We start from the raw sequence: 113,486 nt of genomic DNA on the forward strand, positions 1-113,486 counted from the left end.
CCCCGAGCTGTCGATGCAGGAGCACAAGACGGCCGACTACCTGGCCAAGCGCCTGGAAGAGCTGGGTCTGGAGGTGTTCCGCTGCGGCGGCACCGGGGTCGTGGGGGTGCTGCGCAACGGCGAGGGCCCGGTCATCGGGATGCGCGCAGACACCGACGGGTTGCCGGTCCTCGAAGACACCGGCCTGGACTACGCCAGCACCGCCACGGGCTTCCTGGATGACGGCACCGAGGTCCCGACCATGCATGCCTGCGGCCACGACACCCACATGGCCACCGCGTTGAAGACCGCCGAGCTCTACGCCGGCGCCAAGGACGCTTGGGCCGGCACCATCGTGTTCGTGCTGCAGCCCGGCGAGGAAACCGCCGCCGGAGCCCGCGCCATGGTTGAGGACGGGCTGTGGGACAAGGCCCCGAAGCCGGAGATTATGTTCGGCCAGCACGTGATGAACGGGCTCACCGGTACTGTGACGCTGCTGGCCGGCGCCGCGATGACAACCGCCGACTCCTTCAAGGTCACCGTCTTCGGCCAGGGTTCGCACGGCTCGATGCCGGAGCACTCCATCGACCCGATCGTGCTGGGCGCGTCCATGGTGCTGCGACTGCAGACCATTGTCTCGCGCCAGGTCGCCCCGCAGTCCGCGGCTGTGCTGACCATTGGGTCGTTCCACGCCGGGCTGAAGGAAAACGTCATTCCCGACCGCGCCGTGTTCACCATCAACGTGCGCACCTTCGAACCCGAGGTCAGGGACATCGTCCTCACCTCGATCCGGCGCATCATAGCCGCCGAGGCCGAGGCCTCCGGCGCACCTGAGCCGCTGATCGAGGACATCTCCAACTTCCCGCCGCTCTACAACGACCCGACCGAAACCGAAAAGCTGGCCGAGGAATTCCGCGCCGAGTTCGGCGAGGAGCGGGTGCTGCCCGGTTCGCCGGTCATGGGCAGTGAGGACTTCGGTGCGCTGGCCGCGGCGATCGACGTGCCTAGCGTGTTCTGGTTCTTCGGCGGCAACGACGCCAAGACCCTGGCAGCGGGCCACCCGCCGGCCAATCACTCGCCGTTCTTCGCCCCGGTCATCGAGCCGACGCTGAGCACCGGCGTGCAGGCCGCGGTCCGCGCGCTGTTCTCCAAGGTCGGCAAGTAACGACGAAGACTCGGCATCCGGCCAGATCCCCCGCGGGTCTGGCCGGATGTTTTTAACCCAATCCGAGGCCAGGCTTCAGCGTCGACCGCGCATCAGCCCGCTGATCTCATTGGCCGTTCGCACCACGGCCGTGCCGTATTCCTCGTACTTGGAAGACACTATTCGGCTCGACGGCCCGGAGATGGACACACAGCCCACCGGTGCACCCGTGGAGTTCATGATTGCGGCTCCCACCGAGGTGATTCCGTCACTCAGTCCCTCCTCGTTGATGGAGTAGCCGCGCTCGCGTGCCTCACGCACCAGTTTCCACACACTTTCCGGGGTCGTAGCCGTCTGCCCGCTGGTCTTTTCCAGCGGGCCCTTCAACACTCCCTGGACAAACTCGTCGGTGGATGCCCCAAGGAACGCGAGTCCAGTGGCCGAGGCATGGAGCGGAATCGGCGTGCCCAACGCCAAGAACGCGCGCAGGACATGCGGGGTATCGAGCCGTTCAATGACCACCAGGCAGTTTGAATCCGGGACACAAAGATGCACCGTTTCACGGGTATCCAGCTGAAGCCCATTCATCGGCCCAATGGCGATGTCGCGCAGGTCGACGCCCAGTCCTGCTCGGGCAGTCACTGCATAGGCGTGGAAGCTCAGCGACCAGGTTGCATCTCGCATATCACTTTGCTCCACCCAACGCATATCCCTGAGCGTCGTGAGCATCCGCAGGACCGTGGCCTTTGAACCGCCGGTCCTTCTCGCGATATCCGAGAGGCCAATGGGCTGGTGCTCCGAGATGACCTCGATGATCTGCATTGCCGACTTCACGCTTTGTGTACTCAACCCGTACGCCCCAATTTCGCCTCTTGCCCAATCCTTGTTTGTGATATAGCTTACAGCCAATGCAGCAAAATGAACCGTCGGTTCACTAGTTGAACCAATGCAAGTTTTTGTGAAAGGACCACAGTGACTTCTCAGATCATTGCCTTGATAGTTTTTGTAGGCATCTTCGCCTTGGCCACGATTCGCAAGGTGCACTTGGGCGTCATCATGTTCGCCGGTGCCGCAGGTGTTGGCATTTGGCTCGCCGACATGGAGATGAAGCAGGTTGTTGCCGGCTTCCCGATCTCCATCCTGGTGTTGCTCGTTGGCGTCACCTACTTCTTCGCCATTGCGCAGGCAAATGGCACCGTGGACAAGATTATCGAATCCGCCATCTCGAAAGTCGGGGACAATGCCTTCGTTCTCCCCATTGTGTTCTTTGCCCTGACCGCAGGTATCTCCGCGATGGGCTCACCGCTTGCCGGTTTGGTGATGACGCCAATAGGTATGCCGCTGGCCAAGAAATACGGCATCGACCGGATGCTGATGGGGCTGGCCATCGGATGCGGCCTGAGCGCCGGCGGTTTCGCTCCCACTAGCCTCTTTGGCATCGTTACCTACGGAACCGCCCATTCGGTCGGCATTCCGTTGAACCCGTTGTTGCTGTTTGCCGTGGCGCTCGGCGCCAACATCGTTTTGCTTGCGGGAGCATATGTCATGTTCGGGGGATTCAAGTTGCTCAAGACCCTGGCACCGGGTGAATTCGGACCGGCCATTGCACCGGGCTTCGCCACCAAGGACCCCCTTCCTGCCCATCCTTTCGAACGCGAGGGCATCTCCAAGCGAAGCGCACAAATCGCGCGCGGCGGATTGAATACACTCCAACGCACAGAAACCCCCACTGCGGTTCGTCCACGAATGAACCCAACGCAACTGATCACCGTGCTGTGCATGGCCGGATTGGTGGCCAGCGTCATCGCCCTCGCGCTCTTCGGGCTGGATCCGGACATCGGAGTCCTTTGCTTTGCCTTCGCTACTGTCATGACACTGGTGGATCCCAAGACCGGAAAGACCGCAGTGGGCAAAATCGATTGGTCCACGGTTCTGATGGTCGGTGGCATCATCACCTTCGTCGGAGTGCTGCAGAAGATGGGCGCGGTCGAGCTCTTGGGCGATGCCGCAAGCCAGATCGGAAGCCCATTGATCGCGGCCCTTGTCATTTGCCTGATCGGCGGGCTGGTTTCGGCCTTCGCGTCGACCACCGGAATGCTCGCGGCCCTGGTGCCCCTGGCCATCCCGCTGGTGGCCTCGGGCGACATCGCCGGCTGGGCATTAATCGCGGCGCTTGGAGTCTGTTCCTCGATCGTGGACGTATCCCCGTTTTCAACGGTGGGAGCCACACTGGTGGCCACCGTCGATGAAGAGGAACGTCCGCGCATCAACCAGCTGTTGACCCGGTGGGGCATGTCCATGGTCGTGATCGGCCCGCTGGGCCTGGTCGGCGCCCTTGTGCTGCCAACCATGTTCTAGTTCCCCGCCATTTCCGATTCATTTCGTCCCAAGGAGGACACCTTGCTGCCATTGAGCGGTATTCGCGTCATCGACCTCAGCCGAGCACTGGCCGGCCCCTACTGCACTGCATTGCTCGCGGACATGGGGGCGGACGTCATCAAGATCGAGACCGTCACCGGCGGGGACTCGTCGCGGTCCTGGCCGCCGTTTGACGGCAACCACAGCCTGTATTTCGACTCCACCAACCGGAACAAGAAGTCGTTCTCGCTGGATCTCTACAGCGAATCCGGACGCCAGTTGCTCACCGAGCTGCTCGCGGATGCCGACGCGCTCGTGGAGAATTTCAAGCCCGGAACCATGGAAAAGATGGGGCTCGGGGCCGAACGGCTACGTGCACTCAACCCGCGACTCATCGTTTCCTCCATCACCGGCTACGGCACGGCAGGACCATGGAAGGACCGGGCCGGACTGGACCAGGTCATCCAGGCCGCCTCTGGGCTAACCTCAGTCACCGGCAAGAACACGGAGGAAACCTACCGCGTCGGCGTTCCCGTCATCGATATAGCCACCGGCATGATCTCCGCCTTCGCCCTGGTCAGTGCGCTCTACGCACGGGCCCAGGGATGCGAAGCACAGAACGTCTCCACCTCGCTGTTCGAAACCGCGCTGGGGCTTTCGGCATTCCAGGGACAGACCGCGCTCTCGCAGGACCGGGCACCGGAACCCCAGGGCAACAACCACCCGACCATCGCCCCCTACGGGGCCTACGCAACGGCCGGCGACGACATCGTTCTGGCCGTTGCCACCGAGCCGCAGTGGGCGGCATTCTGCTCGGTGCTCGGCAGGACCGAGCTGACCGAAAATCCCCGTTTTGCCACCGGCAGGGACCGGGCCGTGCACCGCGAAGAGCTCAACGCCCTGGTCACCCGGGAGCTGGCGACCCGCCCCGCCGCCGCATGGATCGAGGATCTCAACGCCGTGGGAATCCCCAGCGGGCCGGTGTTCGACTACCTGCAGGCGGTGAACAGCGACCAGGCCCGCGCGCTCGGGCTGATCGCCGAAACCCAGCGAGCCGACGGCACCAACCTGCGGATCCTGCGCGGTCCGGTCAGCATCGGCAATGCCCCCACACCGGTGCGCCATGCCCCGCCCGTGCTGGGCGAGCACAGCCGAGAGATCCTCACCGGCATGGGACTGGACAACGAACAGATCGACCGACTGATGGCTGAGGGCATCGTGCGGGAACCGGCTGTCCTGGCCAGGAGCGGGGCAAAGGCATGAGCGCGACGACGCTGGCCGGCCGCATCGCCAGCGAAGTCTGCGGGGATGTCGGCGCCATCGTGATCGAGAACCCGCGCCAGCGCAATGCGCTGACCCGGGACATGTGCCTCGAGCTTGCCAAGCAGGTGCGCCGGCTCGATGCCGACCCGAAGGTCAAGGTCATCACGCTGCGTGGAAGCGGGCAGGACTTTTCGGCCGGCGCCGCTATCAACGAGCTGCACCAGGTCTTGTTCGACGAGGGCCCGGACGGGGAAAGCATCGACCACCTCAGCGCCGCCGATGCCGCGATCGGGGCGGCACGCAAGCCGACCGTGGCGCTGGTGCGCGGGACCTGCATGGGAGGGGGGTGGCAGATTGCCTCGGCCTGCGACATTAGCATCGCCGCCGATTCCGTCAAGCTTGCGGTGACGCCGTCCAAGCTCGGCATTATCTATCCGCGCAGCGGCGTCGAACGCCTGGTCCAGCGTCTCGGTGCCGACAAGGCCAAGTACGTGCTGTTCAGTGCGGATCTGATTCCCGCGGAGAAGGCAGCGGCCTGGGGGCTGCTGACGGATGTGGTTCCCGAAGCCGACTTCGAGGCCCTCAGCCAGGGCCTGGTCGCCCGCATGGCCACGCGCTCGCAATATTCGATCCGCACCATGAAGAAGCTGATCGATTCCTTGGTTTCCGGAAGCGGCGCGGAGGATGAGCTGTGGCGCGAGGAGTGGGCCAAGCTGCCAGCCAGCGAGGACTTCGCCGTCGGCCAACGCGCGTTCCTGGAGGGCGGGCGGCCCCGGTTCACGTGGGGCGGCTGAGTCCGGCACCGGTCCATTCCTGCGGAAGGGTGGGCGGACATGCGCCAGCTGGCACATGTCCGGCCACCCCACTACGGGATCCGTAGGCGCTAGAACACGATGACCGGCTTGAGCGTCGATCCGTCTGCGGAATCGGCGAAGGCCTGGTTGATGTCCTCAAACGGATATTTCTTGATCAGTTTGTCGAAGGGGAACAAGCCCTGGGCGTGCAGGCTGATCAACCGGGGAATGAATTCCTTGGGCACCGCATCCCCCTCGATAACCATGCTGACCTTGATACCGCTGAGCAGCAGGGTACCGATGTCGAACGGTGCTTCGGTTCCGAGCTTCGCGGCACCGACCAGCGCGCCGTGGCCCCGGGTGGCCAACGATTGCGTCATCTGCGAGAACACCGGAGGCACCCCGGTGGTGTCCAACGCGTAGTTGGCCCCTCCTCCGGTGATTTCCTTGATTGCCTCGACCGGGTCCACTTCCTTCGAGTTCACGGTGTGGGTGGCGCCCAACTCCTTGGCGAAGGCCAGGCGCTCGGGAACGATGTCCACCATGATGATGGTCGTGGCGCCGGAGGCCTTGGCGGCAAGCATTCCGGCCATGCCCACCGCACCGGTGCCAAACACCGCGATGGAGGATCCGGGCTTCGGTTCCAGGACATTGAGCACGGCCCCGGAACCGGTCATGATGCCGCAGCCCAGTGGCCCCAGGATCTCCAGCGGCACGTCGTCGGGGACCTTGACCGCCCCATGGGCCACAACATTGGTGTACTCCGAGAAAGATGACTGGCCGAAGAAGTGCGAGCCAATCGACTCCTGACCATCGGAGAATGCGGTCGAGCCGTCCGGGCGCTTGACCCCGAAGTTCCTGTCGTAGAAATTCACGCAGTACATCGGGTGCCCGGCGAGGCATTGCGCGCACCGGCCGCAGAAGGCAGGGCCGATGACGATCTTGTCTCCCACGTAGAATCCCTGCACGTCGGACCCTACTGCCTCGACGATTCCGGCACCTTCGTGGCCCAACACCACAGGCAGCGGAACCGGGTACCACTGGTCACGGATGATCGCGTCGGTGTGGCAAACGCCGGAGGCGACGATCTTCACCCGGAGTTCGTCGGGACGGGGGTCATCGACCTCAACCTCCCGGATCTCCAGATCGGTCTTGGGGGCAACTGCAACTGCTGCTCTGCTCTTCATGTCTCTTCCCTTCACCCATGGTGCTCAAGATCGAATTTCATGGTGTTGCGCAGACGTGGACCAGCCTTCGGCGCAGTGGTGCGATGGGGAGGGAATCCCGACTGGACGCGGGAACCGGCATCGCTCACTTCCTTCATACCAGCCCGGCTTCTTTTGGTATACGGGAATGATGGAAGTGATCGGGGCGGGCGCGGCCCCCTTGCGCGATGCCCCGCCCAGGCGCGAGGCTGGTTGGTGTCATCACACATCCCCGCGGCAAGGAAGCAAGATGCTAAAGCTTGAAGACCTCGATCTGGACATGATCGCCGGCTCCATGCAGGATGACCGCTCCATGGGTGCAGAGTTCTACCTGGACCTGGAAACTGGAGACGTTCTCATGCCGGGATTTGGCGATGACGAGGACTTCGACCTCGAGGATGAAAAGTACGTGTACATCGATCGCCTCGAATCCTACGAGTCGTTTCAGCACATGGAGGATTTCACCTCCGCATTGCCCGAGGGCAAGGCCCGCACAGAACTGGAGCAGACGCTGATCCGCAGCAAGCCGTTCCGGCATTTCAAGGACGTGCTGGGCCACTACCCGGAGGAACGCGAGGCTTGGTACAGGTTCAAGGACGAGGCCATGCGGCGGGTGATCATCCGGTGGCTGGTCGGCATCAAGGCCATCGAGGACCCCGATCCCGACGGCACCTTTGAGGACGGGACCGAGTAGGTCCTACCCCAGGGGCGGGAAGCCCGGGCCTGGAACCAGGAACTCGACCGCAGCGGCAACCCGGAACGCCATGGCCTCGTCAAAGGGGTGGGCGACGACCTGCACTCCGGTGGGCACCGAGTCGATGGACATCCCGCTCGGAACCGCAACGACCGGGCAACGGTTGGCGACATTGAACGGGCTGGTCAGGTGTGCCTCCCAGTAGTGGCCCAGGTGCCCGCTCGCGGTGTCGATCCCGTCCAGATAGTCCCCGTCGGCGGCCAGCGAGGCCACCGCCGAGGTCGGGCACAACAGCGCATCCAAACCCTCCATCGCCGCGGCCAGCTCCCCCTGGAGCGCATGGTCCATGGCCAGGGAATCCACCAGGGAGTGCCGTTGTGCCGCCGCGGCCGCGTCCGTGATGAACCGGGCCGTGTAGGCCGCCAGCTCGGACTCGGTGCCGGCGGTCTCCGCCGCCATGGCCGGGCCCAGGATGTGCCCGAAGTGGGCGAAGGTCGTTTCGGTGATCCGCGCGGTGGTCCAAGGCAGTTCAACCGGGACGATCACCGCTCCCGCGGCTTCCAGCGCCCGGGCGACCTTCAGGGTGTTCTCCCTAATTTCGGGCGTCACCGGGTAGTCGCCCAGCGTGAGGGACAGTCCGATGCGCAGCCCGGTCACGTCCCTGCCGGCCAGCAGGTTGCTTCCGTTCCCGCCCCAGGAGCCGTGATCGGCGTGGTGGCGACCGGACATGACCGAGGCCAGCAGCGCGGTGTCGGCAACGGTGCGACCCATGGGTCCATCTCCCCGGTACCAGTCGGCGGCCAACACACCGGCTGCCGGGATCCTGCCATACGGGGCCTTGTATCCCACGGTGCCGGTGAACCCGGCAGGGATGCGGGTGGACCCGGCAATGTCCGAGGCAGTGGCCAGCGTGGCGAACCCGGCGGCCAGTGCGGCCCCGGAGCCGCCGGAGGATCCGCCCGGCGAGGCCGGGGCGTTCCAGGGGTTGCGGGTGATGCCCCACATGGGTGAATGGGTGGTGGTGGCGCAGCTGAATTCGGGGCTCGTGGTGCGGGCGTGGATGATGCCGCCGGCCTCCTTGATCCGTTCGATGACAGGGTGGTCCTCGGTGGCGATGCGTCCGCGGTGAACTGCCAGTCCCTGTTCAAGCTTGCGCCCGGCGATCCCGTGCTTTTCCTTGGCCGCGACGGTGAGCCCGAGTAGCGCCGGGGCGTCCCCGCCCTCCCTGGCCAGGCGGACGTACGTGTCCGCTGCATTGCTTGCCCGCTCGCGCGCGGTGTCCAACATGGTCTCGGTGAAGGCGTTGATGCCGGTTTCCCGGTCTCCGTTGTGGGTCTCGATCCGCTGGATCTGCGCCTCGAGCACCTCGAGGGGCGAGAATTCCAGGGCCCGGAAGCCTGCCAGCAGCTCGGTGGCCGGGCGCAGCGCCAGCGAGGTGTCCTGCTTGGCGGCTGTGGTTGCGATTCTCATGATGCGCTTGCCTTCGTAAGTTCCCGGGCGTCGGGAGTGCCCGGTGCCAGCGCGCCGCCGGCCATCTCCCAGGCCACCTCGGCCAGGGCGCGCACGCCGTCGAGCATGTCCGCATCGGTGGTGAATTCGCGTTCGCAGTGGCTGACCCCGTCCACCGAGGGAATGAACATCATGACGGTGGGGACGATGCGGTTCATGGCCACCGAGTCGTGCCCGGCCATGGTGCGGATCCGGCGCACCGAAAGCCCCAGGTTTGCGGCGACCTTCTCGGTCAGTTCCAGCCCGTCCTCGGGGTAGTACTGGATCCCGCGGACGTCGAAGTCGTTGACGTTGATGCGGATGTCGTGGTCCTTGGCGATCTGGGCAATGTCGGCCAGCAGTGACGCCCGGGCCTCGGCGACGATGTCCGGTGAGGCGGAGCGCAGGTCGGCGACAAGGTGCACGCGGCGGGCGACCACGATCGGGGAGTTCGGTTCCAGGGTCAGCTGGCCCACAGAGGAAACCAGGGCCTCGTCGGCAAACTTCGCCGTGACGTCGTGGACCAGCAGCACCACCTTGGAGGCGGCAACCAGTGCATCGTGGCGGTCGGCCATGGCCGTGGCGCCGGTGTGGGACTGTTCGCCGAGCACCTCGACGTCCAGCTTCTGGGTGTACCAGGAGTAGTCCACGGCGCCCAGGGTGATGCCCTCGCGCTCCAGGATCCGTCCCTGCTCGATATGGATCTCCGCGTAGCCGGCGATTTCGGGGCGCTCGTCGGTGCCCAGGTAGCCGATGGCACCCAGCGCCTCGGCGACGGTGGTGCCGGCCAGGTCCTTCACGGCCAGCATCTTCTCTTGGTCCATCAGCCCGGCGAAGACCGAGGATCCCATGATGGAGGGGGCGAAGCGCCCGCCCTCCTCGTTGAACCAGTTCACCACGGCCAGGTTGAAGACCGGCGTGGTGCCCGTGGCGGCCAGACGCTCGGCCACCTGTTCGGCCGCATGCAACCCGGCCAGCACGCCGTAGGCTCCGTCGAAGCGCCCGCCCAGCGGCTGCGAATCCAGGTGCGAACCCAGCAGGATGTAGGGTGCACCGGGGACCAGTTCAACCAGGGCGAACATGTTCCCGATCCCGTCGACGCGCACCTCCCAGTTCCGCGTCCGCGCGAAGGCGGCAAACCAGTCGCGGGTGGTCTTGTCCGCCTCGGTGGCGGCCTGGCGCTCGACGCCGTTGTTCTCGGTCGCCCCGATTCCGGCGACGTGGTGGAAGTCGGTCTGGAATGTTGCATCGCTCATGGGGGGGTGCTCCTTGCAGTGGTTCGGTGGTTCGCGTCGGGTGTCGGGAAGTGCTCAGCCGACGCGGTGGTGGGTCTCCGGGACCTTGGTGAGGGTCAGCAGCAGGAATACGATCACCGCTGCACCCGCCATGTAGTAGCCCGGTGCCGCGCTCAGCCCGGTCTGGGAAACCAGGAAGGTTCCGACAAAGGGGACCGATCCACCGAAGATCGCGTAGCCGACGTTGTAGCTGATGGCGGCCGAGGTGAAGCGGGTGCGGGTGGTGAAGATTTCCACGAAGAACGTGTAGCAGCCGCCGCCGTAGATGCACATCGGGACCACGAAGAGCAGCTGACCGGCAATGGCCAGCGGCAGGGAGCCGGAGGTGACGAGCATGAAGCACGGGATGGACAGCAGGGCCAGTGCCGCGGAGCCCGCGATCAACATCGGCTTGCGGCCCACCTTGTCGCCGACGATCCCGCCGACGGGCAGCAGCAGCGCGTAGAAGAGCATGGCCGTGGCGTTGGCCAACAGCGACTGGTCGCGGCTGAGGTTTCCGGTGACCTGGACGTAGGACACGAAGTAGCCCGAGAGGAAGTAGAAGCCCATGGCGGTCAGGCCCATCACGAAGATGACCTGCAGCATGCGGACCTTGTTCTCGGCGAAGGCCTCGCGCAGGGGGCTGTATTCCTTGGAGGTTTCCTTGGCCAACACGGCCTTGAAGGCCTCGGATTCCTCGGTCTTTGAACGGATCCACAGGCCGAAGAAGGCCATGGGCAGGGCCAGCAGGAACGGGATGCGCCAACCCCAGGACATGAACGACTCGGAGGACATGGAGCTTGAGAGCACCAGGATCAGCGTTCCGCCGAAGACCGAGGGCAGTGCGGTGGCGGCCAGGGTGATGTTGAGCCAGAAGCCGCGCTTGTTGATCGGTGCGTGTTCGAAGACGAAGGCCGGTGCCCCGACCGATTCGCCGCCGGCGGAGAACCCCTGGATCATGCGGCAGAGCACGAGCAAGATGGGGGCAGCCGCGCCGATGGCAGCGTGGGTGGGCAGCAGGCCGATCATCGCGGTGGCCGCACCGATGGACAGCAGCGTGATGAACAGGACCTTGCGGCGCCCGATCTTGTCCCCCAGCGCCCCGAAGAACAGTCCGCCCAGCGGGCGGACCAGGAAGGCGACGCCGAAGGTTGCGAAGGTGGCCAGGAGCCCGGCCAGGGCGCTGGTGCCCGGGAAGAAGAGCTGAGAGAGCACCACTGCGGACAGACCATAGAGGGTGAAGTCGTAGAACTCGATGAACTGGCCGATGCTGCCGCCGGCGAGCACCCGCTTTTGCATGCCATTGGCGGACTTGCGCTCTTGTTTAAGCACTGCCTGCGGCTCTTGTGAATGGATCTCGGTCTTCATCGACGCTCCTGAGTGTGCGGTCCGCTTGCCCCATTGGCTCAAGCGGCGGCTTTTGATGTTTACCCTTGGAACCATTGTGGTGATCGCTGTCACATAGGTCTAACGGATTATTTCGGTTAGGTCCATCGAGCGAATCGATGGGAATTCGGTCAGGCAGAGGTCGATTGACCGGAGACAGACCCGTAGAGCCCGATACAGACCTGCTCGAACGCGAGCGATTTGCGGGTCGGTTTGGCTCCCACGGGGCGCACTAGCGACATCTCGATCGGCGGCAGGTCCTCGATGATGTCAAGGGGCACCACGGAGCCGCCGGCATAGGTCAGTTCGTTGGTCAGCCGCTGGTTCAGCAGCGAATACCCGTGGCCGCGGGCCACATAGGAGCGCACCGTCTCGTAGCCGGAGACGACGTGGCGTATGGATGGTCGGATCCCGAGCTGGCTGAACATGTCCAGGTAGTACTCGCGGGTGTGTTTGGCATCCAGCAGGATCAACGGCTCGTCGGCGAAGTCCCGCAGACTGACCGGCGTATGCGGGTTGGCGGCCCGCGGATGGTTGGCCGGGACCAGGACGCGCGGCGGGATCCGCTCCAGGACCCGCCGGTCGAACTCGGTGCCCACCCCCTGGTCGTACATCAGCGCCAGCTCGCAGACTCCGTCAAGCAGCGCTTGGCGCAGCGACTCCTGGTCTCCCTCGTGGAAACTGACCTTCACATTGGGGTGCGCGGCCTCGAATTCCTGCAGGATGACGGGGGCCTTGAACGGTGCCAGCGGCGAGTACATTCCCACCACCAGCTCCCCTGCGAGCGCTTCGCCCTCGTCGAGGACCGCTTGGTAGAGCAGGTCGGCCTCCTCCAGAAAGGCCTGCGAGCCCAACAGCAGGCGCTTGCCGGAAGGGGTCAGCCGCAGCCCCTTGCTGGAAAGCCGGGTGAACAGGGACGCGCCGAATTCCTCCTCGAGCCGGGCGATGGCCGAGGAAAGCGTGGACTGGGTGACGTTCAGTTCGGCCGCCGCCGCGGTCATGTTCTCCAGCCGTGCCACCGCACCGAAGTAGCGCAGCTGTACCAGCGTGAAGGATTTGCTCATGAGTGCATTATGGAGGAGTTTCGCACTTTTGAGTAAGCCACCCCTGTTTGATCGAGATTCGCAGATTTCCGTGCAGACATACTCCAGATGCCGCCTGGCGGTGTCCCAGCCACACAATGACCGGACCTCAATCTGGAACCCCTTCAACGTTTTTCAATGTTTTGGTTTACTTCACGATTCGGGTCAAAAATTCATAGCCAATGGAATAGACAACATTCATTCGAAGACGATGCTTGACCATTTTGCCATCCCGTATCGATTCAAGAAGTTCTGCTTCTCTGAGTTTCCGGAGATGGCGCGATACCTGCGGAGCTCCAATGCCAAGTCGTCTGGATAGATCGCTGGTGGTGCAATATTCGTTTACGAGGTGCCGACACAGCTCCAAACGGGCGCTATCAGCTAGGACTGCCATTTGATTTTGGATTTCGTGGATGCTTCTGTTGACGGTTCCCATGTCAGAGATCGGGAATTGCACAATGATGGGGATCTCGTAGCCCGCGTACTCGTCGTCGTACTTCACGACCACGTGAGGCTTCGTCAGGTTACTTGGGACAAGGACGAATTTGCGACCGCTGCCATTGACGAAGGCATTCTGAAGTTTGTCATAAGCGACCTGAGAGGTCTGTGGAAAGAAATGTGCGCCTGGAGTCAAAGAGGCCAGCACCATCGAAGCGGATCCCCCGGCCAGCCGTCGTTGGACTTCAACTTCGCTGGCTTTAAGCCGAGCGGAACCAGATTCCCAGCGCGAGTGAAAGCAGGTGTCATGGAAAGTTCGCAGAAACGCAGTCAGGACCTGACGGAAGAGCTCGGGATCGCGAGCCAAACGAGCCCCTAGCTCTTCGCGCTCTTCACTCCGTGTCCGGCAGATCTCTAGAAAATCAGCACGGTCGTTGCTGTCGTTCATGATGTCCAGGGTACGGTCGGATCGACCACCGATGATCGCTTGAACGCTCATCTGCACAAATGCTTCGAGAGGCAGCGCTGCGACGCTTGCCAGCTCAGAATCGAAGCCTTGGTTAGCGCTAGAGTTCAATGGCATTAATGCGCGGAATCTGAATCGCGCCCACAGCGGTGAGAACGAACGCATGGTCCGTCTCAACTGAGCGGATATTTCGGCATCAATCGCTTTGAGTTCTCGCGAGAGTTCAAGATGATGGCCAGGCTCCGCAATGCAATGGAGCATGGCCATCATCTCGGCCATCTCTGAAACCCTGACAGTAACATTCGCTGGTTCGACGTCGGTCAGGTCAAAGATGATCGGCATGAGACGAGCTTAGCTGACCTCGGCTAGCGACAAGGAGCATCACAACCCCAAGGTAATAACCGCATTTAGAAGCGCAATTCCTCTGCAGAAAGGCGCAGCTCTTCAGCATCAACACGGTGCAAAAACCCTTGCAACGTCAGCCGGTCAATAACTCGAGCAAGGACACGACGGTAGCTATCAATATCGCCATAGATCTCTTGCAAGCGCTGTCCATCAAACGGTGTCTCATTGCCGTGGTACCACGAGGGCCGACCCATGGGCGTCGCAGCTACGAGGGTCGACGTCGGCGCATCCGTGTAGGTGCTTCGCACACCTCCACGAGCGTTGCCCCACTGATCACGCGAAATGGTATCGGTGTGCCCCTCGGTTTCGAGTAATTGGGAGGGAGGCGGCACTAGCTTTCCTTCAGCCCAATCTGCAAGCAGTCCCAGTAGTGCTCCGTAAATATGGGAATTCGGGAAGGTCGACCAGTGTGCTCCGGGAGGCAGCGGGCAGTCCTTGAGTCTAAGTACATCCTTCTGACTCATATGGCGTGTTTCCCGATGTGCCATCCCCGCGATCTCGTAAAGGCGGAATGTTTCGGAATCTGCTCGGCGATGGCTCAGTCCGCGAACCTGCCCAGATACCCCGCAATCCCAGCGAACGGACTGGAATTCCGCTTCACCCAATACCTCAATCACCGGAACGTCTATATCCGGTAGTGATTCACCGCCTGAGGCTCCAGGCAGGTATCCGTCAAAGAGGGGCCCTCCATCGGCCCGGCGCTTGGCATGGTGGTGTTGCTCGACAAAGCGACGAACCACACCGCCGGTCTGGGATATCCCGGCGAAGAGAAGGGTCTTGACTTCCGAATTCCTGATTCCCGGCAGCCCGCCACGAAGTGCATGTGCGACCTGTGCAATGATTTCAAATGACTGGGGTGTCGCCTTCCACCATCGTTCCTTGAACGCATCGTATTGTTCAGCAAGAATCTCAGGGCTTGGGTTCTCTGTGAAGGGAATCGATCCTGCGAAGTCGCTTGCCAGCTCCCCCGCCGTAAACACCATGTCTCGATACCGTTCGGGATTGCCTCCCTGGATCAGGTCCAGCGCCGACGGAGCCTGTGAGTCAATTTCTATCCACATGTACCCATCACGCATCAGCGCACGGTTGTAGGCGCGCCAGACCGAGGTTCCTCCCCAGATATGACTTACCTCCGTGAGCGTTCGACCATTGAATTTGCCCATGTCTTCAGGCCGTCGAACTAAGATGCGTGTGAGAAATGGTGCCTCGGCTGCGTTACCCGAGACAAAATATTCTTCCTGGATGTATCCGTATGAGGGCATTCGTTCGGTTCCGTAGGATTCGAGCACAACGGCTCGATTTCCTTCGGTTTCCGGGATCGGGCCCGAAATTTGGGCGCACGGAACTAGGGTCTGTGAGGTGGTCATGTTCTAAATCTCCTGTTTTGAAGCCAAATGCCAGCGAGAGAGCGCGCTAAAGACTGGGCGAAGAGTCCAGCAATGTACGCGTGTATGCGCTTTTCGGGTTAGCGAAAACGTCTTCCGCTGACCCGTTTTCCATAATTTTCCCGTTGTAAAGCACCGCTACCTGATCACTCATGAATTCCACGACGGCCATATCGTGGCTCACGAAGATCATCGAGAGGCTTCGCGATTCTTGGATGTCCTTGAGTAGGTTCAAGACGCGTGCCTGAACCGAAACATCCAGCGCGGAAACCGGTTCGTCAGCAACGATAAGTTCCGGTTCAAGTGCCAAACCGCGTGCAATAGATATACGTTGCCGCTGGCCACCTGAGAACTCATGCGCGTAGCGTCCCAACCAGCCCTCGGCCAGCTGCACTTCATCTGCAAGGGCTCGAGCCCGTATGCGACGTTCCTCGGCAGAATATAGATTCTGTACGCGCATCGGCTCTTCAATGAGCTCTTGCAAACTCATCCGCGGATTCAGCGAATTTGATGAATCCTGAAAGATCATCTGCATCTTGCGACGGTACAAACGCAATTCGTCTTTGCCCAAGGCGAAGATGTCTTGACCCAGAACGCGGACAGACCCAGAGGTCGGTTTGATGAGCCCAATGGAGATTCGACCCAGGGTGGACTTTCCGGATCCGGATTCGCCGACCAGCCCCACGACTTGATTTCGTTTGACCGAAAGCGAGGCGTTGTCTACGGCGACGTGTTTGGAACGCTTGAACATGCCGCCAACATTGAACTCTTTGCTGACGTTGGTAAGCTCCAGTACGAGGTCGTTTTGGGTTTCGAGCTGATCCGTTTTCATGGCGTCACCTTTGAATAGATGGACTTATCGATCACCGGGAGTCGGTGTGGTTGACGGCCCAGCCGCGGCGCCGCTTCCAAAAGGCCTTGGGTGTAACCAGACTTCGGGTTGGCAATGACTTCTTGGGTAGCGCCCTGCTCCATTTCGTAGCCATCCAGCATGACGACGACGTCGTCGGTATATTGCGACACCAAACCAAGGTCGTGGCTGATCAGGACCAATGCCAGGTCGAGGTCATCGCGCAATTTCAGCAGCAAATCCAGGATCTGTTTTTGAATAGTGGCGTCCAGGGCGGTTGTCGGTTCATCAGCGAGCAGCAGGGCCGGGTTGCAAGAAATACTCATGGCGATCATGACGCGTTGTCGCATGCCCCCGGAGAGCTGGTGAACGTAGGATCCCAGTACACCTCGCGTCGGAGGAATCCCCACGAGATCCAGCAGCTCACTGGCGCGATTATGTGCCTGTTTTTTGTCCAGGCCCAAGTGCATACGCATGGGACGAATCATTTGCTCGCCAATAGTCATCGTCGGGTGCAGCGCACTCATTGGTTCTTGAAAAATGAAGCCGATCTCGGAACCGCTTAGTTTGCGCCGTTCTGCATGAGTCGCTGTGAGCAGATCTTTGCCCTTGTACAGGATTTGGCCCGAAGCAACCGCCACATCCGGCAGGATCCCCATGATCGCGGTGGCAGTCATGGATTTTCCGGAACCGGATTCGCCGACAACGCCCAGTGTCTTCCCCGCTTCAAGCGAGAAGCTCAGCGAATGTACGACTCTGCTTGGACCTTCTGGCTTGAGGATGTCGACGTTCAGGTCGCAAACTTCGAGTAACACTTTTTCACCTACGCGCATGGCGCTAGTCCTTGCTGTCTATACGGATACGCGGATCGATCAGTGCACAGACCACATCCACCAAGAGATTCACCAACACAAAGATGATGGCAATGAGGAAAATGCATCCTTCAATGAGCGGGTAGTCACGGCGATCTACGGCTGTGAGCAGTAGCTTGCCCAATCCTGGAAGCGAGAAGACGTTTTCGGTAACTACTGCGCCTCCGAGCAATGAAGCCATGGAAAGCCCAACCACCGTAACTACCGGTACCAGCGCCGCGCGGAATACATACTTTCCAGTAATGGTCTTCTCGCCAAGGCCCTGAGCACGCGCGGTATTGACGAAAGGCTGGAATTTCGCATCCAGGACGCCATTACGTGAATACCTGAAGAGCGTGGCTGCCTCCAAGACGCCCAGCGCCAGGGCCGGCATCGCCATGAAGGAGAGAAACTGAACGAAGTTTTCCGTTGGGGCCACATAGCCGGCGACAGGGAACCATCGTAAGATCACACCGAACACCAAGACCATCAAGATGGCCAGCCAGAACGTCGGCATGGCAATGCCGACCGCCGAACCAACGACCATGGCCTTATCGGTGATCTTTGATGTGGTTGATGCCGCAATCGCTCCCAGAAGTGGGCCAAGCAAGACGGCAACAATCAATGCCAGAACGGCAAGTTGGGCAGTCACTGTGGCTGCAGCAAGGACTAGCTCGCTCACCGGGGCCCGGAGAAATATCGAGTCCCCGAAATCGAATCGCACCATACGTCCGAGCCAGACAATGAATTGAAGGATGATGGGCTCGTTGAGTCCCATCTCTTCTCGAAGCTTTTCAATGTCAGTAGCAGTGGCTTCTTCGCCAAGGATGACCGCGGCGGGGTCTCCGGGAGTCAGCCGCAGCAATACGAAGAGCAGAACCATGGGCACGGCGATGGTTGGCAGCAACGCCAATAGGCGCTTGAGAATGTAATTGAGCATTAGTGCTGTCCTTCCTTTGACGTGACCTTGGCAAGTGTCTTGAGTTTTGCGAGGCCCGCGATGCGACGTGCTCGAGGATCCATGGAGTCTCGCAGCCCGTCACCTAGGAGAATGAGGCCCAGCACCGTAACCAAAATGGCCGCACCGGGGAATACGCCGATCCACCAGGCAACGGCGATGTATTTCTGCGCGGCCGAGAGGCTGGCACCCCAGCTCGGTACTTCGGGTGGGATTCCGATGCCCAAGAAGCTCAAGGCAGCGATGGAGAGCACAGTTGCAGCGAAACCCATTGTTGCTTGCACGATCAGGACGGAGACGGCTTCTGGGGCAACATATTTGGAGAGAATCCAAGAGTCCTTGGCACCCATTGCCCGGGCAGATTCGACCATGGGAGTCGATTTCACGCTGAGTGATGCCGAACGAACCACGCGCGCAATCGGGGGAATCAAGACCACTGTTAGTCCGAAGACCACCGGCCCTACGCCCCGGCCTAGAACGCCAACCAGGCTCATAACCAAAATGATGTTTGGGAACGACATCATCCCATCGATGATGCGCATGACCACTGCGTCAACCTTTGGGAAGTACCCGCAGATGATTCCGATCAGGTAACCGATGACTATGGCCAAGACCGTACAAAGCGCGGAGATTCCGAGGGCAGTTTGGGCACCAAAGAGCAGCATGGTCCACATGTCGCGCCCTTGGTCATCAGTACCCAGCGGGAATGCCGCTTGGGGCGCTTTCAGCCGGTTTACCGGATCGACAAAATTTGGGTCCCCGCCAAGAACCGGCGCTAACAGGGCTAGGCAGGCCACCAGTAAAATGATGACTGCACCCGTCATCGCTGAGGGGTCCCTTAGCAAGGCCTTTAATGTTGGTTTCATGTTTCTCTTCTTATCTGCGAACGATCAACAGCGAGATTTCTTGCGCAGGCTGGGGGTGGTTCCGTCATCTTGAATCACACAGAGACGGAACCACCCACCCACACCCTCGGTGTGCTTAGTTGCCGATCCATACGTTATAGAAGCCGCGCACAGTCCCTTGCGTCGGTTCAAACCCACCGATACTGGCTCCGATTACGCTCAACCGCGGTTCGTGCCCGAGCTTCACAAATGGCAACTCGTCCCAGATCAGCTGTTGCATTTCATTCCAGGCAGGCAGACGGGCTTCGATGTTTTTGCCCGCAGTGACATCAGCCATCAACGACTTCTTTTCATCCGTGGTCCACCATCCCGGGAAATCGTCGTTGAGGAACACTACTGTCAGCGGATCCGAATAGGCGGTACCGCCGGCAAGGAAGATATCCCACTTGGAGGGATCAGTGCGGGCGGAGCCGAATGTGGCCGCGTCCATGGCCTGCAGGTCCACTACGAAACCGATGCCCTCCAGTTGCTGCTTGAGCAGGGGGCCGTAGCCATCGGAGTCGGGGCGGTACAGCACTCGGACCGGCGTGCCGTCGTATCCTGCTTCTTGCAGCAGAGCCTTACCGGTATCGACATTCCTGTTCTTGTAAATATCTGCACCGGCATCCGAATACCATGGTGAGCCCTTGGGGAACAGGCTCGAGTCATCAGCAAAGTACTCGGTCCCGCCAAGTTGCTGGGTGGCGATCGCTACCGGATCTACGGAGTTCAACACCGCCTGGCGCATTTTCAGATCTGCCATCAGTCCGGATTTGTTGTTCAGCTGCAGCAGCGAGAATCCAGCACCCTCACTCACCACCGGTTCCAGTGATGGGTCCGCCTCATAGACAGAAAGCTGATCCATGCTCATGAACTGTGGAACGATGTGCGCCTGACCGGTACGAACTTGGTTCAGGGCATTGGCGTCGTTAAAGGGGATGAACTTAATCGTGTCAGCATAGGCTGTCTTGGCCCCGGTCGCACCATCTGCTTTTTCGCTGCGTGCGGCGTAGTCGTCAAAACGCGAGATGACGGCTTGCTGGTCGGTCGCGAAGCTGTCCAGCTTGTAGGGACCGGTGCAATCCAGTGAGGTCAGGTCCCCTGAACCGGCCGCTTCCAATGAAGCGGCTGACATGATGTAGGCACCAGTGTCCGGTGTTGCCAGCAGCGCTGGGATGGCACCCGACGGTTGGTTCGTGGAGATGGAAACGGTCAGCGGGCCAGCCGCGGAAATTTCCTTGGTCAATGAGCTGAACAGCTCACCGGCATCCCCGCTGCCATAACGCTCCAGCGAGGCGACCACATCAGCTGCCGTCAGTTCGCCGCCGCCATGGAATTTGACGCCTTCACGAATCTTGATGGTGTAAACACCGGTCTGTTCGTCATACTCGTAGCTTTCGGCAAGCCCGTTGTCCACCGTGGTGTTCGCTGCGTTGGCAAAGAGGCCCTCGCACGTTGAGGCTGCAACCATCCAGTTCGACCGCGAGGTCGTAACATATGGGTCGATCATCGCTGGGAGTGATGCAACGACAAGCTCACCACCGGTAACCGGTTCGCTGGATCCGGCAGCAGCATCCGAGCTTGGTCCGCCGCCGCAGGCAGAGAGTGCCATTGCGGCACAGAGCAGAGTGCCGATCTTCACAGCACTACGTTTCGAAATCATGGCGCAGCCTTTCAATAAATTCCAGGTGGGGAGCCCGCGAGTGGGGTTCAATCAGAGTAGGGGGTTTCGAATGTGATACCCGTTTCATTTACCGCAGTCGCGGTAACTGAAAAGTATGCAGGGCCTGGGGGTTGGTTTCCATCCGAAATTCTTGATCGTCCGGGACATCAGAAGTACATGTCGACAGCCAACAATGATCTGCACCGTGAACCGTCCTGTGGTCGGCCCCTTCATTCGGGTTTTCTCCGCAGCCATATCGCCCACGACCTGGAACACCACTGAGGCCGATAGCCGTGGCACCATCGGAGTACGCCAGATCCACGACGAAGTGAGTTGTGGTGCCGGGTGAACAAAACCGGGCAGGTGGGTCTCATGATCGTGCACGACCCCTCAGGGCGCTGATCCCGATGACTACTTTTTCACCACCGATCTCACTGCCCGCGCGGCACACGTCCTCTCTCGTCATGTTGCACGCTGGAGGATCGAGGTCCCCTTCCGGGATGCCACGTAAGACCTCGGCGGGCACGACCCGCAGTCCCGATAGCGGCATGGGCCCGAACGGGCAGCCGCACCGTCGCCATGGTTGCATGCCGCCACATGGTGCTGGTATCTGGAAGCCCACCCTGACGGGCGGACGGCGATCGTCCGTCCGTGGGACCGATCCAAGGCCGGCCCAAGATTCATCGCTTGTCCGGCCGCGCTACGACGGGCGATATGGTCCCGCAACGTCCCGCGAACCGGCCGAGCGGCGGAATTTGGCATTGATACGCGCGCCCGACCGCAAACCCACCGGCGTCACCGTGGGGCAACCGGAAAATGCTGTCGGGCCGTGCGGGGATTTAGCCGGCGGAGTCCAGCTGGAAGGCCTCCAGGCGTGCCTGCATTTCCCGATACGGCGTGGCGGCCGGGATCGGCATGCCGTCGCGCAGGGCGTTGACACTCTCCACTGCGGCGTCCACCGCGGCGCGGTATGGCAGGGATCCGGAGCTGACACGACGCACGCCCAGCTTCCCCAGTTCGGCAACGCCCAGCGTGTGATGGGCCAACACATTGACCGGCAGCCCGATCCCGGCGGTGATCCCGCGAATATCGTCCGCGGCCACAACCCCGGGGGCAAAGATCCCGTCGGCGCCGGCGTCGGCATAGGCAGTGGCGCGGAGCAGGACGGCATCCACCGTGGCCTGCTCGGAGAACCAGAAGTTGTCCACCCGGGCGTTGATGAATACCCCGGGGCTGCGTTGCCTGATGGCGGCGATCTTGGCGGCAACCGTTGCGGGATCCACCAGGTGCCCGTCCCGGCTGTCCTCAAGGTTGATCCCGGCCACGCCCAGTATTGCCAGTTCGGCGACGAACTCGGCGACCTCGGTGGGGTCCTCGGAGTAGCCGTCCTCGATGTCGGTGGTGACGTGCAGGGGCAAGCGCACAAGCTGCGCCGCGAGCGCAAGGGTTGCACTCTTGCTGACCCCGTAGCCATCAGGCATGCCGGCGCTTGCAGCGATGCCGAAGCTGGTGGTGCCGACTGCCGGGTAGCCCGCCGCCGCAAAGGACAGTGCCGAGCCCACGTCCCAGGCGTTGGGCAACAAGAGTGGCGCATCCTGGTGGTGGAGTTCGTGAAACGTGGCCATGTTCTTTTCCGTCCCGAGCCATGAAGAAGTGGATTTCTCCCAGCCTACAAGCGCGGCCATGACGGACAAGGGGCCGTCCCCTGCAACTGCCCATGCCGCACCGCCGTGGTTCTCCGGGGTGCGGCCTTGGTCGCCAACTTTTCCGGGCGGCTCAGCCCGCGGGAACCAGTCCCGCCTCGGCCGGGCTGGAAATCGGGAAGTGGCATTCGGCCATGTGGGCTCGCTCGACCGGTCCAATGGCGGGCATCCCCAGCGAGATCGTCCCGTCCACGGCCGGCCCCGAGGCTTCGGGCCTGCGCGAGGCACAGATGTCCTCGGCCTTCCAGCAGCGGGTGCGGAACCTGCAGCCGCTGGGCGGATCCAGCGGCGAGGGCAGCTCACCATTCAGCACGATCCGCCTGGCCGGGCGCATTGCAGGGTCCAGCTTCGGCGAGGCAGACATCAAGGACGCGGTGTACGGGTGCAGCGGCCGGTCAAAGACATCCTCGGTCACTCCGGTTTCTATAATCCGCCCGAGGTACATCACCGCGACCCGGTCGGTCACGTGGCGGACCACCGAGAGGTCGTGGGAGATGAAGATGTAGCTGACCCCCAGCTGCTGCTGCAGCTCGTTGAGCAGGTTCAGCACCTGCGCCTGCACCGAGAGATCAAGCGCGGAGACCGGTTCGTCAAGGATGATCAAATCCGGGTCAAGGGCCAGGGCGCGGGCGATGCCGATGCGCTGGCGCTGGCCGCCGGAGAATTCCTGCGGCGTCTTGTACGCGTCGGTACTGCGCAGCCCCACCAAATCCAGCAGCTCGTTCAGCCGCTTGGAGCGGGCCGCCGAGCCCCGGTACAGGTCCTTGTGCGTGGCGAAGGGCTCGGAGATGATCTGCCCGGCGCTCATGCGCGCGTTCAGCGAGGCGAAAGGGTCCTGGAAGACCATCTGCACGCGCCGGCGCCAGGCCAGCAACTCCTTGCCCTTGAGCGCGAACGGGTCCTGCCCGTCGAAGCGCACGGTGCCGGAGTCTGGCGTCTCGAGCATCATCAGGGTGCGGGCCAGCGTGGACTTGCCGCAGCCGGACTCGCCCACCAGGCCCAGAGTCTCCCCCTTGCCCACCGACAGGCTGATCCCGTCCAAGGCCTTGAGTTGGCGCGATCCGCCACCGGCGGAGACCGTGAAGGACTTGGTCAGCTCCTGGACCTCGAGGACGTTTTTCCTGGGTGCCTGGGTGTCGTTGACGTTCATCGGTCTTCCTCCTGCAATGTCGACGCGGTTTTCGGCGAAGCGGGTTCGGTGCCGGGCCCCGCGGTGGCACCGGCGCGCAGGGATTCGGAGAAGTGGCAGGCGGAGAACTGGTTCACACCGCTCTGGCGCAGTTCCGGACGCTTGTCCCGGCAGATCTGCGCCGCCATCGGGCAGCGATCCGCATAGACGCAGCCGGACGGGATCGATTTGAGCTCCGGCGGGCTGCCGGGAATCGAAGACAGGTCGTCCCCGCGCCGCGCGTGCGTGGGCACCGACTCCAGCAGGCCCTTGGTGTACGGGTGGGTGGGGGTGGAAAACACCGTGGCCACCGGCCCGCTTTCGACCACGTTGCCCGCGTACATGATGCAGACGTCGTCGGCTTCCTCGGCCACCACCGCGAGGTCGTGCGTGATCAGCACGACCGCCATGTCCTCTTCCTCGCGCAGCCGGCGCAGCAGCGCCATGATCTGCGCCTGCACCGTGACATCCAGTGCGGTGGTGGGCTCGTCGGCGATCAGCAGCCGCGGGCCCAGCGCCACGGCCATGGCGATGAGGATGCGCTGGCGCATGCCGCCGGAGAACTGGTGGGGGTACGCGGCCACGCGCACCTCGGGCTCCGGGATGCCGACCCGGCGCATCAATTCGATGGCCTGGGCGCGGGCCTGCTTTTTGTTCATGCCACGGTGGATCCGGAAGGCCTCGCCGAGCTGCGCTCCCACGGTGTAGACGGGGTTCAGTGCGGTCAGTGCGTCCTGGAAGACGATGCCCAGGCCTGGCCCGGCGACCTCGCGGCGCTGGCGCGGGGTCATCGCGTTCAGGTCCCTGCCCTCGAGCTCCACGGTTCCCCCGGCCACGGAGGCGACGGGATCCAGCAGGCCGGCGATGGCCTTGGCCGTCATGGACTTTCCGCAGCCGGATTCGCCCAGCAGCGCCAGGGTCTGGCCCTGGTAGGCGGTGAAGGAAACGTTGCCCACCACCCGCACGGTGCCCGTGGGGGTGCGGATGTCCACGTCGAGCCCGGTGACGGCCAGGACGGCCTCGGCGGTGGCCGCCTCGCTGGTTTGGGGATCAAGTACTTCCATCATCACTTTGCCTCCTTGGCTGCGGTCTTCAGGGCCTTTTTGGCGGGACGTTCGAGGGTCAGGCGCCAGCGCTGGGCCGGGTCGGTGGCGATGCGCAGCCAGGCTGCCAATAGGTTCGCGGCGATCGCGGTAATGACGATGGCCAGGCCGGGAAGGATCGAGAGCCACCAGGCGGTCTGCAGGTATTGGCGCCCCTGGGCCACCATCAGCCCCCAGCTCACGTCGGGCGGCTGGATGCCGATGCCCAGGAAGGACAGCGAGGATTCGGCGAGCATGACGTAGCAGAATTCCAGCGTTGCCAGGGTCAGCAGGGTCGGGGTCACCACCGGGATCACGTGCATGGCGATGATGGAGTTGGGCTTGGTGCCGAAGGTGCGTGCAGCGTCCACGAAGGTGCGCGACTGCAGCTCGGCCGATTCGGCGCGGGCGGTGCGCATGTAGATCGGAATGCGGGTGACGGCCAGGATCAGCACGATGTTGGCCACCGAGGGGCTGAAGACGTAGAGGACCACGACGGCCAGCAGCAGGGAGGGGAAGGACATGATGATGTCGGCTATGCGCATCGAGATGTTCTCGCGTCGCCCGCGGTGGTATCCGGCCCAGACGCCCCAGAGGGAGCCGACGAGCAGGGCGACAAGGACCGCGGGGACCGCGACCATGAGGGTCGTGCGGGTGGCGACGACCAGGCGGGCGAGCACCGAGCGGCCCAGGGAGTCGGAGCCCAGCACGTAGGCCCATCCGTTGGCCGGGTCGAAGGGTGCCTTGTTCATGAACATCAGGTTTTGCTTGGTGGCCAGTTCGCCCATGAGCGCGGGGCCGAAGATGGCCACGAGGATCACGAGGCCCAGGACCAGGGCGCCAACGGTGGCGAACTTGTCGCGCAGCAGCATCCGGAACATGCTCGGACCCCCGAGCCGTGCCTTCTTGGGCCGGGGCCCGCGGTCGCGCAGGTTGGGCGCATTCAGTGTCTGTGTCATGGTCTTTCCTAGACGTTCGCGCCGGCGGCTGCAGGGACGTTGGGTTCACTGGGGGTGGTGGAATCGGGCCCGGGAGTGAGGTCCCGTGCCTTGCGCCGTGCCCTGGCCCCCGCGGTGGGACGGACCCGCGGGTCCAGCAGCGCGTAGCCCACATCGATCACGATGTTGAGCACGAAGATCGCCAGGGCCGTCAGGAGTACGCAGGCCTGGAGGACGGCGAAGTCGCGCTGCAGGATCGAGTCGATCATCAGCTTGCCGATGCCCGGCCAGCCGAAGATGGTCTCGACCACCACGGCGCCGTTGATCAGCCCGACCGTGAGGTCCCCGGCCACGGTCAGGGCCGGGGCCGCGGCGTTGCGCAGGGCGTGCCCGGTGACCACGCGGTATTCGGTGGCGCCCTTGGAGCGGGCGAGTTTGATGTAGGGCTCGGAGAGTGAGGTGACCATGGCGCCGCGGATCACCTGGACGAGCGCCCCGAAGGGCCGCATCACCAGTGTTGCCACGGGCAGCACCCAGGCCGCAGCACCCATGACGCCGGAGGTGGGCAGCCAGCCTAGGTAGATGGCGAAGACCCAGATGCCCACGATGGCCAGCCAGAAGTCGGGAATCGAGGCCGCCGCCATGGAGACGAAGGAGGCGAAGCGGTCAAGCACCCCGTTGGGCTTCAGCGCGGCCGCGGAGCCCACGATGATCGCCAACACAATGGCGATCACCATGGTCATCGCGGCGAGTTGCAGCGTGGCCGGGAAGGCGCGCAGCGCCATGGCTGCGGCATCCTCCCCGGTACGCAGCGAGGTTCCGAAATCCAGTCGCAAGAGACCACCGAAGTAGTCGGCCATCTGGAGAAGGACGGGTTGGTCCAGGCCATTCTTGGCAATGAAGTCCGCGCGCATGGCGTCGGTGGCGTTCAGTGGCAGGTAGAGGCTTGCCGGGTTTCCGGTCATCCGGGCCAGGGCGAAGACTCCCACCACCACGACCACCAGCGGCAGTGCGGAGGAGATAATCCGTTTACGCAAATAGGTGAGCATTATCCAGGTTGCTTTCCGTCGAATTCTTGATTGCCAGTGCCTTGCGAAGGCTTTGGGAAGGTGAACTACTGGCCCTTGGTGACTTCGGCCAGGCGCAGTTCGTCGCCCGAGGAGGAGTTCGGCGTGTAGTCCACCGTGCCTGCCACACCGAGCATGCCGGTCTGATGGGCGATGTGGGCGAACTGCACCACGTTGTCGTTCTGGTACGCGAAGACCTTCTCGAAGGCACCCTGGCGGTCATCTCCCGTAGCGGCGTCTGCCGTCTTGATCAGCTTGTCGAGCTCCGCGGTGCCGAAGGCCGACTGCGCGCCCTTGGTCATCATGTACTGGTCGACGGTGAAGGCGGCGTCGCCGGCCTGGTTGCCGTGCTGGGTCATCAGCATGATGGCGCCCTCGTCATCCGTGGGGAACGGGCGGACCTGGTAGGTCAGGTGCTGACTGGTCTCGAGCATCTTCAGCTTCACGTTCAGGCCGGCCTGGGTCAGTTGTTCCTGGATGACCTGGCCCAGTTCCTCGATCTTGGGGAACTGGGCGGAGCGCACGACCAGGCTGATCTGGGCCGAGGTGTCAACGCCTGCGGCCTTGGCCTCCTCGACCAGTGCCTTGGCCTTTTCCGGGTCGTAGGGCCAGACCGGCAGGGTCTCGCTGTGCCCCACGACGCCCTCGGGCACCAGCTGGGCGGCGGCCTTGTCGCGTCCGCCGTAGAGCGAGGCCACGATGGCTTCCTTGTCGATGGCGTAGTTCACTGCCTGGCGGACCTTGATGTCGGTGAAGGGCGCCTTGTCGGCGTGCATGCGCAGCGCGACGGTCTCGTTGTTGGGGTAGGAAACACCCAGGTCCCCGATGTTGTCTTCCGGGCTCAGGCCGGTGGCGATGTCCGCCTCGCCGGAGGTGACCATGGCGGCCCGGACGCTGCCCTCGCTCCTCCACTGGTAGTTGGCCATTTCGAAGGCCGGTGCCTCGCCCCAGTAGTCGGCGAAGGCCGAGGCGCTGATGCTCTGGCCGGCTTCCCACTTCTCGAGCTTGTAGGGGCCGGTGCCGATCGGTTCGCGCACCTTTTCGGTTGTGGAGGTCTCGGCCGGCACGACCTCCAGGAAGGAGAGACGCAGCGGCAAGATGGGGTCGGCCTTGGGCGCGGTGACCGTCAGGGTCGTGTCGTCAACGACTTTGACCTTCAGGTTGTCGTCGCCGAAGACGTAGCCCTCGACATTGCAGCCGAGCTTGCCGTTGACGGCGCGGTCAATGGTCGCTGCGGCGTCCTCGGCGGTGAATTCGGATCCGTCGTGGAACTTCACACCTTCACGCAGCTTCAGGGTCCAGATGGTGTCGTCCGTGCTGGTCCATTCGGTGGCCAGCTTGGGCTCAAGCTCACCGGTGGTGGGGTTGCGTTCGATCAGCGGTTCGGTGATGGTCGAACGCACCACGACGCCGGTGCTGGTGAGGTTCGATTCGCAGGCCTCCAGCGTCGGGGGCTCCTGCTGCAGGACCACGCGCAGGGTGTCACCGGCCGCCGGTGCGCCGGCTCCCGAGGAACCGGTGGCCCCCGAGGAGTTGGCCACGGAGCAGCCGGACAGTGCCGTGACGCCCAAAAGGGCGCCGGCGGCCACGGCCATGGAGAGTCGACGGGTGCGGGTCAGGGGGGTCGTTGCCTTGCTGGAAAAAAACATCGGTGTTTCCTCTGCGGTGAGCGAATTGGACGAGTGTGAACGACCAATGCGAGGGGATCTGCCGGTCGTGTCCCCATAGCCTTGACGCCGGAACCAAGGCCCGTCAAGGGTCCGCTTCCGCATGAACTCGCGGTTCTGGGACGGTTGGTTCCGATCGGCATTCGATGCGCATTGTGACTTCCGCTACATCACGCGGCTGACGGGGAATCAATGCCCCAACGGTATTGATCCATGCATTCTGCGTGTTGGACGCGCATGCTTGCGTCTCCCTAGGATTCAGGTATGTCAGCAGATACCAGCGCCATCACGCGGCGCGACCCCAGCCCCATATCCGGGAACGCCATCATGCGCGTCGGCCCGGTCAACCCCACGGTCGCCAAGGCGCTCGTTGACGACTACGACGCCATGGTGCTCCCCGAGCCCGGAGCCGCCCGCGAGGAATTCCTGACCGAACACGGCGAGTCGATCCGCGTCGCCGTGTGCTCAGGAAAAATCGGCGTCGACACCGACCTCATGAAGCGCCTGCCAAACCTGGAGGCCATCGTGAACTTCGGAGTCGGCTACGACGCCACCGATGTCGCCCAGGCCAATGAACGCAACATCCCGATCAGCAACACCCCGGACGTGCTCACCGACTGCGTCGCCGACACCGCACTGGGCCTCTACCTCGACACCCTGCGCTCACTGAGCGCCGCCGAGCGCTTCGTGCGCGCCGGCACCTGGGCAACCGGCATGAACTTCCCGCTGGCCACCCGCGCCAGCGGCAAGCGCGTGGGCATCCTGGGGCTGGGGCGCATCGGCGCGGCAATCGCCAAGCGGCTCGAGGCCTTCGGTTGCGAAATCCACTATCACAACCGCTCGGAAATCAACGGCAGTGCCTACACCTACTACCCCTCGGCGGCGGCCCTGGCCGCGGCCACCGACGTGCTGATCGTGGCGGCGGCCGGAGGCCCCGCCTCTGCCGGGTTGGTCGATGCAACGGTGCTGGAGGCAATTGGCCCGAAGGGCTTCCTGATCAACATTGCCCGCGGCAGCGTCGTGGACGAACCGGCCCTGGTGGCGGCCCTGCAAAATGGCGGGATCGCCGGAGCCGGGCTGGACGTGTTCGCGAGCGAACCGCACGTTCCCGAAGAGCTCCTTGCCCTGGACAACGTGGTCCTGCTGCCGCACCTGGGCAGCGGCACGCACGAGACGCGCGCCGACATGGCGGAGTTGACGCTGAACAATCTGCGCAGCTACATCGACTCGGGAGAGCTCCTCACACCCGTTTCGTAGGCATCTCAATCCCACACGTGGCCCACCCGGCGTTCCGGGTGGGCCACGGGCATTTTCCTTCCGCGGGCTTGGATGCAACTCGGGATAAATTCGGCCTGGAAAACTTCCCCGAAACTACTTGTGTAATAAGTTATCTACTTATACGATAAGTTGTGTTCGCCGACGCAGTCCGGCCATTCTTCCCAGGAGCACAGACCCGCCATGAGCTACACCCCCGATGCCATTCGCCACGTCAAGCTGTCCACCGCCCGGCTACCCCTGGCCACCCCGATCTCGGATGCCAAGGTCTTCACCGGGCGCCAGAAGCCCATGACCGAGGTCGTCTTCCTCTTTGCCGAGATCAAGACCGAGCAGGGCCACGAGGGCCTGGGCTTCTCCTACTCGAAGCGCGCCGGCGGACCGGCACAGTACGCCCACGCCAGGGAAGTCGCCGAGACCATGATCGGCGAGGATCCCAATGACATTGCCAAGCTCTACACCAAGCTCCTGTGGGCCGGAGCCTCGGTGGGACGCTCGGGCGTCGCCACCCAGGCACTCGCCGCCCTCGACATCGCCCTCTACGACCTGAAGTCCAAGCGCGCGGGCCTGCCGCTGGCCAAGTTCCTCGGTTCCCACCGCGACTCGGTGCGCACCTACAACACCTCCGGCGGATTCCTCAACGCCTCGATTGCCGAGATCCAGGACCGCGCCAGCCAGTCAATCGAGGAAGGCATTGGCGGTATCAAGATCAAGGTCGGCCTGCCCGATTCCTCCGAGGACCTGCGCCGCGTCACCGCGGTGCGCGAGCACATCGGCCCGGACGTGCCGATGATGGTGGACGCCAACCAGCAGTGGGACCGCGCCACCGCACTGCGCTTGGGCCGCAAGCTCGAGGAGTTCGACCTGGTCTGGATCGAGGAACCCCTCGATGCCTACGACGCCGAGGGCCACGCGGCACTCGCCGCTGCACTTGACACCCCGATCGCCACCGGCGAGATGCTTGCCTCCGTGGCCGAACACGAACGCCTCATTGCCACCCGTGCCTGCGACATCATCCAGCCCGACGCCCCGCGCATCGGCGGCATTACCCAGTTCCTGCGTCTGGCCACGCTGGCCGACCAGGCCGGCTTGGACCTGGCACCTCACTTCGCCATGGAGATCCACCTGCACCTCGCCGCGGCCTACCCGCGCGAACCCTGGGTGGAGCACTTCGACTGGCTGGACCCGCTGTTCAACGAGCGCCTCGAGACCAAGGACGGGCGCATGCTGGTTCCGAGCCGCCCGGGACTCGGCTTCACCTTCAGCGACCAGGCCCGCGCCTGGACGACCGACACCGTCGAGTTCGGCCGCGCCTAGTCGCCCCGCCGCGGCGCGCGTGAAAGCATTCATCCTATGAAACCCAATCTGACGGCCGGCCTGGTTGAGCACCTGCGCGGGCAGATCAGCACAGGACTCATTGCCCCGGGCGACAAGCTCCCGAGCGAGAATGCCCTGATCGCCGAGCACGCCGTCTCCCGCACCGTGGTGCGTGAGGCGCTGACCAGGTTGCAGGCCGAAGGACTGGTCCACACGCGCCGCGGTGCCGGCAGCTTCGCCCTCACTCCCCCGCCCCCCGAAACCGCTGCACAGGCGCGGGTCCCGCGGACCCTTGCCGAACGCCGGCAGTTGCTCGAATTCCGGATGGGTCTGGAATCCGAGGCGGCAGCCGCCGCCGCGGTCGCGGCGAAAGCCGGGACCCTGCCCGCCCTCGACGCGGCATTGGAAGCCTTCCGGAACGCCGGTACCAACGCTTCGCTTTCAATGAGCTGCGACTTCGAGTTCCACTCCGCCGTGGCGGCCGGGAGCGGAAACCCCTATTTCCTGGATGCGGTGCGCCACCTCGGTCCGGCTATGATTGCCATGCCGCGCCAACGCCTGGATTCCACGGAATCGGTCTTGCTCCCGCGGCTGGAACAGGTGGCCGAGGAACACCTCGCCATCCGCAACGCCATCGCCTCGGGCAACGCCATGGCCGCGGCCGCGGCCATGCGCGTGCACCTGGCAAATTCCCTGCACCGGCTCGAGGTCGAGGCAGGAGCCACGGCCGCGGGCGACTGAGGCGCCCAATCCCGAAGGTCTCGCCGTTATTCGTGGCGGGACCTTCGGCGTGCTCGCGCGTCGCCAAGTAAGGCCTGCGCGATACTGAGTCATGGCGAAACTCATGGCTGGCTCCGCATTCCGCAGCGCAATGCACCGGGGGAAATACGACGCGCACATTGCCCCGATCAATTATCTGGTCGACGAGCTTGGCAGCGGCGACGAGTCAGGAGGCCAATGGGTTCCCCATGTAGCCCCCATCCATGGCGGGACCAAGGCCAGGGTTCTAGCACTGCTGTCCGATCCAGGACCGAAAACCAGCAAGACATCCGGTTCGGGGATGATCTGTTTCGAGAACGACGACCCCACGGCGGCCATGCTTGGCCAGCTCTTTGACCAAGTCTCCATCCCCTTGAACGAAACCATGATCTGGAACGCCCATCCTTGGTACCGCCACGGCACGGCAAACCTTCGGGCCGCAGATCTGCGCCGTGGAATCGACCCACTCAAGCGCGTTATTGATCTCATGCCGGATGTTCGCGCGGTTGTCCTTTTTGGAAGCAATGCGCAGAAGTCATGGAAGTACTTTGCACAGGCGCATCCGCAAACGGCGCAGAAGGTCATGGGGATTCATTCGCCGCACCCGGGTACGCAGGCACTCTGGAGTCCGGATCCGCAAGAACGGGAGCGCCGCCTCCGGCGGCGAATCGCTGCAATGCGGGAAGCGCGCGACGCGTTGGACCAACCCGAATAACCCGGCTTCCGCACTCAACAAAGAGCCGGGCTGGTCAACCGACCACATGCAGTTGACCAGCCCGACTCCAAATCAGAAACACGCCTAGACCTGGTCGGCCTTCACGGCCAGGACCGGGTGCTCGGCTTGCAGCAGGATGCGCTGGGCGTGGGAACCCATGATGAACTTGCCCACCTGGGAGCGCTGGCGCAGGCCAATGACGATCAACGAGACATCGTGCCTGGAAGCCAGGTCCAGGATCTCCTCGGCGAGGTCGTCGCGGTGGAACGATTCCAGGATCCGGGCCTGGATGCCGGCATCCACGGTCGACTGCTTGATGCGTTCGATGTCCTCGGCGCTTGCCACTGACTTGTCCACCAAGGCACCTTCGCGCACCGAGTTCACGATCAGCAGCTCCTCATGGCGAAGCTTGGCTTCCTTGATGGCCGCACGCACTGCTGCCTCACCGACCTTGGTCGGAACGTATCCAACGAGGATGCTCATACTTTTTCCTTAGCCTTGGTTTCGGACAAGAGGGCGTTTGCCTTCTTGCGCTTGTTGATGACCGTCTTGACCATGGGCCATACCGCGACGATGACGAAGATGACCAGCAGGGTGCCGGAGATCGGCCGGGAGAAGAACCCGGTCGGATCGCCCTCCAGCACCAGCAGCGAACGGCGGAGGGAAGACTCGAGCAGGCTTCCCAGCACGAACGCCAGCACCAGCGGTCCGGGTTCGAAGCCGAACTTCTTCATGAGGTAGCCGAGTGCTCCGAAGAGCACCACGAGCATGACGTCGAACATCGAGTTGCGGATCGTGTAGGCACCGAGCATGGTGATCAGCGCGGTGATCGGCGCGAGGATCGCGCCACGGATCCGCAGGATCTTCACGAACAGACCCACCAGCGGGATCGACATGATCAACAGCAGGATGTTCCCGATGTACATGGAGTTCACCACGCCCCAGAACAGGTCAGGCTGCTCGGTGATCAGCTGTGGGCCCGGGGTCACGCCCTGGATGAGCAGGGCGCCGAAGATGATGGCCATGGTGGCGTTGGCCGGGATGCCCAGGGTCAGCAGCGGGATGAAGGAGCTGGTGGCCGCCGCGTTGTTCGCGGATTCCGGTCCGGCAACGCCCTCGATGGCTCCCTTGCCGAAGCGCGAGGGATCCTTGGCCCGTTTCTTTTCCACGGCGTAGGCCGCCAGTGAGGCAATGGTGGCACCACCTCCGGGCAGGATGCCCAGGAAGAAGCCCAGTACCGAGCCGCGTCCGATGGCGCCCGAGGACTGTTTCAGGTCCTTGCGCGAGGGCCAGACGTTGGCGACGGCGACGGGGGCAGCGGCGGCGCGGTGGCGCTCCTCGAGGTTGTAGAGGATTTCGCCGACACCGAAGAGGCCCATGGCGATCGGCACGAAGTCGATGCCGTCGGCCAGCGGCAGACTGCCGAAGGTGAAGCGCTCGGCGCCGGTGAAGATGTCGCGGCCCACCGTGGCCAGGAACAGGCCGAAGGCCGCGGCAGTCAATGCCTTGATCTTGGAGCCGCCGGAAATGGTGGCGACCAGCAAGATGCCCAGCAGGGCAAGTGCCGTGTACTCGGGAGGTCCGAAGTCCAAGGCGAACCCTGCGACCAGTGGGGCCAGGAACGTCAGGCCGATGATGCCAATGGTGCCGCCGATGAAAGAGCCGATTGCGGCAATGCCCAGGGCGGTGCCCGCCCTTCCCTGCTTGGCCAGGACATAGCCGTCAAAGACGGTGACCACGGAGCTTGCCTCGCCGGGGATGCGCAACAGCACCGAGGTGATGGTTCCGCCGTACTGGGCACCGTAGAAGATTCCGGCCAGCATGATGATCGCGGTGACCGGCTCCACCCCATAAGTCATGGGAAGCAGGATGGCGATGGTCGCCGCCGGGCCGAGGCCCGGAAGTACGCCGATCAGCATGCCGATGGCAACGCCGAGCAAGCAGTAAAGAAGATTGGTGGGGTCCAGAACAACGCCAAAGCCGTCCAGGACCGGGCCGAAGAAATCCATGCCGTTTACCTTGTATCTCTGGGACTAGAAAAGTCGGGGAATGGTGGTTCCGAGTGCGGCGATGAAGATCGCGTAGAACGCAGCAACAATCAGGAGCGAATATAGCGTTGCCGAGCGCCAGCTCTCGCCGCCCAGCCACTTCATCCAGATGAAGCACAGCAGCAGCGAAGGGATCTCGAAGCCGACCACGGGCATCAGTGCCACCATCCCGATCAGGGTGACGAAACCGATTGCCGCGTACCGGGAGTACGAAGAGAATTTCTCCCCGTCCTTGCCGCCGGTGCGGCCAATGAAGGCCTGCACCAGCGACAGCACGGCAACCACGAGGCTGACGATGAATGGCCACATTCCCGGCCGCGGTTCGGCCGGCGTTCCCAATCCCAGATTCAACGAAAGCAGGATTCCTGCAACACCGAGGGCGAGCGCCACCAGGGAGGAGACAAAGTTGGCCACCGGACCCGCGGGCTCGGGCGCCTCGGCGGCCCACACCTCCGCGAGCTGCTCGGGCGTCAGGATCTCTTCTTCCTGCACCGGGGTTTCTTCGGCGTGCGGCGATTTATCGGCTCGCATAACGTGCTTCCTTTGGATCTGGCGTGCGCCACCTGGGGTGGCGCGTGGGGATGGGGAACGGGCCTGAGGTTACTTGGAAGCCAGCGTGATGTTGTACTGCTCGGTCAGCGCCTTGTACTTCTCGGCCAGCGCGGTCCACTCGGTGACGACTTCCTCGCCGGTGATTTCCTTCGGGGTCAGCAGAGTCGACTCGTTGAAGGACTTGTAGGAATCCTTGGCAACTGCGGCCTTGACCGATTCGACCAGGGCGGTCTTGGTCTCTGCGCTCAGGCCCTTGGGGGCTGCGATCGCGCGGTACTGCGAGACCGGGACGTCGTAGCCGGATTCAACGGCCGTCGGAACGTCCGGGAGGAACTCGTTGCGCTCGGAGGAGAAGACCACAATCGGGGTGACGGTGCCTGCATCGATCTGCGGTTTGGCCTCGCCGAGCTGGATGGTGGAGACCTGGACCTGGTCTCCCATGACGGCGGTCAGTGCCGGGGAGCCGGAGTCGAAGGGAACCGTGGTGCCCTCGATCTCGGCTTGGGCCAACAGCAGTTCCTGGGCCAGCTGCGAGCCGGTGCCCACGCCGGTGGTGCCGAAGGACAGCTTGGAGCCGTTGCTCTTGAGGTCATCCACCGACTTGATGCCGGACTTGGTGCTGGCCACCATGACGTAGTCATCCTGGGACAGACCCGCGATGACATCCAGTCCGTCAAGGGTTACCGCTTCGGATTCCGAAACTGCCAACGGGGTGATGGTGATCAGCGAGGCATTGAGCAGGATGAGGTTGTGGCCGTCGGGCTCCATGGCCGCGACTTCCTGGGTGGCCAGCGCCCCATTGGCACCGGGCTTGTTGACGACCGGCATTGACACGCCAAGTTTTTCGGCCATGCCCTCCGCCACGGCGCGGGCGATAAGGTCGGTGGACCCGCCCGGGGCCTGGCCGACGGTCAGGGTGACCGGTCCGGAAGGGAAGGTCTCGCCTTCGGCGGCACCGCTGCCGACATTGCCGCCGCAGGCGGCGAGTGAAAGGGCGGCGGCGGCAGCGGCAACCGACAGCATTGCACGTCGAGTGAATTGGTGCTTCATTGCGTATTCTCCTTGTTGACGAGGCGTGCTGCCTGGGGAGTTCACCTGCGAGTGAGTCACAACACGTTTTTTGCTTCTGCTTGAGCCTAGAAATAGTTACGATGCTTGTCCAACCCCATCTAAGCATTGAGTGATTCCCGAAAGGTATCAATTGTTCACATTGGACCAAGCACGAAGTTTCGTCGCTGTCGCCGAGGAGCTGCACTTCGGTCGCGCAGCCGAACGGCTGAATATGACCCAACCCCCGTTGAGCCGGCAGATCCAAAAGCTGGAACGCAGCGTGGGGGTCGAGCTGTTAGAACGAGACAACCGCAAGGTCAACCTCACTGCCGCAGGCGAGGCGTTCCTCGTTGACGCCCGGCGCCTGGTGATTTCAGCCGAGCGCGCCCCGCTGAATGCGCGGCGGATTGCCTCGGGCCAGTCCGGCGAACTGCGCATCGGGTTCACCGCCGCCTCGGGCTTCAGCCTGCTCGGACCCCTGCTTTCGGAAATTTCGACCCAACTACCCCAGGTGCATCTCGAGTTGTCCGAAATGGTGACCGGCGAACAGGTTGCTGCGCTGCAAGACGGGGACATCGACCTGGGCTTGGCGCGACCGCCCTTTGACGAAAAGGCCTTTGAGTCGCAGCTGCTCTTCTCCGAGTCCCTTTGCATCGCGGTACCCACGGGGCACCGGCTGGATACGCTCCCGCGCGAGATCGTCATCGAAGACCTCGCGAGCGAAGCCCTCATCATGCATTCGCCCACCAAGGCCCGATACTTCTACGACCTGGTGGTGCGACAGATCGACTTCGAGCACCAGAACGTCGTCCATTCGGTCAGCCAGGTCCTGACGATGATCGCCCTGGTAGCGGCCGGGCGTGGCATTGCCTTCGTGCCCGAAAGCGCCATGCTGCTTGGGGTGGAGGGAGTCAGCTACCACCGGCTCGAGGACATTTCCGAAGATGCTGTGGAGTTACACGCAATCTGGAGCCGGAATTCCCGAAACCCCGCACTGGCAAAGCTTGTGCAGATCGTCAGGGGTTCAGCGCAGTCCTGAGGCGCGGCCACCGAGGCGCCCGTGCGCCGTCCCGACTGGCGATACCCGACGGGTATCAAACAATACAAATATGGGCTTGGACATGCATCGATCATCCTCCCTAGGCTGAGGTCAACGAACAAGAACATCGTCCACCGCCACTTATCCACGTTGTCGTGGAGGCGCCCCCATCTTTAGGAGTATCCCCATGGCCACGTACACCCCCGCCGAACTTGCCACCACGCTCAAGGACGGGCTGCTCTCCTTCCCGGTGACCGCATTCGATGCCGACCTGGAGATCGACGAGGCCGCCTACCGCCGCCACCTCGACTGGCAGTCGAGCTTCGGCGTCGCAGGCCTCTTCGCCGCCGGCGGCACCGGCGAGGGTTTCACCCTCACCCCGGAGGAATCCGCCCGCGTGGTGCGCATGGCAGTCGAGGAAGCCGGCTCACGCGTGCCGGTGCTCGGCTCGGCCGGAGGCTCCACCAAGCAGGCCATCCTCAACGCCCAGGACTCCGAGGCCGCCGGCGCCCAGGGCCTACTGTTGCTGCCGCCGTACCTGACCGAGTGCGACCAGGACGGCCTGTTCGCCCACGCCTCCGCCGTCTGCTCCTCAACCTCCACCGGCGTCATCGTCTACAACCGCGCCAACGCCATCTACTCGGCCGACACCGTGGCCCGCCTGGCCGACACCCACGAAAACTTCATCGGCTTCAAGGACGCCACCGGGGACATCGAGCACCTGACCCGGGTCTACACCAAGAACGGCGACCGCCTCTTCTACCTGGGCGGCCTGCCCACCGCCGAAACCTTCGCCCTGCCGCTGCTGCAGCTGGGCATGAGCACCTACTCCTCGGCCATGTACAACTTCGTTCCGGAGTTCGCCCTCGAGTTCTACCAGGACGTCCGCAACCAGGACCGCGCGGCCGTCACCGAAAAGCTCAAGCGCTTCGTCCTTCCCTACCTGGACATCCGCGACCGCGTGGCCGGTTACGGCGTCTCCATCGTCAAGGGTGGACTGAAGGCCATCGGCCGCGACGCCGGATCGGTGCGCCCGCCGCTGCAGAACCTCACCGAAGCCGACCTGGCCGATTTGGGCGCACTGCTGACGCAGGCCGGCCTGATGCCTGCCGCAGCAGCCGTCTAAACCTTTCCCACAGGACGCACCAACATCTTCACCGATATACCCACCTTCCGACGCAGGAGCAGCAATGTCCACGGATACCCAGCAACTCACCGGCCAGTCCATCCTGGCTGGGATCGCCACCCCGGGCAACGGAAAAGAGGTGCGCGGCTTCAACCCCGCCACCAACCAGCCCCTCGAACCGGCCTACTCGCTGATCGACACCGGCCAGCTACAGCTGGCCACGACCGCAGCCGAGGACGCCTTCGATTCCTTCCGTGCCCTTGACCCGGAAACCCACGCCGCCTTCCTCGAGGCCATCGCCGCGAACATCGAGGCCGTGGGAACGGAGCTGGTGGCCCGGGCCATGGAGGAGACGGGGCTTCCCGAGGCACGCCTGACCGGCGAGCGCGGGCGCACCTGCAACCAGTTGCGGCTCTTCGCCCAGGTTGTCCGCCAGGGCGACCACCTCGGGGTGCGGATCGACCCGGCACTGCCGGAGCGCACGCCGATGCCGCGGGTGGACATCCGCCAGCGCAAGATCCCGGTGGGTCCGGTCGCGGTGTTTGGTGCGTCCAACTTCCCTCTGGCCTTCTCCACCGCCGGCGGTGATACGGCCTCGGCCCTGGCCGCGGGCTGCCCGGTGGTCTTCAAGGCACACAATGCCCACCCGGGCACCAGCGAAATCGTTGGCCGGGCCATCACCCAGGCCATCACGGAGGCCAACCTGCATCCGGGCATCTTCTCGCTGGTCTACGGACCGGGTGCAAGCATCGGCCAGGCTCTGGTGTCCGACCCGCGCATCAAGGCCGTGGGCTTCACCGGTTCCCGCGGTGGCGGCACCGCGCTGATGGCCACCGCCGCCGCGCGCCCGGAGCCGATCCCGGTCTACGCCGAAATGAGCTCCATCAACCCGGTCATCTTCTTCGCCGGGGCACTGGCCGAGGACGCCGCCGGACACGCCAAGGCCTACCTGGGCTCGGTCACCGGCTCCAGCGGCCAGCTTTGCACCGCACCGGGACTGGTCTTTGTCCCGGCCGGGGATGCAGGCGACGCCTTCGCCGCCGCGCTTCGTGGCGAGACCGCCGATGTCGCAGGGCAGACCATGCTCACCCAGGGCATCTACAACTCCTGGGTCCAGGGTGTGGAAAACCTTGGCCAGCAGGCTGGTGTCGAGCTCTTGGCCGAGGGCTCCAAGGGGGCAACGAAAAACGCCCCGGCCCCATCCATCTTCTCCACCGGCGTGGAACAGCTACTGGACAACCCGGTGCTGCACGAAGAGATCTTCGGCGCCGCCTCCCTGGTCATCCGCTACGAGAACGCAGCCGACCTGGCAGAGGCACTTTCCAAGCTGGAGGGCCAGCTCACCGCGACCCTGCAGCTGAACGAGAACGACCACGAGGCCGTCGCCGCGGTGCTGCCGATCCTGGAGCGCAAGGCCGGACGCATCCTGGTCAACGGCTGGCCCACCGGTGTCGAGGTCGGCCACGCCATGGTCCACGGCGGACCGTTCCCGGCAACCTCGGACACCCGCACCACCTCGGTCGGAACCCTGGCCATCGAGCGCTTCCTGCGCCCGGTCGCCTACCAGAACATCCCGGACTCCTTGCTGCCAGCCCCGCTGCAGCAGGCCAACCCCTGGAAGCTGACCCGCCGCATCGACGGCACCCTGAAGACCGCCGGAGAAGACGCATGAGCACAGCACAACCCACCATCGCAGCCATCGAGGTCGTCCCGGTTGCCGGGCACGACTCGATGCTGCTGAACCTCTCCGGCGCCCACGGCCCGTTCTTCACCCGCAACATCACCATCATCACGGACTCCGATGGCCGCACGGGTCTGGGCGAGGTGCCCGGGGGCGAGGCGATCCGCAGCACCATCGAGGAGGCAGGCCAACTGCTCATCGGCGCCTCGGTGGCCCGCTACCGCTCGCTGCTGCGCGAGGTCGCCACCAAGTTTGCCGACCGCGATTCGGGCGGGCGCGGCGCGCAGACCTTCGACCTGCGCACCACGGTGCATGCGGTCACCGCCATCGAATCGGCGCTGCTGGATCTGCATGGCCAGTTCCTCGGCGTTCCGGTCGCGGAGCTGCTGGGCGACGGGCAGCAGCGCGATGCGGTGCCCATGCTCGGCTACCTTTTCTATGTGGGCAATCCCGATGACACCGATCTGCCCTACCTGCGCGAGCCACACGGCACCGATGACTGGGAGCGGGTCCGCCGCGAAGAGGCCATGACCCCCGAGGCCATTGTCCGGCTCGCCGAGGCCGCACAGAAGCGTTACGGCTTCAAGGACTTCAAGCTCAAGGGCGGGGTGCAAGAAGGGGATGCGGAAGTAGATGCCGTCATCGCCCTGAAGCAGCGCTTCCCCGAAGCACGCATCACCCTGGACCCCAACGGAGGCTGGCTGCTGAAGGATGCCATCCGCCTGGGCAAGCGCATGGCCGGAGTCGTCGCCTACGCCGAGGACCCGTGCGGTGCCGAGGGCAAGTTCTCCGGGCGCGAGGTAATGGCCGAGTTCCGGCGGGCCACCGGCCTACAGACCGCCACCAACATGATCGCCACCGACTGGCGCGAAATGTCCCACGCGGTGCGCTCCAATGCCGTGGACATCCCGCTGGCCGACCCGCACTTCTGGACCATGGCCGGGTCCGTGCGCGTGGCCCAGCTCTGCAAGGAGTTCGGGCTGACGTGGGGTTCGCACTCGAACAACCACTTCGACATCTCGCTGGCCATGTTCACGCAGGTCGGTGCAGCGGCACCGGGTACGATCACGGCCCTGGATACGCACTGGATCTGGCAGGACGGCCAGGGGCTGACCGAGGAGCCGCTGCTGATTCGCGACGGCGAGATCAAGGTTCCGGCACGTGCGGGCCTGGGCGTTACCCTTGACCGCACCCGGTTGGCCGAGGCGCACGAACTCTATCTGGAGCATGGGCTGGGATCGCGCGACGACGCGGCCTCCATGCAGTACCTGATTCCCGGATGGGAATTCAACGCGAAGTCCCCGGCGCTGGTCCGCTAACGCCGATCTTGCAAAACGCCACATAAAAAGCAGGGACGCGGGAAACGTTCGTCGGAACGTTCCCCGCGTCCCTGCCATGCTTAAGCGCGGGCGTGGATCGCGCCCGCTTCTTCAACGCCGTTTCAGGAGGCCATGTGCAGGGAGTGCTCCAGGGCTTCACGATCGTGCTGATCCTGATCTTCATTGGGCTGGCCACCGCGCGGTTTTTGCCGCGCAAGCGCGAATCCATCGCCACCGGGCTGACCCCGCTGATCTACTACATCACCAATCCGGCACTGATGTTCACGATGCTTGCCGACACGGACCTGCGCTCAGTGATCGGCGTGTACACCCCGATTGCGCTCATCACCGCCGCCCTGACCGGCGGCCTCTACGCGCTGAGCGCCAAGCTGTTCTTCAAGGTGCCGGCGGCCCGGCTCCCGGGCGCTGCCATGTCCACCAGCTACGTCAACGCAGGAAACATCGGCGTGCCGCTTGCGCTCTACGCGGTGGGCAGCACCAACCCGGTGGTCTCGGTCCTCATCGCCCAGCTGCTGCTGATCGCCCCGGTCTATCTGTGCCTCTTTGCCTTGGCGGCCCGGGCCAAGGGCAACGAGGAAAACAAGCCCCCTCTGGCCAAGACCATCCTTCGCTCCATCGCCAACCCGGTCACCATCGCCACGTTCGTCGGCGCGCTCTTCGCCGCCTTCAACCTCCGCCTGCCCGAGGTCATCAACATCCCACTGAACATGTTGGGCCAGGCCTCCATCCCGCTGCTGTTGATGGCGTTCGGCATGGCACTCTTCGGGCAGCGCCCGCTGGCAGAGAAGTCCCTGCGCGGCGAGGTCTTTTTGGCCACCGGATTCAAGATGCTCTTCATGCCGCTGGTGGCCTGGGTGTTTGCCGCTTTCGTCTTCAAATTGCAGGGCACCGCCCTGCTCGGGGTCGTGATCATGGCGGCGCTTCCCACGGCACAGAACGTGCTGCTCTTTTCCCAGCAGTTCCGGCTGGAAACCACGGTGGCCCGTGAAGTGGTCCTCTGCAGCACGCTGCTGGCCCTGCCGGTAACGCTGGTGATCACGCTCCTGCTGGGCTGATCAGGCACCGTGCACGGGCTCCGGCTGGTTGAGAAGTTCGGTGCGCCAGCTGCGCTTGGGCTCCCAGCCCAGGACGGTGCGGGCGCGAGAGATGCTGAAGGCCGGGGAGGTCCCGACCAGCCCGGCGGCCAGTTCCTCGCTGCCCGGCACATAGTGCGGCAGCAGCTCGCTCAACGGCCTGGTGGCCAGGGCATCGGCGGCGCCCACGAAAAAGGTCGAACCGTTCTCGATCACGTCCATCTTCCCCAGCAGCAGCAGCAGGAAATCGGTGACGTCCCGGGCATCGACGTAGTTGAACAGCGAGGGCGCCGCCAAATCCGGGTCCTGAAGCCGTTCGGTGACGGTGTGGCCTTGCTGGGTCGGCGCGCCCTCCCATTCCTCGGGGGCAATCACGTAGCAGGGGCGGAAGGAGGCGAACTTGGCCTCCTTGCCGCGCGCCGCGGCGAACATCGAGGCAACCTGCTCGGCCACCAGCTTGGACAGGCCATAGGCGTGCCACGGTTTTGTCGGGGTGTCCTCGTCCAGCGGGAATCGCGCGGGTAGCCAGCCGGAGGGCGCCCCATAGCCAATGACAGTGGGGCTGGAGGCCAGCACGATCTTCGTGCACCCGGCCTCCAGCGCTGCCGAGGCCACGTTGTGCGCGATGGTCGCATTGGTCTTCAGGATCACTTCCTCCGGGGCGCTGAACGGCACAGCGATGGCGGCCAGGGAAATGACGGCGTTCGGACGGACCGAGGCAAAGGCCTCGAGGGTTTGGTCGGTGTCCAGAAGGTCGACAGAGAGGTACTCGGCCCCGGGCTCCGGGGCCTCGGGCAGGCGTTGGTCAACGGACGTGACGGCGTGGCCGGCTGCAAGCAGGCCCTGGACAACGCTGCGTCCGAGTCGTCCCGAGCCGCCGGTGACCAGAATATGTTCGGTGAGTCCCATGTCCTGAACATTACCTCCCGGCCGGGACCTGTTGCGGGCAATCCAGGGGTGGTCCTAGACAACCATCGGGCCCGACCCTATATTCGGGTGAAGTGGGAAGCCCCATGTCCGCCCCAATATCTGCCACGCAAACCCAATCCTTCAAATGGAGCACCCCATGCCAGTGACAGGTCCGCGAGCCGAACAAAGCATTGAGTCGGTTCAGCTGCTCCGGGTGCGCATGCCCTTCAACGCGACCCGCAGTGCGGAGCCCGGCGACGAGAGCATCGATGAGTTCAATGCCTCCTCGCGCACCTTCACCTCCATGGAATCTTTGATGGTCAAGGTGACAACCAGCGAAGGACTGATCGGCTGGGGCGAGGCCTTCGGGCACAAGGTCAACGACGTCACCTGGGCGGCACTCGAATCGCTGGTCGGCCCGTTTTACCTGAACAAGCCCGTCGATCCGGAGCCCCTCAACGACCAGGCGCAACGCGCCTTCCATGCCTTTGGCCGCACCGGCCCGGTGCTCTACGCCATTTCCGCCCTCGACATCGCCTTGTGGGATATCAAGGCACAGATCGCCGACAGTCCCCTGCGGCGGCTGCTCAACCCCTCGGCACGGAATAGCATCACTGCCTATGCCAGCCTGGTGCACTACGGGGAAGACCCCGCCGAGGTGGCCCAGCAGATTTCCCGCGCCCAGGGCCTGGGCTTCGATGCCTTCAAGCTGCATGAGTCCAGCTATCCGGCCATTGCCGCGGCCCGGGCACAGGCAGGTGCCTCCGCACCGCTGATGGTGGACGTCAATTGCCGGTGGAATGAAGCGGACGCGGCGGCCGCCATCGACTCGTTCCTGCCACTAAATCTTCGCTGGCTCGAGGAACCCCTGTGGCCGCCGGATGATCTCGAGGCCCATCGCCGGCTGGCTGACCGGGGCATTCCGCTGGCTTGCGGCGAGAACGCCTCCGGCGCCGAGGCCTTGGATGCCGCGCTCGCTGCCGGCGCGCTGGGCGTGGCCCAGCCGAGCATCGGCAAAATCGGCGGATTCAGTTCCATGCTTCGTTATCTTCCGCCCCGCTCCGACGCAGCCGTGGTGGTTCCCCACTGTTTCTACTACGGACCGGCACAGGTTGCCACCGCCCAGTTCATCGCCGCCATGACCCACGAGGTCCAATTGGAAGCCCCGCTGCTCATCTGGGACGAGCACCTGCATCCCTTGCATGCCGCACGGGCAACCCTCAAGCTACCTGACGTACCGGGCCTTGGATTCATCCCGGACGCGGAGGTGCTCGAAAGGTACCTGGTCGACCGCCGCCTCTTGGGTGCGTGAGACCCGGCGGGATGGGGTGAACGGTAGTGCCGTTCAGCGACGCAAGGAAGAGCTGGCCATCGGGGGCTACTCCAGGCAACCTACTTCGAGCTCAAACCGGTTCTTTCGGGGCAGTCGAATCGTTCGGTTCCCCGGATTCCGGAGTGAGCGAATCCAGGAAGATCTTGCGCAGCATTTCCGCCGCCGGGTTGGTGGACGACTCGTCCCAGGCCAGATACATGTCCGAATGGTTCAGGTTCGACAGTCCGTTGGCCCCGGTGATTTCCTCGAAGACCACACCGCGCGGGGCGAACTCCATGGCGGTTGCCGGAACCAGCGTGACGCCCAGACCCGCAGCCACCAACGCCAACAATGCCGGAATCTGGCTGGCTATCTGGGCAATGTTCGGCCGGGCACCGACCGAGTCGAAAAGCCGGAGCACCAGGTCATAGAAGTACCGGGCCTCCCCCGTGGAATACATCATGAGGGGCAAGCCCACGAGTTCCTTGATGAACACGCCCTTCCCCGTGGCCAGGTCGTGGCCCTCCGGCAGCGCCACCACCAACCGATCCTTCTTGACGAGCTGGGTGACCACACCGGGGCGGGTGACCATCGGACGCAGGAGCCCGATGTCGATCGAGCCCTTGCTCAGCGCCTCCAACTGCTCAACGGAGACTGCCTCACGCAGCACCAGGGTCACATGCGGCAGGTGTTTGGAGGCCTGGTTCAACAGGTCAGGAAGCACGGCTTGGCCGGCTACGGCCGTGTACCCGATGACCACGGTCCCCGCGTCACCCGTGGCCACCCGGGAGACCTCCAAACTGGTCTTCGCGCTCAGATCAAGGATGCGCCTGGCGTTGGGCAGCAAAACCCGTCCGGCCGCGGTGAGCTCCACACGCCGGGAGTTGCGGATGAAGAGCTGGGCCTGGAGCTCGCGTTCAAGGAGTTGGATCTGTCGACTCAGCGGAGGCTGGGTCATGTTCAGCCGCTCCGCCGCGGCACCGAAGTGCAATTCCTCGGCCACCGCCACGAATGACTCGAGCTGGATCAGCGAAAACATCGATTCACTCCTTGAATGATTGGTTGTCATATTTGGCTTGGACACGCATCCATGCACGCACCTAAGGTGAGTCTAGCCACACCATTGATACGGAGCCCCCACATGTCGGAATCTGGACCAGACTTCTCGCTCGCGACGCTCAATCCCGATGCCACTGCCTCAAACAGTTCCATCATCACCGAGATCAGCGTGACTCCCGTGGCGTTCGCCGATCCCCCGCTGCTGAACTCCGTGGGCGTGCACGAGCCCTTCGCCCTGAGGGCGATCGTGGTCATCCGCACCGAGGAGGGTCTCTACGGCCTGGGGGAAACCTACGGCGACGAAGCCCACGTGGCACGGTTGAACCGGGCAGCCTCCATGCTGGTGGGCGCGGACGCCTTCAACATCAACCAGGTTTCGGCCCTGGTCACCGAATCCCTGCGCGAGGACTCGGGTTTAGGCGGGCATGGCACCGGCGGCATGGTCACCACCACGTCCCTGGAAGACCGGGTCCTCTCGGCCTTCGATGTGGCCTGCCTCGACATCCAGGGCAAGGCACTGGGAGTACCGGTCAGCATGTTGTTGGGCGGAGCGGTGCGCGACGAGGTCGCATTCAGCGGCTACCTCTTCTACAAATGGGCGGGACATCCGGGCCATGCACCCGATGCGTGGGGCGAGGCGCTGGACCCGGCGGGAATCGTGGCCCAGGCCCGCAAGATGGTCAACGACTACGGATTCACCGCGCTCAAGCTCAAGGGCGGGGTCTTCGAACCGGAGATCGAGGCGGCCACGATCGAGGCCTTACGTGAGGCGTTCCCCGAGATGCCGTTGCGCATCGACCCCAACGGCGTGTGGACCGTTGAGACCGCGATCAAGGTTGGGAGGCGGCTGGAGCCGGTGTTGGAATATCTTGAGGACCCATGCCTGTACATTGCTGACAATGCGGCGGTCCGTGCCGTAGTGAACCTACCCATAGCGACCAACATGTGCGTGGTGTCATTCAACGACGTGCCCCCGGCCATCGCCGCTGGCGCCGTGGACGTCGTCCTCTCGGACCACCACTTCTGGGGAGGTCTGAGGCGCTCGCAGGCCTTGGCCGGCATCGCCGAGACCTTCAAGCTCGGCCTGTCCATGCACTCGAACTCGCACCTTGGCATCAGCTTTGCCGCGATGATCCAGCTGGCCGCCGCCACCAGGAACATCGACTATGCCTGCGACACCCATTGGCCCTGGAAGTTGGCCAGCGATGACGTGATCGTCCCCGGAGTCCTGGAAATCAGCGGTGGTTCGGTCAAGGTTCCCACCAGGCCCGGGCTCGGCGTGGAACTCGACGAGGAAGCGCTGGCCCGGATGCACCAGCAATATCTGGATTGCGGGCTCACCAAACGCGACGACACCACCTATATGCAGAGCATCCACCCGGATTTCCAGCTCACCACCCCGCGCTGGTGAAGGCCATGCGTATCGTCGTCAACGACCCCATCATCTCCAGATTCGCGGACCTGCTGCAGGAAACCGCCCCCGGGAACGACTGGGACTTCGTTGCCGACCTTTCCTCCGAAGCACAGTCCGCTGCCATCGCCCGTGCCGAGGTGCTGGTGTGCGCCAAGCTCAGTGCCCGTGATGCCTCCGCCTGCACCGCCGGATTCGTGCACATCACCGGCGCCGGCGCCGACCGCGTCGCCGTCGCCGACCTCCCCATCGAGACGATGGTCGCCCGGACCTCCCACCACGAACGCTCAATCGCCGAACACATCCTGATGGTGGTGCTTGCACACCAGCGGCGGTTGCTGTCCGTGAGCGACCAAATGCGTTTCGGAACCTGGCGGTCGGTGGCCACCGAACCTAGCACTCCCCTACACCGGACCCTGGATGAACTCACGATTGGCTTCGTCGGGCTGGGCGGGATCGGAACCGAAGCCGTGCGCATGTGCACCGGGCTGGGAATGAGAGCAGTTGCCGTGCGCCGGAATCCCGAAGCGGCGGAAGCACCAGACACCAATGTCCAGTGGGTCAAGGCCATGGAGGACCTCCCCGAGCTTCTGGCGGCGAGTGACGTGGTGGTCCTTTGTCTGCCGCTCACCGAGGAAACCCACTGGTTGATGGGAACCGAGCAATTCGAACAGATGCGCAGCGACGCCCTGCTGATCAATGTTTCTCGCGGACCGATCATTGCCGAAGAGGCACTGTACGCGGCACTTCGTGAGGGAACCATCGGAGGTGCGGCCTTGGACGTTTGGTGGGACGCGCCCAACGGCACGGAGGCACCCGAGACTGTTGGCCGCTTTGCGGCCCTCCCGAACGTCATTTCCACCCCTCACCATTCCGGCCACGCCTTCCAGACCTTCGTGCGTCGCGCGACTGAAATCGCGCAGAACATCAACCTTTTCAAGGAGGGACGACCACCAGGCAACACCTTCGATCGCGTCCAGACTCCGGCACCTTTCGAATCGCTTCCGCACGCGTAGAGCCACCGGCAGCAAGGCGGGAAGTCTGTCTGAAGCAGGGAGCTCCCCCGGCACGCCGCAGGAAGAAACCCACGGCCGGCGGGCATCAACCTGTGCGATTGGCTGACTTTTACTACGTGGCGGTTTACGCTCGCCACGTAGCGAACCATCGGAGAAGGGACCTTCAATGAGTCATGATCGTGAAAATCCAAGTTCCGGGCATACGGCGCCACCGAACACGTCGAAGGAAACCATCGATGCATTGGGAAAACTCTCCGAAGCGCTCGAAGTCGTGGAAGATGCCCGTGGAAGTCTGTATCGGTTTCATCGTCTGACAGGCAGGGCAGACCTGGCCCTGGGCGAAGCCGTGGACATGTTCAAGGATGCAGGGTACGAAGATATCGCCCGCAAAGTGCAGGACACCATGGTGGGGCGCAATGTCTTGGAAGGACGATGGACCTTCCAGATCATGGAGGAATACGACGATGGGTACTACAAAGATCTCAAGACACTGGAGGAAGAGATTCGCCAGCAGCTCGTCGAGGGTCGTCGTCACCTCTTTGAGGCGCAAATGAAGGAAGATCGCCGAACTCACGGGCAACGCCATCACGAAGCCAGTCCACCGGAGGAACCATTGTGAGTAAGTTGCCCGCAGCCTCCAACCCGAGGGTTTCCCTGCCGCTCGTCAAGGAACCGGCGAGCGCGTACGAGCAAGTCTTCGTTCCACACCTCGGTGATGCCTTGCGGTTGGTTGCCCTGTTGGCCATTCCCGCGGCGTGGATCGTTTCGGGTCCGCTCTCGGCACTGACGATGCTGCTGGTGTCCGGCGGGACGTGGGCGTTGCGCTACTACTCCCAGACCCGGAGTGAGGATCTTGCGGGCCAGATCGTGTTGCTTCTTGGTGGGGCATTCAGCGTGCTGGGCAGCTACAGGGAAGTCGAATGGCTGGATCTCCTAGTCCACTTGCTGATGCTCGCGGTCCTGACCAAGACGCTCGCCATCGTGCTGATTCACCATGCGATGTTGCCGGATGCCTCAACCCGGCGCCAGACAGCAGGCATCCTGGTGGCCGTGACGGGATTGGGTGTCCTGCTCGCCGTGCTCTGGGAAATCGGCGAATGGGCCGGCCACACCTTCATCAACTCGGAAGTCGGAGTCGGTTATGAAGACACGCTCGGGGATTTGGCCGCTGGCTCCCTGGGGTCGCTGATTGCCGCATTCTGGTTCCACCGCTCGACCCGTTTCAGCAGGCAATCATGAGTACGCTCAGCGTGGTGGTCCCGGTCCTAAACGATGCTCAGCACCTGCGAGTACTCCTTGACCTGCTGGCCCGGCAATCAAAGGCGCCGGAAGAAATCATCGTCGTCGACAACGGATCAACCGACGATTCCGTGTTCTGGGCCCAGGCCGCGGGCGCCAGGGTAATCCACCAACCTCTGCCCGGAATCCTGGCGGCTGCCGCTGCAGGCTACGAGGCGGCGACGGGCGAGGTCATCATCCGTTGCGACGCCGATACGCGCGGCCTCCGATCGACTGGGTGCGCCGGATCGACGAGCATTTCACGCGTAGCGGCGAACTGGATGCGTTGACAGGTCCGGGTCGTTTCTATGATCTGCCGGGCTTCATGGGTGCGATGGCCTCGTTCTTCTATGCTTCGGCATATTTCATGGGTATCGGCGGAGCCGTCGCCCGCGTGCCGCTCTGGGGGTCCAACATGGCGTTCCGCCGCGAAATCTGGCCAGCGGTGAGCGAGCAACTGGATTTGGGGAACCTGGATATTCACGATGACTTGGAGTTCACCTGCAAACTCGAACCCGGCGCCGTCACCCGATTCGACAGGAAGCTGCGGGTTGGAGCCGCCGGGCGAATTTTCTCCAGAAAGGGCGGGCTCCGTAATTCCGTGGGCGTGGCGCTGCGGACCCTGGAACTCAACGGCGCTGCGACTGGGGTGCGGCGACGCTGGCACCGGAAGCTAGGTGCCGGGCGTCTTGCGACGCGGTGAAAGATTCCTGCTTGTGCTCCGCGGACGGGTCGCGGAGCATTTGATCCAAGGGTCGGACAGCGGACGGCGGCCATTCGATCCGTGAATCTGTGAATGCTGCCAAGTCGTCGGGCACCAGGGCCCGGGACAGGCACACATGCAGCAGACATGCGCGTTCACCTGATATTTGGCCAGCAACTATGGACGATGCCGCGGCCTCCGTGTTGGACTGTCCCCATGACTAACTACAACATTGGTTATTTCGTCGGTTCATTGTCCACCAACTCCATCAACCGCACCCTTTCCAAGGCGTTGATCAAGCTGGCCCCGGACAACCTTCAATTCACCGAGATCTCCATCAAGGATCTCCCGTTGTACAACTACGATTTCGACGCCAACTACCCGCCCGAGGGAACCGCATTCAAGCAGGCAGTCGAGTCTTCGGACGGCCTACTGTTCGTCTCCCCCGAATACAACCGTTCGATTCCCGGCGCACTGAAGAACGCCATCGACTGGGGTTCACGCCCGTGGGGTGCCAACTCCTTCGCCCGCAAGCCCAGTGGCATCATCGGCGCCTCCGTCGGCGCCATCGGCACAGCAGTCATGCAGTCGAACATGCGCAGCGTGCTCAGCTTCCTCGATGCCCCGCAGCTGAACTCGCCCGAAGGATACATCGCGTTCAAGCCGGAGATCTTTGATGCCGAGGGCAATGTCTCCGACAGTGGGACTGCTGATTTCCTCGGTCACTACATGAGCGAATTCGCAGCGTTTGTCGAGCGCGTCCTTGATGCCAATGCCGCCGGCCACATTGGCGATGCGGACCCGGTAGAGGCCCCGTAACGGCAATCAGGGAGCGCGTGGCCGGGCGGTCGACATGCCCCGGCCACGCGCTCCCGCTGTGTGCCCAGGTTCCGGAAGTCCGGGGAACCTTCTGTTCACCGCTCCGATTGGAAACCTGCTCGCCCGGCCATCCTTTCCCTTCAGCGACTCACTGCCCGCGTTGGATCGCGCCCGCGGCGGCTCGCTGCCTATCGCCCGGCACCACCACAGACACGCCGAGTCTCCGTTTGATGCCGAGCAGGAAGGCCTTGCCACCTGCGAAGTTCATGGCTAGCGTACGACGGTGAAAGGTGGAACCAACATGCCAGGAGTTCAGCGCTGGGCCGTGATCGCCGCATGGGGAGCATTCCTCGCGACCGTCCCCTCTGCCCTGTGGCGGATTCTCATGATCCTTGGACTGTTGCCCGGGACCGAGGCGCTCCGACAATTTGAGCTGGCCGGCGACCCTGTCGCGAATTACGTTTACGTATTCGCCTTGAGCGTGGTCCAACTCACCGCGGGATTCCTCACCATCGGGCTTATTCGGCCTTGGGGCGAGAGACTCGTTGGACGGCGGGTACTTCTCGCACCGGTACTCGTGGTCGCCACGCTTGGCGGTCTTGCCGTGACATGGCTGTTCACCATTTGGATGACGATGCAGGTCCTTGCCGGCCACCGTCCCGACAACGGCCTGGTCTCTGGGATCCCGTTGGCAATCATGGTTGCCTGCTACGCACCGCTGCTTCTTTGGGGACCGCTCGAGCTGGTGGCAACCGCCGGTTACTGGCAGCGGCGCGCGGCTTTCCGCGGCGCCGCTCAGGGCATGGGCAGCGCAGATAGCGCCTAATGCGGCTTCCCGCTACGGGATGAGCCCGTCGCGGGAAGCCAGCCTCTTTCTTGGGGTACGCCAGATCAGTTGCGGAAGCGGGAGAACACTTTGTACATGTAGTCGCTGCCCTGGCGCAGCGCCTCGACATAGATCCGCTCGTCGTTGCCGTGCATTCCGATGAGCTGGTCGTTGTCCAGCACGTACGGGTAGACGCCGTAGCCGGGAATGCCGCGGGCGCGCCACGGGGCTAGGGATGTGCCGGCCTCGAAGAGCGCCGGGGAGAAGGCCGCGTCCGGGTAGGTCTCCTCCGCGGCTGCGCCCAGCGCCTTGAACAACGGGGTGTCGATGTCAGCCGGCGGGGTGGCCCAGGTCTTGTCGAGTTCGGCCAGCGTTTCCTTCTCGCTCACTCCCTCGGCAACGGCCAGGGCAACCTCGACGTCGCGTGCGGCCATCATCTTGCGCACCTGGGCCAGGAACTCGCGCGGCTTCTGCCCGCCGGGTATTGCCCGGCAGTTGATGCGAACGTGGGCCGAGGAGGGAATCACGTTCTCCTTGTAGCCGGCGTCCTCGATGACGAAGGCGTGGGTGGTGCGCAGCAGTGCGCTGTGCAGCCACGGGTAGCTGGACTTGGACACCATGACGCGGGCGGCGCGCTCGCGGGCGTTCTGGCTGCGGGCAGAGAGCAGCAACTCGACTGCCCGTTTGAAGCCGGCGTCCTCCGAGGCCTTGGCAAGGGCGGAGAAGTACTCGCGGGTCACCTCGGTGAGGTGCACCGGCGCCTGCCAGTCGCCGAGTTCGGCCACCGCGCGGGAGAGCGCGACGATGGCGGAGTCGGGGTTGGGCTTTGAGGAGTGGGTCGCGGTCCCGCCGGCGGTCAGATCCAGGTTGAAGTAGACCTTGTCCTGCCGGGTGGCGGTGATGAGCATCGGCGTGGTCTTGTCCTTCTGCGCCAGGAACCAGCCGCCCTCGGTCAGCACCATACCGGCGTCCAGCTTGTCCCAGTGGTTGGCGGCCAGCCACCGCGAGCCGAATGACCCGGCTTCCTCGTCGCAATCGGTGAGCACGATGATGTCCCGGTCGAACGTGGCACCATCGGAGATGTGCCGCACCAGCGCACTGATGGTGGCCGAGTTGGCGCCCTTCATGTCCAGGGCCCCACGCCCGTAAACTTCGCCGTCACGCACCTCGCCGGAGAACGGGTCCACGGTCCAGTTCTCGCGTTCCACCGGCACAACGTCGGAGTGGCCGAGGATGAGCAACGGCTTCTCGGTGCCCGTTCCGGGGATGCGCGCTATCAGGTGGACGTTGTTCGGCTGCGGGGTGTCGATGATTTCCACGGGAATGCCCGCGTTCTCCCACACGGCCTTGAGCATCTCGGCATGCGGCCGGGTGTCGGCGCCCTGACCGAAGTTCTGCGTGTCGAAGCGGAGCATTCGCTGGAGCAGGTCGAGCGCGTCCTTGTCCGCTTCCGGCACCGCCGAGGCGGCCGCTGCGGGATTGGCCCCGGTTGTCGAGGCGAAGACTCCCCCGCCGACAACGCCGGCGGCACCCAGTGCGGCAACGCCTCCCAGGAATGTGCGGCGGCGCAGCGGCGTCTTTGCGGCCTCGCCCAAATCACGTGTGATGTCCATGTTTATACCCTCTTCGGTCTTGTGCAGTGCGAGTGCAAGACCCACGCTTGCCGAGCGTTCCGGTTCCGGTCAATGGGTGACTGCCGTCACAAGCGCCAAGCGGCCCCGGTTGCGAGACAAGCGGCGCGCTGGGCTCGTTCATGACGACAATGCGACGCAAAAACCTCATTGACGTGGGTTTCGTCCGGATTGGCGACGGCTCACGAAGGGACAAGAGGTGCGGACGCAGGCCAGTCGGCGATATTCTCGCCCCGGAATTGATGGAGACATGTATTTTCTTTCCTGTAGCCCGGGGAACGAGCGAGAATCGGCAAGCACATTTCGCCGTTTTCCTTCTACGCTTGCCATTAGTTACCTGTGGGACGGAAATTCTGTCCCGGATTCCCCGCCGTCTCCGGCGTCGCACCGTCAGCCGGAGTCTGTAGACCGGAGTCCACCCGAGGATCCGTTTCCACGGGAACCGCGTGACATACTTCGCCCCACTGATCTTAGATGTGCAACCGTTGGATGACGCCCACCCTTGTCAGAAAGCCAAGCCCTTGACACTGCCCTCATCGCCCGCCAATCCCGCCCGCAACGCGGTTCCGCGCAAAAGGCCTCGCATCCACCGTGCCTGGCTCGTGGCCGCGGTGACGGTGCTCGCCCTCGTGGCGGCCGCCGCCTTCCGCTCCACCACCGGCGCGTTCTTTGAGCCGCTGGAATCCGAGTTCGGGTGGACCCGCTCTCAGTTGTCCACCGCGGTGACGATCAACCTCGTGGTCTACGGATTGGTGGCGCCGTTCACGGCGACGCTGCTGGAACGGTTCTCGATGCGCTTCGTTGCCGCCATGGCCTTGGGTCTGGTCTCGGCCGGTGCCGGACTGGCGGTCTTCGTGTCCGAGGTGTGGCAGCTCTGGCTCCTGTGGGGCGGGCTGGTCGGAATCGGCACAGGTGCCATTGCCCTGGTCTTCGGGGCCGTGGTGGCCAACCGGTGGTTCGCCGTCCGGCGCGGGCTGGTAATGGGAATCTTCTCCGCCGCCAACGCCTGCGGCCAGCTCATCTTCCTCCCCACCATCGTGCATCTCACCGGACTCCATGGCTGGCGCACCGCCTCCCTGCTGGTAGCGGGATTCGCCCTAGCGATCGTTCCCCTGCTGTTCTGGCCGTTCGCAAACAGCCCGGCCGAGGCGAGGACCACGGCCTATGGGGCCGCCGATGACGCAAGCGCCGCGACGGCACCGACCATGGCACGGCCCGCCGGCGGAGCCATGGCCGAGACCATTGGCGTCCTGCGCCACGCCATGCGGTTCCGGGCCTTCTGGATCCTGGCGTTCACGTTCTGGATTTGCGGCTGGTCAACCAACGGCCTGATCCAGACCCATTTCATTCCCGCATCCCACGACCACGGCATGCCGGCGACCACCGCGTCCGGGCTCCTGGCATTGATCGGCGTCTTTGACATCATCGGCACCATTGCCTCGGGCTGGCTGACCGACCGGGTTCGCCCGTGGCTGCTGCTGGTCTTCTACTACGGGTTGCGAGGGGCATCGCTGCTGACCGTCCACTCGCTGCTCGGCCCCACGGTGGAGCCGGTGCTCTGGATCTTCATCCTCTTCTATGGGCTGGACTGGGTCGCCACCGTCCCGCCCACGGTCGTGCTGTGCAGGCAATACTTCGGCCCGGTGCGGGCTGCTGTGGTCTTTGGCTGGGTCTTTGCCTTCCACATGGTCGGCGCCGGCGTGGGCGCGCTCACCGCGGGGATCGGCCGCGACATCTCGGGCAGCTACCTGATCGCCTGGATCACCGCCGCGGTGCTCTGCTTCCTCGCCGCCGCCAGCCTGTTCCTGCTGCCGGGCTCGCGGAAGGCCGTTGAGGCGGAACCCGAAAGCGTCCCCGACGAGCTGGATCCCTCGCGCGTGGACTAGACGCCAAAAAAGGCCGGCCCGCGATCGCGGGCCGGCCTTCGCCGTGGAGGCTAGTTTTTCAGCGCGGCACGGACGGCGGGCAGCACCTCGGTGGCCAGCAGCTCGATGGAGCGCAACGTCTGTGCCTGAGACAGGCCCCCGAGCCCGACCTGGGCCAGGAAGCGGGTGTGTCCCAGGATCTCGTGCTCCCAAAGGATCTTCTCCACGATCTCCGCCGGGCTGCCAGCGAACAGGGCCCCGCGCGGCGACGCCCAGGACTCGAAGGCTGCCCGGTCCAGGCGGCCCGCCCGCGGCATGTTCTGCCCGATGTAGGAGCTGTAGTGCGGGAAGAACGTGTCCTTGGCTCCCTGCGAGGTCTCCTCCACGTAGAAGTGCGAGGTCACCCCGATCTGCCCGGGTTCCCGGCCCGCGGCAACGGCGGAGCGGCGGTACAGGTCTGCCAGCGGCGCGAAGCGCGGCGGGTCCCCCAGGATGGCCAGGTACAGCGGCATGCCCAGCTTTCCCGCGCGCACGGCTGAGGCGGGGGGCCCGCCTACGGCGGCCCAGATCGGCAGGGAGTCCTGGACGGGGCGCGGCCAGATCCCCGCATCGTGCAGCGGAGGGCGAGTACTGCCGTTCCACGTGACAGGGTTTTCGTCGCGGATCTTGAGCAGTAGCTCGAGCCGGTCATCGAAGTACTCGTCGTAGTGCTGCAGGTCCTGGCCGAAGAGCGGGAAGGACTCCAGGTAGGCGCCGCGGCCCGCGGTGAGCTCGGCCCGTCCGGAGCTGATCAAATCCAGCGTCGCGAAGTCTTCGAAGACGCGCACCGGGTCCGCGCTGGAAAGTACCGTGACGGTGCTGGTCAGGCGGATGTTCTTGGTCTGCGCTGCAGCTGCTGCAAGCACGACCGGCGGGGAGGAGACAGCGAAGTCCTCGCGGTGATGCTCCCCCACGCCAAAGACATCTAGCCCGGCCGAATCTGCCACGCGGGCCCATTCAAGAATGTCGCGCATGCGCGTCGCGGCGTTTATCGGCTTGCCGGCCGCATCGCGGGTGAGCTCGCCGAAGGTGAAGATTCCGATCTCGAACGGGTTGGCGGAACTCATGCGCCGGAGACCACCTCGGCACCAATGTGGGCGGTGATGAAGTCGCGGACGTCGTCGAGCTCGGCGGCGTTGATGCCGTGGGCCAGTCCCGGGTAGACCTTCTCGATGAGCGAGGAGTGATCCGGAAGGAATTCGGCAGTACGGGTGATCGCCACCGGGGCAATGACCCGGTCCGCGGAGCCGCGGCCCCAGAACACGGCCGGAAGGTTTTCGCGCAGCGTCTGGTCTCCCGGCTGGCTTGCACCGAGGACGAATCCGCCGAGGATCGCCGGGGCGATCACGCGGTCGGGGCTGGTGCGCAGCAGCTGGCTGGCCATGAGCCCGCCCTGGGAGAATCCGACGGGAATGATGCGGGTGGCAGGGTCGACGTTTTGATCGATCCAGGCCCAGATAGCGGCGGTTGCCGCCTCCACCGGTGCAGCATCCGGGGCGCCCGGAGTGGTGATCTCGAACCAAGCGGCCCCGCCGTTGCCGAGCTCAAGCGGAGCACGCAGCGAGGCCCAGGGAAGGTCAAGCCCGAGTGCCGGGGCCAGTCCGCTGAGATCCTGCTCATTCGAACCGAAGCCGTGCAGGAAGAGCACGACCGCGTCCGGAACGTCGTTGGTGGCCCATCCGGTTGAGCGTACGTCGCGCAGTGTGGTGGTCATTCGGGGATCGGTTCCTTTGGCATTGGAGGGGGGTGAGAACGCTGCTGGTCCTCACTCAACGATACACGATTTGGTTTAATCTTCAAGCATTCTCGATGAGTTGACACTCACTTGTCACATGCTCATAACGCCGGATGGCCACTTAATGACGCTGAGCAGCGGGCAGTTGGTGCCGCTGCGGGCACCTAAATGGCGGATTTTCTTACACACTCATTTATTTGGCACCGAAATGGCATAGCCGACTCGAGTCGTGCATTGGTACGTCTGCCACAACATTGCTAAAGTGTCGGTGCACTATTGTAAGTTGGTGACGTACCGATGGAATTATGGCACTTGGTGTTGCAGCCATCTCGGCTCACCTTCGACTGCCAACAACTATGTGATATCGATTATGTCCGATTGGAGGAAGTTTGAATCGTCACCGTGCGCCTGAACGTGACAGCAGTCTCCAGTTTTGTCCAAGGAACGCGCGTCAGCTGACCATTACACAACCAATAGCCTGCGGCAAGCGGCTAAACTCGTTACTACGCTTCATGTCGGATGCCCACAGGAAGTAAAAATGAACAAATATGGTTTCCTGCCGCCGCCAAAATCGAAGCTCTAAACAGTTGAGTTTCGGACGCCATTAACGAGTAAAATTGTATATAAATACTGATTTTTTATTTGATTCGCGCGATATGCATAAAATTTTTACGCAGGACGATCATTTGTTTGCTCGTGCTACATATATTGAGGAAGAGTACGCCCATGTCTAAGATTCCATTCATCTCCTTATTCTCTGGAGCCATGGGACTGGACCTTGGCTTGGAAAAGGCCGGGTTCGAAACTCGTGTATGCGTGGAGAATGACGTCGATGCCGGAAAGACGATTAGGACGAACCGTCCCAACCTTCCACACATCGGGCACTCAATTGTTGACGTCTCCGGCGAAACGCTTATCGAAAGAAGTGGCATTACCACTAACGTTCCCTTGGTCGTCGGAGGACCTCCGTGCCAAGCCTTCAGCGTATTCGGAAAACGGCAAGGGCTGTCAGACACCCGTGGTCAGATGCTACTCGAATACGTCCGTGTCGTTGACGAAGTCAACCCAGAAGTATTTGTAATGGAGAATGTCCGAGGGCTGCTATCAATGAGCCTCAGCACAAATAAGGAAGCAGCCGGGACTCCAGAAGGAGAAAAAGGTAGCCTGCTTAAATATGTCTTCGAACAGTTTGCCGAAATAGGCTATCGAGTTGACTGCTTCGTGGTCAATGCGGCCAACTACGGAGCGCCACAAATACGTGAACGCGTCTTCTTGATAGGAAACCGACGAGGGTTGAAAGCCGATTTCCCTGCGCCAAGGTACTCGAATCGTCCCGAAGATGGATTACCTGAGTTTATGACTCTGGGAGATGCCATCGGTGGAGATTTTCACGACCCAGCACCAGAGGTCATGAACTTCAGTGAACGCAAACTTCGTTACCTTGAGATGGTTCCAGAGGGGGGGAACTGGAGGAGCATGCCCGAAGAGATCCAAATGGAATCCATGGGGAAGAGTTGGCACCTCAAGGGGGGGCGTAGCGCCTACTGGCGGCGGCTTTCATTCGCTTACCCGTCCCCGACGGTTGTTACCATGCCAAATCATGCCGGCACGAGCATGTGTCACCCTAAAGAGACTCGAGCTATCTCCGTTGGTGAAGCGGCCGCAATTCAAGAATTCCCGAAAGACTGGATTTTTGAAGGACCAATTCAATCAAAATACAAGCAAATCGGCAACGCCGTACCGGTTCGGTTGGGTGAGGTTGTAGGGGGCGTCGCGAAGACACTCTTGGAACGCATAGCCCGAGGAGAAGAGCACGAAACGGACAAGCCAAGCGAAATTATCCACTTGCGGCCGCACGTTAGAACACGGGTCTTCTGGAAAAAGGGGCAAGCGTTTGCTGGCGATCATGGCTATTACGATGGCCGCGATGCCAGCGAAGCGCCCTCACCCGTTAATGCGTTCTAGGATCGATTCCCAATTGAAGGCTCCACCGGAACTCGAAATCGCCGGAAGATTAGAGTACTGCTTAGCCAAGTTAATAAGATGAGTTTTTCGGACGGCCGGCCCGTCAATTGACTTCGTAGCTTTTAGAATTCCTTCCATGACCCAATCCTGTGTCGACATTTCTCCGAAGTTTAGCCACGCCCAGAATTCTCGCCCTGCGTACACCGACACATGCTGCGTCAAGTCATCAACCATATGCTTGGATCTCTGATCAGGCCTGAGTCCTCTAAGGATTTGATATTTGTCGGTCAGCGCTTCAGGTGCACCATAAGTTACGCCCATGGCTATGCCAATGTAAATTCCCGGGTATGGCGTGATGTAACTGTCCCGGATGCCCTTAAATGATTTATTAAGTTCAGTAGCGGTTGAAAGATTGATTGTCCAAGGAGACGCTTTCAATGAAAGAAGTTCTATTCCATTCGGCCTAGTAACCAAATGATCGATTTCATTAAAAGCTGAATGACTATACGGCGGCGTATTTTTGCGAAATTTCTTATCTAGTTTTGTTGTTCCAAATACTTTTGGCAGTAACTTCTCATCGAGGAGTTTCCCGAACCCGGTACTGTGACCCTGCATTAAGTGTGCCGCCATCAGGAGGGTCGCCAATTCGTCTTGGGTATCTAGACCATGTAGGGCCGCAACGACCGGTAGCATAAATGGGTTTACACCCATCGTTTCGGATCCCGCACCTTGAAGCTTCCCTTCTCGCTGCTCTATCCACCATAGAAGTTCATCGGCAGTTCCGGAAACAACTTCATCTTTTGTTCGTTTCAGAGACACTTTTTACCATTTTCTGCTCCACATTTGCGCTGACGTGATATAGCATACAGGATCTCTCATTGCCGCTACTCGTTTTTAGCGGTCGGCGGCAACTTTTGACGAATTGCTAAATAGCCCCTCCTGGTAGTGGTATTCCGGTGACTTGGTGACTTGGTAGCGCCCCCTCCGGGCAGGCACACGAAGTCGTGAGATCGATTGTCAACGAAGTCATGAGGTTCAGTATCTACGATGTTGCGAGATTACACACCAATACGCCGGAACAGCACTACCTCCTGAGGCTATTTGGCATTTGAGTGAATATACCGAGGATTGAGGGCCACCGGATATTGCCTTTCGGAACCACCAATATTGCCGTTGAGAGCCGGCACCTCCCCGGGAGGGGGCCACCGGCCCTCAGCAACATCCCTTAGCCCGCGACCCCCCGAGGTTTACTCCCTAATGTTGTAGCCACCGGTTTCGATCCAGGTCATATTGTGGACGATCCGATCCATGATCGCGTCCGCGTGAACCCCGGACCCGAGCCTGGCGTGCCAGTCCGACTGCTTGTACTGGGTGCAGAACACCGTTGCCGTCGACCATCGTGCGGCGGGAAGCCGTAAATGACAATGCTATTTCACCTAATTGATGGACACGTTCCCCGAACCAAGAACCAAATCGGCGGTATGTGTAGGAGGTCTATGTTTTAATAATATTTGATCTAATCCAGTATCGATATCAAGGGGGGTACGAGGCGTGCCAGACATCGTCGGCGACCATTACATGCTCCTGAAGATGGAGCGCCGTAGCGGGACGTTCTCCGTCGTTCGCAAAGCCATCGACGATCGCGACGATTCATTCGTTGCGGTCAAACTCCTGTCGGGACAATCCGACGATGTGACGCGCAAGGTTTTCAACAACGAAGCCACGACGCTGAAGAGCTTGTCGCATCCGAACATCGTTCGCTGCCGTTGGGCAGGCACGGACGAAAAAGACACCTACGTTATCGTGTTGGATTGGGTCGAGCGCAACCTCGACGATGTGTTAAAAGCTTCAGGGCCTTGGGAGTCTTGGGACCGTCTTGCGACTGACATCGCGTTGCCCCTCGTTGATGCATTGGCATACACGCATCTAAAACAGATCGAGCACCGGGACATCAAGCCGCAAAACGTTCTTGTCTCCGATTCAGGGGTTCCCCTCCTTGCTGACTTCGGAATCGCGAAGATCCGAGGCGAAGAGCAAGCTACTCTTCAGACCGTCGCCGGCTGGCACTCTAAGCCGTATGCGCCGCCTGAACTAAACGCAGATGTCCGATACGTGCGCGATGTCTATTCAATGGGCGTCCTACTCATCCAGTGCATGACGAAGGATCAGCTGAAGGATCTCGCAGGAGTCGAGCGGGCGCTGGAGTCAATACCCGTCCCCCCAGATGTTCGACGCCTGCTCGCATCATGTATCGCCACGCAACCGGACGAACGGCCGAAGAATGCTAGCGACCTCCTCGGGGCAATCCACGGAATCCAACAGCGGCGCCAAGCACAGCAACAGGTTGCACGATACCCCGTTTGGCTTCGTCTTACGAAGTCGGCAATCAGGTCTCTGGGCGGCAACGACGACGCGCGACAGGAGGCCGTTGGCAAAGTTCAAGCCGACCTTTCAGGCGACGTCTACGCCTCGTTCTTTGCCGACCGTGAGTCGGGCCAACTCCAGCGCGACAGCGTGCGGATCGACGGCGCGGCATGGAGTTTCACCCTAAAATCCGATGAGAGCGGCGCCGTGGTCATCAAGGCCGCAGAACTCGATTTCGAGAGACTCGAAAATCACCGACGACGGGCTCTACTGCTCCCGCAGGTCTTCGACTGGACATTCGCGCAGCCAGCCAACCCAGCCGTTGTACGGGCCGGCATGGCAACCATGATCGACACCATCGACGCCTTTTATGAGGCTAGTGATCAGCGAGAAGACATCGGTGAGGAAAGGCACGACGGTGACGAGCTCTTCGACACGTGGCGCAGGGTCCTGAATGCTCGAGAAGAGCTTGCACGTGGCGAGAAGAAGCCGCTTATTTACAAAAAGGTGCAGGCCCGCGGTCGCCAGGCCACCTTCACGCTGGAGTCCGCGGTTGATGATGATCTGGTCGGCACGGAGTGGCGCGTGCGAGATCAGGTGACCGACCGCAAGTTCGCTTGGGGCGAGGTTGTCGAACATGATGTCGATCGAGTCGTCATACTGAGCCCACGACGCTGGGAGGGGCTGCCCGATCGCGCGGTTCTCGATCCTCACCTCGGCCCCGATGAGGCAGCACTTAACCGTCAACGGCACGCCGTCGATGATGTTCAGCGGGACAAGTCGGCCCGTCCTGATCTGCGCGAGCTGCTCCTCGACCCAAGCCGCAACACTGAGCCGAAAGCTATCTCAATCGCCAAGTGGAATCGGGAGCTCGATGACCGTAAGCGTGAGGCGATCGAAACAGCGCTAGGATCGCCCGACATCTATGTCGTTCAAGGTCCACCAGGAACTGGCAAGACGAGCTTCATTGCGGAGCTCGTGGAGCAGACCCTGAAAGCAAATTCTGAAGCGCGGGTACTTATCGCCTCCCAAACCAACGTTGCTGTGGACAACGCACTGCAACGTCTCGCCGATGGCGGGCAGGCAAGCATGGTCCGACTGGCTAGCTCCGACCCGAACCGTGTCGATGAGTCTGTGCGCCATCTCCTGCTTGATCCCCAAATGAAGCGCTGGGCGCGTGAAGTTCGTAGGAACGCGGAAAAACACTTAGGAACGCGCGCGACCGAAGCCGGACTTGCTCCCTCGCACCTTCGAGCGGCACTCGCCCTGCAGCAACTTTCGGCGGCTCTGTCTGAGCTCGACTATCTCCAGACATTCCGGCCCGAAGATGATCACGAGCATCAGTCGGAACTTGCGACCTCGCTGTCTGAACCTATGTCTTGGACATCGGTGCAGGAGAAGGTTGACGCTTTGGTTGACCTGCGTGACGAGCTGCTGGCCGAGGCACAGTCAGAGTTAGGGAGCGACCTAACTTTGTCGGCCGATATGAACACTCTGGATGCCGTCAACGCAGTAGACGTCCTCATCGGCGAGAGCGTCAATGCGCAGCAACTGCTTACCCGTCTACAGCTTCAAGGTGAGTGGTTGCAGCGGATTTCCTCTGATTCCGGACTCGCTAACACATTCCTCGATCAGACGAATGTCATCGCGGGAACTTGCGTCGGCTACCTAAGACATCCAGCGGTGCGTCACCTCGAAATCGACTTGTGCATCGTCGACGAAGCTTCGCGGGCGACCTTGACCGAAGCGTTGGTGCCGATATCCCGAGCCAAGCGATGGGTGGTGGTTGGGGATACGAACCAGTTGCCTCCCGTCGACGAGAACCTGCTGAGAAACAAGGAGCTGATGAATGACCATCAGCTCCTTCCCGAAGACATCAAACAGACACTGTTCCAGAGACTGACCGATCGTCTGCCGGAGCACTCACAAGTCATGCTGAACCAGCAATACCGAATGATTCGGCCGATCGGGGACATGATCTCGTCCTGCTTCTATGAGGAGAAGTTGCGATCGCCGAACACTAGAGGGCTCGAAGGGTATCCGATTGGTTACGGCAAGCCCATACTATGGCTCGACACCTCCGCTCACGGCGATGACCGCCGTGAGGCAGCTCCTCATGGCAAAGGCAAGAGCTTTGCAAACCGTGCAGAAGCCCGCATCGTTATTGAGCGGCTTAAGGTGCTCAATGGCTCCATTGACAAGAAGGTCGTCCAGCTTCCTAATGACAAAGAAAAACTCGACGTACTAGTCATCGCGCCATATGTCGCTCAGGTCTCGGACCTCAAGCAGCAACTCGCTCCCCTTCGGGATCGGCTAAGGCATCTTTCGATCACCGTGATGAGCGTAGACGCTGTTCAAGGACGCGAGTCAGACGTGGCCATCTTCTCGGTGACACGAAGCAACGCAAGGGCCGAACTCGGCTTCATTGGGCCGGATTACTGGCGACGAATCAACGTCGGGCTTTCACGTGCTCGCTTCGGCCTCACGGTCGTGGGCGACGCGGGATTCATCCGAGGTACGACCGGAGCATTAAAGAAAGTACTGACGTACATCGACACCCATCCAGATGACTGCGAACTTAGGACGGCCGAGCGATGAGTCTGACCTCAGGAGACATGATCCGGCGCAGATTCGGCGACCACCGCCCGGGTCTCCAATTGATCAGCGTCGTGGACGCTGCCTTACCAATCACGATGCTTCGCCTGGATGTTCTCGCGCAGGAGCGCAAGCCGCTTCCCCTCCTCGAAGAGTTCATCCTGCGGTTTGTGCACGCGGGAGTCCGCGAAATCGATGAGATCGCAGCGCTTCTAGGGTTACAACGCGAGCAGGTCGTGACAACGGTTGCCGACCAGATCAGCACAAACAACCTCACTCGAGTAGCGAATGGGCAACTCAGTCTAACGGCGCTAGGGCTAGAAGCGGCTCGCAATCTTGCTGCGGTCCAGCCCGTTCTTACTCAGATTAACGTACCTTTCGATCGGCTCATCTGGAACGCCCAAGACTACGCGCGCTCTAGCCTGATTAAGAAGCGGGATGCCCGAGAAGCCGGTCTCGAGATCCTCCCCGCCAAGCAGACCTCGCGGGTCGACCTCAACGACCTCGCTGTGGAGCGCTTCAACGAGCTTGTCGAGTCCCGTGACGACCGTACACGGCAGGTTGAAGTGCTGCGAATCAGGAAAATAGCTTCGCAGAACCTACATCTGTACATACCGGCGCAATTGCTTGTCTACGGCGATCCAGACTCTGGCGAAGTGGAGCTGGGCCTATGCATCGACGGTGATCTTCAACCTGCGCACGGGCTAGAGCTTGCAGCCGCTGACGCCGTCGTGAAGCTCGGAATCTCGGTCGCTCTTCCTGAACCACGCCCCACGCTAGCTCCTGAACTCGAAGAACAACGAGTGGCTTTTGAACAGGTCGAGAGCATCAGAGTCGCGGGCGAACAAGTTGCCGAGAGCCCCGACGAACCGGCGGATAAGCCCCAGCGAGTTGAAGACATCGCCGTGCGCAGTGTCGACGTCCACGAGCATCCTCAGTTGCTTAGCAAGGCTCTCAACGGCGCGAAGAAGCGTCTGCTCATCATCGCGCCGTGGGTGAAGGGCGGAGTGGTGAACACTGACTTTGTTGCGGCCCTTGAGCGCCGCCTGCGGGCTGGCGTCGAAGTCCATATCGGTCATGGCTATGGCCCTGATGACAGCGGATCTGACGACTTCGCGCTGCGCAAACTCAACAATCTGGCTGCCCGTTATGACAAACTGAGGGTTGTTCGCCTGCAGAACACCCACGCCAAGATCCTGATCTCCGATGACCTATGGGTCACTACGAGCTTCAATTGGCTCTCCTTCAGGGGCGATCCTAATCGGACCTATCGCATGGAAGAGGGCACGCTCGTCCAGATCCAGAGCGAGGTAGACAAGGCGTTCCGGCGGTACACCGACGTGCTCGAAGCTGACGGAGCAGACCCGCGCGCGAGCGCTTGAACTCAGCGTTATGCCCAATGCGATCTTGTTCCAGGGCTTTGGAGCCTTACTCGCTCTGTCCCAGGCGGAGGCGCTGCAGCTGCGCTCCTCCGCGTGGGTCCTCTTCAAGATAGGTTCGGGTAACTGCAAGCAATCTAATCCACTAGTGGATTAGTTTCGTTGCGGCTACAGTGAGCTCTATTTAGCCTAGGTACACGGCGGCAAACTAGCGGTAGACAGGTTCGAAAATGTTGGTTCCTGGGAGCATCCCCCGGAATTCTATTGGGCGCATGACGCTTCTCCTGCGTGGGTTCTCCCGTCGTTATGGCCGCCTCGGACATTATCAGCCAAAGTTCCCGAGGGCGATGAGCAGGATGTTGATGTCTTTGAGGGCTCAACCGCGTAATTTATCGAAAACGAGCGTTTTCAACCGCGGGAACATGAGGGCGCGGCGTCGATAACCGGGTGATTCTTCGGCTTCGAGTCCTTGCGCCACGTCAGGATCAAATAACCTTGGACTTTCGCAACTCCGGCCAGGTAGGTAACGGCTGACCGATTTTCGAAAGGATCGAACAGGGCAGCTGGTGCCGGAGCAACTGGGTACGATCAGACCCATGGAATGGATCGAAGTATGTAATGTGCTTGGCACCGCAACTCCAGCGTCGCCCCTGACCCTCAGCAGCATCGACAAGCCCGGCGTCTATGCGTGGTGGGATCCGAAGGGCGCCCTCGCTCGCTTCTGGCCCACCGGCTTTCCACAAGTTGATCCTGCCAAGCCGTTGTACGTCGGCATCGCCCGGACGACCCTCGCGGAGCGCGCCGGGAAGATGCATTTAGAGAAAACTCGGATATCCACGATCCGGCGCTCTCTCGTTGCATTGCTGGTCGATGATCTGCTTGTGCTCCCAGAGATCGTCGTGGACCCCCGACGCCGCACTAAATTCAGCCTTGCGCCAGCAGCAGAGCAGCTCCTGACGAACTGGATGATCACCCACCTGCAGACGACCTGGGTGCTCCATCCGACGCCTGAAGATGTTGAGAAGGACATCATCAAGAAAATCGCTCCGCCGCTCAATTATGCCCATGCTACAAAAGGCCCCTATGCAAAGCCACTTCAAGCGCACAGGGACCAGTTGCTTACTCGCGTGGCACCCTATCAGCCATCATCTCTCTCAATCAATACCCACGCCCTAAACCGTGCCGGGAATCATGCTGTCTTGTGAGAGAGCGAAGTTACGGAACGTTTCCGGTCAAACGCCGATCATGGCTGAAGAGTCCCACAAATCAGGCCGCCGTCTTGCAAGAGAGCTGTATTTGCGGAAAATTTTCGGCTGATCTCGGAAAACAGCACATATGCAATCCCGAAATGGTCCTACTGCAGAATCCGATGGATAGGACCCTGTCATACGGCATCCCAGTAGTTAGACGCGTTGTTGCAGAAAACCCTATCGTCACAGGGATCATGGGCTGTTATGGGACGCCTGCGCGAACGAGGCACCTCCGCCGCTTTCATTCCCCGTGCGCGCCGACCTTGATCAGGACCTTGGAGGAAACGACCGAATCCAGTGCCATAGCGAAGGCCGCGTCCGCCTCCTGAAGCGGGTAGTCATGGCTGATGGCCTGCGCCAGGAACGGATGCTCGGCCAACAATTCCACCGCTTCGTCCAGCTCCGTCTCGAAACGCTGCGAACCAAAAACCGTCAGCTCGCGCAGACCGAGTTCCGAGAGCGAGATCGATACGGCGTCGCGGGGCAGGATCCCCAGCTGCACCACCGTACCGCCGCGACGTGTCGCATCCAGCACCGTCTGCAGGCTCGCGGCGGCTCCTGCGGCCTCGACGCTCACGTCATAGCCGAGCGATTCAGGACCTTCCGCTTGAAGGATGTTGAACGTCATGTCAGCTCCCATCGCTTGTGCCACCTCGAGGGCGCGGGGCTGCAGGTCCGAGATCGAAACGTATGCCGCACCGCGCAACTTCAGCACCGCAGCGGCCAACAGGCCGATCGGCCCCGCACCACTGACGAAGCAGCGTGCACCCTCGATGCGGCCCGCCGCTCGGTCGATTCCGTGCAGGGCAATGGCCAGCGGTTCGGCCAACGCCGCAGTGCGCAGGTCTAGGCCTTCGGGCAAACGACGCAGCTGCCGCGATTGGACGTTCAGCACCTCGACCAATCCGCCTTGGGTGTGCGGCGTGGTACTGGCGCTGCCCAGGTAGGTGCCTCCCTGGATCAGGTGCATGCCCGTTGGTTTTGCTTCGGGTTCCGGGCAGGGAGTTGCCGGGTGGATCGCCACGGCATCCCCAACGTTCCAGCCGGTGACATCCTCCCCCAGCTCGCGCACCCGGCCGACCACCTCATGGCCCAGTACCAGCGGCTCCTTGACCTCGAAGGAGCCGTTGCGACCATGCTGCCAATAGTGCAGGTCGGATCCGCAGATCCCGCCGTAGGCGATATCCACTGCTACTTCGCCGGGCCCAACCGGAGATTCCTGGACATCTTCCACACGCAGGTCCTTGGGTCCGTGCACCACTACTGCCTTCATTACAACTCCTTGGATTCTTTTATCTCTGGTCTTGCAAGCCCCCGGGTGCGGGCAATTCCTAGCGGGCCACTGGCTCGCTTTGCTCGAGCATCCCGAGCTCATCGCGGCGCGGCATGCCTTCCCAGTCTCCGGGGACCATGCAGGCAAAGGCCCCGGTGCGCACCGCGGTTTCCAGCCGCTGGTGCGGATCCAGGCCCGCCAATAGTTCGGCAACGTAGCCGGCGACAAACGCATCCCCGGCACCGACCGTGTCAACCACCGGCACCTTGATCGCCTCGCGCCGATACTCTTTGCCGTCGATCAGCGCCACGGCGCCAGCATCACCGAGCTTGATGATGACCTGGCGCGGTCCCAGCTCGGCGATCCGGCGGGCCAGCTCCATGGGGTCCTCGCTTGGACCCACGGCAATGGCTGCTTCCTCGTCCCCGGCGAATACCACGTCGGCTTTGGGCAGGATGGCCCGATAGGCTCCCCCCGCTTCTTCCTCTCTCCACAGCGCCGCCCGGTAGTTCAAATCGAAGGACACCAGCACCCCGGCGGCATGTGCCATCTGGATTGCCGCATCCACTGCGCCGGCGGCCTCGGCCGAGAGCGCCGGGGTGATCCCGGTCAGGTGCAACAGCTTGGCGTTCGAGATCAGCGACTGCGGGAGGTCGGCGGCACACAGCCTGGAGCCGGCGGACCCGGCACGGTAGTACCAGACCTTTTGGTGGGTTTCGGTGCGGCGTTCCTTGATCATCAGGCCCGTGGGGGCCGATGCGTCGCGAACCACCACGGTGTTCACGTCCTCCGCGCGGATCTCGCGCTGCACCAGGTCGCCCAAGCTGTCTGCTCCCAGACGCCCGATCCAGGACACGGAGGTGCCCAGACGGCGCAGCGCGATGGCGAAGTTCGACTCGGAGCCGCCCATACCCAGTCCCAGGGTGGAGGCGTGGGCCAGGGGGCCGGCACTGGTGCCGCGCATCAACGCCATGGTTTCCCCCAGGGTCACCACATCGGTGTACTTGTCCTGGCTCATGCCTTGGCCTCGTCCCTGGCCCCGGCCACGGCGGTGACCAAGGCCTTGGCCCGGGCCGTGAGCTCGTCCATGTTCCCGCCCTTGAACGCGTCTCCGAGCAGCGGGCCGCCCACGCTGACAGCGAGCGCACCGGCACGGATCCATTCGACGGCCTCGGCAACGCCGACGCCTCCCGAGGGGACTGCCTGGATATCCGGGAAGGGACCTCGCAGGTCCTTGAGGAACCCCGGGCCTACTTGGGATGCGGGGAAGATCTTCACCGCGGTGGCCCCGGCCTTCCAGCCGGCGAACAGCTCGGTGGGGGTCATGCCGCCCGGGTAGACCGGGATGCCCGCTGCCACGGCGGCTGCAACGATTTGTGGGTCGGTGATTGGGGTGACAATGAAGCCGGCGCCGCCGGCAATGGCGGCCTCCGCCTCCTCAACAGTGGTGACTGTACCAACGCCGACGTCGGCTGCGCTTCCGTAACGGACGCGCAGCGCGGGCAGCTCCTCGAACACGCCGGCGGTGCTCAGCGTCAACTCGATGCTGGTGATGCCGCCTTTGACCAACGCGTCGATGACCGGGGCGTATTCGCTCGCGTGCCTGGCGCGCAGCACCGCCACGATCGGGGTCTCGCGCAACAGCGCACCGGGAGCGGTGCGGATCTTTTCGGTGTTCATCGCGAGAGCCACCCGCCGTCCACCGGAAGGACCGTGCCGTGGATGTAGTCGGCAGCGGGGCTGGCCAGGAAGAGTACGGCTCCTGCCAGGTCATCCGGGTTGCCCCAGCGTCCTGCCGGGATGCGCACCAGGATCTGTTCGTTGCGTGCCTCATCAGCCAACAGCGCCTCGTTCATGTCCGTGGCGATGTAGCCGGGGGCCACCGCGTTCACGTTCACTCCGCGTCCGGCCCATTCGTTGCACAGGGCCTTGGTCAGCTGCGCCACCGCGCCCTTGGAGGCCGCGTAGGCGGGAACCCGGAAGCCGCCCTGGAAGGTGAGCATCGAGGCCAGGTTGATGATCTTGCCGTAGCCTCGTTCCAGCATCGGCGCGCCAAAGAGCTGGCAGAGCTGGAACACCGCGCGGGTGTTCACGTTCATCACGGTGTCGAAATCGCTCAGCGGGAACTCAACCGCGTCGTGGCGGATCTGGGTCCCGGCGTTGTTCACCAGGATGTCCACCTGCCCCAGGGCCAGGGCCTGCTCCGCGGCTGCGGCGACCGAGGCTTCGTCGGCGAGGTCCACGGCGATGGCGTGTGCGGTGCCCCCGGTTTCCTTGGCCAGCTGCTCGAGTTCGGGTGCCAGCTCCCCGCGCTGCAGGGTGATCACGTTTGCGCCCTGGCGCATGAGACCTGAGGCAATGTGCAGTCCGATGCCGCGGGAGGCTCCCGTGATCACTGCGGTGCGACCGGAGATGTCGAAGATTCCCCCGGTCTGGGTCGTGTTGGTGGACACGGTAGAGCTCCTAGCGGGCAACAGCGAGTGCTGCCGGATTGTAGATGTTGCGTAGTTCCTTGCCCTGGCATACGTCAATGACGTTGCCCAGGGCGCGTGACTTCAGTTCGGTGTAGGACTCCTCGGAGTACCAGGCCGCGTGCGGGGTCAATACCGCGTTGGGCTCGGTGAACAGGTCCGAATCCACCGGGAGTGGTTCCTCCTCAAAGACGTCCAGGCCGGCTCCGTAGAGCTTGCCGCTGCGCAGGGCGCGGACCACGGCTGCGGATTCCACGACGCCGCCGCGGCAGGTGTTGATGAGCACCGCGCCATCCTTGGCCTTGGCCAAGAAGTCGTCGTTGACCAGATGGTGGGTGTGCTCGTTCAGCGGCACGTGCAGGGAAATGACATCTGCCTGCTCGAGCACCTGCTCCATGGTGAGCACCTCGATGCCATCCTCGGTGGTGGTACCAACCTCGCGGACCGGGTCAGAACCGATGACCTTGTAACCCAGTCCCTTGGCCTTGCGTCCGGTGGCGGCGCCGATCAGGCCCAGGCCGATCACGCCGAAGACACGTCCGCGAATGCGGCGAAGCGGCTTGACCGACTCGAGGGAGAAGGAGCCGGCGCGCAGCTCGCGGTCCAGGCGGGTGATGCCGCGGGCCAGGGTGGCGGCCAGGCAGATCGCGTGGTCCGAGACGTCTTCGGTGCCGTAGTCCGGGACGTTGGAGACAACAATGCCGCGGGCCGTAGCTGCCTCGATGTCCAGGGTGTCAACACCCACGCCGTAGCGGCCAATGGCCTTGAGCTTGGGCAGGGCGTCCATGACGCGTGCGGTGATCGGGGCGTACTGCACCACGATGCCGTCAAAGTCGGCGGCCGCGGTGATCACCTCGTCCTCGGTGTGGCACTGGGCCAGGACCAGTTCGACACCGGCCGCGGCGGCGACTTCCTGCTCGACGGCGATCGAGTCGTGGTCGCAGTCGGTGATCAAGATGCGGATGCTCATTTGTGGGCGTCTTCTTCCGTGAGTAGGTCGCGGTCCCGGGTTTCGGGGGCTTTGAGTGCGGCGATGAAGGTAATGGCCATCATCAGGGTCATGTAGATGGCCACCGGGATCCAGGAACCCGAGGCCCAGGTGACAAGCGCGGAGCAGATCAGAGGGGCGATGCCGCCGCCGAAGACCGAGGAGAACTCGCGTCCAAGCGCCACGCCGGCGTAGCGGTAGCGGGAGCCGAAGAGCTCGGGGAAGTAGGCTGCCTGCACTCCCACGGTGCCCTGCGCGGCGAAGATGAAGCCGAGCACGATGACCACGCCGATCCAGAACAGGCTGCCGGTGTTCAGCAGCATGAAGGCGGGGAACGGGAAGAGCAGCAGGAACCCGGTGATGCTCAGGTAGAGCGGGCGGCGTCCGAACTTATCGGAGAGGTTGCCGGCGATCCAGGCCGAGACGCACGCGAACATGGCGCCGATGAACAGCACCTTCGGGATGAAGGTCGAATCCACCGCGAGGTAGGTGATCAGGTAGGAGCCCATGAAGGTCTGGAAGATGTAGGAGTGGGCGTTGGCGCCCACGTTCATGAAGAAGACGCTGAACAGGCCGCGGCGGCCGTTCTTGAACACGTCCGCGGCGGGGGTCTTCTGGCGGTCGGCCATGCCGACCTCGGCCTTGAGTTCTGCCATGACCGGGGATTCCTTGAGGTTGCGGCGGATCAGCCAGGCCGCGATGGTGACGAAGATCGAGGAGAAGAAGACCAGGCGCCAGCCGTAGGAGAGCAGGGCTTCCTTCGGCATCAGCTGCACCAGCATCCACACCACGGCGCCCATGGCGGTACCAGCAGCGGCACCGACGAAGACCAGCGAGGCGAAGCGTCCGCGCCTGCCCTTGGCGGCGATCTCGGTCAGCAGCACCACGCCGCCGGCCTGTTCGGCTCCGGCGCCGAAGCCCTGGAGGAAGCGGCAGGCCACCAACAGGATCGGTGCCCAGACGCCGGCCTGTGCGTAGGTCGGCAACAGGCCGATCGCGAAGGTGGCCACGCCCATGAGCATCAAGGTACAGACAAGAACCCACTTGCGTCCCAGGCGGTCGCCGTAGCGGGAGAAGAACAGTCCGCCGAGCGGGCGTGCGCCGAAGCCAACGGCGTAGGCGCCGAAGGAGGCGATGATGCCGACGGCCGGGCTGACGTTGGGGAAGAAGATCGTGTTGAAGATGATCGCCGACGCGGTCCCGTAGATCACGAAGTCGTACTGCTCAAGTGCCGTGCCGACCAGGCCCGCCCAAGCGGCCCGGCGGACGTTCTTCTGGTCATGCCGGGCAGTCGTGGCGGCGGGCTGAGGGCCAGCCGTCACTGTTCCGCCGGCGGGAACACCGTTGTTCTCGTTCATAGTCACCAATCCAAAGATTCTTGCCATACCTATTATAGGGATGGCGTCCCACTTTCAATAATTCAACTATAAGCCACATCACACCCCCGGATGCAACCCCCGTCACACGATCCTGCGTCGACGCAGGTGGCAGGCGAAGTCATGCAAGACTGATTGCATGGAAAAACCGACCGGAGCCAAGACCCTCGAGCGCGGCCTCGAGCTGCTGGACCACGTGGCCTCCGGCGTCGATCGGCTTGACGGCATCGCCGCAGCCGCCGGGCTGAGCCGTTCCTCGACCCACCGGATGCTGAGCTCCCTGGTGGCCGGGCGGTACCTCTCCCTGGGTGCGGACAACCGCTACCGGCTCGGACTCAAGCTCATGGAACTCGGCGCCCAGACCCAGCGCAGCCTGAACCTACCCGAGGAAATCCAGGTCCGGCTGGCGGAAATCGCCGAGGCCACGCGCGACACCACGCACCTGGGCATCCTCGAGGCGGACGACGTCCTCTACCTCGCCAAGGCCCGCGGCAGCAGGGGCATCGAAATGGCCTCGCGGCCGGGCGGCCGGCTGCGCGCCCAAAACACGGCCATGGGCAAGATGCTGCTCGCCCTGCGGCCACGAGCCGAGGCCCTGGCCCGCTTCGATCCCTCCGCAACGATCACGAAGCACTCCATCACGACCGTGGAGGACTTTGACAAGGAATTGACGGCGATCCGCGAGCGCGGCTACTCCTTGGACAACCAGGAAAACGAACTCGGCATCATCTGCGTGGCCATCCCGATCCCGGACCTCAGCGGGGAGCCGATCGCCTCTATTTCCGTCTCCGCGCCCAGCGTCTACATGACCGAGGAACGGATCTCCGACCTGGTCGCGCTGCTGAACTCGCACGGCCCGGAAATCACCAGCTGCCTGCCACCGGGGTTCAAGGACTCCTGGGACTGATCCAGAATACTTGCGCTGTACGTCCTCCGATCCGCGCCAACCGCGCCATCAAGAACCCCGATGGTTCGAGTTTCGTCGCCCGCGCTCCAAAATGCAGGAATTTGTATTGCCGTTGCACCGCCCCGGGACCGAATCTGAAATTGGGGCGACCGTCCATTTCCCGCTATGCGGGGCCTTTTTAGGCTACCTTGTGTCACATCCGGGCAATCGTCGGAGCTTCATGTCACGATTCAGGCATGACAATAGCGATTGACGCCGACAAGCTTCTTACTTACCTCGACGCAAACGGAGTCGACGCGTCCACTCAAGTCACCCGCGGTTGGGATCATTTGGGCGCAGTGATCGTGGACGCGGCGCTCCAGCGGCGTCAACGCTACAAGGGGACGGTTGAACCCCGGGTGCGGGAATTGATTGCTGCTTGGCCGGACGCAGAAACAGCTGCAGGCTTCCGTGCCCGAATCAATGACGGTGGCCTCGGAAGAGTCATCCGATGGAAATCTGAGGATCGTCTCATACAGATCAACGAAATCCTTCACGTTTTCGAAGCAGAACATATCAACACCGTCAGCGACCTCCGCGCACATTTTGCTTCGTCTATTCGACGGGCCGACCTTCGCAAGGCTCTCCGCAGCGTCAAACATGTTGGACCGAAAACGTTGGACTACATCGAGATTCTCATCGGCAACCATTCAGCAGTTGCCATAGACGTGCGTATCCAGAAAGTCGCTTCGAAGGCCGGAATCACCAACCATGCATATTCTCATTTGTCGGACGTAATTCATGCGGCTGCCGCCAAGCGCGGCTGGCGGCCCGGTGACTTGGACGCGGTTCTATGGAACGCCGAATAGGTATCTAAGAGGTAGCTTTTAGGCGCCCTGCTTCACAAATTGCGAGATCGGTTACGCCCCAATCGCAGCTTGACGGGCGGCAACGCCCAAGGCACCACCAAACCAATCCAGCCCGGCGCTTCAGTGCCCGCTGGACGGACGCTGGTCCAGGTGTGAAAAACCCTGCTCGAAGGCCGAGCGGAGCATCCACTTCGCCCACGGAAGTCGGGCGCTATCCAAGGCCACCTCAATTTCAGTTCGATCTCCATGGGCACGCTTAATGGCATCCGCCACCGCATGAAGGTCAGCGGCTTGCCGCGCGGCAAACTCCCGGTCAACCACCCGACCATGGCCGGGAACCATCGCGTCGCTCGGCTGCACCCTGAGCAGAACCTCGTCCAATGCCGCTGGCCATTCAAGTGGCCAACAGCCCGAGCCGAACATGGGCGGGCCGGATTCCTCGATCGCGTCACCGAGCACCCAGACCTCGGCATCGGGCACGCATACGACCAGGTCCGTGTCCGTGTGGCCCCGGGGAATCGGAATGCATTCGATGTTGCGCCCGCTTGCGGTGAGCGTCGTGGACCGTTGGATCAGGACCGTCGGCTGCGTCAACACCACGTGGTCCCACTGTTTGTCGGGTTCGCGAGCCGGGTCGGCTTGCCAGGCGCGCAGCCGAGGCCCTTCGAAGGCAGCGTAGTGATCGGGAATCCGATGGTGCCCAATCACGGGAACACCGAGGTCGACAAAGACTGAGTTGCCGAAGCTGTGGTCGTAGTGTGCATGGGTGTTGACCGCTTCAACGATCGGCGTGCCGAAACGTTCCGCCACGTCCGCAACGATCTCCTGCGCTTCCGCCGGCGAGCCTCCCGTATCGATGACCGTCACTCCCTTGGGGCCGGGAATTGCGACCACGTTGACGTCGCTCGCCTCATATCTCTTGACGAAAACGTCGGCTGCTACTTCGACCCATGACATGTAGTTGATGGTACGCCGGGCGGCGCGCTCGGCTGCGGCGGCCGCGCACCGCCCGAACGTCCCGGGTCAGCACTTCTCGACGGGCAGCCAAAGTTCGCACGAGGCATAGGTGTCGGTGAGCTCGAGGTATCGCAGCATCGATGGTCCGGGACGCATCCGCCACGGGTTCGAGGGGAACCACTCCGTCGCCGTCGCGGCCCACCGTTGTTGCAGGGCCTCCGGGAACGGGCCGCAGGAGGAGAACACCGCCCAGGCCCCCGCCTCGAGCCGGATGGTGTCAAGATCATCGGGCAGCGCGGTTGCCGCATTGACCGCGACCCCGTGGAGGTAGGTGAGCATCGATCCCTCTGGCGTTCAAGGACTCCTGGGACTGTCGTCTGCCCGGTTGTGCGCAAAGAAACCGGTGAAGAGGCTAAAAGTGGGCGCCGGAAACTCAACGTGCCGTCTACGACCGACATGGGCTTGTCCGGCGGCGATTGATTCAGATCATTCACGGCTATCTCCAAGTGGACCCTTGTAGACTGAAATTTGTCCCGGAGCCTTCCAAGGAGAACATGATGTTGAACCCGCTCGACCTCGGCTCGACCTCGTCCCCGCAGGTAGAAAACCCACTGGAGTTGGAGCCGCCGAAGCCCATTGTGGAGGTAGCGGTCCATGTTCCGGAGAAGGTCGGCGGCATGATCCTGGTGGATGCCGAGGCGCAGCAGAAGCACGCCGAGAACGCCAAGAGCTTTCTCGATGACCTGCTGGCCACACCTCTCCAGAGCCCAGAGTTTCAGACCAAGTTAGCGCAGTTGACCCGGCTGGGCGAGGGAACGATGCAGCAGGCTAGCTCCGCGTCCAACCGCATGCTGAAGAGACCTGCAGCCGCTCTCGCAGCGACCGGCGCGGACCCTGCATCGCGTACTGGCAACTCCTTGGTGGAACTGCGACAGATCGTCACCGAGCTGGATCCCAAGCGCCACGATCTGACCGGCACCAAGCGCATCCTAAAGTTCCTGCCCGGAGGTCGGGGCATCCAGCGATACTTCATGAAGTACGAGTCAGCACAAGAGCAACTTGACGCCATCACCAAGGCACTCAAGGGTGGGCAGGACGACCTGCGGCACGACAACGCTTCCATCCAGACCGAACGCGACGCCCTCTGGGCGGCGATGGGGAAATTGGCGAACTATGCTGTGCTCGCGAGCCACCTGGGCGATGGTCTGGAGCGGCGGATTGAAGAGCTGCGCAACACGGGCAAAGCGGACGACGCCACCACCCTGGAAGCAGATGCCCTCTTCTACGTCCGCCAACGCCACCAAGACCTCATGACCCAGATGGCAGTGTCCATCCAAGGGTATTTGGCTCTTGATGTGGTCAAGAAGAACAATTCAGAGCTGATCAAGGGCGCGGATCGGGCGCTTGACACCACTCTCGCGGCGCTGCGAGTCGCGGTGATAGTTGCGCAGGCTCTGGCCCAGCAAAAGATTGTTCTGGCGCAAATTGATGCCCTCAACTCGACCACGTCAGACTTGATTGTCTCGACTTCCGAACTCCTCCGCTCCCAAGGCGCAGCGATTCACCAGAATGCTGCCCAAGCCACGGTCGACTCCGCGAAGTTGCAGCAGGCATTCGACAATGTATTCCAGGCCATGGACGAGATCGACAGGTTCAAGACGGAAGCGGCACATTCAATGAAACAGACGGTGCAGGTCCTTGAGGGCCAAGTAAGCCGCGCGCGTCATCAGCTAGAGCGCAGCCATGCCTCTGACGAGGCCACCGCGCACCCACGAAGGACGCAGTAATGTCACGCCTCACTCCAGGGAACATCCTCAGGGTAGTGCTCGCATTCGTTTTTTGGATTTTCGCCGCTTTTTACGTGCTCGTCATCGGGATGGGTGCCAAGAACAAGAAGGTGATGCTTGAAGGTGGGCTCTATGCCGCCCTCTTCATTGCTGCCGTTTCCCTTTCCGGAGCCAGTGGTGTTTTTGCCGGTTTCGCGGTGATGGGTCTGTCAGCCGTGCGTTCATACATGCTTCGCGATCTCTGGCTCCCCAGAAGGGTGAGAAAATCACAGCGTGGCAGCACGGTCCAGGAGCACGCGCCTACGCCCCCATCCGCCCAGCCGTACCCGGCCGCAACTTCGCTCCCCGGGTCGTCGGACGACCTGTCGACCGCTCTGACCTGGGTGAGTTCCCAGGCCAAGCAGAACAAGCACCGCCTTCCAGCTGATACGTACGTAACCATCCTGGAAACGTGCCAGATGCTGGACTCGGTAATCGACGCGGAAAGACGGCATCCGTCCGCCGATGCGCGGTTTGAGTATGAACTGGATGCCGTGGTGAGGGAATACCTGCCAGCGGTTCTTCAAGGATTCCTGGCCATACCGCCGAGCATGGTGGAAAACCGCCAACCAAACGGAAGAACCCCCAACGAGGAATTGGTTGAACAAACTCGGCTTCTCCTCGGACAGGCTGAGACGCTGCACTCCACCCGTCACAGCCATACTTCTGCGGATTTGACCACTACTGGCAACTTCTTGAGAGAGCGCTTCGGGCATCACCAATCAGGTGGATTCGACTTCGGGATCAAGTAGGAGATTGCGCCCGAAGGTGCTCGGACCGTAGCCGGCAATGGGAACCCCGGAGACGGGCATCCACAGCGGCCGACACTCCAGGTATCGCAGTGCCCACCCTTTTCCGAGGGGTCCCGGCAGCAGGCGCCAATGAGGTTCTGCCCATCCGCTGTCATCGCTGCAGTCGTGTCTTGCGGAATCCGGGGCAAAAGCGTCAGCGACCAGTCCGCTACCTATCCGGTGCTGCCTTCCGCGTTCAGACGGTGATTTTAGACCCGGGATTGTGGAAGCGAATCGCCTCGGCAATCTCATTGGCCTCGTCCTCGTCGTCCTCGAATTCTTCCTGGTCCTCCGCTACAACGATGGGGCTGAGCGCGGTGGGGGTAAACCCCAGCCGGATGACATAGCCGCGCCGCGCCTTCACCTTGGTCATGGCCTCGAGGTCGCCGAGGCTTTCGTTCCATGCGGCGACGGCACGCTGCGCGTACTCCCGTTTTTGTTCCAGCGGAACAGCGACCGCGTCCAGTTCGCGATCGCTGCCCTCGATGTCGATGGCGTAGCTGATCTCGGGTTCATCGGCTTTTTCGCCGACCTCCACCATGATCTCGGATGACGACCACAGTGCCAGTTCGGTTTCCAGCATGTTTTCCCACCAGCGGCCCAGGAGCCGGGCAACGTTCACGGCTTCCTCGGACTTCACGGCACTGACGGCGTAGCCGGCGTGGGAGCCCTCAACCATCAGCGTTTGGTCGGGCAGGATCTCGACCAATGAGTCGTGGCCGCGCACCAGGGAATCGATGTGTGGGCGATCGGTGGTTCGACCGGAGATTCTCAGCGAGGAGAAGACGGCACCGGATTCCATGGATTCGGCAATGCGCAGGTCCAGTTCCTCGTACCTGCCCAGTGATTCGATCACCTCGGCGGTGCGGCTGACCAGTGCCGGGAATTCACGGCGAGTGCCCAGCACCATGACGGTGTAAACGGTGGGCATCGGCACCTTGTCTGTCGCCATGGAGATCTGTGCGCCAAACGGAAGGGCAGCAGTCAGTTCGGCGACCCGCGCCTCCACTGCCGCTGTGGCTGCCGCCGCGGCGGCTCGCTTGGTTCCGGAGAAAACATCGAAGATTCCCATCAGAGCATCCCCTCCAGTGGTCCGGTGAACAGCAATCGGGCCAGCACCAGTATGGCTACGGCTCCCACCGTCCAGAGCAAAGCTGGGGTGATGCGGCGCTTGCGCAGGGTGCTTCCGGCGGGCGTCACCTCTCTGGAGGCATTCTTTCCGAAGCGGTCCGCCGGTTGGCTGTCGGCCAGGCCCACCATGGTGGCTCCCACACCGAAGACCAGATCCGAGAGTTGCTCCCAGGTCTGCGCCCGACCGAGGTCAAGTTCCTTGCGGGCGAAGAAGATGATCTGGTCGTCCACGGTTTCCACGTCGAATTCCGGGGCGTCCCGTTTCAACCTTTCCAGGACCTCGGGAGCGAAGATCCGTTGGGCCTCCTGCTCATACCCCTCTGGCGCATACACCTTAAAGTCGCTTCCGTGCTCCCCATCGAGGGAAAGCAATTGAGACTTCGCCATGCTTGCCGGAACACTGGAGGCAAACCAGTTGTCGTTTGCCTTGGCGTCAAGGAGGATTCGCGGCAGCGTCCGGTCGGCCGTCAGTGCGACATAGGTCCAGGAGGTGACCGACGGACGTTCGTCATGGTCCCGGACCTGCGAACCGGTCTGGTAGGAGTAGTGGGCGATCTCGAACGGAAACGGGTGGGCCGGGGAGTTCCTGAACCGCCTCCACGACCGCGGGTGGTAACCCTGTTCGAAGATCGTTCCCTGCAGCTTCGGCAGTTTGGGTTCCTCGTTGTGGGACAGCCCGTTGCGCTGGACGAACCGGGCGAGCTGCGCCGCGATGACCTGCGGGTCTTCGTCCCTGGTCTGTAGCAGGAAGCCGATGGCTGCAGCCAGCACCCCTCCCAGGAAGATGCCCGAGCCGATATTGAGGTACGAGGCATCCAGGTTAAACGAATCCACCATGGCCTCGGCTATGCCCATGGAACACACCAACCACACCACGAGGCAGGCAGTGGCCAGTCCGATCACGATTGACTTGGGGGCTGTGCGCAGCCAAGCCCGTCCGGATTGCGCTTGGGCCGATATCTCCTCCGGGCTTGGCTGTTCCCGAAAGGCGGATGTATCAAAGCCAGGTGTCATTTTCCCAGCCTACGTCCATTCGATGGAAAATATTGCACGTTGCTTTCCTCGCGAAGCCCGACGTCCGGAACCACGGAGGAGTTCACCAACGCGCGGTAGTCCTGCCGGGCGCTTTCCTCCTGCGGCTTCACCGCAAGATCGTCTACGGGATCCTGTCCCGGGTCCTGGCTGCCTGGTTGCTGAATAAATACGATGTCGCGACAATCATCCGCCGTGTTCCCGCGCCGGGCACACGGGCGAGGGCGATCATTCCCCCGTGTGTCCGGCAGCGCGGGACCGCGGTTCGTGCGTGGCTGCGGACCTACGGCTTGAGCACGACCTTGATGCAGCCGTCGCCCTTCTTCTGGAAGGTCTCGTAGAGTTCGGGCCCTTTATCCAGTGGAACGGTGTGGGTGACCAGGTCATCCAGCCCCAGCGGGTCGGTGGGGTCCTCGGCCAGCGGCACCAGGGTCTCGGTCCACTTGCGCACATTGCACTGCCCTTGCCGGATTTGGATTTGCTTGTCGAACATCTCCAGCAGCGGCATGGGAGTAGCGGCGCCGGAGTACACCCCGCTGAGGGACAACGTCCCGCCGCGGCGGACCGAGGACACTGCGGCGTGCAGGACGGCGGTGCGGTCCACGGAAAAGTTCTCCATAGCTTTCTGGGCGAGGGAATCGGGCAGCAGCCCGGTGGCATTTTGCATCAACGTCGCTCCGGGTGATCCGTGCGCCTCCATCCCGACGGCATCAAGGACCGCATCGGGACCGCGCACCGTCTTCTCCTGGAGCCGCGCGGCAATGTGCTTGTCGAAATCCATGGTCTCGATCCCGTGGCGCGCAGCCATCTCGCGGCGCTCGGGCACCGGGTCCACTCCGATCACTTGGTACCCGCGGTGCACGCCGATGCGTGCGGCCAACTGTCCCACTGGCCCGAGGCCGAAGACGGCCAGGGTCCCGCCCTGCGGGACGTCCGCGTATTCGACGCCTTGCCAGGCCGTCGGAAGGATGTCCGAGAGGAAAAGATACCGGTGATCGGGCAGGTCCCTGCCGACCACCACCGCTCCGTAATCGGCATGCGGAACCCGCAGGTATTCAGCCTGCCCGCCGGGAACGCTGCCGTAGAGTTCCGAGAACCCGAAGAGGGCTGCACCCTTGGCTTGGTCGCGCACCTGGGTGGTTTCACATTGGGATTGCAGGCCGCGTTCGCACATCCAGCAATGCCCGCAGGAGATATTGAATGGGATGACCACGCGGTCCCCCACCTTGACCCTGGTGACAGCCGGTCCGGTTTCCTCCACGATGCCCATGGGTTCATGCCCCATGATGTCTCCCGCATGCATGTAAGGACCCATGAGTTCATAGAGGTGGAGATCGGAGCCGCAGATGGCGCTGGAGGTGACCTTGATAATGATGTCGCCGGGTTCTTCGATGCGCGGATCGGGAACCTCGGAGACTTCGATCTTTCGTTTTCCCTGCCAAGTCAATGCCTTCATGATTCCTCCTGTGCAGAATTACTCGGTGGTCTACCGCGTCCCGCCGCGGGCGGGACGCGAGTCGAAATGAACGTCGCCGACGACCTTGCTTGCCCCTGCGGGGTCGCAGGTGTTCCGGCGGTACGGTGCGCTAGTCGTCGCCGTCAGTGGATGTGGCGGGCCCGCTGGGGGTGGCTCCGCCTTCGTCGGTCCAGTCATGCCCGGGGTCGGTGGCAAGGGCCGGATCCGAGACGTGGTCCTTGTCGTGCTCGGGTAGGTCGGTGGCGTCGTTAGTGCGACCGGCGGCTGGGTTCTGGTTGTCCTTCATGGCATTCTCCTTCGGATGGTGGCTTGGGGTATGGGAGGAGTTCGTCCTTGCCTTGCAAAGCGAGGGTGGAAGGTGGGCAGATTGTCTGCGATGGCGTTCTCGTGGCTAACAGTGCCTGCCCGTCGGCGACCTCGCTCCTTTTGCACCGCCAGACGGCGGCGGATGCGGTCTGGGGCTCCACCAGCACGGCAGCGGAGATGGCATCCAAGGCGCGCAGCGTGGGGAGGAGTTTGACTGTGTCTTGCTGCAACGGCCTAACTGGACGGCTTGACCGCCACCGCCCGGGCGGTTGATGTGAACCTGTAGTCAGCGGATGCCTGGGCCGAGCGGCACACAGATTGGCCGGCGAGTCAGGGACTGCGGGGAACTTTCCGTGCGGGAGCCTCGGAACCGGCTCCCGCACGGAAAGGATGGAACGTCCGCCATGGGGAGGGTCTAGTGACCCTTCACGTCTTTCGCGGCGTCCTTGAGGTGTTCACCGGCCTGCTTGACCTTGGCGGAGGCCTGGTCACCGGCCCCCTCGGCTTGCAGCTTTTCGTTGTCGGTCGCCTCCCCGACTTTTTCTTTCGCCTTGCCGGAGGCTTCCTGCGCTTTGTTACCAATTTTGTCGTCGAGACCCATGAGATCCTCCTTCGTTGGATGAAAACGGGAACATTTCCCAACGTAAGTCCTGTTTCTGGATAGTCGCTGGGAATCCCTACGCTATGGGATGCAATCCCCGGTGACAACGCTTTTGCACCCGTCCGTACCGAGGCCAACTCAGTTCAGCTGCTTGAAACTTCGGGCACCCTCACCGGTAGGTATCGATCCGCTTCACCGTTCCCAGTCGCGGCCCGCCACGGGCATCCGTTCCTCGGACGCGCAGTCGCACTTCGCTGCACGCCCACGGATTACATTTTCTGTGCCGTCGTGAAGAAGTTATTGCCGGACCACTGACGGCGGGTCGCTTCCCCGATCCAGAGCTTGGACGCCGCATTTTCCGGGAACGAGAAGGAGATGCGTACCTGAGACGTGCGGGAACTGGTCGCAGGCAACTGTGCACCCAATTGCATATGGAATTGAACTACTCATTCATTTTGTGAAAGGCTGGTCGCGCTAACTTTTAAGATACGAACGTTGAATCCGATGAAAGGGAAAGTCCGTGCATGAACTGGATCTGATCCGGGCAGCAACCGAAGATGTGGCCTCCGCCAAGGTGCTCCTCCAGGAGCGTACCGATGCCCTGGACGCCATTATCCAGACGGCCTTGGACCATGGCGTCTCCATGGATGCGATCGCTGAAGCAAGCGAACCAGCGCTACCCGGAATCGACAACACCGCGGGAGCGCGGCAGCACCTGCTCGTTGCCTGACGGCGGCCCATGGGGTAGACGGCGTTGACGCATCCGCCCCATGAATGGAACGTTCTGGCGAGGGCAAATATCCCATCGCATACCCCGGGCGACGGCTTTCGGCGCAAGATGTGCGGCGAAGGGCCCTGTTCCATTCGTCCAGATTCATCCCACGGTCGCCCTTGAAGCCATACGACGACCCGCCATACGAGAAATCGGGATCAGCTCCGTTGGCGGCTCCACGATAAAGGTGATCAAGTGCTTCCTCCGTGGTGGCAGGAGGGTGCGCGCATGAAGGAGGCCCCAACCTGAAAAGGTTGGGGCCTCCTGTTCGTGCACATACTAGGCGCGCTTGCGCGTCAACAATCCCCAAATAACCAGGACAATCAACGACCCGCCAATAGCCAGCAACCACGTCGAAAGTGACCAGAATTCGCTGATATCCACGCTAAACAACGCGGAACCAATCCAGCCACCAACAACGGCACCAACTACGCCGAGCAGCAACGTGGCGAGCCAGCCGCCACCTTGCTCACCTGGCTTGATTGCCTTAGCAATCGCACCGGCAATAAGGCCTAGAACTATCCAACCAATGAATCCCATGACTTTTCTCCGTTCGGATGAAGTTACGTCGTTCAGCATCAGGATCGCGATGCACTCAGAAAACCTTACAGCTAACACACAGAAGGTCACGTCACGGAGGGGATCTTGGGACCAGTATCACAGAAAACTGGAGATCCTATGGGCAGCGCGCATAACCAAAGCAAGGAACCGAAGCGCGGCCAGTCGAACCTTTAGAACATCGTGGCTCGTTCGAAAGTTGCAACGACTCCCCATGCGGGACCGTTCCCCGTGGATCGCGGCAGAGCCGCTGCCCACGGGGAACCATCATCCGGCCGACTGCCGCGTTAGTTCTGCCAGAACGGGTAGTCGGTGTATCCGACGGAGCCCTCGGTGTAGAAGGTGGAGGAGTCGGGTTCGTTCAGCGGCAAGCCCTCTTGCCAGCGGCGCACCAGGTCGGGGTTGGCGATCGCCGGGCGTCCGACCACCACCGCGTCGCCCCAGCCCTTGGCAGCAACCGCAGCTGCGTCGTCGTACGTGGTGACGGTCTGGAACCCGGTGTTCAGCAGGACGGGGCCATTAAACCGTGAGCGCAGGTCCTGGACGAGTGTCCCGGCGGGATCTGCGTGCAGGATACTCAGCGCGGCCAGACCCAGGGGTGCAATCCCGTCGATGAGGGCGCCATAGGTTGCCGCGACATCGGTCGGATCGGTCTCGACCGTGCTCTGGACGTTGTGCTCGGGGGAAATGCGCAGACCGGTCCGGCCGGCCCCGATGGCGTTGGCCACCGCGGCGACGACCTCGATGACGAAGCGTGCCCGGTTTTCCGGGGAGCCGCCGTAGGCGTCGGTGCGGGTGTTCGCGCTGGGGGCCAGGAACTCGTGCAGCAGGTAGCCGTTGGCTCCGTGCAGTTCCACGCCGTCGAACCCGGCGGCGATGGCATTGCGGGATCCGGTCACGAACTCCTCAATGATTCCGGGCAGCTCGCCGGTCTCCAACGCGTGCGGGACCGGGTAGGCGTGCTTGCCGGTGTAGGTCCGCGAGACGCCGTCCACTGCGATGGCACTCGGGGCGACGACGTGGCCCTGCCCGGTGGTCTCCGGGTGGGTGACACGGCCGGCATGCATCACCTGCGCGACGATGAGGCCGCCCTCGGCGTGCACCGCGTCGGTGACGCGCTTCCACCCGGCGATCTGCTCCTCGGTGACAAGGCCCGGCTGGCGGACAAACCCCTGTCCGGTGACGCTGGGGTAGACGCCTTCGCTGACAATCAGGCCCATCGAGGCGCGCTGCCGGTAGTACTCAACGACATCGTCGTTCGGTACGCCGTCCACGCGGGAGCGGGATCGGGTCAGTGGCGCCATGACGAGTCGGTTGGGCAGCTCGAGGTCGCCGAGGGTGATCGGGGAAAACAGGTCCATGGGGTGGAACTCCAAACGTTGGGGTTGTTGCCTGATGCAACCGACCCCGCGGCATTGGTATTCCTGCCACGCCGCATGGGTGAGGCGGAACACGGATCCTATGGCACGCGTCCGATCCAAGTGATCGAGGACCGACTTGTCATCCCTGTGCCTGGCCACACTGGCCACCGGGGTTTGTTGGGTTCGGTTTGATTGGAGATCGACGGGGAGCAACCCGTCCCGGAGCGGTTGTTCCTTGGATCATGCGCAATCATTATGAGCAACTAGTCCAAGCCATAAAATTAGGATGACCGCTATATGGGTTACAGGCGCCTGCCTGGATCATGTTGCCGTCGCTGCCCCAGAGGTCACGTCATCGTTTTCCACGAGTCGTGTTGTTCTTGCCGGCGAGATCTCCGATAGTCCCTGAAAGCCCCGGCCGGGGAACAACCGCCGGGAGACCGCAGATTGATTGCGGTTCAGCCCCTGATGATATTGAGCGGAGGTGACGCGGGCTTGGTACTGAAACGGGTTTGCCTGCTGCGCGAAGACCCGACGCGGTACCAAATCGGGGACGATCCGGCACCCCCGTCCGTTGGATAGACATGCGATCATTGGTTAGACCGCATGATTCCGATGACAGAAAGTGGGAAATCCCGTGGCAGGTTTTAGCAAATTCAGCAAGATTCTTATGGAAGCAGCGAAAAACCCCAAGGTCAGGCAGGCCGGTGGCCAGGTGGTCGACAAGGCCGCAGGCCTGGCGGGAAAAGCCACCAAGGGCAAGCACCTGGACAAGATCGAACGCGCCCGGGCGGAAGCCCGCAAGCACCTCGACAGGCGTCCCTGACCCTCCGCGCGGGCCGGGGTCATCGACAAGCAGCGTGGATTCCAAGTTCGCACCTGCCTCTGTCTGCGAGGAGCGGACGATGCATGAATCACTGAAGTAAGGGCGTGGGCGCACGTTGATCCTGCCAGCCTCGTCCAGGTACCGCAGTCGAGCGCCTCGGCCGAGCTCCATCGATCGGAGCAGAGTCAACTTCGTGGTCCAGCCGTGGCACGCCCGGCAAACGCGAAGGAGTGAGAGCACGGGGTCTCGTGCTCTCACTCCTTCGCGTTTCTTTTTCAGTCCCCGGGTTGCTACCCTGCCGACGGCTTGCGCATGAACGCGGAAATGCCGGTGATCTCGCGCCCGACCAACAGGACCTGCAGGGAATCGGTGCCCTCGTAAGTGGAAACGACTTCCGGGTCCATCAGGTGACGTAACTGGCGATGGGCCGCCGAATTGTTGACCGTTCCTGCGTGCCTCGAACCAATCCAGCTCACTCATGCCGCCAGTTCCCCGCCGGCGCCTGCCTCATCGCAGAACACATGTGCCGTCTCGATCACCGGACGGACCAGTTCCCCCTCCGTGGGCACCCAGCCATCCACCAGCGCGCGCAGCCCGGTGCCTGCCCAGTCCAGGCTGGTTTCGTACCCATGTCTGCCGTAGAGCGCCGAGGTGACCCGCGCCAACGGGGTATCCAGTGGCGCCGTCCGGGCCGCCGGTTCCAGCCGCACCGCGGTGGGCTGCACCGCTGCAACCGCACGCCGCGGGCGGGAGCCTGCCAACGCCCGTTCCCCGATGACTCGAGTGGCGGGGCTTCCGTGCGCACCGGTGCCGACCGGGAGCCTGAGCCCGGGATGGTCGGCATGAAATTGACCGTCGACCACGGTGCCGGGGAACAGCGTTGCATCCGAGACGAAGGATGCGACAAAGGCGTTTGCCGGTGTTTCCAGCAATTCCCTTGGGGTCCCGATCTGTTGGATCATTCCTTGGTTCAACACGGCCACCCGGTCGGCAAGCCCAAGCGCCTCGGCGCGGTCGTGCGTCACGTGCACAGCGGTCAGCCCTTCCTCACGGGTCAGCTCACGAAGTTCCAGCCGAAGCCTGGCACGCAGGGGCTCATCGAGTGCGGAAAGCGCCTCGTCCAGCAGCAGCGCCTGCGGCTTGGCCACGATCGCCCGGGCCAGGGCCACGCGCTGGCGTTGGCCACCGGAGAGCGCCGCAGGTTTCCGGTTGGCATATTCGGCAAGACCTACCTGCTCCAGCACGGCGGCAACCCTCTTGGCCAACTGTGGCCGTGGAACGCCTTCCAGTTTCAGCGGATAGCCGACGTTGCCCGCAACGCTCAGGTGCGGCCAAATGGCGTGGTCCTGAAAGACCATGCCCAGCGCACGCTTTTCGGGAGGCACCCACACTCCGTCCCCGGCCATGGTGCGCCCGCCGATCGCAAGGTTTCCGGCGGTCGGGCGGATGAAACCGGCAAGGGTCCGAAGGAGTGTCGTCTTGCCCGAGCCGGAGGGGCCGAGCAAGGCCAGGAACTCGCCGTCCTTAACGTTCAGGTCGATCCCTTCCAAGCCCACATGCCCGTCGCCGTAGGCATGGCCCAGATTGGTCATTTCAATGGTTGCCACGGGAAGTACCTTTCAGGAGATTCTTATTTGTCCGCACGGCGGTTGGCCAGCGCGGCGGTGGCCGAGAGTCCGAGGATTCCCACCAGAGCAACCACCAGGGCAAGGGCGGAGGCTCCGCCGTAGTCGCCCGACTGTTGCAGGTTGAAGATGGTCACGCCCAGGGTCTGGCTCCCGGGGGCCACCAACAGGATGGAAATGGTCAGTTCCCGCACAGCTGTCAGCAACACCACGACCCCGCTGGTCACGGCGGCCGGGCCCGCCAGACGAGCGGTGACATCCAGCAGGGCACGCAATGGAGTTGCCCCGGCGGAGCGGGCGGCTTCCTCGAGCGTGGAGGACACGGAGTCCATCGGTGCGCGCACGGCCTGGACCACCAGGGCGGTGAATGCCATGACGTAGGCACCCAGGATCACCCAACCGGTATTGAAGATTCCCAGCATCGGGGCAATCAGCAACCACCCCACGGCAATCACCAAACCCGGCAGGGCCTGGGGCAGGGTCGCTGCCACATCGAGTGATCCGTTGCTGCGGTGCTTGCCGCGGGTCAGCAGCAGCGCAATGCCCATGCCCAGCACGGTGCAACACACCGCCGCTCCCCCGGCCAGCATCACCGAGTTCCCGATGCCGGACACCGCACCGGGTGAGGTGGAGGCCCGAATGATGTTGTCCATGGTCAGGTTTTCACACGTCAGCGGGACACCCGGGGCCGGCAGCAACGCTTGGGTGGCCAACGCCAGCAACGGCACCATGCAAATAACCCCCACCCATGACCACAACAGGATGACCAGCGGAAGACGGGCCCGGCCCAACTCCAAATCCATGCCGGTGGCCCCGGAACCCCATTGCGTGCCGGCAGGCAGCCGGCGTTGGGCAAGAACAGTGAGCACGGCGAGCGCCAAGAGCACAAGACCGATTGCCGAGACCGCGGGCAGCGGGTTGCTGGTGGTGCTGGAGGCCAGGTAGCGATAGACCAGCGTGGTCAAGGTCGTATAGCGCTCGGGAAGTCCGATCAGTGCCGGGATGCCGAAGTCGGACAGGTTTGCCACCAGGGTGAGCACGAAGGCAGCAAGCAGCCCGGGGCGCAGCAACGGCAGGGTCACCGAGCCGAGTACCTGGGCGGTTCCCGCCCCGGAGATTCGGGCCGCTTCCTCCAGGTTCCCGGGGATCCGCCGCAGCGCGGCGGCAATGACCAGGTAGGCCACGGGGCAGGAATGCACCGCGAGCAGGAACACCACTCCCCAGCCGCCGAAGATGCTCATCTCGGCGTCGATGCCCAGCCCCTGCAGGGACTTGTTGACCGGGCCGTTGGCACCGAGCAGTGCCATCCATGCCATGGCGCCAATGAACGGCGGGATCAAGAAGGGCAGCATGACCAGCCAGCGCAGCATGCCCTTGGAAGGCACGTTGCTGCGTTCGAGCACCACGGCGAGAAAGGCGCCGGCGATGGTGGCCAGCAGTGCCGAGCCGGAGGCACTGGCCACCGAGTTCAGGGCGGCCGTAGCCACCGCCGGATCCCCGAAGACTTGCCGTGCTGCAGGCTGGATTCCCTGCACGGCCAATGCCGCAAGTGGCAGCCCCACCAGGAACGCAATGGCGACCCACACCACCGTGCGCAGCACCCCGAGGCCGTCCCCGGACCGGAGGAGCCCTTGGAACAGCTTCTTGCCCGCCGGCCGCTTCCGAATCGGTGCGGTTGCGCCTTCGGCGTGTACTTGATCCGGTTTCGTGGCTGCTTTTTCGATGGTGTGGGTCGTCATGGGCGTATTACTTCAGCAGGGAGTTGAAGTACTCGACTGCTTCCGACTGGCCGGCTGCGATCTTGACCTGGTCCGGGTCCAGCAGGTTGATCTCGTTCAGTGCCGGAGCACCGGCAGGGACACCTGCATCCGAGCGAACCGGCAGGTAGGACTGCGTCACCGCCAGCTCCTGGCCTTCCTTGGAAATCAGGAAATCAACGAAGTCGTTGGCGACCTCCTGGTTCTCGGAATCGGCAAAGACACCGGCGGGCTGCGACACGTAGGGCACGCCATCGCTCGGGTAGCCCACGGCAATGGGTGAGCCCTTGGCGGCCAGTTCGCGCGCCACGTAATCGACCACGATGCCTACCTCGGAGCTTCCCGCGGCCACTGCCTGTCCGACCGGACCGTTGCTTTCAAGGACTGTGGGCTCATTGGCCACCAGCGATTCCATCCACGACTTGCCCAGTGCCGGTTCCTGCAGCCACACCGCGGTGTTGAATGCAGCTGCACCCGAGACGTCCGGGTTCGGCATGGCGATCTTGCCCTTGTAGGTGTCCTCGGTCAACGCGGCCCAGCTGGCGGGTGCTTCGGTGATGGCGCCGGTGTTGTAGGCAATGATGGTGGGGATGATCCGGGTGCCCACCCAGAAGCCGTCGGGGTCGGCGAACTTCGGATCCAGCGCGGCGGCGTTCTCCACGTCCAGCGGGGCCAGCGCGCCGTCGGCCGCATAGGCCTCGAAGGTGGGGACATCGGCCGCCAGGATGACGTCGGCGGTGATCTTGCCTGCCTGCTTTTCCGTGGCGATGCGGGTCTTCAGCTCGCCGGTGGCGGCACGGAAGACCTCGACGTTGACACCCTCGTTGGCCTTTTCAAAGGCCTCGACGACCTGGTCGATCTTGGCCTGCGGCTCGGAGGTGTAAACCGTGAGGGTCTTGGGTGCTGCCTCCCCTGCCGCGTCGGCGGAGGCTCCGCCGGCGCAGGCGGTCAGGCCCAACACGGGGATCAACAGCAACGGGGCAATCGCGCTCAGACGCTTGTTCATTTCTTCTCCTTGAAGTGCCGCACCCCAGGGGTGCGGCTTGCGAGTGGGTGTTACGGGTTTTGCGGGATCTTCAGAGCAAGGCAGGTTGCCGGGCGGGCATCGCTACCACCGGCGCGGCCACGGCAAAGGGTCGTGGCACCCGTACCGGGGTTGCTGACAGCTGCCCTGCCCCGACCTTGATGACGCTGAACCAACTTGTGTCCTGGTCATGGGCCGGAGTGTCGGTGGCGAAGAGCTTGTGGTTGTAGGAGACCGCCGGTCCGACCCACACCGGAATGGTTCCCAGGCTTCCGGACGTGGGCAGATGGTAGTGCCCGCACAGGATGGCCCTGACATCACTGCCGGCCAGAACGGCGGCCAGTTCCCCGGGGCGGGCCAGTCCGCGGCCTGCCAGGGCTGGCATCAGGCAGTCAATCGGTGGATGGTGCAGCGCGAGGACCGTCCCGCTCGGGGCGGGAGTCTCCAACACGGCCAACAGCCATCGAAGCTGTGGCTGGCTGAGTCCGCCGGCAGCCTCGCGGAACCCGTGGGTGTCCAGCCCAATGATCCGCAAGCCCCCGATCATGTGCACCGTGTCCGCTGGATTGGGGCCGCTGGCGATGCGCTTTCGGTTGAACCGTGCACCCACCGAGCCAGCCGGATCATGGTTGCCCGGCACCACGATGATCGGGCATTGCAGTTCCCTCTCTGCGTGCTCAAACAACCTGGCCGCACGGGCATGGACTTGCGCACCGCGGTCGGCAATGTCGCCTGTCACCAGGATGGCGTCGGGGGAAAACCCGGCGGCGGCTTCCAGTGTTTCGGCGGTGCGCGCCCAGGTGTCGATCCGCCCGTGCAGCAGGGCTCCACCTGTCAATAAGTGGGTGTCCGTCAATTGCACCAACGTGGCGCCGGTTGCGCTCATAGGTCCGGGCCAGCTTCCTCTGCGGCACCGGGACCCGCCAACTCCTCGCGCAGAATGGTCAGGTCGGCCGGATCCAGCCCGTGGGCCAGTAGGTAGCAGGCGGCCGAACCGAAGCGCGCTTCGACCATGTCCAGTGCAGCGTCGAGGGCCGCCGCCGGACTCTCCAGGTGCAAGTGGAGCGCGGCCTGCAATTCCGAGCTGTCTCCCAGCGCACAGGACAATTCGTGGTTCACGCGTTCGCGGTAGATCGCCGGCAGGTCTCTGGCGCTGCGCGCATAGTCGTCAAGCAGGATCTGTCGCGGGACGCCCGCGACTTCAAGGACCAGGGCCACCACCAGGCCGGTGCGGTCCTTGCCTGCGGCGCAGTGCACCAGCACGCCGGTCGGCAAACCTGCGGCGATGGCACCCACGGCCTTGGTGATTTCCGTGCCGCGCGTGGTCAGCAGGCCGTAGTAGACATCCTCGATGGCAGTGGCCACGGGCAGTGGACCGAGGTACAGCGGGGCGGAAACATGCACGGCGCCGTGGGGGACGTAGCCCCGGCGTTCGGCAATTTCGAAGGACTCGCGCAAGTCCACGACCGTCCTCACCTCGAGGCCATTGAGTTCCCGCATGCCTTCGTGCTCAAGTCCGCTGGGGGCAGCGGACCTAAACAGCCGACCAGCACCGGCGGAGGGGACCCGGCGCAGGTTCGGCACCGAAGTGGTGGCTTCCGTGGGGCGGGACATATCGGGGGCTTTCCTCATTGGTTTGTCGAGCTTCCCCGACGGGGAAATCCAGGTGCACATTGATTCAAGCCCGTTCACATGGCCGGATGGTTAACGGCCGGACACTCTACGGTGGCTCAAGGGTCAAGACTTCGCCGTCGAAATCGCCCTGGCAATCGGGAGTCATTCCGGGCCTGCACCCTCAGGACGAAGAGCAAGCAAGACGGCAGACGGGCGATACCTAATAATTCGGCCACACCATGACCTCCCCGACCACTACCTGCGTTACTCTCCCGGACCTACACTCGGGGGGAGAGACACCCCAAGGATGGCATCGGCGGGACACCACCCCGCCGGATCCGCCGCCGAATTCAAGCATCGCAGGGAAAGGACGCACGTTCCATGACCAGTATCCAGCGCCCCATCGAATCGCCGTATCACGGACCGCTTCCCGGGGCCGGTGCGCCGGATCCCGCGGCCGGGAAGGGTTCCTGAAAGCCATGGAATCCACGGGACACCTGGAAATAGAGCACAAGTACGACGTCGAGGAAACGACTCCGTTGCCGGTCCTGGAGGATATCCCGGGCGTGGAACGCGTCGCCGAACCGGTGCGGCACCGGCTTGAGGCCGTCTACTTCGACACGGCGACCCTGGCCCTGGCAGCCCGGCGGATTACCCTGCGCCGCCGCACCGGCGGCAACGATTCCGGCTGGCACCTGAAACTTCCTGCCGGACAGGCAACGCGGCAGGAAATCCATGCGCCGCTGGGCCAACCCGAGCACGTGCCGGCGGAACTGCTCGCGCACTTGTTCGTCCACACCCGCGGTGCCGACCTGTCACCCGTCGTGCGACTGGCCACCGAACGAACCGCTTACCGGCTCTACGGTCCCGGCGGGGAACACCTGGCGGACTTTGCCGATGACACGGTCCAAGCCCACGCACTGGACCGGGACGGGGCGGAGGTTCGCTGGCGCGAATGGGAGCTCGAGCTGGTCCATGGAGACGCGATCCTCTTCGCGGACGCCGCCGACACCATCGGTGCCACGGGCGCCGTTCCCTCCCGTCATGCCTCCAAGCCGGCCCGGGCAATGGGTGAGGCATACCCGCCCGAACCGGTCGCGGGCACCGGTTCGCCAAGCAAGAAGGGACCGGTGCTCGAGGTGGTGCGGGCCTACCTGGACGAGCAAATCCACGAACTTCTCACCCACGACCCCGGTGTGCGGCTGGGACTGCCGAAGGCAGTGCACCGGATGAGATCCGCCACCCGGCGACTCCGCTCCGCGCTGGCTATCTATGGCAGCCTGTTCACCACGGACGTTCCCACGCAGATTGAAGACGACTTGAAGTGGCTCGCCCGGATCCTCGGGCGCCCCCGGGATGCCGAAGTCATGCGCAAACGGCTTCGCCGACGCATCAAAGAACTGCCCGGGAAAATAGGGAACGGACCCGTGGCTGGGCCCATTGAGCGAGAGCTCGAATCCACGTACAACGCCGGGTACCAGACAGTGCTCAAGACCCTCGAGACTACCCGCTACTACCGGCTCCTGGATGAGCTGGAACGGTTCCGCGACCAGCCGCCGGCGAGGCCACGGGCTTCCAGGCCCGCCAAGCGGGAAAGTGCACGGCTGGTCAACAGGGCCGCCAAGGCCCTGGAACGCGAGCACCGGAAGGCAGCAGGCACCAAAGCAGGGCCCGTGCGGGACACCGCGCTCCACGAGGTCCGCAAGGACGCCAAGAAACTGCTGAACGCCGCCGAATCCGTCACGGACATCCACCGGAAACGCGCCCCCAAGCTGGTCCGGTCCGCCCACCGCCTCACCAAGGTCCTGGGCGAACACCAGGACAGCGTGGCGACCCGCAGGTTCCTGGATTCCCTGGCCACGGACCCAACGTTGCCCGAAGGAACCCTTCGCGCCTTCCGCCGGATACAGGAGGCCGAGCAAGAGACCGCCCGCACGATGAAGAAAAAGTATTCCAAGGCCAAGAAAAAGGCCTCCGGCATGCGGTTGCGCAGCTGAAAAAGACTGTTGCCCTCATCGCTACCGATCAGGTCTCAGCGAATGCCGTGAGATCCCGGGTACAAGGCACCGAGCTGGCCGAAGCCGGGCCATTCTTGCCCACAGCGAGATCAAGAGAGATGGCTTCAGCTGTATTCATCTGGCATACATTGTCGGTATATCTCGGCACCGGTGATTGCGGGATGTATATGGCCATGCGTTCCAGGTCACATTAGCGTTTCCTCCTAACGACGGATCTTTCCCCCGGAACAACCACCGACTGGATCCGTCATTCCGGGCGCCCGTGCGTCCGCAGGAAATTAGCCACAACACCCCCATCGGAAATTCCACGCCGATGTCGTTTCTCCGGCTCGGCCGGCTAATCAATGAAATTCGACATCGGGTGCGGGAGTTTGAAACCACGTGCCTAAAAGAGAGGACGTCATGAAAATTCAAGTAGGAGGTGCTGCGGCATGAACCGAGCACACCTTGGACGAAAGACCGCAGTCGGCGCTTCAATTGCCCTCTTTGCCCTGCTTGCCAGCGGTTGCGCCAATTCGGCGGCTGGGCAGACGGACGGCCCGAAAGTGGGCACTGCCGCAGAAAGTTCAACAGCCGACGTCCAGCAAACTTGGACCGAACGGCTGGTGGATGCCCCCTCGAAACCCGAGGACCTCATCGAACTTCCCGGCACGGAGTCCCTGGTCATTAGCGGCATGTCAGCGGATCCGGGCAACGACGCCGGCGGCTCCGGGCACCTCTACCTCATGGACAAGTCGACGTTCGAGCTGACCGAAATCTGGCCGGAACGCAAGCATGCCGTCGCGCTGGATAAGAAGCTTTACGGTGGCTGCCCCGCTCCCCCTTCGCTGGATGTTGCATCGCCGCATGGAATAGGGCTGGAAGAGCAGCCCGATGGAACTAGCCGGCTCTATGTCGTGAACCACGGTGGCAGGGAATCCGTCGAGGTCTTTAGTCTTGCGCCCTCGCCCCAAGGCAATGTGGACGTCACCTGGATTGGCTGTGAATTGCTGCCGAAGGGGACGTTCGGCAACGGCGTAGCCCCGGATCCGGCCTCGGACGGTTTCTACGTGACGAACTACTTCGACCCCTCCGACATGATGGCTGGCTTCAAGACGGCTTTCGCCGGAGATGAGACCGGCTACGTCCTGCATTCCATCCCCTCCCGGGGATGGGAGAAGGTCCGCGGCTCTGAGATGTCCGCGCCAAACGGCATCGCCGTGTCCAAGGACGGCAAGAGCATATTTGCGGCCGGCTGGGGCAGCAGGGACATCCGAAAGTTCTCGGTTGAGGAGCCTGATGCAGCTCCACAGGTCTTGGAACTTGGTTTCATGCCGGATAACTTGCGTTGGACCGCCTCGGGAACCCTTCTGGTGACGGGACAGGACATCGACAGTTTCGAGACTTTCCAAGGATTCCGCAGCGGGGCCACCGCACCCAAGCCGGGCTTCCAAGTCATGGAAATCCAACCCGGCGACTTCACCGCCAAGGAGATCGCCTCGGGAAATTCGGCAGGATTTACCAACGCCACCACGGTCATAGAAATTAACGGGAGCCTCTTGATCGGAAGTGTCGACGGCAACAAGATCATGGAATTGACGAAGCCATAGCGACACCATGTTCAACGGCCCGCAGGAACCGCCCGGGCAGCTGGAACCAGCAGCTGCCCGGGTGGTTCCTGCAGGTTGTGTACCATCCCGGTCCCGTCGGTCCGGGCCATCGATCGCAGGGCGTCCTGCACTCCGAGGGGACACCAAGACCCGCGCGGAACATGGCCGCCTGGACCCGGTGCTTGACCTGGGGACCTACCGCCTTGGTGATTTCGGATCCACCACTCCCCCGCACGCCGCGACGCAATGCTCCGCTTTGGGCCATTCCCGCCGCGGCTTCCGTCTTGCGCGGTCCTCCGGTGATAAAATCGAGTGAAATGACTGCCCCAGAGAAGAAGTCCGCGCAGCGGGGTCGCAGCAGCGAATTGCTGGATATCCCAGGCCCAAAGCCGTCATCGCGCGAAGCCCAGAAGCGCCTCACCCGGGAACGCCTGATCACCGCCGGCGAAGCCGAATTCAGGATTCGCGGCTACAACGAAACGACCGCGGAGAACATCGCCACGTCCGCCGGGACAAGTCGCGCCACCTTCTACGTGTATTTCAAGTCCAAGGCCGAAGTGGTGCTGGAACTGATGCAGCGATCGTCCCCCGATGTGCTGCGCGCCTACAGCGACCTTGACGCCATCACGAAGCCGACCCTGCGCAACGTCAAGGCCTGGCTGCGTAGCACCATGGCCCTGTGGGATACGCGGCGCAGCGATTTCACCATCATGGAGCAAGCGCTCGCCAACGACGACGCGGTGACCGACATGTGGATTTCCACGCTGGCCAATTCCTACCAGGTCATGCCCCGGACCTTCGGCCGGTTCACCAATGCCAAGGATCATGAAAAGGCCAGGCTGCACCTTTTGACGCTGCAGTCGGCCTTGGAACGGATGATGTACTTCGCCGTGATCCGGCGCCGGCCCGTGAAGATGGACCTGTTGCTCGACACCCTCGCCGACCAGTGGCTGGCCTTCCTGGAATCGACCTTCCCGGAATCCGAAAAGGGCTGACCCCACCGACGTTTGAGTCGGCGGAGCCAGCCCCCTTGGGGAACCAAGACGTCGGTGAGCTACAGCGAGAGCTTCAGCGGGCACCCACCCTTTGAGCGCGAGACGCAGATGAACATCGAGTCGCATTCGACCTTTTCCTCGTCCGTCAGGATCGAATCCCGGTGGTCCACCTCGCCCGAAACCACCGGTGTCTCGCAGGTTCCGCAGGTTCCCTCGCCGCACGAGGAGATCACCGAGAGCCCCTCGGCCTCGGCGACTTCCAGGATGCTCTTGCCCACCGGAATGTTCAGCGTGACGCCGCTGTCAACGCATTTCACCTCGAAGGGGACATCCCCGCCGGTGTCGAATTCCTTGGCCACGAAACGTTCGACATGCAGGCTGCCGGAGGGCCAGTGCGCCGAAGCCGCTTCCACGACCTTGAGCAACGGTTCGGGTCCGCAGCAGTAGATCAGGGTGTCCGGCTGGACCTCGCCCAGGAGCTCGTTGAAGTTGACGTAACCCTCGGTTTCCTCCGGGGCCAGCCTGACCTTCTCGCCGAGTGCCTGCAGTTCGTCGGTGAACGCCATGGTGGCCAGGGAACGTCCGCCATAGACCATGGACCACTGGGCACCATCGCGTTCGGCCTGGGTCGCCATGGCCAGGATCGGGGTCACCCCGATCCCGCCGGCAATGAAGATGTATCGGCGCGAGGGCAGCAGTGCGAAGTTGTTGCGCGGGTGGCTCACCGTCACGAGGTCGCCTTTTTGCACGGTCTCGTGGATGGCCTTGGAGCCGCCGCGGCCGTTGGCTTCCTTCAGGACTCCGATGCGCCACGCGCCTTGATCGCCCTCCGGGGTGCATAGCGAGTATTGCCGCACCAGGTCCCCGACCAGGACATCGATGTGGGCGCCGGGTTTCCATGACGGAAGTGCCGCACCGCTGGGATCGACCAGCGACAGGGAGATCACGCCGTCCGATTCCTGCACCCGCGAGCCGACCCGAAGCTGCAGGGTGGCCATCGGATCGGCGGGAAGTTCGCGTCCGTGCCCGGACTCGATGGCTTTCGCATCCCACTTGACCTGCAGGCTGCGCCGCACGGGCAGCAGGGCCATCCGGATGAAGTCCAGTTCCCAGTTCTCCGCGGGGTGCAATCCCGGAAGCCGTTCGTACAACACCTCCAGGCCAACCGCGCCCTGGACCCGGGCCAACGGCTGGCCCAGGCAGGTGTGGCGTCCCTTGGTGAAGGAGAGGTGGTCCCGCGGATCCTCGCGGTGGATATCAAACTCAAAGGGCCGCTCGACATGGTCGGGATCCACGTTGACGCTGGCCAGGGAAATCCAGACCATGTCCCCGGCCTTGATCTCGGCCCCTCCGAGGGTCACGTCGATGTTGGAGCGCCGGGAGGCAAAGGGCGAGGACGGGCGGCGGCGGACGGTCTCGTCGAACACGCGCTGCCACAGCGCCGAATCCTCCAGCGCCTCAGTGACGCTTTGAGGGGAATCGTTGAGGAAGAGCACCGCGTTGGCCATGGCCTGGGCGGTGGTGTCGGTGCCGGCGGCGGCGAATTCACTCAGGTGCAGCGCGATCTGCGCCTCGGAGAGCGAGTAGTTGCCGTCCTTGTCCTTGTCGCGGGCCATGACCGAGATCAGGTCCTCGTTCTGGCTTTCGCGGCGTTCGGCCACGATGCCGCGCAGGACCAGCTGGGTCTTGACGTAGCGGTCCCACACCTCGGAGCGCCGCGGCTCGGGCAGTTCCTCCTGGGCGCTGGCCAGGACCTGGAAGAAGTCGTCGCGCAGCTGGTGCATCATCGGCACGTACTCGGACCCGAGGTCCATGAGTGCCATCAGCGTTTGGGTTGTCAGTTCCAGGCAGTAGTTCTCCAGCAAATCGATCTCGCCCAGGGAGTCGAACTTGTCCAGGATGCGGTGTGCGCGGGCTTCGATCTCCGGGCGCAGGGCCTCAATGCGTGGCTGGAGGAACCCCTTTTGTGCTACGCGGCGGGCGATGGTGTGGCCCATGGGGTCCGAGCCCACCAGGATCCGGGAGATCAGTTCCGGGGGCATGGTCGCGGCGTGGGCGTCGGGCACCGGGATCAGGCCGGCGTTGGAGGCGCTGGAGAATTTCTTCCAGTCCGAGAGCACGAACTCGGCATCCGCGCGCCTGTTGACGATCCAGGCATTGAGGTAGGGGAAGAAGAACGTATCGACGTCCCCCCTGGCCTCGGTGATGTGCCGGGTGGGGTCCCGGTAGTAGGCATCGCCCATAGGGTCGAAGTCCGGCGCCAAGGGACCGCGCATTTGATCGATTGCTGGTGTGGTGGTCATGTTGTTGCTCCGGGGATCAGAGGGCTGCCGAGGCAGCGATGGTGGAAAGTTTCTGGAAGCGCAGGACGTTGTCGCCTTCGTCCATGACGCCGGAGGTCAGGCAGACGAACGTCATGTCGCGTTCGGGATCGATCCAGAAGAGGGTCGAACCGGCACCGTAGTTCCCGTGCGTGCGCGGGCTGGTGAAGGGGCCGAAGAACGAGGGGTGGGTGCCGGTCCCGCTCAGGGAGAAGCCGAGCCCGAAATTTCCCGGCGGCTCTTCCCAGCCGCGCATCTTGGCGATCATGGCGTAGAGATCGTTGGTCATGTCGCCGGTCTGCAGCGTGGTTGCGGCATCCAGAATGGCCGGGGCAATCACCGACTTGCCGTTGGCTTGGCCATTGCGGCGGATCATTTCGGCAAAGGCGAAGACGTCCCGGGCGGTGGACACGGAGCCCACCCATGGCATTTCGGCGTCCTCGTTGACCACGTCGTTGAGGTCCTCGACGTCCTTGGGCGAGAGCCAGCCGCTGTCGGGGATGTAGGCCTTGAGCGGAACCACCCGCTCCTTCCATTCGTCCAATGGACCGAAGCGGGTGTCCTTCATGTCCAGGACGGAGAACAGGTTCTTCTCGGCCAGCTCCCGGAACGAGGAGGCCCCATAGACCCGGCGAAGCATCTCGCCCATCAAGGCGTGGTTGATGGCCGGCGAGTACGTGAGGTTGGTTCCCGGTTCGTGGATCACGTCGAGCTTGCAGATCGCGGCAATGACATTTTCCAGGTTGCCAAGTTCGGCGTTGGGCAACGGTTCGGGGGTGGCCGGCATGCCCGAACGGTGGGTCAGCAGGTGGGCGAGGTTCACCCGGTCCTTGCGCATGGTGCGGAAACGGTCGACTCCCCAGAATTCGGGGATCACGTCCACGACCCGGGTGCTCAACTGCAGCTTTCCCTCGCCCAGGGCCTGGTAAACCAGGGCGTTGGTGAAGGCCTTGGTCAGCGACAGGACCCGGAAAATGTCATCCTCCTTGAGCTTCCGTCCGCTGGCGCGGTCGGCCCAGCCGATCGTGGCGTCGAGGCCCACTTCACCGTGGCGGGCCACCATGATGCGTGCACCGTCGTAGGTGCCGTCGTTGATGTCGTTGCGGATGGTGGTCTCGAGCAGTTCGAGGGTCTCGGCGTTGAGGTGGGCGCTCATGGTTCTCCTTGGAAATCCGGGAATGGGGGGGTAGGCCGGGAGACTGGTGGAATGGTCGGGTTCCGGACTACATGTGCAGGCCGCCGGAGGGCGAGAGGGTCTGACCGGTGTAGTAGGCACCGGCCTCGCTGGAGAGGAAGAGCAAGGTCTGGGCGATTTCCTCGGGAGTTGCCGGTCGCTTGATCGGCTGCATGCCGATCAGCATGCCCGTGATTTCCTCGGGCTGCTGGCGGAAGAGCGGGGTGTCAACCGCCCCGGGGGCAATGGCGTTGACGCGGATATTGAACGGTGCGAGTTCGGCGGCGGCACCACGGGTCATGCCAAGCACCCCGGCCTTCGATGCCGGGTAGTACAGCGGCATGGGCACACCCATCAGCGCCGCCGCGCTGGAGACATTCACGATTGCTCCGCCGCCGGTGCGCTTGAGAAGCGGCGCCGCTGCCCGAATCACGTAGAACGGGCCAAAGAGGTTCACGTCCATGACGCGGCGGAAGTCCTCGTCGGAGATGTCGGACAGGAAATCGGGGTGGAACTCCTCACCGGACTGCGCGGCACGGAACGACTTGACGTTGGATTCGACGAGCTTCTCATTGGCCGCGCGGCTCGGGGCGTTGACGCCGGCGGCGTTGATGACAATGTCCAGCCGTCCATGCTTTGCCTCGACATCCGCGAAGAGTGCATTGACTGCGGCCGAGTCTGCGACATCCAGTGGTGCGGTGTGGATATTTTCTGCCGTGGAGTGTTCCCGCGCCAGGCCGTCTGCGGAAAGATCGGCGGCAATGACGATTGCGCCTTCCGCGGCGAAGGTGCGGGCCGTGGACAGGCCGATCCCTGAGGCCGCACCCGTAATGACGGCAACCTTGCCGTGAAGCCTTCCGGCGGTCGCGAAAGCAGTCGTGCTGGTTTCCGGAACGGCTGGGGTGAGGGTCATGGGAGTCCTATCAGGAGGTGGCAACGAGCCGGAGAAAAGTAATCCGCGTCACCGGATTTGCGTGGCGCGTGTCACCATCATTGCAACTCGCTAGACACTTGTCCAGTGAGTTTCGGAAAATCTTTGTGTGTTCACGGGTAACGATCGGCCAACTTGCCAGACGCGTGTCCACCGTGGATGATGGGAAAACTTCCGTGACCCACGTCCCATTTCCGACTCGACCCCACCGCCCCCTTGCACTCAGCTGCTCGGGCGCTCGGTTTGATGTCGATGAATTCCCGCCTCCCACACCGAAGGGTGACCCATGACAGACCACATCGATTCCCCCGAAAGCGCGACACCTCCGCTTGGCCTCACGTGGGGAATCAAGCGCAGCTTCGTGCGATATATTTCGTTCCTCCCCGACGTCTCGGTATCCATCGAGGGCGGCGCCGAGGCAACCAATGGAAGCTACTTTAACTTCGCGCCCAATGGCGGAGAGCTGGATCCGCACACCGGCTTCGGCACCCTGCACTTCAAAGGCGAAGTCCGCATGTCCGGGCACGGCGGGATGATGCGTTTGGATCTGCTGGACCCCTGGGTTGCCCTGACCCCCCAAGGTGCGAGCCTCGGGGTATCCGCAGGACCCGCAACCGGCGGGATAGTCCTGGCCACCCTGGAGCTGCCGCCGCCCGAGGCGCTGAAAACCGGCACACTCTGGCAAGACGTCCCGACACTTCTCGCCCCGGGCGGCGTCGCGCTCTTCAACGACCAGTACCCCGTTGGCCAGGAAATGGATCCCCTCTTCATCAACCTCCCCGTCACGCTTGCGGGCTGAATCAGGGGCCGGTGACACCACCCCGACGTCGATGCCCGAGCAACGAATACGCCCGGCTTCAGCGATTCCCATTGCGCTTTCCAAAGTCAGCGCCGCCTCTCTTCGCCCGCCGCCACGCGCGGATCAACGTCTCCGCCACCACCCGACCGCACCCGGCCTCGGTCCACCGAGACGATCCGGCGGCAGGTAAGCCCACTGGCAGCATCGATTCCCGCGATCGGTGTCGATTTCGCGCGCCACACTGCCACGTTCGACGCGCTCAATTCGCAGAGAGCGTCCGCCGACCCAAGCCATCGCGGAATCCGACGATCGCCTAAAACCTTGGGCCGCTGGCATAAACAACCGCCTGCCAACTGCCGAAACAACCCCTCGCCCAAGGAATCCCCGAATTTCAGGCCATACACAAAACGTATATTGTCGGCGACTCAATTACTTGTTCTATATGTATTGGACTTCTAGGATCGGTGTGACTCGCCGCACACAAACGTTCCGATCCACTCCCGATTCAGACCAATCTCCAGGAGGATGCCCAATGTCGAGCATCACGACTACACCCCCGACACCACGCCAATCGTTGCGTCGCGTCGCGGCCGCCTCACTGGCGGGAAATGCCATTGAGTACTACGACTTCTCCATCTACGGTCTGGCCGCAGCCCTCGTCTTCCCCCAGATCTTCTTCCCGTCCTCCGACCCGCTGGTGGGAACGTTGGCAAGCTTTGGGGCTTTGGCTGTCGGTTACCTCTCCCGCCCACTGGGAGCCATCGTCTTCGGGCACTTCGGTGACAAGATCGGGCGCAAGCCCATGCTGGTGTTCACGTTGCTGCTGATGGGCATTGCAACGCTCGCGATCGGACTGCTTCCCACCTACAACGAAATCGGCGTCTGGGCGGCTGTCATCCTGATCTTCCTGCGCTTCGTGCAGGGCATCGCGTTCGGCGGCGAATGGGGCGGTGCCATTCTCATGGCCTTTGAATACGCACCCGAGAACCGTCGTGGCTTCTTCGCCGCCGTGCCTCAGGTCGGACCGGCCACCGGCGCGTTGCTGGGCAATGCGGCATTCCTGGCCGTGACGCTGCTGCCGCGCGAAGACGTTCTCGCCTGGGCGTGGCGCGTCCCCTTCATCCTCAGCTTCGTACTGGTCATCGTGGGCATGTTCATCCGCCTCAAGATTGCCGAATCCCCCGAATTCCAAACCACCAAGGACAAGGGCCTTGAGGTCAAGGTTCCCTTGGCCTCAGTCTTCAAGAACAATTTCAAGGCCGTCCTGCTCGTGGCCGGCAGCTTCCTGGGCTTCGGAGCCTTCTCCATCGTGGTCATGACCTTCCTCGTCGGTTACAGCCAGAACACGCTGGGCATCCCCGCCTCCACCATGCTGAGCTTCACCATGATCGCCTTTGTCCTCCAGATCCCCATGATCCTGCTCTCCGGTCACCTCTCGGACAAGTACGGCCGCAAGGTGCTCGTCATCTTTGGAACGCTCGCTGCGATCGCAGGCATCATCTTCATGTTCGCTGCCGTCGTCTCTACCCAGCCGGCATTGATCGGTGTTGCGTACGCCCTGGGCTTCGGCTGCCTCTACACCTTCTGCTACGGCATGCAGCCTGCACTCTTCGCCGACAGCTTCCCCGCCGAGGTCAGGTTCACCGGCATGAGCCTGGGCTACCAGCTGGGCAACGTCCTGGGCTCGGGATTCACCCCGCTCATCGCCACCTGGCTGGTCATGTCCACCGGCAGCATCGTCTTCGTCCCGGTCTTCGTGGTCGCAACTCTGCTGATCTCACTGGTCTGCCTGTTGCAGTTGGTCAAGCTGGCCCGGCTGCGCAAGCAGGTTGAAGCACGGGATTTCGCCACCGCTGCCGCGGGCATCTGACACCACTTTCCGTTCCGTCCTCGCGGTCACACCGCTCCCCACTTCCACAGTCAAAGGACCACCATGCAGTTTGAACACACCACCCTGGGCCAGCGGGTCCTCTTCGGAACCGGCCTGGCCGCCGAACACGTGGCCGCCGAAACCGCGCGGCTCGGGGCCACGAACATCATGTGCATCGCCTCGGAGTTCGAGCGCGAATTCGCCCAGATCGCCCTGGCGCAGGTGCAGGTCGCTCTGTGGCACACGGACGTGGTCCAGCATGTGCCGATCGCCAATGCCGTCGCTGCCCGCCAGGCGGCGACGGACGCGCACATCGATCTGATCGTGTGCGTGGGCGGCGGCTCCACCACCGGCCTGGCCAAGGCCGTGGCCCTGACCACCGGGATTCCCATCATTGCCGTTCCCACCACCTATGCGGGTTCGGAGGCCACCAACGTCTGGGGCCTGACCGAAGAGGCAACCAAGACCACGGGGGTTGATGACAAGGTGCTTCCGGCCACCGTCATCTACGACGCGGCCCTGACCCTTGGCCTTCCGGTGGGGTTGTCCGTTGCCTCGGGCCTCAATGCCCTGGCCCACTGCGTGGATTCTTTGTGGGCACCGCGCGCCGATCCCATCAATGCGGCACTGGCTGCCGAGGGTGTGCGCGCCCTCGCGCAAGGCCTGCCGCTGATCCACTCCGATCCCACCGACATCACGGGCCGCGAAACCGCCCTCTACGGCGCCTACCTCTCCGCCGTGGCCTTTGCCTCGGCAGGTTCGGGCCTGCACCACAAGATCTGCCACGTGCTGGGCGGAACGTTCAACATGCCGCACGCCGAAACACACGCGACGGTCCTGCCCTACGTGCTGGCCTTCAATGCTCCTTCTGCCCCCGAAGCCGCCTCACGCCTCTCGGCCGCCATCCGCGCGGGCCTGGGCGCCAGCGCTCCGGCATTAGACGGACTGGACGCCGCGGCCGAAGCCGTCGCACTGCTGAACGAACTGCGCACCCGCTTGGACGCGCCCCGCGCCCTGGCCGACTACGGCTTCACGACGGCCGACATCCCGGAGGCGGTGTCCCGCATTCTCAAGGCAGCGCCCGCCTCCAACCCCACGGCCGTGACCGAATCCAACATCGCCGAGCTGCTCGGCGCGGCCCTTGCCGGAACGACTCCTGCCGTCCTGTCCCCGACCCTCGCCTAAACACCGCCCGAACCCCCCAAGGAGCACACATGAGTATCGACAACGCCTTCACCGATGCCGCACCCGCCCAAGCTCTCTCGGATGAACAAATCGCACGCGAAGAGAACCTGGTCTCCGAGGTCATCGCTTCCTTTGCCGGCGGCGGCAGCGAACGCGACCGCGAGCTGATCAATGGCTTGGTCCGCCACCTCCATTCCTACATTCGCGAGGTGCGCCTCACCGAGGAGGAATGGAGCACCGCGATCGGATTCCTGACGCGCGCCGGCCACATCACCACCGACACCCGCCAGGAATTCATTCTCCTGTCCGACGTCCTGGGCGCCTCGATGCAAACCATCGCCGTGAACAACGAGGCAGTCGGCGACGCCACCGAGGCCACCGTGTTCGGTCCGTTCTTCGTTGAGAACGCCCCGGAAATCGCCATCGGCGGGGACATCTCCGGCGGAGCCGTCGGCGAGGCCTGCTGGGTCGAGGGCAGCGTCAAGGACACCGCGGGAAACCCCTTGCCCGGCGCACGCATCGAAGTCTGGGAAGCGGACGAGGAAGGGTTCTACGACGTCCAATACAACGACGGCCGGACCGCGGCCCGCGCCCACCTGCACGCCGACGCGGACGGGAACTACGCGTTCTGGGCACTGACCCCCACGCCCTACCCGATTCCGCATGACGGCCCGGTGGGCCAGCTGCTGGAGCGCTTCGACCGCTCCCCGGTGCGCACCTCGCACCTGCACTTCATGGTCTCGGCCCCCGAAACCCGCACCCTGGTCACCCACATCTTCGTCGACGGCTGCGAGTACCTGGACAAGGATTCGGTCTTTGGCGTCAAGGAATCCCTGATCAAAGACTTCATTTCGCAGCCTGCAGGAACGCCGGCCCCGGATGGACGGGACTTGGAGGGCAAGCCGTGGAAGCGGGTTGCCTTCGACATCGTCCTGCCGCCGGCCTAGGCATCTCCCTCGCCACCCGCTCTTCCGAACCCGCACCAAAAGAAACAGGACCCACATGGAAAACCACCACACCCACGCCGAAACCCTGCAGGAAGGCCTGGACATCCGCAAGGAAGTCCTCGGTGCCGCCCACGTCGAGAAGTCCCTGGCCAACGCCACCGAATTTGGCAAGCCGATCCAGGAATTGGTCACCGAATACTGCTGGGGTGCCACCTGGTCCCGTCCGGGCCTTGACCGCAAGTCCCGCTCCATGATCAACCTGGCGATGCTCACCGCCCTGAACCGCGGCCACGAACTCTCCGTGCACGTCAAGGGTGCCATCAACAACGGCGTCACGCCGGAGGAGATCCAGGAGGTGCTGCTGCAGAGTGCCATCTACGTGGGCGTGCCAGCGGCCCTGGAATCCTTCCGCATCGCCGAGGCGACCCTGAAGGAGATGAGCATCAATGTCTAAGCCACGCATCGGGTTCATCGGCCTCGGCAACATGGGCACGCCCATGTCCGCACGCCTGCTCGAGGCCGGATACACCGTCATCGGAACCGACCTGTCCGCCGAGAACCGCGCCCGGCTGGTGGCCTCCGGAGGAAGCGCGGTTCAAAGCACCGGCGAGGTCGCGGCCTTGGCCGACGTGCTGATCCTGATGCTGCCGAACTCCTCGATTGTCGAGTCCGTCCTGGAAAGCGACGGCGCCGCGGCGGCACTTCCCCAAGGCGCCATCGTGGTGGACATGAGTTCCTCCGAGCCCTTGCGCACCCGCGCACTGGCCGAACGCCTGGCTGCATCCGGCGGCCCCACGCTCGTCGACGCCCCGGTGTCCGGAGGCGTGGGCGGAGCCGTCAACGGAAAGCTGACCATCATGGCAGGCGGCGACGCCGAGACCATCGAAACCCTGCGCCCGATCCTTGAAGTCCTGGGCAAGGTGCGCCACACGGGGGAGGTGGGCTCGGGCCACGCGCTCAAGGCCCTGAACAACCTGCTTTCCGCAACCCACTTGCTGGTCACCTCCGAGGCCATGGCCGCGGGCAAGGAGTTCGGGCTGGACCCGCAGACCATGCTCGAGGTCTTCAACTCCTCCAGCGGACGCAGCGGTTCCACCGAGAACAAGTGGCCCAACTTCATCCTGCCGGGCAGCTTCGATTCGGGCTTCGGCCTGGCCCTGATGCTCAAGGACATGAGGATCGCCGCAAGCCTGGCCGAGTCCCTGGGCCGTCCCTCGCAGCTCGGTGCACGTGCCGTCGAGCTGTGGGGCCAGGCGGCCACCGAGCTGGATCCGGCCTCGGACCACACCGAGATTGCCCGCTGGGCGGCATCGAAAGACTGACCCGCAGCATCGCTGATGGCGTCTTTTTCTCGTGGATCATCCGCAGAAAGAGACGCCATTGGCGTTTGCTCCCCGGTGCGTCTTGCCCGCTCGATTTGGTGCGCGACCCGTGCGCAAAGAACATTCCGGCACCGTCGATTGATGATTGACTGAACAGATGAGTTCGCACTTCTACCGCCCAGCAGAGGGCCACCGGCTTCCGCATGATCCGTTTAATGCAATTGTCGGGCCGCGTCCGATCGGTTGGATTGGAACACTTTCCCCTGCCGGGGTTCGCAACCTCGCACCGTACAGCTTCTTCAATGCGTTCTCCTACACTCCACCACTCATTGGCTTCTCGAGCACCACACGCAAGCACACCGCGCGCAACGCCGAGCTCAGCGGTGAGTTCACCTGGAATCTGGTCACGCGCCCCCTCGCAGAGCAGATGAACGCAACGTCAACAACGGCCGACGTCGATGAATTCGTCGCATCCGGCTTGGAAGCCGTTGATTCCGTTGATATCAGTGCGCCGCGTGTCGCGGCCTCGCCAGTGAGTTTCGAGTGCCGGGTCAGTGACGTCATTGCCTTGCGTGGTGCAGACGGACGCACTTCCACCGGGGTGCTCACGATCGGCGAAGTCATCGCGGTGCACATCGATGAGGCCCTGATTCCCGAGGGTATTTATCAGACTGCTCTCGCCCAACCTGTCCTGCGCGCCGGCGGGCCAAGCGCCTACTTCGAGGCCCTTGCCCAGGGCCGCTTTGATCTCGTGAGGCCCCGCTAGAACTCCAGCGAAACAGCTCGGCCCTAACCGATTCCGTGGCACTCGTGGGGGCCGTCGGACCCCCGTCAGTGGGAGCCGGGCTTTTTGTCCGCAGAGGAGCGCTTTATCGGAGCGCACACCAAAGAACGGGTGGATTCCATACCTATATATAGGTATGGAATCCACCCGTTGTGTCGGAGCGACTCGTTAGTGGCTGTGGCCCACTACCTGGTGGACCGTCTTGGGTCCGGAGGTTTCGAACTCGCGTGTCTGCCGCTTGGTCTCGGCCTCATAAGTTTCCAGGTCGCCGCGGTGGCGGGCCACCAGGCGTCGGCGCGCCGATGGTGCCACGTGGCAAAGCCCCGGGACATCCGCATTGTCGCGGCAGTCAACACTTCCGGCCGCCGGAGCCACCGCCGCGAGGGACGCCCCGCTGCGCCCCAGGCCACGGCTGGTGTAGCGGCGGCGGGCCGTTCCGGAGCACACCGGGCAGTCCTGGAATTCAGGTGCCGGGGTCGAGACGAAGAACTCGCTGTCGGCGGCACAGTCGCCGCAGCGGTAGTCGAAGAACATCCGACTCATCAGGACAGCTCCTGCAAGGCCCCGCCGAAGTCCTCCCAGTCGCGCGGATCGTGGGCGATCCACAGCCGGGCGTTCTCCGCATCGCGCAAATCCTTGAGCTTGGTGATGGACGCACGTGCCTCTCCGTAGTCCCAGTCGGAGGGATCCACTTCGTCCCATTCCACGGCTTCACGCAGGTGCACGGTGTCGCCGGTGAGGATGACGTTCTGCGACGGCAGGCGAACCAGCGCGCTCAACTCCCCCGGGGTGTGCCCGGGCGTGTGGTGGATCTGGATGGCGCCGTCGCCGAAGAGGTCAAAGATCGGGGCCTGGACGGTGGTCCAGTTGAAGTCCATGACCTCCTCGGAGAAGTCGCCCGGGTTGAACAGGTGCGCGGTGGCGGGACCGGGGCCGGCTGCCCATTGCAGTTCCCCGGGTCCGGCATAGAACTTCGCCTGCGGGAAGAGATAAAGTCCGCCAGAGTGGTCGGCGTGGGTATGTGAGAGGACCACGTGGGTTATGTCCTCGGGACGGTAGCCCAGCTTGGCCAGCTGCCGGTCGATCCGCTGCTCGGGCGTGCCGGAGATCATGGAGGTCTCCGGGCGGTCGCCGTAGACCAGTGCCGGGTCCTCGCACACTCGCGGGTCCATTCCGGTGTCAAAGAGCACCAGGCCCTGTTCGTGTTCGATCACGTAGGCCGGAAGCGGGATCTGAACGGTGCCCTCGGCGCCGACCACCAGGTGCTGGGCATCAATGGTCATCTTCGGCGAGTCCAGGCCCCACATGCGGATATTGGTGGAACGTGCGGTGTGCGCGGCCGTGGCCCGTGCGCTTGTTTGTGACATCTTCTACTACCCCTCGTGGTTGATGTATTGCGGTTCCGGAACCCGTTGCGGGTTTCCGTGGTGATCCTTCTGGAGGCCTTCGATCCAGTCCAGGACTTCATGGAAGACTTCGTGGTTGTTGGCTTCGAACACGAGCCCGTGCCCGTTCCCCGCGATGCCTTCGTTTCCCAGCGACAGGTGCGTGGCCAATGCACCCTTGGTGCGCAGGAAGTCGGTTGTTTCCTTGTCCGCGTCGCGGCGTCCCGAGGCTGCCCCGGACACCACGAGGACGGGAATGGAATCCAACCGGTCCCCTTCCAGCGGCACGGCAGTGGCCCCGAATTCCAGGGAGCCCCTTGCACCGAGGTCGCGGAACGGCGGACCAAGGGGTTCGACGGAGATGACCGCTTGGACCAGTTCGGGGACCCGGGAGGCCGCCAGCCACCCGGCCGCGGCCCCGGCGGAGTGCGTGAGAAGGACACTGCGCCCGATGATCTTCAACAGATCCACCAGGCGCCGGGCATCGAGCTCCTGGCCCAGGGCCGTGTCCAGCAGCATGCCGCCGGAGGAGGCGACCAATGCGTCGAATTCCTTCGAGCCGGGTTCCCTTCCCCAGGCCCAGGCGGGGTTTGGCGCCGCCGAATCCCCGGAGGCCGCCGGCGGGACAAACACCGCCGCGACTCCCGCGTAATCCGGGAACGACGTGCGCGCTCCCAGCCGCGCGGGGTCATAAGGTGAACGGCCGTGGCCGGGCCGGTCCATCAGGTAGGCGGGGAATCCCGCCTCAACGGCTTGGACCGCCCAGCCGGGAGCCGAAGACGAGACCCCTAGCCAGTCCGTGGATTGTCCTCCACCGCCGTGGACGAAAACGAACGGCAACCCCGAGGTCCCGGACGCCGGGGCCTCCCACTGGACCCATGCCGGGCCCAGCTGCCAGGGTTGCGAATCCGCGTCGTTCACGTCGCCCGAAAGGAAGAATCCCCCGGTCCGAACCGTGCGCGCGGCGGCATCGGCGTGCGGTGCGGTGTTGGGCATGCCGGGCTACCTGGCGACCGGAGTCAGCCGGACCGGAACCGAATCGTGCCCGAACGCTTGGTAGTTCACCGTCTGTCGCGGCTCCCCGACCAGTTCGATCTTCTCGATCCGCTCCACCATGGCGCGCAGCAGGGTCGTGGCTTCAAGGCGTGCCACCACGTTGCCGGCGCAGGTGTGGATGCCGAAACCGAAGGAGAGGTGGCCACGGGCCATGTCCCGATCGACATGGAATTCGTTGGGGTTCTCGAATTGCCGCGGGTCCCGGCCGGAGCCGAGCCACATGGTGAGGATCTTTGCGCCTTCCGGGATCCGGACGCCGCCCAGGACGGTTTCCTTGATGGCCACGCGGCCGCCGTAGCGCGAGGCCGGGTAGAAGCGGATGGCTTCTTCCCACGCGTTGTCCACGAGGGACGGGTTCTCCCGCAGCTTCTGCCACTCGGCCGGGTTGTCGGCAAAGGCACGGACCATGGAGGCGATCGAGGCGGTGGTAGTGTCGAACCCGGCGGCAAAGATCGACTTGAGGATCTGCTGCGCCGTGTGTTCGGAGACCTTGCCCTCGTCGGCCATCTGGTAAAGCTGCCAGCCAATGCCGCCCTCGGACTGGCGTTCGCGCGCGGTATTCTCCTCTACCCAGTCGATGGCCACCGCACCGCTTTCCAGCTTCTGCTTTTGGAGTTCGCTCGGCGGACCGAAAACGTTGAAGACCGCATCGCCGAACTTCAGCAGCAGTTCGCGGCCTTCCTCGGGCAGGCCCAGGACATCGGGGAACACCTTGAGGATGTACTTGACCGACAAGTCGTCAAAGGCGTCGATGTCCGCAGGGCCGTCGGCCAGCATCTGGTCAAGGAGGCGCTCGGCCTCGGCCTTGAAGTATTCGCCCATCTTCTTGAGATTGCCCTCGTCAAAGACGCGCATGACTGCTCCCTTGGACGCCGTGTGCTCCGGCGGATCCTCGAGGATCAGCGTGCGCGGGCGGAAAGGCGACGGGGCATAGAACGGACGGTCTGTGCTGGAGAATGTCCGCCAGTCGCGAAGGGCCTTTTGGATCTCGGCGAAGCGGGTGATCGCGTAGTAGTCGTATTTTTCCATGTACACGACCGGCGCGATTTCCCGCTGCGCGCCGTCGTGGCCATGGACGTCATGCAACGATTCGAGCGAAAACGCGTCGTAGTCGGAAACTGGCGCTTCGATGACTTCTTGTGTGGATGGTACTGACATTTTCTGTTCCCCTTCGAATTCTTGAAATCTTGGATGCCGGTGCGGCTGGAGGCCGGAAGTCCCTTCACGGGAACCCGGCCGGAAACGGGTCTCGGTGCGGTCAGGAACCGGCCTGGCGCACCGGCGGTGGAGTGCCGGTGGCCATCCAGTCCATGCGGCGCTGGATGCCGGCGGTTGCCATATCCGGGTGCGGCAGGACGAAGAACGTGTTGTTCCGGATCGCTTCCAACACCTGATCCGCGACAACCGCCGGTTCCAGGCCGGACTGTGCAGTGACGGCGGCGAGCCGTTCCATGACCTTGACGCGGCCTTCCTCGTTTGCCTGCGCAACATCCTGCGGGCGGTTGCGCTCGGCATCAACCATGCGGGTCTTGACCGGACCCGGGGCCAGCAGCGAAACGCCCACATTGGATCCCGCCGTGCGCAGCTCGACCTCGAGGCATTCGCTCATGCCAAGTACCGCGAACTTGGACGCACAGTAAGGGGTCATGGTGGCGGTGCCCGAGTTGAAGGCGGCAACCGAAGCGGTGTTGACGATGTGCCCGCCACCGTTGGCTTCAAGCAGTGGCAGGAAGACCCGGCAGCCGTTGAGCACGCCGAAGAAGTTCACGTCCATGACCCAGCGCCAGGCGGATTCGGAAATCGACAGGAAGCTGCCCCCGGTTTCCACCCCGGCGTTGTTGCACACGACGTCGACGCGGCCCAGCTGCTCCAAGGTGGTGCGCGCGAGGTTCTCGACGGCCTCGATGTCTCGCACGTCCGTGGGGACACCGATGACCCGGCCCTTGGCGCTGAGCGATGCCACCGCGGAATCCAGTGCCGACTGCTCGACGTCGGCGATGGCCACCGACATGCCTTCCTCCAGGAACCTCTGGGCCAGGGCGTAGCCGATCCCGCTGGCACCCCCGGTGACTACGGCGACCTTTCCCGCAAAGTCTTCGATTCCGGGCATCGTTACCACGCCCCGATCAGGGACTTGGTTTCCAGCGACTTGGGGAAGAGGAGGCGCTGAACAACGGCTTCCTTGTCGGTTTCCAGGCGGCGCAGGTTCTCGAGCTGCCCTTCCAGTGCCTCTTGGTCATCGGAATGGTAGACGAGCTTCTTGTTGTTGCTGGCCGCGGGGCTGACGATCTCGGTGAAAACACGGCGGCGTTCGGTGGCGTAGTCATCGAGCACGGACTCGTCGGCTTCCCCGGCAACAACCGCGGCCAGGGCTTCGGCCAGCACGTAGGTGTCGAAGAGGCCCGAGGTCAGGCCCAGGCCACCGGTCGGGTTGGTGGCGTGAGCCGAATCCCCGGCAAGCAGCACGCGGTTCGCACGGTAGCTGCTGGCCGAGCGCTGGTGCATGGTGTACGGCGAGAAGGCATCGACCACCACCTTGTCCGGGTCCTGGACGATCTGTGCGAAGAAGCCGGGCATGCGATCGGACACCGATTCTTCGGGAAGTGCGGCGTCCTCGCAGTAGGTGTAGCGCCACAGGCCCGTCTCGCCGGAGTTGTCGATCTTGGAGATGATGGCACCGTAGGTGTCATCGATCAGCATGGTCGTTTGGCTGTAGCCTTCGGCCTCGAATGGGTAGCGGATGTTGGTGGCAACAAAGCGCTCGGGCCAGGTCACGCCCTCGAAGTCGATGCCAACGGCTGCGCGCACCTTGCTGCCTGCGCCGTCGGCACCGATCAGCCATGTGCCGCGGACCTCGGTCTCGCCCGTCTGGGTCTGGAAGGTGGCCGTCACCGAGTCCTCGTCCTGGACCAGAGAGGTGAATTTGTGTCCCCAGTGGACCTCGGCGTTGGGGTACTTGGCCAGGTGTTCCAGCGCGATCTGGACCAGGACGTTCTGTCCCAGGTGGAGGTTGTGCGGGTGCTCCACGATGCCTTCGAGGGAACCGAGACCGAAGTTGATTTCTTCTCCGGTCTTGTGGACCTTGTAGGTGTAGTCCTGCTTGAGGAATCCGCGCTCTGTGGCGTCCTCCAGCAGGCCCATGCGGGCCAGTCCGTCAAGGACCGACCAGTGGTACACCATGGCCCGCGGGGCCATGGCAATGTCCAGGCCGCGTTCGAAGACCTTGACGTTGACACCCGCCCGGGCCAGGCCCAGTGCGTTGAGGA

Annotated in this window: 103 protein-coding genes (1 of these 103 running past the window's edge); 44 read left to right on the top strand and 59 right to left on the bottom strand. The window is 63.1% G+C overall.

Annotated features, from left to right (window positions below; genetic code table 11):
• Positions 1-1,144: amidohydrolase (locus ACIPUB_RS06285; RefSeq protein ID WP_407606601.1), on the top strand; the 1,144-nt coding region annotated here is incomplete at its 5' end.
• Between the two features lie 75 nt (positions 1,145-1,219).
• On the opposite strand, the gene ACIPUB_RS06290 is transcribed toward ACIPUB_RS06285, so the two are convergent.
• Positions 1,220-1,972, bottom strand: a complete 753-nt coding sequence (locus ACIPUB_RS06290; RefSeq protein ID WP_407606602.1) for an IclR family transcriptional regulator — start codon at positions 1,970-1,972, stop codon at positions 1,220-1,222.
• A 123-nt stretch (positions 1,973-2,095) separates the two neighbouring features.
• Between ACIPUB_RS06290 and ACIPUB_RS06295 the strand changes: the two genes are divergently transcribed.
• The 3 genes from ACIPUB_RS06295 to ACIPUB_RS06305 are packed head-to-tail and all read left to right on the top strand — an operon-like array spanning position 2,096 to position 5,538.
• Positions 2,096-3,481, top strand: coding sequence for an SLC13 family permease (locus tag ACIPUB_RS06295; protein ID WP_407606603.1), 1,386 nt, complete (start codon positions 2,096-2,098; stop codon positions 3,479-3,481).
• A gap of 42 nt (positions 3,482-3,523) precedes the next feature.
• On the top strand, positions 3,524-4,744 hold the full coding sequence (locus ACIPUB_RS06300; RefSeq protein ID WP_407606604.1) for a CaiB/BaiF CoA transferase family protein: 1,221 nt from the start codon (positions 3,524-3,526) through the stop codon (positions 4,742-4,744).
• Positions 4,741-5,538 carry an enoyl-CoA hydratase/isomerase family protein gene (locus ACIPUB_RS06305; RefSeq protein ID WP_407606605.1) on the top strand — a complete coding sequence of 266 codons (798 nt, stop codon included), beginning with the start codon at positions 4,741-4,743 and terminating at the stop codon, positions 5,536-5,538. The genes ACIPUB_RS06300 and ACIPUB_RS06305 overlap by 4 nt, the downstream gene beginning before the upstream one ends.
• Before the next feature lie 89 nt (positions 5,539-5,627).
• Here ACIPUB_RS06305 and ACIPUB_RS06310 read toward each other — a convergent pair whose 3' ends face one another.
• A complete protein-coding gene (locus ACIPUB_RS06310) occupies positions 5,628-6,725 on the bottom strand; it encodes an NAD(P)-dependent alcohol dehydrogenase (protein ID WP_407606606.1) in 1,098 nt (365 codons plus the stop codon).
• Positions 6,726-6,993: 268 nt separating this feature from the next.
• Between ACIPUB_RS06310 and ACIPUB_RS06315 the strand changes: the two genes are divergently transcribed.
• A complete protein-coding gene (locus ACIPUB_RS06315; RefSeq protein WP_407606607.1) occupies positions 6,994-7,437 on the top strand; it encodes a UPF0158 family protein in 444 nt (147 codons plus the stop codon).
• A 3-nt stretch (positions 7,438-7,440) separates the two neighbouring features.
• On the opposite strand, the gene ACIPUB_RS06320 is transcribed toward ACIPUB_RS06315, so the two are convergent.
• The 17 genes from ACIPUB_RS06320 to ACIPUB_RS06400 all read right to left on the bottom strand — a co-directional run bounded on the left by ACIPUB_RS06320 (position 7,441) and on the right by ACIPUB_RS06400 (position 28,174).
• A complete protein-coding gene (locus ACIPUB_RS06320; protein ID WP_407606608.1) occupies positions 7,441-8,907 on the bottom strand; it encodes an amidase in 1,467 nt (488 codons plus the stop codon).
• Complete coding sequence (locus tag ACIPUB_RS06325; protein WP_407606609.1) at positions 8,904-10,181, bottom strand: M20 family metallo-hydrolase; 1,278 nt, start codon at positions 10,179-10,181, stop codon at positions 8,904-8,906. Before ACIPUB_RS06325 ends, ACIPUB_RS06320 begins: the two co-directional genes overlap by 4 nt.
• Positions 10,182-10,235: 54 nt before the next feature.
• Complete coding sequence (locus ACIPUB_RS06330; protein ID WP_407606610.1) at positions 10,236-11,567, bottom strand: MFS transporter; 1,332 nt, start codon at positions 11,565-11,567, stop codon at positions 10,236-10,238.
• Between the two features lie 149 nt (positions 11,568-11,716).
• Positions 11,717-12,649, bottom strand: coding sequence for a LysR family transcriptional regulator (locus tag ACIPUB_RS06335; protein WP_407606611.1), 933 nt, complete (start codon positions 12,647-12,649; stop codon positions 11,717-11,719).
• Positions 12,650-12,815: 166 nt separating this feature from the next.
• Entirely contained in the window at positions 12,816-13,913 is a 1,098-nt protein-coding gene (locus ACIPUB_RS06340) for a DUF5937 family protein (protein WP_407606612.1), read from the bottom strand.
• Positions 13,914-13,978: 65 nt separating this feature from the next.
• A complete protein-coding gene (locus ACIPUB_RS06345; protein WP_407606613.1) occupies positions 13,979-15,343 on the bottom strand; it encodes an alpha/beta hydrolase domain-containing protein in 1,365 nt (454 codons plus the stop codon).
• A 46-nt stretch (positions 15,344-15,389) separates the two neighbouring features.
• Complete coding sequence (locus tag ACIPUB_RS06350; protein ID WP_407606614.1) at positions 15,390-16,193, bottom strand: ATP-binding cassette domain-containing protein; 804 nt, start codon at positions 16,191-16,193, stop codon at positions 15,390-15,392.
• Positions 16,190-17,044 carry an ABC transporter ATP-binding protein gene (locus ACIPUB_RS06355; RefSeq protein ID WP_407606615.1) on the bottom strand — a complete coding sequence of 285 codons (855 nt, stop codon included), beginning with the start codon at positions 17,042-17,044 and terminating at the stop codon, positions 16,190-16,192. The genes ACIPUB_RS06350 and ACIPUB_RS06355 overlap by 4 nt, the downstream gene beginning before the upstream one ends.
• Positions 17,045-17,048: 4 nt before the next feature.
• Positions 17,049-18,002, bottom strand: a complete 954-nt coding sequence (locus tag ACIPUB_RS06360; RefSeq protein ID WP_302264167.1) for an ABC transporter permease — start codon at positions 18,000-18,002, stop codon at positions 17,049-17,051.
• The gene (locus ACIPUB_RS06365; protein ID WP_407606616.1) at positions 18,002-18,886 is read right to left on the bottom strand and encodes an ABC transporter permease; all 885 of its coding nucleotides are present in this window, start codon (positions 18,884-18,886) and stop codon (positions 18,002-18,004) included. Before ACIPUB_RS06365 ends, ACIPUB_RS06360 begins: the two co-directional genes overlap by 1 nt.
• A gap of 115 nt (positions 18,887-19,001) precedes the next feature.
• Positions 19,002-20,567 carry an ABC transporter substrate-binding protein gene (locus ACIPUB_RS06370; protein ID WP_407606617.1) on the bottom strand — a complete coding sequence of 522 codons (1,566 nt, stop codon included), beginning with the start codon at positions 20,565-20,567 and terminating at the stop codon, positions 19,002-19,004.
• A gap of 839 nt (positions 20,568-21,406) precedes the next feature.
• Positions 21,407-22,192 (bottom strand): isocitrate lyase/phosphoenolpyruvate mutase family protein, encoded by a 786-nt coding sequence (locus ACIPUB_RS06375; RefSeq protein WP_407606618.1) that lies wholly within the window; start codon positions 22,190-22,192, stop codon positions 21,407-21,409.
• A gap of 151 nt (positions 22,193-22,343) precedes the next feature.
• Complete coding sequence (locus ACIPUB_RS06380) at positions 22,344-23,420, bottom strand: ABC transporter ATP-binding protein (RefSeq protein ID WP_407606619.1); 1,077 nt, start codon at positions 23,418-23,420, stop codon at positions 22,344-22,346.
• Positions 23,417-24,505: an ABC transporter ATP-binding protein gene (locus ACIPUB_RS06385; RefSeq protein WP_407606620.1), complete on the bottom strand. Its 1,089-nt coding sequence runs from the start codon at positions 24,503-24,505 to the stop codon at positions 23,417-23,419. Before ACIPUB_RS06385 ends, ACIPUB_RS06380 begins: the two co-directional genes overlap by 4 nt.
• Positions 24,505-25,479 (bottom strand): ABC transporter permease, encoded by a 975-nt coding sequence (locus ACIPUB_RS06390; protein WP_407606621.1) that lies wholly within the window; start codon positions 25,477-25,479, stop codon positions 24,505-24,507. The genes ACIPUB_RS06385 and ACIPUB_RS06390 overlap by 1 nt, the downstream gene beginning before the upstream one ends.
• A gap of 8 nt (positions 25,480-25,487) precedes the next feature.
• Entirely contained in the window at positions 25,488-26,495 is a 1,008-nt protein-coding gene (locus tag ACIPUB_RS06395; protein WP_407606622.1) for an ABC transporter permease, read from the bottom strand.
• A 77-nt stretch (positions 26,496-26,572) separates the two neighbouring features.
• Positions 26,573-28,174, bottom strand: a complete 1,602-nt coding sequence (locus ACIPUB_RS06400; protein ID WP_407606623.1) for an ABC transporter substrate-binding protein — start codon at positions 28,172-28,174, stop codon at positions 26,573-26,575.
• 282 nt (positions 28,175-28,456) lie between these two features.
• On the opposite strand from ACIPUB_RS06400, the gene ACIPUB_RS06405 reads away from it, so the two are divergent.
• From ACIPUB_RS06405 to ACIPUB_RS06420, 4 genes are all read left to right on the top strand, one after another.
• Complete coding sequence (locus ACIPUB_RS06405) at positions 28,457-29,449, top strand: 2-hydroxyacid dehydrogenase (RefSeq protein WP_407606624.1); 993 nt, start codon at positions 28,457-28,459, stop codon at positions 29,447-29,449.
• Between the two features lie 201 nt (positions 29,450-29,650).
• Entirely contained in the window at positions 29,651-30,784 is a 1,134-nt protein-coding gene (locus ACIPUB_RS06410) for an L-talarate/galactarate dehydratase (protein ID WP_407606625.1), read from the top strand.
• 36 nt (positions 30,785-30,820) lie between these two features.
• A complete protein-coding gene (locus ACIPUB_RS06415) occupies positions 30,821-31,525 on the top strand; it encodes a FadR/GntR family transcriptional regulator (protein ID WP_407606626.1) in 705 nt (234 codons plus the stop codon).
• A 91-nt stretch (positions 31,526-31,616) separates the two neighbouring features.
• Positions 31,617-32,258 carry a uracil-DNA glycosylase gene (locus ACIPUB_RS06420; protein ID WP_407606627.1) on the top strand — a complete coding sequence of 214 codons (642 nt, stop codon included), beginning with the start codon at positions 31,617-31,619 and terminating at the stop codon, positions 32,256-32,258.
• An 84-nt stretch (positions 32,259-32,342) separates the two neighbouring features.
• Here ACIPUB_RS06420 and ACIPUB_RS06425 read toward each other — a convergent pair whose 3' ends face one another.
• From ACIPUB_RS06425 to ACIPUB_RS06440, 4 genes are all read right to left on the bottom strand, one after another.
• On the bottom strand, positions 32,343-32,741 hold the full coding sequence (locus ACIPUB_RS06425) for a universal stress protein (RefSeq protein WP_407606628.1): 399 nt from the start codon (positions 32,739-32,741) through the stop codon (positions 32,343-32,345).
• Positions 32,738-34,267 (bottom strand): tripartite tricarboxylate transporter permease, encoded by a 1,530-nt coding sequence (locus ACIPUB_RS06430; protein WP_407606629.1) that lies wholly within the window; start codon positions 34,265-34,267, stop codon positions 32,738-32,740. Before ACIPUB_RS06430 ends, ACIPUB_RS06425 begins: the two co-directional genes overlap by 4 nt.
• A gap of 24 nt (positions 34,268-34,291) precedes the next feature.
• Complete coding sequence (locus tag ACIPUB_RS06435) at positions 34,292-34,837, bottom strand: tripartite tricarboxylate transporter TctB family protein (protein WP_407606630.1); 546 nt, start codon at positions 34,835-34,837, stop codon at positions 34,292-34,294.
• 69 nt (positions 34,838-34,906) lie between these two features.
• Positions 34,907-35,908 (bottom strand): Bug family tripartite tricarboxylate transporter substrate binding protein, encoded by a 1,002-nt coding sequence (locus ACIPUB_RS06440; protein ID WP_407606631.1) that lies wholly within the window; start codon positions 35,906-35,908, stop codon positions 34,907-34,909.
• A gap of 151 nt (positions 35,909-36,059) precedes the next feature.
• On the opposite strand from ACIPUB_RS06440, the gene ACIPUB_RS06445 reads away from it, so the two are divergent.
• From ACIPUB_RS06445 to ACIPUB_RS06465, 5 genes are all read left to right on the top strand, one after another.
• Positions 36,060-36,947 (top strand): LysR family transcriptional regulator, encoded by an 888-nt coding sequence (locus ACIPUB_RS06445; protein ID WP_407606632.1) that lies wholly within the window; start codon positions 36,060-36,062, stop codon positions 36,945-36,947.
• Between the two features lie 187 nt (positions 36,948-37,134).
• Positions 37,135-38,073: a 5-dehydro-4-deoxyglucarate dehydratase gene (locus ACIPUB_RS06450; protein ID WP_407606633.1), complete on the top strand. Its 939-nt coding sequence runs from the start codon at positions 37,135-37,137 to the stop codon at positions 38,071-38,073.
• Between the two features lie 64 nt (positions 38,074-38,137).
• Positions 38,138-39,745 (top strand): aldehyde dehydrogenase (NADP(+)), encoded by a 1,608-nt coding sequence (locus ACIPUB_RS06455; protein WP_407606634.1) that lies wholly within the window; start codon positions 38,138-38,140, stop codon positions 39,743-39,745.
• Complete coding sequence (locus ACIPUB_RS06460; protein WP_407606635.1) at positions 39,742-41,073, top strand: enolase C-terminal domain-like protein; 1,332 nt, start codon at positions 39,742-39,744, stop codon at positions 41,071-41,073. Before ACIPUB_RS06455 ends, ACIPUB_RS06460 begins: the two co-directional genes overlap by 4 nt.
• A gap of 134 nt (positions 41,074-41,207) precedes the next feature.
• The gene (locus ACIPUB_RS06465; protein ID WP_407606636.1) at positions 41,208-42,149 is read left to right on the top strand and encodes an AEC family transporter; all 942 of its coding nucleotides are present in this window, start codon (positions 41,208-41,210) and stop codon (positions 42,147-42,149) included.
• Here the strand turns inward: ACIPUB_RS06465 and ACIPUB_RS06470 are convergent, their stop codons facing one another.
• Positions 42,150-43,076, bottom strand: a complete 927-nt coding sequence (locus ACIPUB_RS06470; protein ID WP_407606637.1) for an NAD-dependent epimerase/dehydratase family protein — start codon at positions 43,074-43,076, stop codon at positions 42,150-42,152.
• Between the two features lie 157 nt (positions 43,077-43,233).
• On the opposite strand from ACIPUB_RS06470, the gene ACIPUB_RS06475 reads away from it, so the two are divergent.
• The gene (locus ACIPUB_RS06475) at positions 43,234-44,388 is read left to right on the top strand and encodes a mandelate racemase/muconate lactonizing enzyme family protein (RefSeq protein WP_407606638.1); all 1,155 of its coding nucleotides are present in this window, start codon (positions 43,234-43,236) and stop codon (positions 44,386-44,388) included.
• A 91-nt stretch (positions 44,389-44,479) separates the two neighbouring features.
• On the opposite strand, the gene ACIPUB_RS06480 is transcribed toward ACIPUB_RS06475, so the two are convergent.
• Positions 44,480-45,427, bottom strand: coding sequence for a LysR family transcriptional regulator (locus ACIPUB_RS06480; RefSeq protein WP_407606639.1), 948 nt, complete (start codon positions 45,425-45,427; stop codon positions 44,480-44,482).
• Positions 45,428-45,529: 102 nt separating this feature from the next.
• On the opposite strand from ACIPUB_RS06480, the gene ACIPUB_RS06485 reads away from it, so the two are divergent.
• The 8 genes from ACIPUB_RS06485 (at position 45,530) to ACIPUB_RS06520 (ending at position 51,500) form a co-directional block, all read left to right on the top strand.
• The gene (locus ACIPUB_RS06485) at positions 45,530-46,858 is read left to right on the top strand and encodes a glucarate dehydratase family protein (RefSeq protein ID WP_407606640.1); all 1,329 of its coding nucleotides are present in this window, start codon (positions 45,530-45,532) and stop codon (positions 46,856-46,858) included.
• A 5-nt stretch (positions 46,859-46,863) separates the two neighbouring features.
• Positions 46,864-47,874 (top strand): 2-hydroxyacid dehydrogenase, encoded by a 1,011-nt coding sequence (locus ACIPUB_RS06490; RefSeq protein WP_407606641.1) that lies wholly within the window; start codon positions 46,864-46,866, stop codon positions 47,872-47,874.
• 166 nt (positions 47,875-48,040) lie between these two features.
• Positions 48,041-48,493, top strand: a complete 453-nt coding sequence (locus ACIPUB_RS06495) for a hypothetical protein (protein ID WP_407606642.1) — start codon at positions 48,041-48,043, stop codon at positions 48,491-48,493.
• The gene (locus ACIPUB_RS06500; RefSeq protein WP_407606643.1) at positions 48,490-49,113 is read left to right on the top strand and encodes a hypothetical protein; all 624 of its coding nucleotides are present in this window, start codon (positions 48,490-48,492) and stop codon (positions 49,111-49,113) included. Before ACIPUB_RS06495 ends, ACIPUB_RS06500 begins: the two co-directional genes overlap by 4 nt.
• A complete protein-coding gene (locus ACIPUB_RS06505) occupies positions 49,110-49,442 on the top strand; it encodes a glycosyltransferase family 2 protein (protein WP_407606644.1) in 333 nt (110 codons plus the stop codon). The genes ACIPUB_RS06500 and ACIPUB_RS06505 overlap by 4 nt, the downstream gene beginning before the upstream one ends.
• Positions 49,391-49,855, top strand: a complete 465-nt coding sequence (locus ACIPUB_RS06510; RefSeq protein ID WP_407606645.1) for a hypothetical protein — start codon at positions 49,391-49,393, stop codon at positions 49,853-49,855. The genes ACIPUB_RS06505 and ACIPUB_RS06510 overlap by 52 nt, the downstream gene beginning before the upstream one ends.
• 216 nt (positions 49,856-50,071) lie before the next feature.
• Positions 50,072-50,674: an NADPH-dependent FMN reductase gene (locus ACIPUB_RS06515; RefSeq protein ID WP_407606646.1), complete on the top strand. Its 603-nt coding sequence runs from the start codon at positions 50,072-50,074 to the stop codon at positions 50,672-50,674.
• Between the two features lie 301 nt (positions 50,675-50,975).
• Positions 50,976-51,500: a hypothetical protein gene (locus ACIPUB_RS06520; RefSeq protein WP_407606647.1), complete on the top strand. Its 525-nt coding sequence runs from the start codon at positions 50,976-50,978 to the stop codon at positions 51,498-51,500.
• A gap of 65 nt (positions 51,501-51,565) precedes the next feature.
• On the opposite strand, the gene ACIPUB_RS06525 is transcribed toward ACIPUB_RS06520, so the two are convergent.
• Positions 51,566-53,113, bottom strand: a complete 1,548-nt coding sequence (locus ACIPUB_RS06525) for a M20/M25/M40 family metallo-hydrolase (RefSeq protein WP_407606648.1) — start codon at positions 53,111-53,113, stop codon at positions 51,566-51,568.
• Positions 53,114-53,652: 539 nt separating this feature from the next.
• On the opposite strand from ACIPUB_RS06525, the gene ACIPUB_RS06530 reads away from it, so the two are divergent.
• Entirely contained in the window at positions 53,653-55,017 is a 1,365-nt protein-coding gene (locus tag ACIPUB_RS06530) for an MFS transporter (protein WP_407606649.1), read from the top strand.
• A gap of 50 nt (positions 55,018-55,067) precedes the next feature.
• Here ACIPUB_RS06530 and ACIPUB_RS06535 read toward each other — a convergent pair whose 3' ends face one another.
• Positions 55,068-56,102, bottom strand: coding sequence for an LLM class flavin-dependent oxidoreductase (locus ACIPUB_RS06535; RefSeq protein ID WP_407606650.1), 1,035 nt, complete (start codon positions 56,100-56,102; stop codon positions 55,068-55,070).
• A complete protein-coding gene (locus ACIPUB_RS06540) occupies positions 56,099-56,749 on the bottom strand; it encodes an alpha/beta hydrolase (protein WP_407606651.1) in 651 nt (216 codons plus the stop codon). Before ACIPUB_RS06540 ends, ACIPUB_RS06535 begins: the two co-directional genes overlap by 4 nt.
• Positions 56,750-57,496: 747 nt before the next feature.
• Here ACIPUB_RS06540 and ACIPUB_RS06545 point away from each other — a divergent pair.
• On the top strand, positions 57,497-58,735 hold the full coding sequence (locus tag ACIPUB_RS06545) for a DNA cytosine methyltransferase (protein WP_407606652.1): 1,239 nt from the start codon (positions 57,497-57,499) through the stop codon (positions 58,733-58,735).
• Here ACIPUB_RS06545 and ACIPUB_RS06550 read toward each other — a convergent pair.
• A complete protein-coding gene (locus ACIPUB_RS06550; RefSeq protein WP_407606653.1) occupies positions 58,715-59,554 on the bottom strand; it encodes a hypothetical protein in 840 nt (279 codons plus the stop codon). The genes ACIPUB_RS06545 and ACIPUB_RS06550 overlap by 21 nt on opposite strands.
• Before the next feature lie 428 nt (positions 59,555-59,982).
• A complete protein-coding gene (locus ACIPUB_RS06555; protein WP_407606654.1) occupies positions 59,983-60,117 on the bottom strand; it encodes a hypothetical protein in 135 nt (44 codons plus the stop codon).
• 169 nt (positions 60,118-60,286) lie between these two features.
• On the opposite strand from ACIPUB_RS06555, the gene ACIPUB_RS06560 reads away from it, so the two are divergent.
• From ACIPUB_RS06560 to ACIPUB_RS06570, 3 genes are all read left to right on the top strand, one after another.
• The gene (locus tag ACIPUB_RS06560) at positions 60,287-63,697 is read left to right on the top strand and encodes an AAA domain-containing protein (RefSeq protein ID WP_407606655.1); all 3,411 of its coding nucleotides are present in this window, start codon (positions 60,287-60,289) and stop codon (positions 63,695-63,697) included.
• Positions 63,694-65,076: a hypothetical protein gene (locus ACIPUB_RS06565; RefSeq protein WP_407606656.1), complete on the top strand. Its 1,383-nt coding sequence runs from the start codon at positions 63,694-63,696 to the stop codon at positions 65,074-65,076. The genes ACIPUB_RS06560 and ACIPUB_RS06565 overlap by 4 nt, the downstream gene beginning before the upstream one ends.
• Positions 65,077-65,669: 593 nt before the next feature.
• Entirely contained in the window at positions 65,670-66,278 is a 609-nt protein-coding gene (locus tag ACIPUB_RS06570) for a GIY-YIG nuclease family protein (protein ID WP_407606657.1), read from the top strand.
• Positions 66,279-66,564: 286 nt separating this feature from the next.
• On the opposite strand, the gene ACIPUB_RS06575 is transcribed toward ACIPUB_RS06570, so the two are convergent.
• Genes ACIPUB_RS06575 through ACIPUB_RS06600 form a run of 6 tightly spaced genes read right to left on the bottom strand, consistent with a single transcriptional unit; the run spans position 66,565 to position 72,413 of the window.
• Positions 66,565-67,596 carry an L-idonate 5-dehydrogenase gene (locus ACIPUB_RS06575; protein ID WP_407606658.1) on the bottom strand — a complete coding sequence of 344 codons (1,032 nt, stop codon included), beginning with the start codon at positions 67,594-67,596 and terminating at the stop codon, positions 66,565-66,567.
• 58 nt (positions 67,597-67,654) lie between these two features.
• A complete protein-coding gene (locus ACIPUB_RS06580) occupies positions 67,655-68,614 on the bottom strand; it encodes a sugar kinase (protein ID WP_407606659.1) in 960 nt (319 codons plus the stop codon).
• The gene (locus ACIPUB_RS06585; RefSeq protein WP_407606660.1) at positions 68,611-69,276 is read right to left on the bottom strand and encodes a bifunctional 4-hydroxy-2-oxoglutarate aldolase/2-dehydro-3-deoxy-phosphogluconate aldolase; all 666 of its coding nucleotides are present in this window, start codon (positions 69,274-69,276) and stop codon (positions 68,611-68,613) included. The genes ACIPUB_RS06580 and ACIPUB_RS06585 overlap by 4 nt, the downstream gene beginning before the upstream one ends.
• On the bottom strand, positions 69,273-70,049 hold the full coding sequence (locus ACIPUB_RS06590; protein WP_407606661.1) for a glucose 1-dehydrogenase: 777 nt from the start codon (positions 70,047-70,049) through the stop codon (positions 69,273-69,275). The genes ACIPUB_RS06585 and ACIPUB_RS06590 overlap by 4 nt, the downstream gene beginning before the upstream one ends.
• A 10-nt stretch (positions 70,050-70,059) precedes the next feature.
• On the bottom strand, positions 70,060-71,037 hold the full coding sequence (locus ACIPUB_RS06595) for a C-terminal binding protein (protein WP_407606662.1): 978 nt from the start codon (positions 71,035-71,037) through the stop codon (positions 70,060-70,062).
• A complete protein-coding gene (locus ACIPUB_RS06600) occupies positions 71,034-72,413 on the bottom strand; it encodes an MFS transporter (RefSeq protein ID WP_407606663.1) in 1,380 nt (459 codons plus the stop codon). Before ACIPUB_RS06600 ends, ACIPUB_RS06595 begins: the two co-directional genes overlap by 4 nt.
• Positions 72,414-72,570: 157 nt before the next feature.
• Between ACIPUB_RS06600 and ACIPUB_RS06605 the strand changes: the two genes are divergently transcribed.
• Together ACIPUB_RS06605 and ACIPUB_RS06610 are read left to right on the top strand one after the other, a co-directional pair.
• Positions 72,571-73,338 carry an IclR family transcriptional regulator gene (locus ACIPUB_RS06605; RefSeq protein ID WP_407606664.1) on the top strand — a complete coding sequence of 256 codons (768 nt, stop codon included), beginning with the start codon at positions 72,571-72,573 and terminating at the stop codon, positions 73,336-73,338.
• Between the two features lie 236 nt (positions 73,339-73,574).
• Positions 73,575-74,186, top strand: coding sequence for a hypothetical protein (locus ACIPUB_RS06610; RefSeq protein ID WP_407606665.1), 612 nt, complete (start codon positions 73,575-73,577; stop codon positions 74,184-74,186).
• A 120-nt stretch (positions 74,187-74,306) separates the two neighbouring features.
• Here the strand turns inward: ACIPUB_RS06610 and ACIPUB_RS06615 are convergent, their stop codons facing one another.
• Positions 74,307-75,143, bottom strand: coding sequence for an MBL fold metallo-hydrolase (locus ACIPUB_RS06615; protein WP_407606666.1), 837 nt, complete (start codon positions 75,141-75,143; stop codon positions 74,307-74,309).
• Positions 75,144-75,209: 66 nt separating this feature from the next.
• Positions 75,210-75,482: a GyrI-like domain-containing protein gene (locus ACIPUB_RS06620; protein WP_407606667.1), complete on the bottom strand. Its 273-nt coding sequence runs from the start codon at positions 75,480-75,482 to the stop codon at positions 75,210-75,212.
• A 215-nt stretch (positions 75,483-75,697) separates the two neighbouring features.
• Between ACIPUB_RS06620 and ACIPUB_RS06625 the strand changes: the two genes are divergently transcribed.
• Both ACIPUB_RS06625 and ACIPUB_RS06630 read left to right on the top strand, forming a co-directional pair.
• Positions 75,698-76,930 carry a toxic anion resistance protein gene (locus ACIPUB_RS06625; RefSeq protein WP_407606668.1) on the top strand — a complete coding sequence of 411 codons (1,233 nt, stop codon included), beginning with the start codon at positions 75,698-75,700 and terminating at the stop codon, positions 76,928-76,930.
• Positions 76,930-77,721, top strand: coding sequence for a hypothetical protein (locus ACIPUB_RS06630; protein ID WP_407606669.1), 792 nt, complete (start codon positions 76,930-76,932; stop codon positions 77,719-77,721). Before ACIPUB_RS06625 ends, ACIPUB_RS06630 begins: the two co-directional genes overlap by 1 nt.
• A gap of 235 nt (positions 77,722-77,956) precedes the next feature.
• On the opposite strand, the gene ACIPUB_RS06635 is transcribed toward ACIPUB_RS06630, so the two are convergent.
• The 5 genes from ACIPUB_RS06635 to ACIPUB_RS06655 form a co-directional block, all read right to left on the bottom strand.
• Positions 77,957-78,832: a hypothetical protein gene (locus ACIPUB_RS06635; RefSeq protein WP_407606670.1), complete on the bottom strand. Its 876-nt coding sequence runs from the start codon at positions 78,830-78,832 to the stop codon at positions 77,957-77,959.
• A complete protein-coding gene (locus ACIPUB_RS06640; RefSeq protein WP_407606671.1) occupies positions 78,832-79,746 on the bottom strand; it encodes a hypothetical protein in 915 nt (304 codons plus the stop codon). The genes ACIPUB_RS06635 and ACIPUB_RS06640 overlap by 1 nt, the downstream gene beginning before the upstream one ends.
• A 460-nt stretch (positions 79,747-80,206) precedes the next feature.
• On the bottom strand, positions 80,207-81,379 hold the full coding sequence (locus ACIPUB_RS06645; RefSeq protein WP_407606672.1) for a zinc-dependent alcohol dehydrogenase: 1,173 nt from the start codon (positions 81,377-81,379) through the stop codon (positions 80,207-80,209).
• 130 nt (positions 81,380-81,509) lie between these two features.
• Entirely contained in the window at positions 81,510-81,686 is a 177-nt protein-coding gene (locus ACIPUB_RS06650; protein WP_264268731.1) for a hypothetical protein, read from the bottom strand.
• A 435-nt stretch (positions 81,687-82,121) separates the two neighbouring features.
• Positions 82,122-82,307, bottom strand: coding sequence for a CsbD family protein (locus ACIPUB_RS06655; protein WP_264268730.1), 186 nt, complete (start codon positions 82,305-82,307; stop codon positions 82,122-82,124).
• A 520-nt stretch (positions 82,308-82,827) separates the two neighbouring features.
• Between ACIPUB_RS06655 and ACIPUB_RS06660 the strand changes: the two genes are divergently transcribed.
• Positions 82,828-83,037, top strand: a complete 210-nt coding sequence (locus ACIPUB_RS06660) for a hypothetical protein (protein ID WP_264268729.1) — start codon at positions 82,828-82,830, stop codon at positions 83,035-83,037.
• Between the two features lie 321 nt (positions 83,038-83,358).
• Here ACIPUB_RS06660 and ACIPUB_RS06665 read toward each other — a convergent pair whose 3' ends face one another.
• Both ACIPUB_RS06665 and ACIPUB_RS06670 read right to left on the bottom strand, forming a co-directional pair.
• Entirely contained in the window at positions 83,359-83,619 is a 261-nt protein-coding gene (locus tag ACIPUB_RS06665; protein ID WP_113761554.1) for a GlsB/YeaQ/YmgE family stress response membrane protein, read from the bottom strand.
• A 305-nt stretch (positions 83,620-83,924) separates the two neighbouring features.
• Positions 83,925-84,998 carry an alkene reductase gene (locus ACIPUB_RS06670; protein WP_407606673.1) on the bottom strand — a complete coding sequence of 358 codons (1,074 nt, stop codon included), beginning with the start codon at positions 84,996-84,998 and terminating at the stop codon, positions 83,925-83,927.
• A gap of 670 nt (positions 84,999-85,668) precedes the next feature.
• On the opposite strand from ACIPUB_RS06670, the gene ACIPUB_RS06675 reads away from it, so the two are divergent.
• Positions 85,669-85,824 carry an Rv0909 family putative TA system antitoxin gene (locus tag ACIPUB_RS06675; RefSeq protein ID WP_407606674.1) on the top strand — a complete coding sequence of 52 codons (156 nt, stop codon included), beginning with the start codon at positions 85,669-85,671 and terminating at the stop codon, positions 85,822-85,824.
• Between the two features lie 476 nt (positions 85,825-86,300).
• On the opposite strand, the gene ACIPUB_RS06680 is transcribed toward ACIPUB_RS06675, so the two are convergent.
• The 5 genes from ACIPUB_RS06680 to ACIPUB_RS06700 all read right to left on the bottom strand — a co-directional run bounded on the left by ACIPUB_RS06680 (position 86,301) and on the right by ACIPUB_RS06700 (position 91,844).
• Positions 86,301-87,431 (bottom strand): ABC transporter ATP-binding protein, encoded by a 1,131-nt coding sequence (locus ACIPUB_RS06680; RefSeq protein ID WP_407606675.1) that lies wholly within the window; start codon positions 87,429-87,431, stop codon positions 86,301-86,303.
• A gap of 23 nt (positions 87,432-87,454) precedes the next feature.
• Positions 87,455-89,188 carry an ABC transporter permease gene (locus tag ACIPUB_RS06685; RefSeq protein WP_407606676.1) on the bottom strand — a complete coding sequence of 578 codons (1,734 nt, stop codon included), beginning with the start codon at positions 89,186-89,188 and terminating at the stop codon, positions 87,455-87,457.
• Between the two features lie 7 nt (positions 89,189-89,195).
• Positions 89,196-90,212: an ABC transporter substrate-binding protein gene (locus tag ACIPUB_RS06690; RefSeq protein ID WP_407606677.1), complete on the bottom strand. Its 1,017-nt coding sequence runs from the start codon at positions 90,210-90,212 to the stop codon at positions 89,196-89,198.
• A gap of 70 nt (positions 90,213-90,282) precedes the next feature.
• Positions 90,283-91,116 (bottom strand): metallophosphoesterase, encoded by an 834-nt coding sequence (locus ACIPUB_RS06695; RefSeq protein WP_407606678.1) that lies wholly within the window; start codon positions 91,114-91,116, stop codon positions 90,283-90,285.
• Complete coding sequence (locus ACIPUB_RS06700; protein ID WP_407606679.1) at positions 91,113-91,844, bottom strand: tyrosine-protein phosphatase; 732 nt, start codon at positions 91,842-91,844, stop codon at positions 91,113-91,115. Before ACIPUB_RS06700 ends, ACIPUB_RS06695 begins: the two co-directional genes overlap by 4 nt.
• A 479-nt stretch (positions 91,845-92,323) precedes the next feature.
• Here ACIPUB_RS06700 and ACIPUB_RS06705 point away from each other — a divergent pair, with 479 nt between their 5' ends.
• The 3 genes from ACIPUB_RS06705 to ACIPUB_RS06715 all read left to right on the top strand — a co-directional run bounded on the left by ACIPUB_RS06705 (position 92,324) and on the right by ACIPUB_RS06715 (position 96,446).
• On the top strand, positions 92,324-93,841 hold the full coding sequence (locus ACIPUB_RS06705; RefSeq protein ID WP_407606680.1) for a CHAD domain-containing protein: 1,518 nt from the start codon (positions 92,324-92,326) through the stop codon (positions 93,839-93,841).
• A 452-nt stretch (positions 93,842-94,293) separates the two neighbouring features.
• On the top strand, positions 94,294-95,451 hold the full coding sequence (locus tag ACIPUB_RS06710) for a YncE family protein (RefSeq protein WP_407606681.1): 1,158 nt from the start codon (positions 94,294-94,296) through the stop codon (positions 95,449-95,451).
• A 317-nt stretch (positions 95,452-95,768) separates the two neighbouring features.
• Entirely contained in the window at positions 95,769-96,446 is a 678-nt protein-coding gene (locus ACIPUB_RS06715) for a TetR/AcrR family transcriptional regulator (protein ID WP_407606682.1), read from the top strand.
• Positions 96,447-96,505: 59 nt separating this feature from the next.
• Here ACIPUB_RS06715 and ACIPUB_RS06720 read toward each other — a convergent pair whose 3' ends face one another.
• From ACIPUB_RS06720 to ACIPUB_RS06730, 3 genes are all read right to left on the bottom strand, one after another.
• Positions 96,506-98,749, bottom strand: a complete 2,244-nt coding sequence (locus tag ACIPUB_RS06720) for a cytochrome P450 (RefSeq protein ID WP_407606683.1) — start codon at positions 98,747-98,749, stop codon at positions 96,506-96,508.
• Between the two features lie 16 nt (positions 98,750-98,765).
• Positions 98,766-99,923: a serine hydrolase domain-containing protein gene (locus tag ACIPUB_RS06725; RefSeq protein ID WP_407606684.1), complete on the bottom strand. Its 1,158-nt coding sequence runs from the start codon at positions 99,921-99,923 to the stop codon at positions 98,766-98,768.
• Positions 99,924-99,990: 67 nt separating this feature from the next.
• The gene (locus ACIPUB_RS06730) at positions 99,991-100,854 is read right to left on the bottom strand and encodes an SDR family NAD(P)-dependent oxidoreductase (RefSeq protein ID WP_407606685.1); all 864 of its coding nucleotides are present in this window, start codon (positions 100,852-100,854) and stop codon (positions 99,991-99,993) included.
• Positions 100,855-101,158: 304 nt separating this feature from the next.
• On the opposite strand from ACIPUB_RS06730, the gene ACIPUB_RS06735 reads away from it, so the two are divergent.
• The 7 genes from ACIPUB_RS06735 (at position 101,159) to ACIPUB_RS06765 (ending at position 107,761) form a co-directional block, all read left to right on the top strand.
• Positions 101,159-101,671 (top strand): HtaA domain-containing protein, encoded by a 513-nt coding sequence (locus tag ACIPUB_RS06735; protein WP_407606686.1) that lies wholly within the window; start codon positions 101,159-101,161, stop codon positions 101,669-101,671.
• A 532-nt stretch (positions 101,672-102,203) separates the two neighbouring features.
• Positions 102,204-103,541, top strand: a complete 1,338-nt coding sequence (locus ACIPUB_RS06740) for an MFS transporter (RefSeq protein ID WP_407606687.1) — start codon at positions 102,204-102,206, stop codon at positions 103,539-103,541.
• A 63-nt stretch (positions 103,542-103,604) separates the two neighbouring features.
• Complete coding sequence (locus tag ACIPUB_RS06745; protein ID WP_407606688.1) at positions 103,605-104,726, top strand: maleylacetate reductase; 1,122 nt, start codon at positions 103,605-103,607, stop codon at positions 104,724-104,726.
• Positions 104,727-104,755: 29 nt separating this feature from the next.
• Entirely contained in the window at positions 104,756-105,673 is a 918-nt protein-coding gene (locus ACIPUB_RS06750) for a dioxygenase (RefSeq protein ID WP_407606689.1), read from the top strand.
• A 55-nt stretch (positions 105,674-105,728) separates the two neighbouring features.
• A complete protein-coding gene (locus ACIPUB_RS06755) occupies positions 105,729-106,127 on the top strand; it encodes a carboxymuconolactone decarboxylase family protein (RefSeq protein ID WP_310290858.1) in 399 nt (132 codons plus the stop codon).
• Positions 106,120-106,995: an NAD(P)-dependent oxidoreductase gene (locus tag ACIPUB_RS06760; protein WP_407606690.1), complete on the top strand. Its 876-nt coding sequence runs from the start codon at positions 106,120-106,122 to the stop codon at positions 106,993-106,995. Before ACIPUB_RS06755 ends, ACIPUB_RS06760 begins: the two co-directional genes overlap by 8 nt.
• Positions 106,996-107,152: 157 nt before the next feature.
• Positions 107,153-107,761: a flavin reductase family protein gene (locus tag ACIPUB_RS06765; RefSeq protein WP_407606691.1), complete on the top strand. Its 609-nt coding sequence runs from the start codon at positions 107,153-107,155 to the stop codon at positions 107,759-107,761.
• A 186-nt stretch (positions 107,762-107,947) separates the two neighbouring features.
• Here the strand turns inward: ACIPUB_RS06765 and ACIPUB_RS06770 are convergent, their stop codons facing one another.
• The 6 genes from ACIPUB_RS06770 to ACIPUB_RS06795 form a co-directional block, all read right to left on the bottom strand.
• On the bottom strand, positions 107,948-108,322 hold the full coding sequence (locus tag ACIPUB_RS06770) for a hypothetical protein (protein WP_407606692.1): 375 nt from the start codon (positions 108,320-108,322) through the stop codon (positions 107,948-107,950).
• Positions 108,322-109,146: an N-acyl homoserine lactonase family protein gene (locus tag ACIPUB_RS06775; protein WP_407606693.1), complete on the bottom strand. Its 825-nt coding sequence runs from the start codon at positions 109,144-109,146 to the stop codon at positions 108,322-108,324. The genes ACIPUB_RS06770 and ACIPUB_RS06775 overlap by 1 nt, the downstream gene beginning before the upstream one ends.
• Before the next feature lie 6 nt (positions 109,147-109,152).
• Positions 109,153-110,160 carry an alpha/beta fold hydrolase gene (locus tag ACIPUB_RS06780; RefSeq protein WP_407606694.1) on the bottom strand — a complete coding sequence of 336 codons (1,008 nt, stop codon included), beginning with the start codon at positions 110,158-110,160 and terminating at the stop codon, positions 109,153-109,155.
• Positions 110,161-110,166: 6 nt separating this feature from the next.
• Entirely contained in the window at positions 110,167-111,378 is a 1,212-nt protein-coding gene (locus ACIPUB_RS06785; RefSeq protein WP_407606695.1) for a cytochrome P450, read from the bottom strand.
• 100 nt (positions 111,379-111,478) lie between these two features.
• Positions 111,479-112,330 carry an SDR family NAD(P)-dependent oxidoreductase gene (locus tag ACIPUB_RS06790; protein WP_407606699.1) on the bottom strand — a complete coding sequence of 284 codons (852 nt, stop codon included), beginning with the start codon at positions 112,328-112,330 and terminating at the stop codon, positions 111,479-111,481.
• 2 nt (positions 112,331-112,332) lie between these two features.
• A protein-coding gene (locus tag ACIPUB_RS06795) for an NAD(P)/FAD-dependent oxidoreductase (RefSeq protein ID WP_310290841.1) crosses the window boundary here: on the bottom strand, positions 112,333-113,486 show its 3' portion. Its footprint extends 64 nt past the window's final position; only the last 1,154 of its 1,218 coding nucleotides appear in the window; its start codon lies beyond the right edge, outside the window — the gene reads right to left on this strand; it ends in the stop codon at positions 112,333-112,335.

Origin of the sequence: Paeniglutamicibacter sp. ORCA_105 (genome assembly GCF_045798545.1) — a bacterium.
Lineage (GTDB): Bacteria > Actinomycetota > Actinomycetes > Actinomycetales > Micrococcaceae > Paeniglutamicibacter > Paeniglutamicibacter sulfureus.

What these genes read in the sequence shown, in the direction of transcription:
- ACIPUB_RS06540 (WP_407606651.1), bottom strand. Translation starts at nt 56,749, where the DNA reads ATGACCACCACACTGCGCGACGTACGCTCAACCGGATGGGCCACCAAC.
- ACIPUB_RS06715 (WP_407606682.1), top strand. Translation starts at nt 95,769, where the DNA reads ATGACTGCCCCAGAGAAGAAGTCCGCGCAGCGGGGTCGCAGCAGCGAA.
- ACIPUB_RS06730 (WP_407606685.1), bottom strand. Translation starts at nt 100,854, where the DNA reads ATGACCCTCACCCCAGCCGTTCCGGAAACCAGCACGACTGCTTTCGCG.
- ACIPUB_RS06425 (WP_407606628.1), bottom strand. Translation starts at nt 32,741, where the DNA reads ATGAGCATCCTCGTTGGATACGTTCCGACCAAGGTCGGTGAGGCAGCA.
- ACIPUB_RS06570 (WP_407606657.1), top strand. Translation starts at nt 65,670, where the DNA reads ATGGAATGGATCGAAGTATGTAATGTGCTTGGCACCGCAACTCCAGCG.
- ACIPUB_RS06600 (WP_407606663.1), bottom strand. Translation starts at nt 72,413, where the DNA reads ATGAACGAGAACAACGGTGTTCCCGCCGGCGGAACAGTGACGGCTGGC.
- ACIPUB_RS06505 (WP_407606644.1), top strand. Translation starts at nt 49,110, where the DNA reads ATGAGTACGCTCAGCGTGGTGGTCCCGGTCCTAAACGATGCTCAGCAC.
- ACIPUB_RS06610 (WP_407606665.1), top strand. Translation starts at nt 73,575, where the DNA reads ATGACAATAGCGATTGACGCCGACAAGCTTCTTACTTACCTCGACGCA.
- ACIPUB_RS06625 (WP_407606668.1), top strand. Translation starts at nt 75,698, where the DNA reads ATGATGTTGAACCCGCTCGACCTCGGCTCGACCTCGTCCCCGCAGGTA.
- ACIPUB_RS06325 (WP_407606609.1), bottom strand. Translation starts at nt 10,181, where the DNA reads ATGAGCGATGCAACATTCCAGACCGACTTCCACCACGTCGCCGGAATC.
- ACIPUB_RS06365 (WP_407606616.1), bottom strand. Translation starts at nt 18,886, where the DNA reads ATGAAACCAACATTAAAGGCCTTGCTAAGGGACCCCTCAGCGATGACG.
- ACIPUB_RS06340 (WP_407606612.1), bottom strand. Translation starts at nt 13,913, where the DNA reads ATGCCGATCATCTTTGACCTGACCGACGTCGAACCAGCGAATGTTACT.
- ACIPUB_RS06725 (WP_407606684.1), bottom strand. Translation starts at nt 99,923, where the DNA reads ATGAGCGCCCACCTCAACGCCGAGACCCTCGAACTGCTCGAGACCACC.
- ACIPUB_RS06745 (WP_407606688.1), top strand. Translation starts at nt 103,605, where the DNA reads ATGCAGTTTGAACACACCACCCTGGGCCAGCGGGTCCTCTTCGGAACC.
- ACIPUB_RS06315 (WP_407606607.1), top strand. Translation starts at nt 6,994, where the DNA reads ATGCTAAAGCTTGAAGACCTCGATCTGGACATGATCGCCGGCTCCATG.
- ACIPUB_RS06405 (WP_407606624.1), top strand. Translation starts at nt 28,457, where the DNA reads ATGTCAGCAGATACCAGCGCCATCACGCGGCGCGACCCCAGCCCCATA.
- ACIPUB_RS06410 (WP_407606625.1), top strand. Translation starts at nt 29,651, where the DNA reads ATGAGCTACACCCCCGATGCCATTCGCCACGTCAAGCTGTCCACCGCC.
- ACIPUB_RS06690 (WP_407606677.1), bottom strand. Translation starts at nt 90,212, where the DNA reads ATGAACAAGCGTCTGAGCGCGATTGCCCCGTTGCTGTTGATCCCCGTG.
- ACIPUB_RS06330 (WP_407606610.1), bottom strand. Translation starts at nt 11,567, where the DNA reads ATGAAGACCGAGATCCATTCACAAGAGCCGCAGGCAGTGCTTAAACAA.
- ACIPUB_RS06460 (WP_407606635.1), top strand. Translation starts at nt 39,742, where the DNA reads ATGAGCACAGCACAACCCACCATCGCAGCCATCGAGGTCGTCCCGGTT.
- ACIPUB_RS06700 (WP_407606679.1), bottom strand. Translation starts at nt 91,844, where the DNA reads ATGTCCCGCCCCACGGAAGCCACCACTTCGGTGCCGAACCTGCGCCGG.
- ACIPUB_RS06760 (WP_407606690.1), top strand. Translation starts at nt 106,120, where the DNA reads ATGTCTAAGCCACGCATCGGGTTCATCGGCCTCGGCAACATGGGCACG.
- ACIPUB_RS06385 (WP_407606620.1), bottom strand. Translation starts at nt 24,505, where the DNA reads ATGATGGAAGTACTTGATCCCCAAACCAGCGAGGCGGCCACCGCCGAG.
- ACIPUB_RS06710 (WP_407606681.1), top strand. Translation starts at nt 94,294, where the DNA reads ATGAACCGAGCACACCTTGGACGAAAGACCGCAGTCGGCGCTTCAATT.
- ACIPUB_RS06390 (WP_407606621.1), bottom strand. Translation starts at nt 25,479, where the DNA reads ATGACACAGACACTGAATGCGCCCAACCTGCGCGACCGCGGGCCCCGG.
- ACIPUB_RS06375 (WP_407606618.1), bottom strand. Translation starts at nt 22,192, where the DNA reads ATGGCCACGTTTCACGAACTCCACCACCAGGATGCGCCACTCTTGTTG.
- ACIPUB_RS06335 (WP_407606611.1), bottom strand. Translation starts at nt 12,649, where the DNA reads ATGAGCAAATCCTTCACGCTGGTACAGCTGCGCTACTTCGGTGCGGTG.
- ACIPUB_RS06440 (WP_407606631.1), bottom strand. Translation starts at nt 35,908, where the DNA reads ATGAAGCACCAATTCACTCGACGTGCAATGCTGTCGGTTGCCGCTGCC.
- ACIPUB_RS06430 (WP_407606629.1), bottom strand. Translation starts at nt 34,267, where the DNA reads ATGGATTTCTTCGGCCCGGTCCTGGACGGCTTTGGCGTTGTTCTGGAC.
- ACIPUB_RS06535 (WP_407606650.1), bottom strand. Translation starts at nt 56,102, where the DNA reads ATGAGTTCCGCCAACCCGTTCGAGATCGGAATCTTCACCTTCGGCGAG.
- ACIPUB_RS06740 (WP_407606687.1), top strand. Translation starts at nt 102,204, where the DNA reads ATGTCGAGCATCACGACTACACCCCCGACACCACGCCAATCGTTGCGT.
- ACIPUB_RS06735 (WP_407606686.1), top strand. Translation starts at nt 101,159, where the DNA reads ATGACAGACCACATCGATTCCCCCGAAAGCGCGACACCTCCGCTTGGC.
- ACIPUB_RS06515 (WP_407606646.1), top strand. Translation starts at nt 50,072, where the DNA reads ATGACTAACTACAACATTGGTTATTTCGTCGGTTCATTGTCCACCAAC.
- ACIPUB_RS06720 (WP_407606683.1), bottom strand. Translation starts at nt 98,749, where the DNA reads ATGACCACCACACCAGCAATCGATCAAATGCGCGGTCCCTTGGCGCCG.
- ACIPUB_RS06635 (WP_407606670.1), bottom strand. Translation starts at nt 78,832, where the DNA reads ATGGGAATCTTCGATGTTTTCTCCGGAACCAAGCGAGCCGCCGCGGCG.
- ACIPUB_RS06450 (WP_407606633.1), top strand. Translation starts at nt 37,135, where the DNA reads ATGGCCACGTACACCCCCGCCGAACTTGCCACCACGCTCAAGGACGGG.
- ACIPUB_RS06685 (WP_407606676.1), bottom strand. Translation starts at nt 89,188, where the DNA reads ATGACGACCCACACCATCGAAAAAGCAGCCACGAAACCGGATCAAGTA.
- ACIPUB_RS06485 (WP_407606640.1), top strand. Translation starts at nt 45,530, where the DNA reads ATGTCGGAATCTGGACCAGACTTCTCGCTCGCGACGCTCAATCCCGAT.
- ACIPUB_RS06420 (WP_407606627.1), top strand. Translation starts at nt 31,617, where the DNA reads ATGGCGAAACTCATGGCTGGCTCCGCATTCCGCAGCGCAATGCACCGG.
- ACIPUB_RS06470 (WP_407606637.1), bottom strand. Translation starts at nt 43,076, where the DNA reads ATGGGACTCACCGAACATATTCTGGTCACCGGCGGCTCGGGACGACTC.
- ACIPUB_RS06580 (WP_407606659.1), bottom strand. Translation starts at nt 68,614, where the DNA reads ATGAGCCAGGACAAGTACACCGATGTGGTGACCCTGGGGGAAACCATG.
- ACIPUB_RS06475 (WP_407606638.1), top strand. Translation starts at nt 43,234, where the DNA reads ATGCCAGTGACAGGTCCGCGAGCCGAACAAAGCATTGAGTCGGTTCAG.
- ACIPUB_RS06765 (WP_407606691.1), top strand. Translation starts at nt 107,153, where the DNA reads ATGAGTTCGCACTTCTACCGCCCAGCAGAGGGCCACCGGCTTCCGCAT.
- ACIPUB_RS06675 (WP_407606674.1), top strand. Translation starts at nt 85,669, where the DNA reads ATGGAAGCAGCGAAAAACCCCAAGGTCAGGCAGGCCGGTGGCCAGGTG.
- ACIPUB_RS06415 (WP_407606626.1), top strand. Translation starts at nt 30,821, where the DNA reads ATGAAACCCAATCTGACGGCCGGCCTGGTTGAGCACCTGCGCGGGCAG.
- ACIPUB_RS06435 (WP_407606630.1), bottom strand. Translation starts at nt 34,837, where the DNA reads ATGCGAGCCGATAAATCGCCGCACGCCGAAGAAACCCCGGTGCAGGAA.
- ACIPUB_RS06750 (WP_407606689.1), top strand. Translation starts at nt 104,756, where the DNA reads ATGAGTATCGACAACGCCTTCACCGATGCCGCACCCGCCCAAGCTCTC.
- ACIPUB_RS06345 (WP_407606613.1), bottom strand. Translation starts at nt 15,343, where the DNA reads ATGACCACCTCACAGACCCTAGTTCCGTGCGCCCAAATTTCGGGCCCG.
- ACIPUB_RS06665 (WP_113761554.1), bottom strand. Translation starts at nt 83,619, where the DNA reads ATGGGATTCATTGGTTGGATAGTTCTAGGCCTTATTGCCGGTGCGATT.
- ACIPUB_RS06565 (WP_407606656.1), top strand. Translation starts at nt 63,694, where the DNA reads ATGAGTCTGACCTCAGGAGACATGATCCGGCGCAGATTCGGCGACCAC.
- ACIPUB_RS06775 (WP_407606693.1), bottom strand. Translation starts at nt 109,146, where the DNA reads ATGTCACAAACAAGCGCACGGGCCACGGCCGCGCACACCGCACGTTCC.
- ACIPUB_RS06770 (WP_407606692.1), bottom strand. Translation starts at nt 108,322, where the DNA reads ATGAGTCGGATGTTCTTCGACTACCGCTGCGGCGACTGTGCCGCCGAC.
- ACIPUB_RS06350 (WP_407606614.1), bottom strand. Translation starts at nt 16,193, where the DNA reads ATGAAAACGGATCAGCTCGAAACCCAAAACGACCTCGTACTGGAGCTT.
- ACIPUB_RS06605 (WP_407606664.1), top strand. Translation starts at nt 72,571, where the DNA reads ATGGAAAAACCGACCGGAGCCAAGACCCTCGAGCGCGGCCTCGAGCTG.
- ACIPUB_RS06705 (WP_407606680.1), top strand. Translation starts at nt 92,324, where the DNA reads ATGGAATCCACGGGACACCTGGAAATAGAGCACAAGTACGACGTCGAG.
- ACIPUB_RS06640 (WP_407606671.1), bottom strand. Translation starts at nt 79,746, where the DNA reads ATGGGCATAGCCGAGGCCATGGTGGATTCGTTTAACCTGGATGCCTCG.
- ACIPUB_RS06695 (WP_407606678.1), bottom strand. Translation starts at nt 91,116, where the DNA reads ATGAGCGCAACCGGCGCCACGTTGGTGCAATTGACGGACACCCACTTA.
- ACIPUB_RS06370 (WP_407606617.1), bottom strand. Translation starts at nt 20,567, where the DNA reads ATGATTTCGAAACGTAGTGCTGTGAAGATCGGCACTCTGCTCTGTGCC.
- ACIPUB_RS06355 (WP_407606615.1), bottom strand. Translation starts at nt 17,044, where the DNA reads ATGCGCGTAGGTGAAAAAGTGTTACTCGAAGTTTGCGACCTGAACGTC.
- ACIPUB_RS06655 (WP_264268730.1), bottom strand. Translation starts at nt 82,307, where the DNA reads ATGGGTCTCGACGACAAAATTGGTAACAAAGCGCAGGAAGCCTCCGGC.
- ACIPUB_RS06755 (WP_310290858.1), top strand. Translation starts at nt 105,729, where the DNA reads ATGGAAAACCACCACACCCACGCCGAAACCCTGCAGGAAGGCCTGGAC.
- ACIPUB_RS06790 (WP_407606699.1), bottom strand. Translation starts at nt 112,330, where the DNA reads ATGCCCGGAATCGAAGACTTTGCGGGAAAGGTCGCCGTAGTCACCGGG.
- ACIPUB_RS06520 (WP_407606647.1), top strand. Translation starts at nt 50,976, where the DNA reads ATGCCAGGAGTTCAGCGCTGGGCCGTGATCGCCGCATGGGGAGCATTC.
- ACIPUB_RS06310 (WP_407606606.1), bottom strand. Translation starts at nt 6,725, where the DNA reads ATGAAGAGCAGAGCAGCAGTTGCAGTTGCCCCCAAGACCGATCTGGAG.
- ACIPUB_RS06480 (WP_407606639.1), bottom strand. Translation starts at nt 45,427, where the DNA reads ATGTTTTCGCTGATCCAGCTCGAGTCATTCGTGGCGGTGGCCGAGGAA.
- ACIPUB_RS06305 (WP_407606605.1), top strand. Translation starts at nt 4,741, where the DNA reads ATGAGCGCGACGACGCTGGCCGGCCGCATCGCCAGCGAAGTCTGCGGG.
- ACIPUB_RS06320 (WP_407606608.1), bottom strand. Translation starts at nt 8,907, where the DNA reads ATGAGAATCGCAACCACAGCCGCCAAGCAGGACACCTCGCTGGCGCTG.
- ACIPUB_RS06495 (WP_407606642.1), top strand. Translation starts at nt 48,041, where the DNA reads ATGAGTCATGATCGTGAAAATCCAAGTTCCGGGCATACGGCGCCACCG.
- ACIPUB_RS06645 (WP_407606672.1), bottom strand. Translation starts at nt 81,379, where the DNA reads ATGAAGGCATTGACTTGGCAGGGAAAACGAAAGATCGAAGTCTCCGAG.
- ACIPUB_RS06585 (WP_407606660.1), bottom strand. Translation starts at nt 69,276, where the DNA reads ATGAACACCGAAAAGATCCGCACCGCTCCCGGTGCGCTGTTGCGCGAG.
- ACIPUB_RS06650 (WP_264268731.1), bottom strand. Translation starts at nt 81,686, where the DNA reads ATGAAGGACAACCAGAACCCAGCCGCCGGTCGCACTAACGACGCCACC.
- ACIPUB_RS06545 (WP_407606652.1), top strand. Translation starts at nt 57,497, where the DNA reads ATGTCTAAGATTCCATTCATCTCCTTATTCTCTGGAGCCATGGGACTG.
- ACIPUB_RS06575 (WP_407606658.1), bottom strand. Translation starts at nt 67,596, where the DNA reads ATGAAGGCAGTAGTGGTGCACGGACCCAAGGACCTGCGTGTGGAAGAT.
- ACIPUB_RS06630 (WP_407606669.1), top strand. Translation starts at nt 76,930, where the DNA reads ATGTCACGCCTCACTCCAGGGAACATCCTCAGGGTAGTGCTCGCATTC.
- ACIPUB_RS06455 (WP_407606634.1), top strand. Translation starts at nt 38,138, where the DNA reads ATGTCCACGGATACCCAGCAACTCACCGGCCAGTCCATCCTGGCTGGG.
- ACIPUB_RS06670 (WP_407606673.1), bottom strand. Translation starts at nt 84,998, where the DNA reads ATGGACCTGTTTTCCCCGATCACCCTCGGCGACCTCGAGCTGCCCAAC.
- ACIPUB_RS06595 (WP_407606662.1), bottom strand. Translation starts at nt 71,037, where the DNA reads ATGAGCATCCGCATCTTGATCACCGACTGCGACCACGACTCGATCGCC.
- ACIPUB_RS06780 (WP_407606694.1), bottom strand. Translation starts at nt 110,160, where the DNA reads ATGCCCAACACCGCACCGCACGCCGATGCCGCCGCGCGCACGGTTCGG.
- ACIPUB_RS06490 (WP_407606641.1), top strand. Translation starts at nt 46,864, where the DNA reads ATGCGTATCGTCGTCAACGACCCCATCATCTCCAGATTCGCGGACCTG.
- ACIPUB_RS06400 (WP_407606623.1), bottom strand. Translation starts at nt 28,174, where the DNA reads ATGTTTTTTTCCAGCAAGGCAACGACCCCCCTGACCCGCACCCGTCGA.
- ACIPUB_RS06615 (WP_407606666.1), bottom strand. Translation starts at nt 75,143, where the DNA reads ATGTCATGGGTCGAAGTAGCAGCCGACGTTTTCGTCAAGAGATATGAG.
- ACIPUB_RS06525 (WP_407606648.1), bottom strand. Translation starts at nt 53,113, where the DNA reads ATGGACATCACACGTGATTTGGGCGAGGCCGCAAAGACGCCGCTGCGC.
- ACIPUB_RS06380 (WP_407606619.1), bottom strand. Translation starts at nt 23,420, where the DNA reads ATGAACGTCAACGACACCCAGGCACCCAGGAAAAACGTCCTCGAGGTC.
- ACIPUB_RS06620 (WP_407606667.1), bottom strand. Translation starts at nt 75,482, where the DNA reads ATGCTCACCTACCTCCACGGGGTCGCGGTCAATGCGGCAACCGCGCTG.
- ACIPUB_RS06785 (WP_407606695.1), bottom strand. Translation starts at nt 111,378, where the DNA reads ATGTCAGTACCATCCACACAAGAAGTCATCGAAGCGCCAGTTTCCGAC.
- ACIPUB_RS06360 (WP_302264167.1), bottom strand. Translation starts at nt 18,002, where the DNA reads ATGCTCAATTACATTCTCAAGCGCCTATTGGCGTTGCTGCCAACCATC.